This window comes from Niabella aquatica (assembly GCF_054779315.1).
This window is the reverse complement of the sequence record NZ_BAAGYM010000011.1, coordinates 115,344-230,686: the sequence shown is the minus strand read 5'-3', so window position 1 is coordinate 230,686 and position 115,343 is coordinate 115,344. Positions and strand designations below refer to the sequence as shown.

117 protein-coding genes and 1 tRNA gene (2 of these 118 cut by a window edge) are annotated in these 115,343 nt (G+C 39.4%); 76 read left to right on the top strand and 42 right to left on the bottom strand.

Going from position 1 to position 115,343, the window contains the following annotated elements; all coding sequences use genetic code 11:
- From ACYVBM_RS10520 to ACYVBM_RS10470, 11 genes are all read left to right on the top strand, one after another.
- Positions 1 to 381: the 3' portion of a site-specific integrase gene (locus tag ACYVBM_RS10520; protein WP_460685610.1), read on the top strand. It extends 873 nt beyond the left edge of the window; only the last 381 of its 1,254 coding nucleotides appear in the window; the start codon falls outside the window, past its left edge; the stop codon is at positions 379 to 381.
- Positions 382 to 1,030: 649 nt separating this feature from the next.
- Entirely contained in the window at positions 1,031 to 1,423 is a 393-nt protein-coding gene (locus ACYVBM_RS10515) for a single-stranded DNA-binding protein (protein WP_460685609.1), read from the top strand.
- Between the two features lie 42 nt (positions 1,424 to 1,465).
- On the top strand, positions 1,466 to 2,539 hold the full coding sequence (locus ACYVBM_RS10510; RefSeq protein ID WP_254306830.1) for a DUF932 domain-containing protein: 1,074 nt from the start codon (positions 1,466 to 1,468) through the stop codon (positions 2,537 to 2,539).
- A gap of 52 nt (positions 2,540 to 2,591) precedes the next feature.
- On the top strand, positions 2,592 to 2,783 hold the full coding sequence (locus ACYVBM_RS10505; RefSeq protein ID WP_460685608.1) for a hypothetical protein: 192 nt from the start codon (positions 2,592 to 2,594) through the stop codon (positions 2,781 to 2,783).
- A 226-nt stretch (positions 2,784 to 3,009) separates the two neighbouring features.
- Positions 3,010 to 3,627, top strand: coding sequence for a PRTRC system protein E (locus ACYVBM_RS10500; protein WP_460685607.1), 618 nt, complete (start codon positions 3,010 to 3,012; stop codon positions 3,625 to 3,627).
- Between the two features lie 18 nt (positions 3,628 to 3,645).
- Entirely contained in the window at positions 3,646 to 3,864 is a 219-nt protein-coding gene (locus tag ACYVBM_RS10495) for a PRTRC system protein C (protein ID WP_460685606.1), read from the top strand.
- Between the two features lie 17 nt (positions 3,865 to 3,881).
- The gene (locus ACYVBM_RS10490) at positions 3,882 to 5,048 is read left to right on the top strand and encodes a hypothetical protein (protein WP_460685605.1); all 1,167 of its coding nucleotides are present in this window, start codon (positions 3,882 to 3,884) and stop codon (positions 5,046 to 5,048) included.
- A complete protein-coding gene (locus ACYVBM_RS10485) occupies positions 5,048 to 5,770 on the top strand; it encodes a PRTRC system protein B (RefSeq protein ID WP_460685604.1) in 723 nt (240 codons plus the stop codon). The genes ACYVBM_RS10490 and ACYVBM_RS10485 overlap by 1 nt, the downstream gene beginning before the upstream one ends.
- Complete coding sequence (locus tag ACYVBM_RS10480; protein WP_460685603.1) at positions 5,770 to 6,576, top strand: PRTRC system ThiF family protein; 807 nt, start codon at positions 5,770 to 5,772, stop codon at positions 6,574 to 6,576. The genes ACYVBM_RS10485 and ACYVBM_RS10480 overlap by 1 nt, the downstream gene beginning before the upstream one ends.
- A 377-nt stretch (positions 6,577 to 6,953) precedes the next feature.
- Positions 6,954 to 7,376, top strand: a complete 423-nt coding sequence (locus tag ACYVBM_RS10475; RefSeq protein WP_460685602.1) for a DUF3788 family protein — start codon at positions 6,954 to 6,956, stop codon at positions 7,374 to 7,376.
- A 131-nt stretch (positions 7,377 to 7,507) separates the two neighbouring features.
- A complete protein-coding gene (locus ACYVBM_RS10470; RefSeq protein ID WP_460685601.1) occupies positions 7,508 to 7,912 on the top strand; it encodes a hypothetical protein in 405 nt (134 codons plus the stop codon).
- A gap of 604 nt (positions 7,913 to 8,516) precedes the next feature.
- On the opposite strand, the gene ACYVBM_RS10465 is transcribed toward ACYVBM_RS10470, so the two are convergent.
- From ACYVBM_RS10465 to ACYVBM_RS10450, 4 genes are all read right to left on the bottom strand, one after another.
- Positions 8,517 to 8,957: a response regulator gene (locus tag ACYVBM_RS10465; RefSeq protein ID WP_460685600.1), complete on the bottom strand. Its 441-nt coding sequence runs from the start codon at positions 8,955 to 8,957 to the stop codon at positions 8,517 to 8,519.
- Positions 8,958 to 8,968: 11 nt separating this feature from the next.
- The gene (locus ACYVBM_RS10460) at positions 8,969 to 9,184 is read right to left on the bottom strand and encodes a hypothetical protein (protein WP_460685599.1); all 216 of its coding nucleotides are present in this window, start codon (positions 9,182 to 9,184) and stop codon (positions 8,969 to 8,971) included.
- A 276-nt stretch (positions 9,185 to 9,460) separates the two neighbouring features.
- Complete coding sequence (locus ACYVBM_RS10455) at positions 9,461 to 9,754, bottom strand: helix-turn-helix domain-containing protein (protein WP_460685598.1); 294 nt, start codon at positions 9,752 to 9,754, stop codon at positions 9,461 to 9,463.
- Positions 9,735 to 10,046: a helix-turn-helix domain-containing protein gene (locus ACYVBM_RS10450; RefSeq protein WP_460685597.1), complete on the bottom strand. Its 312-nt coding sequence runs from the start codon at positions 10,044 to 10,046 to the stop codon at positions 9,735 to 9,737. The genes ACYVBM_RS10455 and ACYVBM_RS10450 overlap by 20 nt, the downstream gene beginning before the upstream one ends.
- A 206-nt stretch (positions 10,047 to 10,252) precedes the next feature.
- Between ACYVBM_RS10450 and ACYVBM_RS10445 the strand changes: the two genes are divergently transcribed.
- Both ACYVBM_RS10445 and ACYVBM_RS10440 read left to right on the top strand, forming a co-directional pair.
- A complete protein-coding gene (locus ACYVBM_RS10445) occupies positions 10,253 to 10,819 on the top strand; it encodes a Crp/Fnr family transcriptional regulator (protein WP_460685596.1) in 567 nt (188 codons plus the stop codon).
- Positions 10,820 to 10,897: 78 nt separating this feature from the next.
- A complete protein-coding gene (locus ACYVBM_RS10440; protein ID WP_460685595.1) occupies positions 10,898 to 11,638 on the top strand; it encodes an SDR family NAD(P)-dependent oxidoreductase in 741 nt (246 codons plus the stop codon).
- 470 nt (positions 11,639 to 12,108) lie between these two features.
- Here ACYVBM_RS10440 and ACYVBM_RS10435 read toward each other — a convergent pair whose 3' ends face one another.
- The 12 genes from ACYVBM_RS10435 to ACYVBM_RS10380 form a co-directional block, all read right to left on the bottom strand.
- Positions 12,109 to 12,558: a DUF3872 domain-containing protein gene (locus ACYVBM_RS10435; protein ID WP_460685594.1), complete on the bottom strand. Its 450-nt coding sequence runs from the start codon at positions 12,556 to 12,558 to the stop codon at positions 12,109 to 12,111.
- 11 nt (positions 12,559 to 12,569) lie between these two features.
- A complete protein-coding gene (locus tag ACYVBM_RS10430) occupies positions 12,570 to 13,130 on the bottom strand; it encodes a conjugal transfer protein TraO (RefSeq protein ID WP_460685593.1) in 561 nt (186 codons plus the stop codon).
- A gap of 18 nt (positions 13,131 to 13,148) precedes the next feature.
- The gene (traN, locus tag ACYVBM_RS10425) at positions 13,149 to 14,051 is read right to left on the bottom strand and encodes a conjugative transposon protein TraN (protein WP_460685592.1); all 903 of its coding nucleotides are present in this window, start codon (positions 14,049 to 14,051) and stop codon (positions 13,149 to 13,151) included.
- 86 nt (positions 14,052 to 14,137) lie between these two features.
- Positions 14,138 to 15,478 (bottom strand): conjugative transposon protein TraM, encoded by a 1,341-nt coding sequence (gene traM / locus ACYVBM_RS10420; RefSeq protein ID WP_460685591.1) that lies wholly within the window; start codon positions 15,476 to 15,478, stop codon positions 14,138 to 14,140.
- A complete protein-coding gene (locus ACYVBM_RS10415) occupies positions 15,465 to 15,749 on the bottom strand; it encodes a hypothetical protein (protein WP_460685590.1) in 285 nt (94 codons plus the stop codon). Before ACYVBM_RS10415 ends, traM begins: the two co-directional genes overlap by 14 nt.
- Before the next feature lie 20 nt (positions 15,750 to 15,769).
- A complete protein-coding gene (locus ACYVBM_RS10410) occupies positions 15,770 to 16,201 on the bottom strand; it encodes a hypothetical protein (RefSeq protein ID WP_460685589.1) in 432 nt (143 codons plus the stop codon).
- A 12-nt stretch (positions 16,202 to 16,213) separates the two neighbouring features.
- Entirely contained in the window at positions 16,214 to 16,837 is a 624-nt protein-coding gene (gene traK / locus ACYVBM_RS10405; protein ID WP_460685588.1) for a conjugative transposon protein TraK, read from the bottom strand.
- Positions 16,838 to 16,858: 21 nt separating this feature from the next.
- Positions 16,859 to 17,854: a conjugative transposon protein TraJ gene (gene traJ, locus ACYVBM_RS10400; protein WP_460685587.1), complete on the bottom strand. Its 996-nt coding sequence runs from the start codon at positions 17,852 to 17,854 to the stop codon at positions 16,859 to 16,861.
- Between the two features lie 2 nt (positions 17,855 to 17,856).
- A complete protein-coding gene (locus ACYVBM_RS10395) occupies positions 17,857 to 18,489 on the bottom strand; it encodes a DUF4141 domain-containing protein (protein ID WP_254306856.1) in 633 nt (210 codons plus the stop codon).
- A gap of 27 nt (positions 18,490 to 18,516) precedes the next feature.
- Entirely contained in the window at positions 18,517 to 21,021 is a 2,505-nt protein-coding gene (locus tag ACYVBM_RS10390) for a TraG family conjugative transposon ATPase (protein ID WP_460685586.1), read from the bottom strand.
- Positions 21,018 to 21,350, bottom strand: coding sequence for a DUF4133 domain-containing protein (locus ACYVBM_RS10385; RefSeq protein ID WP_460685585.1), 333 nt, complete (start codon positions 21,348 to 21,350; stop codon positions 21,018 to 21,020). The genes ACYVBM_RS10390 and ACYVBM_RS10385 overlap by 4 nt, the downstream gene beginning before the upstream one ends.
- 11 nt (positions 21,351 to 21,361) lie before the next feature.
- Positions 21,362 to 21,667, bottom strand: coding sequence for a DUF4134 domain-containing protein (locus ACYVBM_RS10380; RefSeq protein WP_002979435.1), 306 nt, complete (start codon positions 21,665 to 21,667; stop codon positions 21,362 to 21,364).
- A gap of 256 nt (positions 21,668 to 21,923) precedes the next feature.
- On the opposite strand from ACYVBM_RS10380, the gene ACYVBM_RS10375 reads away from it, so the two are divergent.
- Genes ACYVBM_RS10375 through ACYVBM_RS10345 form a run of 7 tightly spaced genes read left to right on the top strand, consistent with a single transcriptional unit; the run spans position 21,924 to position 29,889 of the window.
- A complete protein-coding gene (locus ACYVBM_RS10375) occupies positions 21,924 to 22,139 on the top strand; it encodes a helix-turn-helix domain-containing protein (protein WP_460685584.1) in 216 nt (71 codons plus the stop codon).
- A 1-nt stretch (position 22,140) separates the two neighbouring features.
- On the top strand, positions 22,141 to 23,043 hold the full coding sequence (locus tag ACYVBM_RS10370; RefSeq protein WP_460685583.1) for a hypothetical protein: 903 nt from the start codon (positions 22,141 to 22,143) through the stop codon (positions 23,041 to 23,043).
- On the top strand, positions 23,040 to 23,330 hold the full coding sequence (locus ACYVBM_RS10365) for a hypothetical protein (RefSeq protein WP_124986852.1): 291 nt from the start codon (positions 23,040 to 23,042) through the stop codon (positions 23,328 to 23,330). The genes ACYVBM_RS10370 and ACYVBM_RS10365 overlap by 4 nt, the downstream gene beginning before the upstream one ends.
- Positions 23,320 to 25,095, top strand: a complete 1,776-nt coding sequence (locus tag ACYVBM_RS10360; RefSeq protein ID WP_460685582.1) for a DUF2326 domain-containing protein — start codon at positions 23,320 to 23,322, stop codon at positions 25,093 to 25,095. Before ACYVBM_RS10365 ends, ACYVBM_RS10360 begins: the two co-directional genes overlap by 11 nt.
- Positions 25,096 to 25,908: a hypothetical protein gene (locus ACYVBM_RS10355; RefSeq protein WP_460685581.1), complete on the top strand. Its 813-nt coding sequence runs from the start codon at positions 25,096 to 25,098 to the stop codon at positions 25,906 to 25,908.
- A gap of 15 nt (positions 25,909 to 25,923) precedes the next feature.
- Positions 25,924 to 28,065: an AAA family ATPase gene (locus ACYVBM_RS10350; protein WP_460685580.1), complete on the top strand. Its 2,142-nt coding sequence runs from the start codon at positions 25,924 to 25,926 to the stop codon at positions 28,063 to 28,065.
- 3 nt (positions 28,066 to 28,068) lie between these two features.
- Positions 28,069 to 29,889 carry a UvrD-helicase domain-containing protein gene (locus tag ACYVBM_RS10345; RefSeq protein ID WP_460685579.1) on the top strand — a complete coding sequence of 607 codons (1,821 nt, stop codon included), beginning with the start codon at positions 28,069 to 28,071 and terminating at the stop codon, positions 29,887 to 29,889.
- A gap of 32 nt (positions 29,890 to 29,921) precedes the next feature.
- Here the strand turns inward: ACYVBM_RS10345 and ACYVBM_RS10340 are convergent, their stop codons facing one another.
- The 5 genes from ACYVBM_RS10340 to ACYVBM_RS10320 are packed head-to-tail and all read right to left on the bottom strand — an operon-like array spanning position 29,922 to position 32,374.
- A complete protein-coding gene (locus tag ACYVBM_RS10340; RefSeq protein WP_460685578.1) occupies positions 29,922 to 30,566 on the bottom strand; it encodes a hypothetical protein in 645 nt (214 codons plus the stop codon).
- Positions 30,567 to 30,568: 2 nt separating this feature from the next.
- A complete protein-coding gene (locus ACYVBM_RS10335) occupies positions 30,569 to 30,841 on the bottom strand; it encodes a DUF3408 domain-containing protein (protein ID WP_460685577.1) in 273 nt (90 codons plus the stop codon).
- Between the two features lie 11 nt (positions 30,842 to 30,852).
- Complete coding sequence (locus ACYVBM_RS10330; RefSeq protein WP_254306861.1) at positions 30,853 to 31,125, bottom strand: DUF3408 domain-containing protein; 273 nt, start codon at positions 31,123 to 31,125, stop codon at positions 30,853 to 30,855.
- Between the two features lie 11 nt (positions 31,126 to 31,136).
- Positions 31,137 to 31,601, bottom strand: coding sequence for a DUF3408 domain-containing protein (locus ACYVBM_RS10325; RefSeq protein WP_460685576.1), 465 nt, complete (start codon positions 31,599 to 31,601; stop codon positions 31,137 to 31,139).
- 5 nt (positions 31,602 to 31,606) lie between these two features.
- Positions 31,607 to 32,374, bottom strand: a complete 768-nt coding sequence (locus ACYVBM_RS10320) for a ParA family protein (protein WP_460685575.1) — start codon at positions 32,372 to 32,374, stop codon at positions 31,607 to 31,609.
- 767 nt (positions 32,375 to 33,141) lie between these two features.
- On the opposite strand from ACYVBM_RS10320, the gene mobA reads away from it, so the two are divergent.
- The 21 genes from mobA to ACYVBM_RS10215 all read left to right on the top strand — a co-directional run bounded on the left by mobA (position 33,142) and on the right by ACYVBM_RS10215 (position 57,842).
- Positions 33,142 to 33,579, top strand: a complete 438-nt coding sequence (gene mobA / locus ACYVBM_RS10315; protein WP_460685574.1) for a conjugal transfer protein MobA — start codon at positions 33,142 to 33,144, stop codon at positions 33,577 to 33,579.
- Between the two features lie 2 nt (positions 33,580 to 33,581).
- Positions 33,582 to 34,868, top strand: coding sequence for a conjugal transfer protein MobB (mobB, locus tag ACYVBM_RS10310; RefSeq protein ID WP_460685573.1), 1,287 nt, complete (start codon positions 33,582 to 33,584; stop codon positions 34,866 to 34,868).
- A 101-nt stretch (positions 34,869 to 34,969) separates the two neighbouring features.
- Entirely contained in the window at positions 34,970 to 36,970 is a 2,001-nt protein-coding gene (gene mobC, locus ACYVBM_RS10305) for a conjugal transfer protein MobC (protein WP_460685572.1), read from the top strand.
- Between the two features lie 78 nt (positions 36,971 to 37,048).
- Positions 37,049 to 37,375 (top strand): ArsR/SmtB family transcription factor, encoded by a 327-nt coding sequence (locus ACYVBM_RS10300; protein WP_460685571.1) that lies wholly within the window; start codon positions 37,049 to 37,051, stop codon positions 37,373 to 37,375.
- A gap of 18 nt (positions 37,376 to 37,393) precedes the next feature.
- On the top strand, positions 37,394 to 38,233 hold the full coding sequence (locus ACYVBM_RS10295) for an arsenite methyltransferase (protein ID WP_460685570.1): 840 nt from the start codon (positions 37,394 to 37,396) through the stop codon (positions 38,231 to 38,233).
- A 19-nt stretch (positions 38,234 to 38,252) separates the two neighbouring features.
- A complete protein-coding gene (locus ACYVBM_RS10290; protein WP_460685569.1) occupies positions 38,253 to 38,867 on the top strand; it encodes a hypothetical protein in 615 nt (204 codons plus the stop codon).
- Between the two features lie 82 nt (positions 38,868 to 38,949).
- A complete protein-coding gene (locus ACYVBM_RS10285) occupies positions 38,950 to 39,345 on the top strand; it encodes a hypothetical protein (protein WP_460685568.1) in 396 nt (131 codons plus the stop codon).
- Between the two features lie 188 nt (positions 39,346 to 39,533).
- Positions 39,534 to 43,856: a CusA/CzcA family heavy metal efflux RND transporter gene (locus ACYVBM_RS10280; protein ID WP_460685567.1), complete on the top strand. Its 4,323-nt coding sequence runs from the start codon at positions 39,534 to 39,536 to the stop codon at positions 43,854 to 43,856.
- Between the two features lie 8 nt (positions 43,857 to 43,864).
- Complete coding sequence (locus ACYVBM_RS10275) at positions 43,865 to 44,995, top strand: efflux RND transporter periplasmic adaptor subunit (protein WP_460685566.1); 1,131 nt, start codon at positions 43,865 to 43,867, stop codon at positions 44,993 to 44,995.
- Positions 44,992 to 45,741, top strand: a complete 750-nt coding sequence (locus ACYVBM_RS10270; RefSeq protein ID WP_460685565.1) for a phosphatase PAP2 family protein — start codon at positions 44,992 to 44,994, stop codon at positions 45,739 to 45,741. The genes ACYVBM_RS10275 and ACYVBM_RS10270 overlap by 4 nt, the downstream gene beginning before the upstream one ends.
- Before the next feature lie 44 nt (positions 45,742 to 45,785).
- Positions 45,786 to 46,247: a heme-binding domain-containing protein gene (locus tag ACYVBM_RS10265; protein WP_182043606.1), complete on the top strand. Its 462-nt coding sequence runs from the start codon at positions 45,786 to 45,788 to the stop codon at positions 46,245 to 46,247.
- A gap of 48 nt (positions 46,248 to 46,295) precedes the next feature.
- Complete coding sequence (locus ACYVBM_RS10260; RefSeq protein WP_460685564.1) at positions 46,296 to 48,800, top strand: cation-translocating P-type ATPase; 2,505 nt, start codon at positions 46,296 to 46,298, stop codon at positions 48,798 to 48,800.
- 110 nt (positions 48,801 to 48,910) lie between these two features.
- Positions 48,911 to 49,501, top strand: a complete 591-nt coding sequence (locus ACYVBM_RS10255) for a TetR/AcrR family transcriptional regulator (protein ID WP_460685563.1) — start codon at positions 48,911 to 48,913, stop codon at positions 49,499 to 49,501.
- Between the two features lie 12 nt (positions 49,502 to 49,513).
- Positions 49,514 to 49,969 (top strand): hypothetical protein, encoded by a 456-nt coding sequence (locus ACYVBM_RS10250; RefSeq protein WP_460685562.1) that lies wholly within the window; start codon positions 49,514 to 49,516, stop codon positions 49,967 to 49,969.
- 17 nt (positions 49,970 to 49,986) lie between these two features.
- Positions 49,987 to 50,547: a cytochrome b/b6 domain-containing protein gene (locus tag ACYVBM_RS10245; RefSeq protein ID WP_460685561.1), complete on the top strand. Its 561-nt coding sequence runs from the start codon at positions 49,987 to 49,989 to the stop codon at positions 50,545 to 50,547.
- Between the two features lie 26 nt (positions 50,548 to 50,573).
- Positions 50,574 to 50,900: a cupin domain-containing protein gene (locus ACYVBM_RS10240; RefSeq protein ID WP_460685560.1), complete on the top strand. Its 327-nt coding sequence runs from the start codon at positions 50,574 to 50,576 to the stop codon at positions 50,898 to 50,900.
- 42 nt (positions 50,901 to 50,942) lie between these two features.
- Complete coding sequence (locus ACYVBM_RS10235; RefSeq protein ID WP_460685559.1) at positions 50,943 to 52,271, top strand: TolC family protein; 1,329 nt, start codon at positions 50,943 to 50,945, stop codon at positions 52,269 to 52,271.
- Between the two features lies 1 nt (position 52,272).
- Positions 52,273 to 53,322, top strand: coding sequence for an efflux RND transporter periplasmic adaptor subunit (locus tag ACYVBM_RS10230; RefSeq protein ID WP_460685558.1), 1,050 nt, complete (start codon positions 52,273 to 52,275; stop codon positions 53,320 to 53,322).
- An 11-nt stretch (positions 53,323 to 53,333) separates the two neighbouring features.
- Positions 53,334 to 56,435: an efflux RND transporter permease subunit gene (locus ACYVBM_RS10225; RefSeq protein ID WP_460685557.1), complete on the top strand. Its 3,102-nt coding sequence runs from the start codon at positions 53,334 to 53,336 to the stop codon at positions 56,433 to 56,435.
- On the top strand, positions 56,436 to 56,885 hold the full coding sequence (locus ACYVBM_RS10220) for a DUF2141 domain-containing protein (protein WP_460685556.1): 450 nt from the start codon (positions 56,436 to 56,438) through the stop codon (positions 56,883 to 56,885).
- Between the two features lie 126 nt (positions 56,886 to 57,011).
- Complete coding sequence (locus ACYVBM_RS10215) at positions 57,012 to 57,842, top strand: RteC domain-containing protein (RefSeq protein WP_460685555.1); 831 nt, start codon at positions 57,012 to 57,014, stop codon at positions 57,840 to 57,842.
- Between the two features lie 4 nt (positions 57,843 to 57,846).
- Here the strand turns inward: ACYVBM_RS10215 and ACYVBM_RS10210 are convergent, their stop codons facing one another.
- From ACYVBM_RS10210 to ACYVBM_RS10175, 8 genes are all read right to left on the bottom strand, one after another.
- Entirely contained in the window at positions 57,847 to 62,988 is a 5,142-nt protein-coding gene (locus ACYVBM_RS10210) for an N-6 DNA methylase (RefSeq protein ID WP_460685657.1), read from the bottom strand.
- Between the two features lie 274 nt (positions 62,989 to 63,262).
- On the bottom strand, positions 63,263 to 63,700 hold the full coding sequence (locus tag ACYVBM_RS10205) for a DUF1896 domain-containing protein (RefSeq protein WP_460685554.1): 438 nt from the start codon (positions 63,698 to 63,700) through the stop codon (positions 63,263 to 63,265).
- Between the two features lie 140 nt (positions 63,701 to 63,840).
- Positions 63,841 to 64,719 (bottom strand): ORF6N domain-containing protein, encoded by an 879-nt coding sequence (locus tag ACYVBM_RS10200; RefSeq protein WP_460685553.1) that lies wholly within the window; start codon positions 64,717 to 64,719, stop codon positions 63,841 to 63,843.
- On the bottom strand, positions 64,709 to 66,802 hold the full coding sequence (locus ACYVBM_RS10195) for a type IA DNA topoisomerase (protein ID WP_460685552.1): 2,094 nt from the start codon (positions 66,800 to 66,802) through the stop codon (positions 64,709 to 64,711). Before ACYVBM_RS10195 ends, ACYVBM_RS10200 begins: the two co-directional genes overlap by 11 nt.
- A 6-nt stretch (positions 66,803 to 66,808) precedes the next feature.
- Complete coding sequence (locus ACYVBM_RS10190; RefSeq protein WP_460685551.1) at positions 66,809 to 68,266, bottom strand: DUF3945 domain-containing protein; 1,458 nt, start codon at positions 68,264 to 68,266, stop codon at positions 66,809 to 66,811.
- A gap of 96 nt (positions 68,267 to 68,362) precedes the next feature.
- Positions 68,363 to 68,659 (bottom strand): helix-turn-helix domain-containing protein, encoded by a 297-nt coding sequence (locus ACYVBM_RS10185; RefSeq protein WP_460685550.1) that lies wholly within the window; start codon positions 68,657 to 68,659, stop codon positions 68,363 to 68,365.
- A 26-nt stretch (positions 68,660 to 68,685) separates the two neighbouring features.
- Complete coding sequence (locus ACYVBM_RS10180) at positions 68,686 to 69,039, bottom strand: helix-turn-helix domain-containing protein (protein WP_460685549.1); 354 nt, start codon at positions 69,037 to 69,039, stop codon at positions 68,686 to 68,688.
- A gap of 260 nt (positions 69,040 to 69,299) precedes the next feature.
- A complete protein-coding gene (locus ACYVBM_RS10175) occupies positions 69,300 to 70,145 on the bottom strand; it encodes an RteC domain-containing protein (protein ID WP_460685548.1) in 846 nt (281 codons plus the stop codon).
- Between the two features lie 328 nt (positions 70,146 to 70,473).
- Between ACYVBM_RS10175 and ACYVBM_RS10170 the strand changes: the two genes are divergently transcribed.
- The 11 genes from ACYVBM_RS10170 (at position 70,474) to ACYVBM_RS10120 (ending at position 83,092) form a co-directional block, all read left to right on the top strand.
- The gene (locus ACYVBM_RS10170) at positions 70,474 to 71,349 is read left to right on the top strand and encodes a DUF5131 family protein (protein WP_460685547.1); all 876 of its coding nucleotides are present in this window, start codon (positions 70,474 to 70,476) and stop codon (positions 71,347 to 71,349) included.
- A gap of 44 nt (positions 71,350 to 71,393) precedes the next feature.
- Complete coding sequence (locus ACYVBM_RS10165) at positions 71,394 to 72,887, top strand: hypothetical protein (RefSeq protein WP_460685546.1); 1,494 nt, start codon at positions 71,394 to 71,396, stop codon at positions 72,885 to 72,887.
- Positions 72,877 to 73,482, top strand: a complete 606-nt coding sequence (locus ACYVBM_RS10160) for a ribonuclease H1 domain-containing protein (RefSeq protein WP_460685545.1) — start codon at positions 72,877 to 72,879, stop codon at positions 73,480 to 73,482. The genes ACYVBM_RS10165 and ACYVBM_RS10160 overlap by 11 nt, the downstream gene beginning before the upstream one ends.
- Before the next feature lie 182 nt (positions 73,483 to 73,664).
- Positions 73,665 to 74,003, top strand: a complete 339-nt coding sequence (locus ACYVBM_RS10155) for a hypothetical protein (RefSeq protein ID WP_460685544.1) — start codon at positions 73,665 to 73,667, stop codon at positions 74,001 to 74,003.
- 71 nt (positions 74,004 to 74,074) lie between these two features.
- Positions 74,075 to 74,926: an AAA family ATPase gene (locus ACYVBM_RS10150; RefSeq protein ID WP_460685543.1), complete on the top strand. Its 852-nt coding sequence runs from the start codon at positions 74,075 to 74,077 to the stop codon at positions 74,924 to 74,926.
- Position 74,927: 1 nt separating this feature from the next.
- Positions 74,928 to 75,947 (top strand): DUF3871 family protein, encoded by a 1,020-nt coding sequence (locus ACYVBM_RS10145; RefSeq protein ID WP_460685542.1) that lies wholly within the window; start codon positions 74,928 to 74,930, stop codon positions 75,945 to 75,947.
- Positions 75,948 to 75,952: 5 nt separating this feature from the next.
- Positions 75,953 to 76,201 (top strand): hypothetical protein, encoded by a 249-nt coding sequence (locus ACYVBM_RS10140; protein ID WP_460685541.1) that lies wholly within the window; start codon positions 75,953 to 75,955, stop codon positions 76,199 to 76,201.
- Positions 76,202 to 76,372: 171 nt separating this feature from the next.
- On the top strand, positions 76,373 to 80,635 hold the full coding sequence (locus ACYVBM_RS10135; RefSeq protein ID WP_460685540.1) for a DEAD/DEAH box helicase: 4,263 nt from the start codon (positions 76,373 to 76,375) through the stop codon (positions 80,633 to 80,635).
- Positions 80,628 to 81,227 carry a hypothetical protein gene (locus tag ACYVBM_RS10130; RefSeq protein ID WP_460685539.1) on the top strand — a complete coding sequence of 200 codons (600 nt, stop codon included), beginning with the start codon at positions 80,628 to 80,630 and terminating at the stop codon, positions 81,225 to 81,227. The genes ACYVBM_RS10135 and ACYVBM_RS10130 overlap by 8 nt, the downstream gene beginning before the upstream one ends.
- 59 nt (positions 81,228 to 81,286) lie before the next feature.
- A complete protein-coding gene (locus tag ACYVBM_RS10125; RefSeq protein WP_460685538.1) occupies positions 81,287 to 82,504 on the top strand; it encodes a hypothetical protein in 1,218 nt (405 codons plus the stop codon).
- Between the two features lie 189 nt (positions 82,505 to 82,693).
- Positions 82,694 to 83,092, top strand: a complete 399-nt coding sequence (locus ACYVBM_RS10120; protein WP_460685537.1) for a hypothetical protein — start codon at positions 82,694 to 82,696, stop codon at positions 83,090 to 83,092.
- A 10-nt stretch (positions 83,093 to 83,102) separates the two neighbouring features.
- Here ACYVBM_RS10120 and ACYVBM_RS10115 read toward each other — a convergent pair whose 3' ends face one another.
- Positions 83,103 to 83,372: a helix-turn-helix domain-containing protein gene (locus ACYVBM_RS10115; RefSeq protein ID WP_460685536.1), complete on the bottom strand. Its 270-nt coding sequence runs from the start codon at positions 83,370 to 83,372 to the stop codon at positions 83,103 to 83,105.
- 31 nt (positions 83,373 to 83,403) lie between these two features.
- Between ACYVBM_RS10115 and ACYVBM_RS10110 the strand changes: the two genes are divergently transcribed.
- The 7 genes from ACYVBM_RS10110 to ACYVBM_RS10080 all read left to right on the top strand — a co-directional run bounded on the left by ACYVBM_RS10110 (position 83,404) and on the right by ACYVBM_RS10080 (position 89,387).
- Positions 83,404 to 83,958, top strand: a complete 555-nt coding sequence (locus tag ACYVBM_RS10110; protein ID WP_460685535.1) for a hypothetical protein — start codon at positions 83,404 to 83,406, stop codon at positions 83,956 to 83,958.
- Positions 83,906 to 84,565, top strand: a complete 660-nt coding sequence (locus ACYVBM_RS10105) for a hypothetical protein (protein WP_460685534.1) — start codon at positions 83,906 to 83,908, stop codon at positions 84,563 to 84,565. The genes ACYVBM_RS10110 and ACYVBM_RS10105 overlap by 53 nt, the downstream gene beginning before the upstream one ends.
- A 13-nt stretch (positions 84,566 to 84,578) precedes the next feature.
- On the top strand, positions 84,579 to 84,767 hold the full coding sequence (locus ACYVBM_RS10100; protein WP_460685533.1) for a hypothetical protein: 189 nt from the start codon (positions 84,579 to 84,581) through the stop codon (positions 84,765 to 84,767).
- Positions 84,767 to 85,258 carry a DnaJ domain-containing protein gene (locus ACYVBM_RS10095; protein ID WP_460685532.1) on the top strand — a complete coding sequence of 164 codons (492 nt, stop codon included), beginning with the start codon at positions 84,767 to 84,769 and terminating at the stop codon, positions 85,256 to 85,258. The genes ACYVBM_RS10100 and ACYVBM_RS10095 overlap by 1 nt, the downstream gene beginning before the upstream one ends.
- A 53-nt stretch (positions 85,259 to 85,311) precedes the next feature.
- Positions 85,312 to 86,205: a hypothetical protein gene (locus ACYVBM_RS10090; protein ID WP_460685531.1), complete on the top strand. Its 894-nt coding sequence runs from the start codon at positions 85,312 to 85,314 to the stop codon at positions 86,203 to 86,205.
- A gap of 1,066 nt (positions 86,206 to 87,271) precedes the next feature.
- The gene (locus tag ACYVBM_RS10085) at positions 87,272 to 88,609 is read left to right on the top strand and encodes a tyrosine-type recombinase/integrase (RefSeq protein WP_460685530.1); all 1,338 of its coding nucleotides are present in this window, start codon (positions 87,272 to 87,274) and stop codon (positions 88,607 to 88,609) included.
- 1 nt (position 88,610) lies between these two features.
- Entirely contained in the window at positions 88,611 to 89,387 is a 777-nt protein-coding gene (locus ACYVBM_RS10080; RefSeq protein ID WP_460685529.1) for a hypothetical protein, read from the top strand.
- A gap of 93 nt (positions 89,388 to 89,480) precedes the next feature.
- Here the strand turns inward: ACYVBM_RS10080 and ACYVBM_RS10075 are convergent, their stop codons facing one another.
- Positions 89,481 to 90,281 carry a hypothetical protein gene (locus ACYVBM_RS10075; RefSeq protein ID WP_460685528.1) on the bottom strand — a complete coding sequence of 267 codons (801 nt, stop codon included), beginning with the start codon at positions 90,279 to 90,281 and terminating at the stop codon, positions 89,481 to 89,483.
- A 292-nt stretch (positions 90,282 to 90,573) separates the two neighbouring features.
- Here ACYVBM_RS10075 and ACYVBM_RS10070 point away from each other — a divergent pair, with 292 nt between their 5' ends.
- The 11 genes from ACYVBM_RS10070 to ACYVBM_RS10020 all read left to right on the top strand — a co-directional run bounded on the left by ACYVBM_RS10070 (position 90,574) and on the right by ACYVBM_RS10020 (position 98,715).
- Entirely contained in the window at positions 90,574 to 91,629 is a 1,056-nt protein-coding gene (locus ACYVBM_RS10070; protein ID WP_460685527.1) for a hypothetical protein, read from the top strand.
- Positions 91,630 to 91,785: 156 nt separating this feature from the next.
- Positions 91,786 to 93,027, top strand: a complete 1,242-nt coding sequence (locus ACYVBM_RS10065; protein ID WP_460685526.1) for an AAA family ATPase — start codon at positions 91,786 to 91,788, stop codon at positions 93,025 to 93,027.
- Entirely contained in the window at positions 93,024 to 93,668 is a 645-nt protein-coding gene (locus ACYVBM_RS10060) for an HNH endonuclease (protein WP_460685525.1), read from the top strand. Before ACYVBM_RS10065 ends, ACYVBM_RS10060 begins: the two co-directional genes overlap by 4 nt.
- Before the next feature lie 438 nt (positions 93,669 to 94,106).
- Positions 94,107 to 94,445 carry a helix-turn-helix domain-containing protein gene (locus ACYVBM_RS10055; protein WP_460685524.1) on the top strand — a complete coding sequence of 113 codons (339 nt, stop codon included), beginning with the start codon at positions 94,107 to 94,109 and terminating at the stop codon, positions 94,443 to 94,445.
- Between the two features lie 11 nt (positions 94,446 to 94,456).
- Complete coding sequence (locus ACYVBM_RS10050) at positions 94,457 to 95,590, top strand: AAA family ATPase (RefSeq protein ID WP_460685523.1); 1,134 nt, start codon at positions 94,457 to 94,459, stop codon at positions 95,588 to 95,590.
- 130 nt (positions 95,591 to 95,720) lie between these two features.
- Positions 95,721 to 96,662: a PriCT-2 domain-containing protein gene (locus ACYVBM_RS10045; protein WP_460685522.1), complete on the top strand. Its 942-nt coding sequence runs from the start codon at positions 95,721 to 95,723 to the stop codon at positions 96,660 to 96,662.
- A gap of 16 nt (positions 96,663 to 96,678) precedes the next feature.
- A complete protein-coding gene (locus ACYVBM_RS10040; protein WP_460685521.1) occupies positions 96,679 to 96,864 on the top strand; it encodes a hypothetical protein in 186 nt (61 codons plus the stop codon).
- A 4-nt stretch (positions 96,865 to 96,868) separates the two neighbouring features.
- The gene (locus tag ACYVBM_RS10035; protein WP_460685520.1) at positions 96,869 to 97,180 is read left to right on the top strand and encodes a hypothetical protein; all 312 of its coding nucleotides are present in this window, start codon (positions 96,869 to 96,871) and stop codon (positions 97,178 to 97,180) included.
- A gap of 98 nt (positions 97,181 to 97,278) precedes the next feature.
- Complete coding sequence (locus ACYVBM_RS10030) at positions 97,279 to 97,551, top strand: hypothetical protein (RefSeq protein WP_460685519.1); 273 nt, start codon at positions 97,279 to 97,281, stop codon at positions 97,549 to 97,551.
- Entirely contained in the window at positions 97,548 to 98,075 is a 528-nt protein-coding gene (locus tag ACYVBM_RS10025; protein WP_460685518.1) for a hypothetical protein, read from the top strand. The genes ACYVBM_RS10030 and ACYVBM_RS10025 overlap by 4 nt, the downstream gene beginning before the upstream one ends.
- A 4-nt stretch (positions 98,076 to 98,079) precedes the next feature.
- On the top strand, positions 98,080 to 98,715 hold the full coding sequence (locus ACYVBM_RS10020) for a hypothetical protein (RefSeq protein WP_460685517.1): 636 nt from the start codon (positions 98,080 to 98,082) through the stop codon (positions 98,713 to 98,715).
- A gap of 676 nt (positions 98,716 to 99,391) precedes the next feature.
- On the opposite strand, the gene ACYVBM_RS10015 is transcribed toward ACYVBM_RS10020, so the two are convergent.
- From ACYVBM_RS10015 to ACYVBM_RS09990, 6 genes are all read right to left on the bottom strand, one after another.
- Positions 99,392 to 99,465 (bottom strand) — tRNA-Arg (locus ACYVBM_RS10015).
- Between the two features lie 137 nt (positions 99,466 to 99,602).
- On the bottom strand, positions 99,603 to 100,406 hold the full coding sequence (gene pyrF, locus ACYVBM_RS10010; RefSeq protein ID WP_460685516.1) for an orotidine-5'-phosphate decarboxylase: 804 nt from the start codon (positions 100,404 to 100,406) through the stop codon (positions 99,603 to 99,605).
- Positions 100,407 to 100,644: 238 nt separating this feature from the next.
- Positions 100,645 to 102,084, bottom strand: a complete 1,440-nt coding sequence (locus ACYVBM_RS10005; protein ID WP_460685515.1) for an L-serine ammonia-lyase — start codon at positions 102,082 to 102,084, stop codon at positions 100,645 to 100,647.
- A gap of 194 nt (positions 102,085 to 102,278) precedes the next feature.
- A complete protein-coding gene (locus tag ACYVBM_RS10000; protein WP_460685514.1) occupies positions 102,279 to 104,000 on the bottom strand; it encodes an ABC transporter ATP-binding protein in 1,722 nt (573 codons plus the stop codon).
- Entirely contained in the window at positions 104,000 to 104,404 is a 405-nt protein-coding gene (locus ACYVBM_RS09995) for a hypothetical protein (RefSeq protein ID WP_460685513.1), read from the bottom strand. The genes ACYVBM_RS10000 and ACYVBM_RS09995 overlap by 1 nt, the downstream gene beginning before the upstream one ends.
- Positions 104,405 to 104,710: 306 nt before the next feature.
- Entirely contained in the window at positions 104,711 to 105,481 is a 771-nt protein-coding gene (locus ACYVBM_RS09990; protein ID WP_460685512.1) for an AMP nucleosidase, read from the bottom strand.
- Between the two features lie 32 nt (positions 105,482 to 105,513).
- Between ACYVBM_RS09990 and ACYVBM_RS09985 the strand changes: the two genes are divergently transcribed.
- A complete protein-coding gene (locus tag ACYVBM_RS09985; RefSeq protein WP_460685511.1) occupies positions 105,514 to 105,960 on the top strand; it encodes a type I restriction enzyme HsdR N-terminal domain-containing protein in 447 nt (148 codons plus the stop codon).
- On the opposite strand, the gene ACYVBM_RS09980 is transcribed toward ACYVBM_RS09985, so the two are convergent.
- Positions 105,931 to 106,824: a 3-hydroxyacyl-CoA dehydrogenase NAD-binding domain-containing protein gene (locus ACYVBM_RS09980; RefSeq protein WP_460685510.1), complete on the bottom strand. Its 894-nt coding sequence runs from the start codon at positions 106,822 to 106,824 to the stop codon at positions 105,931 to 105,933. The two genes, ACYVBM_RS09985 and ACYVBM_RS09980, sit on opposite strands and share 30 nt — an antisense overlap.
- Positions 106,825 to 106,930: 106 nt before the next feature.
- Between ACYVBM_RS09980 and ACYVBM_RS09975 the strand changes: the two genes are divergently transcribed.
- Both ACYVBM_RS09975 and ACYVBM_RS09970 read left to right on the top strand, forming a co-directional pair.
- Positions 106,931 to 107,386: a ribonuclease domain-containing protein gene (locus ACYVBM_RS09975; RefSeq protein ID WP_460685509.1), complete on the top strand. Its 456-nt coding sequence runs from the start codon at positions 106,931 to 106,933 to the stop codon at positions 107,384 to 107,386.
- Positions 107,383 to 107,658, top strand: a complete 276-nt coding sequence (locus tag ACYVBM_RS09970) for a barstar family protein (RefSeq protein ID WP_460685508.1) — start codon at positions 107,383 to 107,385, stop codon at positions 107,656 to 107,658. Before ACYVBM_RS09975 ends, ACYVBM_RS09970 begins: the two co-directional genes overlap by 4 nt.
- A 56-nt stretch (positions 107,659 to 107,714) precedes the next feature.
- Here ACYVBM_RS09970 and ACYVBM_RS09965 read toward each other — a convergent pair whose 3' ends face one another.
- From ACYVBM_RS09965 to ACYVBM_RS09955, 3 genes are all read right to left on the bottom strand, one after another.
- Entirely contained in the window at positions 107,715 to 108,182 is a 468-nt protein-coding gene (locus ACYVBM_RS09965) for a VOC family protein (RefSeq protein WP_460685507.1), read from the bottom strand.
- An 18-nt stretch (positions 108,183 to 108,200) separates the two neighbouring features.
- Positions 108,201 to 109,562: an efflux RND transporter periplasmic adaptor subunit gene (locus tag ACYVBM_RS09960; RefSeq protein ID WP_460685506.1), complete on the bottom strand. Its 1,362-nt coding sequence runs from the start codon at positions 109,560 to 109,562 to the stop codon at positions 108,201 to 108,203.
- A gap of 268 nt (positions 109,563 to 109,830) precedes the next feature.
- A complete protein-coding gene (locus ACYVBM_RS09955; RefSeq protein WP_460685505.1) occupies positions 109,831 to 111,258 on the bottom strand; it encodes a TolC family protein in 1,428 nt (475 codons plus the stop codon).
- Between the two features lie 421 nt (positions 111,259 to 111,679).
- On the opposite strand from ACYVBM_RS09955, the gene ACYVBM_RS09950 reads away from it, so the two are divergent.
- Positions 111,680 to 112,183, top strand: a complete 504-nt coding sequence (locus ACYVBM_RS09950) for a hypothetical protein (RefSeq protein ID WP_460685504.1) — start codon at positions 111,680 to 111,682, stop codon at positions 112,181 to 112,183.
- A gap of 1,186 nt (positions 112,184 to 113,369) precedes the next feature.
- Positions 113,370 to 113,768 (top strand): helix-turn-helix domain-containing protein, encoded by a 399-nt coding sequence (locus tag ACYVBM_RS09945; protein ID WP_460685503.1) that lies wholly within the window; start codon positions 113,370 to 113,372, stop codon positions 113,766 to 113,768.
- A 62-nt stretch (positions 113,769 to 113,830) separates the two neighbouring features.
- Here the strand turns inward: ACYVBM_RS09945 and ACYVBM_RS09940 are convergent, their stop codons facing one another.
- Entirely contained in the window at positions 113,831 to 114,529 is a 699-nt protein-coding gene (locus ACYVBM_RS09940; RefSeq protein ID WP_460685502.1) for a C40 family peptidase, read from the bottom strand.
- 462 nt (positions 114,530 to 114,991) lie between these two features.
- Between ACYVBM_RS09940 and dnaE the strand changes: the two genes are divergently transcribed.
- Positions 114,992 to 115,343, top strand: the start of a protein-coding gene (gene dnaE, locus ACYVBM_RS09935) for a DNA polymerase III subunit alpha (RefSeq protein WP_460685501.1). It continues 3,323 nt past the right edge of the window; 352 of the gene's 3,675 nt are visible here — the first part of the coding sequence; the start codon lies at positions 114,992 to 114,994; its stop codon lies beyond the right edge, outside the window.

Sequence of the window (115,343 nt, the reverse complement as noted above, 5' to 3'; positions counted from 1 at the left end):
TCAGATGTTGCTTCCAATGTTCGGTTAATGGAAATCCCGAAACGCATCATTGAAAAGTATCAGGGTGCAACCCGTAATGAATTTATCTTTCCGGTTCCGACCAATGCGACCTGCAATACTCACGTAGGTAAATTGATTGGAAAAGCAGAAATTATTACAGAACAAAAAGTAACCTTTCATACGGCAAGACATACTTTTGGAACAATGTTCTTGAACGAGGGTGTACCACTTGAAAGTTTAAGCAAAATGATGGGGCATAAAAACATTTCCACTACACAAATTTATGCAAAAATTACCAGCCAGAAAATCAGCAAGGATATGGATTTGGTAACACCGAAATTCAAGGCAATGGAAGAAGCATTTTTAACGGTAGCTATTTAATTAAATCCAACACAACTTAATAGAACAGAGCTTGACAGCTCTGTTTTTTTTGCCCAAACTTTTTGATAGCCAAAGCACATTTACCACTTTCCTATTCCCTCACTGTAAAAGAGCTTTTCGGCTACTTCTGAAACAGCCATTTGAAAAATTCCCTACCTACGCTACTACCATTTACATCATTTTTAAAATCCCTGGTAAGGTGGCTCTCAAAGCCACACGGTAAAAAAATATTTATCAATTCAGCTAATTGGAAGTGTTATTTCAAATCACTACGAACCGTTTTCCAATGCCATCTTCTTAGGCTTCCACAATAGTTTTTATCCAAAGTGCCGTATGCTTTTTTGTCCCATTTCAAGAGCAAAGGTATTTCCGTGTTCTTAACGCCGCCAAAAGGTCACGCAAGTTTGGAAAAAAATCTCCACCCCTTGGGTAGTATTTGTTTTCCAAAACCTTGTGTCGGCTAAACACGAACCTTTTATGCTCGTGAAACGAAACATAGCATACTCCGGCTCTTTAGACGAATAAAAAAAATGTCAGATACGAAGATTAAAAGCATTGAAAATGGTAATGAAACGAAACAGCACCTCCTCTCATTGCCGAATAAATCAAAAAAAATCAAATCGAAATCAATAACTAAAAATCAAAGAAGATGAACATCACAGGAAGACTGACAAGAAATGCGGAAGTACGCACATTGTCGAACGAAAAACAGGTAGTAAACTTTTCAGTAGCGGTAAACGACAGCTATCGGAACAAGCAGGGCGAACGAGTAGAGCAAACCACCTACTTCGATTGTGCCTATTGGATAAGTGCAAACGTGGCAAGGCTACTGACAAAAGGCACTTTGGTAGAACTCACAGGGCGTGTAAGTCCGAGAGCGTGGGTAAACAAGGACGGAGAAGCAAGGGCAGGTCTGAATTTCCATACTTCACAAATCAAACTGCACGGAGGTGGCAACAGAGCCGAAACCGTACAGGCTACTGCACAATCTGAAAGCAACGGATTTACAGCAGAGGGAACAGAGGACGACCTACCATTCTAAAACAACAATTCAATCAATTTTTAACATCAAAATTTTATCAAAATGGCACATAATATCAATTTTAACGAGAAAACAGGAAAGCACAGTTTCTTTTCAGTACAGCAAAAAGCGTGGCACGGTTTGGGGCAAATCGTAGAGCAATACCCGACAAGCGAGGAAGCAATCAAACACGCAGGGTTAGATTACGAGGTCGTGAAATCCCCACTGTTTACCAAAGGTTCGGGCATTATCGAAACAGCCAACGGTATAGAAATAGGCAGTAGTGAATTGGAAGTACCTAACTATTTCGCCAACATACGCACCGATAACAATACAGTATTGGGCGTGGTGGGTAAAGATTACCATATCGTACAAAATCGTGAAGCCTTTAATTTCTTTGATGCTATCGTAGGCGGTGGCGAGGGTATTCTATACGAAACCGCAGGGGCATTGGGCAACGGAGAACGCATTTTTATCACAGCAAAATTGCCCGACTATATCCGTGTAGGTAATGGAGATGATGTAACGGAAAAATACATTTTCCTTACCACTTCGCACGATGGTAGCGGAAGTATTACGGCAGCGTTTACGCCTATCCGTATCGTTTGCCAAAACACCTTAAACGCTTCATTGCGGAATATGACCAATGTAGTCCGTATCAAGCACACTTCGGGTGCAAAACAGCGTATTGAGAACGCCCACAAGATTATGGGGCTTGCCAACACTTTGAGCAACCAATTAGAGGGCATTTTCAACGAGTGGACGAAAGTCAAAGTAACAGACCGTGAGGTTAGAAAGTTAATCCAATTGGCACTTTGCCCGAACAAGGAAACGCTTGACCTTATCAAAAAAGGTGCGGAAGATGAAATTTCCACCGTATTTAAAAACGTGGTTGATAACGCTTTTACCTATGCGATGATAAGCGACACGCAGAAAATGGACACGACCAAAGGCACATTGTTCGGTGCTTACAATGCGGTTACAGGCTACTATCAGAATGTAAGGAACTACAAAGACGATGAAGCCAAGTTGCAGAGTATTGTATTGGGTGGAACTGCCCAACTCAAATCGCAAAAAGCATTTGAATTGTGTACCGCCTTTGCTTTGGACGGTGCGGAAATCCTAAACCTTAATTAAGTAACCACAGGCTACCGCCTTAATCGGTGGTAGCCTACTAAAAACAAAAATTATGAAAGCGACAACAATAGAGGAAGCAAAAAGTCTGGCGAGAGCCAAGAGCCTTGAAAAGAAGCACAAGGACGAGAGCATATTCATTATTTACTGCAATCGTACAGAGCATTTCTATATAGATACTGACGGCTTAATACGCCTTTGGGAAAAGTCATTCGGCTACTATGTAAATGGAGTTTACACGGCATAAAAATCAAAATCTTAACAGCAATGTATATAACAGACTTAAACGGTTGTGAAATTGAAATCACTGACCTTAAAGAGGCTATCAAAATAGCTAAGCGGAATACCGGATATAACCACGAGGACAAAAGTTTCTCCGAGTTCGACAAACGGCAAAAAGCCTATTGGACGGATATATCCGAGAAACTGACAGCAATCAAAAAACAAGTAACAACAATTAAAATTTTAGAACGATGAACACAAGTTTTTTCAATCAGATACAGCAGTTGGATTTTACAGGAGTATTGCAACTGAACATTTCTAAGGGAGCAGAGAATAACCTTATCGTATCGGTTATTCTCAACAATGAGCAATGCGGAGATAGTGCAAAAAATGGCATTCCCCCATTGACATTTAATGCCACGCCCCAAGAGTTTGACGAGGGATTTTTTGAGCAGATAAAAGCACCTATCAAAACCGTTTCGGGCGTAATGGTGGATATGGAAAAATTCCTAAAACAAATGGAAGAAGTCAAAAAGCAATCGGCAATGGAGAAAGAGAAAGCCGAGAAAGCCAAAAAGGAAAAAGAAGCCAAAGACAAGAAGTTTAAAGATGGTATGGCAAAAGTGGACGAACTCGAAAAAGAGGGTAAGTTCCGTGAAGCGTGGATTAAAGTTCCCGATATAACCGAGTTTCCCGAAAAAGCGGACGAGATACGCAAACGCAAAACATCATTGTCGGACAAGTTTGCGACACCGAGCCTTTTCGGTGCAATGGAAGAAGCGACACCCAAACCGCCACAGGTAGCGGAAGTTACTGCCGATTATCCCATTGATGAAACAGGCGAAGACGAGGAAGAAACAGAGTATTAACCATTAAAACGAAACATTATGTTATTAGCAACGCAATTACAACGAGTTTTTATACTCAAAGATAAAGGACAGGATATAAGACTGACCGACCCCGAACCACGTTGGAGCGTGGAAGCTGTAATGAATTTTTACGCCAATATGTACCCGATTTTGACAACTGCAAAGGTATCAGCACCGAAGATTAAGGACGATGCAGTCGAGTACAGATTTGAAAGCGTAATGGGAACAAAAGGATAATTTAAAACCGTAAAGCAATGAACTATGCAACGCAACAAAATATCGGGAACAATCAATATACCCGAACAGCAAAGGCAACAGAAGTTGCACCGACAGTTGGGCGAGTTCGCACAATGGATGCAAAGACCAAAAGACGCAGACCAAGTACAGAAAGACAAACGGAAATCCGTACCGATAGCAATGCTACCAATGGTTTTTTAAAATGTACGTTTCTGCCTAAACTGAAAACCGCAAAATCTGTACAGGCTTGTAAGAAATCGGAAAGGGATTTTTATCAATCCCTTTCCAAACTTGCCGAGCATTACAGCATTGAGCCAATACCAACCCGACAGGATTACGGCTATCCCTACAATATGGCATTGGCTATGTGGGATATGGATACCCAAATGAAACGAAGCCTTAGAAATTGGGACGGTTTTAAATTGATACAGGACAGTAAGAAAACCTTTTTAACGAGTGAGGAAAGATACGACACAGGTACAACGCTGTTTTACATTCCCATTGTTCCACTCTTTGAAATGTTGCACGACAAACAGCGGAAGCACACCGCACATTTACTGACTTCGGTTTGCAGTTATCTGTACCATATTGCCCAAATACCGTATTACAGACAGGAAGACAGCTATTTGTATTGGCTGTATGAAACGCACAAAGATTGGGTAGAATATGACGATGAAACAGAAGATACCGAAAGTTATAAAAGTGCATTGAGAAAAGCGGAAACCGTAGGCGACAGGATTGAGCAGAAGTTATACAACCGTATCAATCTAACGATATTTGAACAGCGTTTAAGCCGTTTTAAAAGCCGTGATACGTTCGACAAAGAATGTTGGAACGTGGCTTGTAATGCCTTTGCTCTTTACACGGAATACCCGACAGCAAGTATTTTCCGAAACGCACCAATGCCCGAACAAGACCCCTATAACGATGATTGCGAAAACGAAGTTATCGGAATGGAAAAGTATATTTCTTTTATCGCAGACACCAAAGGTTGGTTGTATGAAAGCGTTAAAGACAGTATCAACAACGAGTTTAACGAGTACGGAGTAATGGAAGAACCGACCATTAACAAAGTCTTTGACGGAAGTAAAATATCGGTTGGAAACCTTGATTTTGAGAACCGACTGTTTGAACTATTGGACGACCTTTCATACCTATTGAATAACTATAAAATCACAGAATAATGAACAATGCAACCGACATAACAGCAAATTTCGGAACGCTTTATTTTCCTAAATCAGCATTGGTTTTTTACGAAACCAACAGCACGGAGAAAGAAACCTATGTAGAGCATTTCGATATGGATAAGGACGGCAACCCTATCAATGCCCACCCATTGACCGTAAAAGAAGCAAATGTTTTGGCAAAGTGTTTACAGACCGATGAAGAAAAGAACACCGCCTTTTTAAAGTCAAAAGGAATTTTGCCTACCAATGTTCTGCATATCAATCCGAGCCTTGATAAAGGCACTGTGCTATGGTACACCAAAGCACAGCAAAGGCAACTGTATTTTGTGGACGGTTTGGACATTCCCAACGGAATAGCACAAGTACCTGCAATGCTTTGGTTAGCGAGTAAAAGCAGTCTGACTGTATTTGCTTTGGCAAACGACAGAAGACCCAGCGAGAAAACACCTTTGCATTACGCCCCATTTTTCAACATCTACGAAAAAGGTAACGTATGTATGGGAACGGTAAGCATTGACATTAAAAATTCGGCTTCGGTTGAAGAATTTATACAGGCTTGGGAGCATTATTTTTTCAATTCCTATTTCAGTCATTCATTGTGCAGTAATCTGACCAAAAAGAACATCGTAACCCTTTGGAAAGACCTTGTTAATACAAACAAACCCTTTCCGAAAGAAGCATTAAAAAAGAACAGTAAAACCCTTAAAAATCTATTGTGATGAATAACGAGAAAACAAAAATACATTTCACAGATAACTATCTGTTAAACCCAACCAACCCGATTACGGTAAACCTTATCGGTGCAGGTGGCACAGGCTCAAAAGTGCTGACCGCTTTGTTAGAAATAAACGAAAGTTTGACGGCTTTGGGACACGCAGGATTGTCCGTAAGGTTATGGGATGATGATATTATCACGACTGCCAATTTAGGCAGACAGCGTTTTTTTGAAAGCGAAACAGGATTGTACAAATCTGTTGCTTTAATCAACCGTGTAAACCGTTGTATCGGCACGAATTGGAAAGCCGAGAACCGAAAATTTGAAAAGGATAATTTCGGACAGATACCCGAAGAAGCACAGGCAACCATTACCATTACTTGCGTAGATAATGTACAGGCAAGGTTTGGTGTTGCTGAAATTCTGAATGTATTGGGCAACCGCAGAAATTGCCGAGATACCCCAAAATATTGGTTGGATTTTGGCAATAGCCAACACACAGGGCAAGTATTGCTATCTACCATCGGAGAGATAAAACAGCCTAATTCCGAAAAATATGAAACAGTGGCAAGCCTGCCATTTGTTACCGAAGAATTTGGCGACTTGCTGAAGCAGTCCGAAGAACAGGACGACACGCCAAGTTGCTCACTTGCCGAAGCATTGCAAAAACAGGATTTGTTTATCAATGGCTCATTGGCTCAAATGGGTTGTTCCATACTTTGGGACTTGTTTCGCTATGGAATGACGGAAAACAGAGGGTTTTTCCACAATCTGAAAGACTACCGAACGCAACCGATAAAGGTTGCGTAAAGCCCGAAAATCGGGCGGCGAAAAGACACTTCCTTCCGTTGGTCGGAACTGTCCTTTCGCATTTAAAACGGTGCAACCACTTTCCTAAAATGCACCCATTCACGCAATTCCTTTTCCTCTACATTTTACCAAACAGGTTGCGATAGTATTTGCGTGGGATATTCGTTATCCCATTTGTTGTTTTTGGAATTGACTTCTTTTCTTTTCACACAGCGACCAAAGAAAGAAGCAAAAGAACGTCGCTTAGTTAGCGTTAGCTTTTATCTTGATGATTGTTGAAGGCATTTTTTATTTCAGTAAATTTACAGATAACATTAGTCTGAATTTTACCATAGATAATTTTGGATATTATAACAAATAGTAGCAAGCAAACAGAAATGAGTGAAGCAATACAACTTCTTAAAGACCCGGAACAAAAACCTGATGAGGTTTTATTAAAGCGTATCCTTAATAAAGATATTTTTGAAATCATCCAAAATGTTGGCAAAACCTTTATCTTAATGGATATTGATTTTCAATGGAGATATTATAATGATGGGAAAGCTTGGTTAGGAAAAGCTATTTACAAAAGCAAAACTGTAGTCTGGATTTCTGTTTGGGATGATTTCATAAAAGCAAGCTTCTATTTCTCAGCAAAAACTCGTCAGGGTGTATTGTCTATGGATTTAAACGAAGAACTAAAAACTACATTTAGCAGTACTACACCCGTTGGGAAACTGATACCATTAATTTTGGATATAAAAGACGAAAAAGCATTACAGAACTTCATTCAAATTATTGGCTATAAGAAGTCCTTATAACTTCTTTTCTTTCCACATAAGCGACCAAAGAAGCAAAAGAACGCTGCTTGGTTGTCTTTGTTTTATACCTTGACAATCGTTTAAGGCAGTTTTAATTATGTAAATTTGTTGTTATACTCAGAAGCAAAATAATGAATACTAGAATCGAAATTAAAATAATACTTTCTTTATTAATTGCTGTAATGCTTTTTCATTTGAGTTTCATTCTAAAAATAATTCCGTACGAGGTCACTTGGGGAGGAAGGTTGAAAAATGATGCTGAAATGTATGTTTTCGAAATGATTTCTATGTTAATCAACCTCTTCCTATTTTTAGTTTTATTAATCAAGGGTGAGTATGTTAAAGAAGTCATACCATTGAAAATAGTCAACTTAATATTATGGTTTTTTGTGATACTTTTTGGCTTGAATACTATTGGGAATATTATAGCAGAAACAAATTTTGAGAAATTTTTTGCTCTATTAACTTTGACTTTTACAATATTGATTTGGAAGGTTTTAAGAAAAGATAAAAAGCCGACCCGCAATAATTTATAAGTGAAATTTAAAAAATAATTTATACTAACAGTAATTACCAACGTTAAACTACCAACAGCCTCCTAATACCAGGCAGCTGTCATAAAACTAAATTACATTCCAAAGTGATTAGAATAACATCGGATATTTCAAACCATTTAGCACGTAAACCTAAATTGCTTTTCATTATAGATAGTTTTGGAGCCCTGCTTACGGCGTTTCTATTGTTTGCAGTATTAAGAAACTTTAATGAATACTTTGGATTATCCAAAGAAATATTGACTTTGCTCTCGGCAATTGCTATATGCTTTTGTGTTTATTCAGCTGGATGTTTTCTTTTCTTAAAAGCACATTGGACTGCGTTCATAAGGGGTATTAGTATAGCCAATTTACTTTACTGCATTTTCACGATAGGAATTTTGATAATTTATTATCCACGACTTACTGTCATAGGAATAATATACTTTTTAGTGGAAATAGCAATTATTTGTGGACTTGTGTGTATTGAACTTAACACTGCAAAGGTCATAGAAAAAGAACATTGGTAGGATATTTGAAGATGTACAATGCTTTAAAAATGAGTTAGGTTATTAATCCGTATGAAACCAGATAAATTTTAGTCTCATTATTTATTGCTAAAATATCTTTGAGCAATATTTGCTACACCCACACTAAAATACCTTTTTCCATTGGAAACCGTTTCTATTGCTCTTTTAAAATCGTCCGCATCACTACCGATAAGCAGATAACTTTCAAAACCAACTCCCAAAAGAGTTTTTACCGTTTCATCTGTATCAATATCACTATGGGCAATCAGTTTGATATTTGAATATTTCGACTTTAATTCCCGAAGCTGTGCCAGCACATTCCTGTCGTAAAAATCAAGGTCAATAATACAAACATTGGGAAGTTCCTGCAATGCTGACAATTGCGATAATCCGTCCTCAATATTCTCTGAACGGAATAAAATATCAGTTCCCGAAGCAACAAGGTCGTTGCAGATTACATCTATAATCGGGCTTTTATCACTGATAAATGCTGTGGTTATTTTGTTGTCCTGTTTCATAATATATTTTGTTATTTATCCTTTTTACTTTCCATATAATTAGCTCCAATATTCCTTACACCGTGTGATATAAGCCAGTTGTAAAAAGACTGCATATCATCGGGTGCAGAATGGATGATGGTTCCGTTTTTCAGAGAAATAGAAAAAAAGTTGGAAATGAACCCAAAAGCCGACAATTCGGAAGCTGGAAATTCTAAGGCGGGGTAGGTGTTGTTTACAGTGTTCATAATATCCGTTTTATTAGCGGAGCCTACGAACAAAAAAAGAGGCGTAGGCAACCACACTTACCGATACTAAGGCACTGGTACGCCCAAACCCCGAATAAGCGAGCGCCCACGCCATAACGTGAGCGTTCTTACTTATTGTCTCGGGGTTACAAAAATTACCAGTTTTTAGTACCAAGACCTAAAGCAAAAACACTTTAAGTATTTTCTATATTTTCAAATACAAAGATACTAAACTCGTTCCTATGTGAAAGCATACAGGAGTAAAAAAGGTTACAGTCAGCCTGTTTTATTGGAAATGTAGTTCTGCTCCAGTATTTCGAGTAGATCCGTTTCCTTATAGATAATCTTGCCTCCTATCTGTATGTAAGGCAGAATATTATCGTCACGATATTGCTGTAAAGTCCGTTTGCTGATATGCAGCAATCCGCACACATCTTCGCCCGACAAGTAGATTTCTCCGTTCATTACAGGACGGTAGTTCTTCAGTATTTCTTCAATACGGTATCTTAACCGTGTTATCATTTCCTGATGGGCTATGATTTCTTCGGCTTCATTCGTCAATAAATCCATTGTCATTTGTATTGTACGGCTGTCCGGCATCGAGTAAAGCCTGTACATCCGAGAGTTTGTAATAATTTTTGCGGTTCAGTTTGGAGTAAGGCAGTAAGCCCTTGTCCTTGTAGGTTTGTAAAGTCCGTTTGGTAATTTTCATGATTAGGCACACTTCCTGGTTGTCGAGCCATTGCTCTTCTTTGAAAATCGAGGTATATTTTTGAGTAGCATTTTCGGTCAGCTCCAAAAGCCCCTTTATATCATTCTTCATTCCGTCTAATGCGGATTTTTGTACTGCAATAACTTCCATAGTTTGCATTATTTTTCTGTGAAAGTCGAATTTATAAAGGCTTTTTGCAGGGTTGCCAAAGGTTGCACCCGTTGGCTTTGAGAGGCAGTATTTGGCTGGACAAGAGCAGTTATTTGATGGTTTTAATAGATCAATAATTAGCTGTCACATTTCATTTTTTACCAAATGGTAAATATGCCAAAGGATATTATTTTTAACTTGCACCTATGGAAGAACTGATTGAATATATTCTGCAATTTGGAAATCTCAACCAGCAGCAAATTGACCTTGTAATAAGTAAGGGACAAATCCTGCAATTAAAAAAGGAGGATTATTTTTCTGAGGCAGGGAAAATTCCAAAGCAGGTTGGGTTTATAATAGAAGGAGTTATTCGTGGCTGTTATTACAATAATAAAGGCGAAGAAATTACCCGTTGCTTCATCAGCGAAAACAGCCTCGTATGTGATTATGTCAACTTCGAGGCGAATGTTTCATCTTCCGAGTACTTGCAAGCCGTTACTGATTGTAGCCTTATTGTATTTTCAAAAAAGAATTGGGAAGAACTATCCCATATTATCGTGGGTTGGGACAATATTAAAAATAAAATGGTGCAGCTGTGCATGTATCAAAAGTCAAGAAAAGGCCCCGTAATTTCGCAGGACGCTACCACAAGATATCTTGAATTTTTGGAAAATTATCCTTCATTGACCAACCGTGTTCCATTATCATACATCGCCTCCTATTTAGGGGTAACACAACAATCTCTTAGCAGAATACGGAAAAACATCCGCTGATGCACTTTTTACCATTTGGTAAATGATGCCACTGTCTAATACTTCAATTTTGTATTGAAAATTTTAAAATTACAAAATATGAAAACAGTATTAATTACAGGAGGAAACAAAGGCATCGGTTTTGAAACTGCCAGACAACTTTTGGAGAAGGGATTTTTCGTATTCATTGGAAGCCGTAATATCGAGAACGGGTTACAGGCAGTTCAGAAACTGAATGTAGAAGGATTTTCAAATGTAGAGGCCGTAGAACTGGATGTTGCTGACCTTGCATCGGTTCGAACCGCAAGGGAGCAGATAGGCAACTCGGTTTCCGCTTTGGACGTGCTCATCAATAATGCAGGCATCAACGGAGGAAGCGATCCTTACACCGTACTGGAAGCCACAAGTGACCAATACCTGAATGCATTTAAAACAAACTTGGTAGGTACAGCGAATGTTACACAAGCTTTTATAGATCTGCTCAAAAAATCCTCAGAGCCAAGAATAGTCAACTTGAGTACCAGCGTTGGCTCTCTTTCGTTACAAAGTAATCCGGAATGGCCTGCATATAGCTATGCTAAATATGGCGTTTACGCAATATCAAAAGCGGCTTTGAATATGTACACCATCCAATTAGCCTATGAGTTGCGTGATACAAATTTTAAGGTAAATGCCGTTTGTCCGGGACTTACAAAAACCGATTTTACATTCTTTAATGGTGGCGAAGTCAGTGTTGCTGCTAATAGAGTAATAAAATACGTCCTGATTGATAATGATGGCCCGACCGGTAAATTTTTTAGTGAAGAAACCAATCCGGCAACAGGAGAAATTCCTTGGTAATACAGTTTTCAATTAATTAAAGGGTTGGTGAAACATGAACCAACCCTTTTTGTTATAAAATTATAGCTTTAAGTAAACATTTACGTGTCAGTTTTTATCTTGGTAATTCAGTTTGTGCTCTTTGTACTTCATTATCTTTTTTTTCACGAGAATAAACCCATAACGACAATAACCCGAATATAATCAGTGCATAAGCAACCCATTTACCAATTTTCTCAACAAGTTTGATGAAAACTGAACTCTCATAAGATCAAAAGCCTTCTGCTCCCATAGGGCTGCGCCTATAAAACTTCCGCCGATTAATCCAATAGCGAAGTCCCAAGCCTGCAACCAAAAATATTATACCGATAACCAATGATGCAACCATAACAAATCACTTAAAATCCATCTTATAAATTTACAAAAATTCAGCTTCGATCACTCCAAAAAAGAAATCCTGCTTTGTGGCAGGACTTCTTTTTGCTACTATTCTAGTCGCTACTATTAAATTGAAAGCTCAACTGCTTTTCGTTTCCAAAACTGTCCGAAATCCAAACCTCAAAGGACTGTGATACGGTAGAAGCGGAAGTATAATACAACCTGAACTGCTCTGTGGGCAATTGGTAAAGGTTGTTGGGCAGGTACGGTGGTTCATCATAATACTGCAAAGTGCCTTGTCCGTCAAACTGGAAGTAACGGAGGAAATACTGCGTGTTGCTGTAATTTCCTGTTCGCTGTATGGTAATGCGTATCTCAACGGTCTGCCCATTAGCAACGTCTTTGGGAACAGGCATCACTTTTACCTCAAAGGGGAAATCGTTTTGTATTTCGAGTTCATCATCTTTGCTACAAGATACCAGCGAAACTGAAGCTGTGAGGATTGCCAAGAGTACATATACAGGCAGTAACACCATTCTGAATTTATTGAATATTGCTATCATTGTTTTAAATTTTAAAAATTAAACCTTATTCCCACGCCTGCGGACGGTCGGAACTGTCGCAAATCTGTACCCCATAACACTTTTGTACGCCCTTGCAGGACTAATACAAATCGGTCTGACAGATAGGTTTCAAAGGTCAGCCGACCACCAGCACCATAAACGAAATTGTTCTCGCTTACTATTTTCGCTCCGTCATACAACTTCGCTTCGCCACGGTTGATGCTTTCGTAGCCGACTACGCCTGTTATTCCTGCGTTGAGTGTAATGTTCTTACGGCTATCACCTAATAAGAAGAAACTGTAACCACCCTCTGCCGTAAATGTTTCCTGCGGTATGCGAACGTCTTTATAATCGTGGTATTGGTGCGTATATTCCAACGCCCAAAGTTGATAATTGCCGTTCTTACCGTTCACGGTCATTGCTACATTGATATAATAGTCATTGCCGATTTTGTCATCGGACAAAATACCTGCACTCACTTCTACGCCTTTCTGTTTGGGTAGCATTCTTTGTGCCTGTGTTACTGCGATGGCCATAAAGAGTAGCATCACGGTATAGATATACTTTTTCATATTATCTGCTTTAAAAGGTTATTGAAATTTCAGGTGCATATCGTTAATCAAACGGGCTTTGATTAAGTCGGAATTTTCTACCTGAAGCGTTTGATGTCTGCCGCCATTCTTCTCGAAAATCTCAATCAGCAGTACCTTGTCATCGGCAATGGTAAATTGGTCAAGCAGGAACACATTTTGTTCAGTTGTTTTTCCGCTAATGCCGTCCAGTGGTTTGTAAGTGCGTAGCGGTATCATTGGGCGTTCCTGTACTACGGTGCGTTTGGCTACTTTCTTATCTAACACCTTGAAATTCACAAAATCAATTTGGAAAGGCACATTGGTACGGTTTCTCAATTCCGTATGGAAATAGTATTTGCCGTTGTGGATGTAAATGCCTTTCAGAATGAACTGTATTCCGAAACTCTTAGCCCCGATATGCTTTACAATATGCTTGTCCTTTTTGTAAATGGTTTCCAAAAGCAAGCCTGCCAATGATGGCGAATTGTTGCCCAATTCTTCAAAAAGCACATCGTTTCCGTTGGCTTTATCCACTGCTTTTTGCATTGTCAGTAAATCATAACTTAATGCCTCCGGGTAAGAGCTATAATAGACATTGAAGCTGTAAAAACGTCCGTCATTGGTAATCACAGAAAAGTTCGTTTCCGGCTCAAAATCCCTTACGGTTGCCTTTACACGCAATACGTTTTCCGCATCTTCCGCCTTTCCTGCAATCAGGTATTCACTTCCCAAATCCACGTACCGAATAGCGGTCGGGAATATCAAATGCGAAGTTTTATCGTAGGTAACTTCCATACGGTACGGTTCTATCTTGCCCAATGCAAGCGGTGTTTTTGCATTTGCAATATCCTGTGCAAAAGAGGTTACGGCAAAGCCGATAGTAAGGGCAAATGCCCAAAAGGTTTTAAAAAGATTTTTCATTGTTTTTAATATTTATTTTTAATGGTAATGAAGCTTGTTCCGTTGCACGGAACAGGTTTCATTATTTTATTTATTTGAGTTCAACATTATTTTTTGGAAACGAGGAAGACCTGATGACCTGCCTTTAGGGTAACTTTTGGCGTTCGTACTTTCTTGGCGAAATAGCCCGAAATACCCTGTACCACGCCACGGCTTAAATCGGCAGCTACCTGTTGTCCGGCATTCTGGGTGAGCATTACACTTGTTCCACCTGTCTGGCTCATATTGCCTGCCATTTCGGTAAGAGCATTCATTTCGGGCGAATACGGAACGTACAAGCCTTGCTGTCCGTCCAAGTCGTAAATCGTAATATCAACCGGGATGATGTTGCCCTCTAATTCGATAGAGGTAATCTTTAGCTGTAATCGCCCGCCTTGAAACTTGGCATTAGCCGTTACAATCGTTCCTTGCGGAATGGTGCGGATTGGCGTTTTGGCAGGTTCCAATAATCGTAATCTTACGTCCGTTTCGCCGACAACCGTTTGTGCATCGTGTACACAGGCTTTGATACTGTTTTTCGGTAGTACCACTTGCTCGGTAGCACCAGCGGTATAAAAACCTCTGTTTCGGGTTTCACTCCAATTAGCCAAAAAATCACTGTCTGTCGGTTCACGATATAAGGCGGATACGGTGTTTTTTCTTGCCGAAGTGAACGCCACAAAATGTTCTTTTTGATTAGCACCCGAAGCTCCTGAAGCTGTACCACTATTGGTAGGAGTGGCTTCTGCGGTGTTCGTAGTGCCTTGTGGAAGATACTTTGCTGCCATCTGATAGGATTTTTCCATTAGGGCAAGCTGGTCATCAACGGTTGTAGGCTTAGGTATATCCCGTTCAGCCAATTGTTCTTTGAGTTCGTCCAACTGTCTGCGGAGTTCCATTGTTTCCGAATTGTCGTCCTGATAGAAATTACCCAATGTGCTTTGCATATTGCGGTAACTGCTCAATGCAGGATTACCGCTTCTTGCCGAATTTCTGCCACCACCATAGCCGTAGTTTTCCTCTTCTTCGGGAAGCTCATCTATGGGTTCATCTTTGTCTTCGGTATTCCAATAGTCCGAAAGTGTTGCAAGTGCATTGCGTTTTTCCTGCTCTTTGCGTTCGAGCATTTCCAGCTCGTAAGCCTTGCCTTTGTCGGCAGGCATTCCTGCTCCGGTAGCTTGTGGTACTGCATCGTTCAATCCGATGTTCTCGATTTCCTTTTTGTCTGCGGACGGTTTAAATATGAGGTACATACAACCAACGAAGACAATTCCCATCAAGCCAAATATGAGCGGCTTTTTGAGTTTTTCGGCTTTGTTCTGTGTGCCGTCTTGCAGCACATCGGTGGTTTCGTTCGGGCTACCTTCCGTTACCCGAACAACCGACTTTTTGTTCTCATTTTCTTTCATAAATCTGATTTTTTAAAATTGTTGATACTGTGTCCCGCAAGGCTGCCGGACTTTCACGTTTTTTGAGGACAGGGTTTTCGATATGCTCAATGACTATATCATCGGATTTTCCGGCATCATACCATACTTTGAGAACAACCCCTGCGGTAAGCAGCAGGTAGCCCACAAAAAAGTACAGCGTGTATTGGTGCTGTTTCCTTACGGGCAATGCCCGCCAACGGTCATCCAGCTTGTCAAAATACCTGTCCATATTTTTCCTTAATTTTTTCATACTATTACTGTTTGAGGTTATTACATTCTGAACCCTCTTTTGCGGGGAGCAAGCTGTTCTTTAAGCTTTTCGCTTACCTGGGCAATGGCTTCTTTCCTTGTCGGAAGCGAACTTGTTGAGAGGTCTGTCAATTTCGATTGCTTCAGTAATTGCCCGTACCGGTCTGTTCTTTCAATATTCATTTTCTGTACATCAAAAAGACCGTCTTCATACTTTACCCACATATTGCATTCAACCTTTGGCTTATCGTCACCATTCCATTGCAGGTAAGTTTTCAGCATCAGGATGTTGGGCAGCATCGGTTTATCCATTCCGCTTTTACAAGCCTCCAAAAACCTGCTGATGCTGTCTTTGATTTTGTCGGCATAGGCTGCCTCCGTTTGGAAATAACCATCGTACCCTTTATCGGTCAGGGTTTTTGCGAATGTGTCTAAATCAAGTGATTGTTTCATATCCCTTATTTTTTAGCGTTCGATGACTTCTATATCCCGGTTTTCTACCACCGAAAACTTTTCGATGTTAAAGCCCTGGGGATTGTTGTCGGAGCGAACGGAGTTTACGAGATAGCAGGAAGTAATCAGGTTGCGTCTGGTTACGTTGCTCGACCGGATAATGAACTGTTTGGCATAGGTTCGCACGGCATACGGATAGGTATCGAAGTTGCAGACAACACTATCTACTTCTATGCGTTGCTGTACGTTTCCCGAAATAATCCTGCTGTAATAGCCCTTTTCCGATAAGTCTTTGTAATAATCAAAAGCCGATTTATCGGCAAGGTTGAATGCCCTGCTCATATTGCTTTCGATAGCGTTCTTGTCGGGAGCAAGCGTAAAAAAGAGTTCGTGAAAACGTCTGACGTGTTCCCTTGCTTCCACAGGTCGGTTGATACTTGCATCCTGCGATAAGGCAAGCATCAGTGATTTGCCATTATCCAGTACATAGATTTTCTGGCGTTGCTCGTCTGCAAAGCGGTAGGACTGCCATACGGCATATCCTACCACGCCAATGCAGAGAATGGCAAACACAATGGCATACAAACGTATCTGCCTAAAGCTGTTTTCTATATTTCTTAGCGTTTTAAATTCCATTTTTAAATGATTTGATTGTTTTTATTTTCCCATTAATTTCCCACCGATATTACCTGCCGCCGAGCCTGCACCAGCTCCGGCAATGTTTCCGGTTTTCATTGCAGCCTGGTTTACGTTGCGGGTAAAGTTTCCTGCACCTCCGGCTTGGATTACCCATCCTGTTACGGTCGGTATCGTGAAGTATCCGATGATGCCGATAATCATAAAGATGATATACACCGTATTACTCGTATCAGGTATATAGGTCGGGTCTGCCAGCATTGCTATATCCCTTTCCAATATGAGGGATTGTATTCTTGCCAGCATAGAACTGAACAAATCCGAAACGGGAAGCCACAGGTAAACGCTGACGTACCTTGTGAGCCATTGCGTGAGCGTGGACTGAAAGCCGTCCCACACGGAAATAGCAAAAGCTATTGGTCCGAGGATGGAGAGGACTATCAGGAAAAATGTTCGTATGGTATCAATGACCAAAGCCGCCGCCTGAAAAAGTATCTCCAGCAGATTGCGGAACCAATCCTTTATGGCTTTTTCTATCTTGTAGGCTTGCCTGTCCATATACATTCCCGCCATCGTGCCAATGTCGGAGGGCGACCAGCCCAATTCGTCCAGCTTTTTATCAAACTCTTCGTCCGATACCATATAAGCTGTTTCCGGATTTCTGACCATTGCCTCGTATTCCAATTGGTCTTTCTGTTGCTGCAACTGGTTCATGTCGAGCACCTGGTCTTCGAGTATCTGATGGGTTCCTGTAACCACCGGGCTTAGTACCGCATTGATGGTTCCCAATACGATAGTGGGAAAAAACATAATGCAAAGCCCCAAAGCGAACGGACGCAACAATGGGAACATATCAATAGGTTCGGCACGGCTTAACGCCTGCCAAACCTTTAATGCCACATAGAACAAAGCCCCTAATCCCGCCAAACCTTTAGCCACTGCTGCCATATCGCCTGCAAGCGGCATCATATCGTCGTAAAGCGAACGCAGGAGTTCGTGAAGATTATCCCATTCCATTTTTACCAGTATTTTTGGTTAGCAGTTCCATAGAGTTCAAGCACTCTTTGGGCATCGTTTTTCTTTTTCGCTCTCAGGTAGCTTACAGAAATATTCTTATTGGTGTAGTAGCGAACAAGGCTGTGGTAGTCCTTAACTTCTTTATACACACGGTCAATAATATCCATACGCTCTTTGTCGTTCAGTGAAAGGCTTGATGCTGTTATAATCTGTTTGAGTTCTTTCAGCAGTTCGGTACTTTCATTCAGCAATGCCGAATATCCGTTACCAATGGCTACCAATTCCTGCGGCGAAAAATTGGGGTCATTCATCATCTTGCCGAAATTCTGCACATACATTTCGGACACATCGCCTACCAGCAAAACAGTTTGCTGCACCTTACGGGCATCTTTCACAAGGTTGTTGATTGCTTTGAGCTTGTCGTAATATTCTTTGCCCTGTTCGTACACTTTCTTCACTTCGTTGAAGTTCTTGACTACATTACTCACGGTGGAAGAAGTCTGTACGATTTCATTCGCAGAGTTGAGAATACCTGAAGCCAGATTTGCAGGGTCGGTTACTACAAATTGAGCTTTCGCACTTGGGGCAACGGCAAGCATTAGTGCCGTAAACGCCATTAAAAACATTTTTTTCATTGTCTTGAAATTTTTGATTGTTAATAATTATTGATTTACTTGTTCACGCCGTTGCATAGCGATATGCTTGATGGCGAGTTCGACGTTACCGTCGAGTTCCGATGCGAGCTGCATCACTTCCATTTTTTCGGTTTCTTCGGTTGTGTATGCGAGATATTCCTCCAAACTAACTTCGGTGGCATATACTGCCGAGTGTGTACCACCTAAGCCAATCCAAACCTCTTTGTACAGTCGGCTTGCATCGTTGTTCATATTGATGGAAAGCACCTGACCTTTCTCTTTATCTGTAAGCCCCAACATCGCCTGTATATCATCAAATTTGTTCATATACTTTCGTTGGTCTAAAAGGATTTTACAGTCGGAATTATTGATGATACTTTCTTTGACGATGGGCGACTGGATAATGTCGTCCACTTCCTGCGTGACCACAATGGCTTCTCCGAAAAATTTCCTCACGGTTTTGAACAAATACTTGATGTATTCCGCCATTCCCTCCTTTGCGATTGCCTTCCACGCTTCTTCAATCAAAATGAGTTTGCGAATACCTTTCAGCCTCCGCATCTTGTTGATGAAGACTTCCATAATGATGATGGTGACTATGGGAAAGAGGATTTTGTGGTCTTTAATCGCATCTATCTCAAACACGATAAAGCGTTTGGACAACAGGTCTAATTGCTTATCCGAGTTCAGCAAATAGTCATACTCGCCACCTTTGTAATAGGGTTCGAGTACGTTCAGGAAATTAGCAATATCAAAGTCTTTTTCCCTGACCTGTTTTTCTTCGAGTACCTTACGGTAATCGCCTTTTACATACTCATAGAAGCCATTGAATGACGGATAAACATCGTCCTGTTTGATACGTTCGATATAACCGCTTACAGCATTGGATAATGCCACTTCTTCCGAACGGGTTGGCGGTTCATCATCACGTTTCCAAAGCGTAAGTATCAAAGTCTTGATACTTTCACGCTTTTCGATGTCGAAAACGCCATCATCCGTATAGAAAGGGTTAAAGGCAATGGGATTGTCCTCTGTGTATGTAAAATATACACCGTCTTCGCCTTTGGTTTTCCCTTTAATCAGCTCGCATAGGCCCTGATAGGAATTACCCGTATCTACCAGCAGAACGTGAGCACCCTGTTCAAAATATTGGCGAACCATATGATTGGTAAAAAAAGATTTACCCGAACCTGACGGACCAAGTATGAACTTGTTCCGGTTCGTGATAATGCCACGCTTCATAGGCAAATCGGAAATATCCAAATGGATAGGTTTTCCCGTAAGCCTGTCCGCCATTTTGATACCGAACGGCGAGGGTGAATTGTTGTAGTTTGTTTCTTCTGTAAAGAAGCATAGAGCTGGCTCAATAAAAGTGTAAAAACTTTCCTCTGCCGGAAAGTCGCCTGCATTGCCGGGCATACCTGCCCAATACAATGTGGCTACGTCCGTTGTATTATGGCGTGGCTTACATTCCATCAGTGCCAATGCACTACCGCAATCGTTTTTCAACTGTTTGAGTTCTGACGGGTCATCAGACCACGCCATTATGTTGAAGTGTGCCCTGATAGAAGATAGCCCGAAGGAATGTGCTTCGTTCAGGTATTTTTCTATCCACTCTTTGTTGATTTGGTTGGCACGGCTGTACCGAGCCAGTGAGTGCATATTCCTTGCGGACTTCTCAAACTTTTGCAGGTTGTCTTCACTGTTATCCAGGAACAAATACTGATTGTAAATATGGTTACAGCTTAACAACAGCCCCACAGGTGCGGCAAACGACAGACGGCAATCGCTACGGTCGGTGGACAATTTTTCAAAACGGGTATCAGCCGATACAGTTCCGGGCAGGTCGTCCGTATCGGACAAGGTATGCAGGCTCAATCTTTTGTTCCCGATACGGACTTCTTCAGCCCCCAATGCGATGTCCTGCATCGGGGTTCCGGCTTCTCTTGACAGCGTAAGGTATTGCTCTAACAATCCCTGATTTTCATCAGTGCCGATAATGTCATCTTCGGTCAATCGTCTAAGCGTTACAAAACCACTATCGTTTACGATACGCTCAAATTGAGCAACCGCCTCCATAAAGCGGTGTATCGTTTCCTTATTCCTGATTTCCTTTGGTATCAGCGTACCTTTGCAAAGCGAACTAAAGTTGCTTTGCATACGCATTCTTTCCTTAGTGGTCTTGGTCAGGAATAGGTAACAATAATGGTTCAGGAATGGTCGCTCGTTGAAATGCCTTTGATAACTTTTAGACAGGAAACTTTGGTCTTCCTGTGCTAAATCTGGAGCATAGTTTTCTTTGATGTACCAATCCTGCTTATGGATGACCGTAAAATCAGGCAGGGTTTTGATAGCCTTATGCCAGGCGGAGTGTATGGCTTCATATTCCGCAGAAGCCACCGTAAACAGTTCGGGTAAACGCACCTCAAAGCAGGCGGTAATGTCTGCATCTTTGGAAAGAATACAGTTGTTCTCTACTGCCAGCAAAGGAAATTTACTTTCCAATGTTGTTGTTTTAGATACGTTTCTCATAGGGTTTTCGATTTAGGAGTGAATTTTAAATACCTGTGTACAGGCTTGCGGCAGATGATGTAGCGAGGATGCCTTTTGTTCGCACCAATTTTCATTAGTCCGTGTTCGCCATATTTTTTGTTCAGTGAAAAGGTTTGCCACACAATGAGCGAAGCACCGCCTGCTCCGAGGAACAAGCAGATGTAAGAGTTTACGCCAGCCATATACAGTATCATCACGAGGATGAGCGTGCCGAGTAGCCCACCTGCAAAGATGTAGAGGTACTGTGCTTTCAGTCCTTTAAACTCCACCGTTCTTCCAATGCCTTTATTGATATTGTAGTTACTCATAAGGCAAAGGATTAAAGGAAGAATGAACGCAGGATGGTAGCTGCTACGATTAAGAAGATACACGCACCAAACCACGAAGCTGCCGTTTTGCTCGTATCAGGGTCGCCCGAACTGAACTTGTTATACACCTTAACGCCTCCTATGAGCCCAACCACCGCACCGATGGCGTAGATTAATTGGGTTGCGGGGTCGAAATAACTTGTTACCATTTGGGTAGCCTCGTTGATACCTGCCGAACCATTTCCCTGTGCGAACGCACCAATTCCTGACAGCATTGCCACGGCTGCCAGCAAAACTTTTTTTCTCTGTTTTTCCATAATTGAAACACATTAATTTGTTACTGTTTATCCCGCACCTTGCGGGCTTTCGGGACAAAGATGTTTCGGAAATCAAGGCGTTGCTGTAAAGTGGCAGTCAGAGGAAGTATTTGGCAGTGAGTGGCTTTATTGGTGGAAATTTTCAAAAGGAAATACAAATGACGAGATGCTTTTTATGCAATTCACAGTTGGTTCAATGCAACTTTTAAATTACATTTGTACATTCATAATAAAGTCAATTTTAATCATTTTTGAGATGAAAATATCAGGCAGACATATTGGAGAAATGCTGAAGGAAGCCAGAGAACAAAGGCAATTAACTCAAGAACAATTAGCCCAAAAAGTTGGTAAGAAAAGGAGTTATATTTCAAAGGTCGAAACTGATTATGGCAATAATATCAAACTTCAAACCCTTAAAGAGATAGTAGAAAAGGGATTTGAGGGTACGGTTAAAATTAATTTGGAACTCTGATTTGTATATGGATAAATTACTAAAGAATGCTTTTAAAATGCAAATTCAATCCAAAGAAGGATTTGAGTTCGAGGAATTTATTGATGAATTGTTTCTTTTGAAATATGGTGTCGATAACTATACGCCCATCAGAAGGAATAAGGATAAAGGTAATGACGGTACTATTCTACCTGAACAGAAGATATTGGCTTGTTATGCACCAAGAAAATATAGCAAAACTGACTTTGAAACGAAAGTTTTAGGAGCAACAAACAAAGAAGGAGATTTTGAAAAATATCAGAAAAACTGGAAAGATAAATTTCCAAATTGGGAAATGTATGTAAACCACGAGGTATCGCCGGAGCAGTTTACGCTAATTCAGGCTTTGGATGGTAACACTTCGATTAAAGGTATAGACCAAATTCTTTCCATTATTGACGAACTTGTATCAAGTAAAAAACGAAAACTTGCTGCCTGCTTGGGGATTGAAAACTTTTTTATACAGGACTATATTCAGGACATCATTAACGATTTACTGAACGCTTCCAGTGAAGAAGATAAGGCTTTGCATTTTGACAAAAGGAAATTAGTTCCCCCTCAACAGAAAATAGAACTCAATTTTGCACAGGAAGATTGGGATGGGATGAACTCAGAAATGGTATTGGTAATGGAGGAATTTAATACAATTACTAATATACTTTCGGGATATAACGATGATGAAATCAATACGCTGAAAAGAAGGATTATAAATGATTACAATAAACTTTCAGGCAGCTTTAAGGAAAGGTTATATAATCTGACAGACCAATACACAACAGCATACGGAAATATTAACGATGACGAATATGTGAAGTGTGTAAAATCTATATTGCTGTATATGTTTGAACAGTGTTTAATAGGCAAAAAAACAGAAAATGAACTATGATACTACCGCAGCCAGAAAGTAATCTTAAAACCAATCTTATGGTATTGGGAGCAGATATTATTAGTATTATGGGCAATTCTCCGTTTAAAAACAAATATGCCATCGTAGATGATATAATGAATAAGTTTTTAAACAGGGATAAAGATAGAACGCCCGACCTTTTTCTATATGCTTTGACATTTTTGCATACGATTGGTAGTATTGAGAAAAAAGGGTATAAAATCAAATTAGTGAAGAAGGAAATCCAAGAGGAAAATCAAACAAGTTTATTCGACAATGTTAATTAAAATATATTCAGAAACCAACCTTATAGATGCTGTTCCATTTCACAATGGGATAAACATCATATTAGGTAAATACTCTGGGGATAAAGAAGCAAGAGGTATTAATGGTATCGGCAAGTCCACGTTAGTCAGACTTATTGATTTTACTTTGTTAAGCGGTAAAGCTGAAAAAAGATTTAATCAAAAAAAGTATGATTTTTTACGGGATGACGAACACACTATTACTTTAGAATTTGACATACAAGGACAAAAATATTTTATTAAGAGAGGTTTTGCCGATACCAAAAAAATCTTTTTTGGAAAACGACCAGATGCTCTTGATGAATATGAAAAATCCGAGATGCCCAAAGTTTTGGAAGGAATATTTTTTCCGACAGAGAACAACGAAGTGTTCTTTGAAGGAAAAAGGTATGGAACGTTAATGGAATTTTTTGTTAAAGATGATTTGCAAAGCCAGCAAAGGGTTGACCCTTTAAATTTTGTTTCCTACAATGCCAATGCAAGAGAAAAGGCATTATATAATTTTTATTTGCTTAATCTTCCGACTAAAACACTTTTAAAGTATAACGAAGTTTCTTCTGAATACGAAAGGTATAATAATACCGTAAAATCCCTTTCAGAAAAGGTCAAAGCAGATACAGGTAAAGATATTCAGGAGTTTAGAACCGAGCGGCTAAAAATAGAAAAAGATATTACAGCACTTGAAAGCAGCTTGAAGGAGTATAATTTTCTTGCCAATCATAAAGAGATAGAGCAAAAATTAAATCAGGTTATTTCTGAAATTAATGAGCAATCTATCATTTATCACAATACAAACCGGAAATTAGATAAACTAAAATCCTCTTATAATGAGGTTTCATCTATTGACCTGGACAAAATTCGTAAGCTCTACAATGAAACGGTAGAAACGTTTGGCAACTTTGTAAAAAGAAGTTTGGACGAAGTCATAGACTTTAAAAAGCAACTTTTGGCGAACAGGAATAAATATCTGTTGGAGGAAGAAAAGAAATTACAATCATCAATAGACCAAAGTTTAATACAACTTGAAAAATTAGAAAAGAACAGGAGCCAATTATTTTCATTGCTAAAAGAGAGAGGTGCATTGGACAGAATTGAGAGTACCTACGAAAGATTAGTGAATGAAAAAACGCTTTTAGAACGAAACACCTCTATTGTAAGAGAAATTGACGAAATCGAAGAAATATTAGGGAACTCAAATATTGTAATAGCTGAATTAAAGAGGGATATTGTTAGTGAGCTAAACAAGCAACAAACCTATCTTGATGAGTTGAGATTATTATTTCAACAAATTCTTGAAAATGCTATCTATTTGGATGAAGAATTTGATAATTCTTATTTTAATATCACATTGAACTCTACTTCTCCGAGAAATCAGTTGCCTTTTAAAATAAGTCTGGAAATTCCCAAAGCGGATGCTTTAGGACAAGAACGTCTAAAAATTGTAGCATACGATTTGATGGTATTCTTAAAAAGCAGAATAGATAAACGGAATATCCCGGATTTTCTCGTACACGATGGTGTATTTCACGCCATATCATACAGAACAATATCCAATGTCCTAAACTATATGTACCACAAGTCAAACGAGCTGCATAACTTTCAATATATCCTTACATTCAATGAAGATGAAATTGATTTGAGCGGGGACGAAAGTAAGTTTGGAAAGTTTGATTTTGATTGGTCTAAACAGGTAGTTGCTCAATATTCAGATACGGAGCAGGAAACAATTTTTAAACGATTTTTTTAAATGGCGAAATATCAACTACCCCCTTTAAAAGATGAAAGGTTATTCGAGGAACTCACTTGTGATTTATTCAATTTTGTAGAGAATACTTCGTCATATGAAAATATAGACTTTCAGACATTTGGCGTGAAAGGACAAAATCAGAAAGGTATTGATGTCTTTTCTACTAAAACCAAAACGGTAATACAATGCAAATTGAAAAGTATTGGAAGAAAAGACGAAACTATCAGGAAAAATCTAATTCAGGATATAAATGCAGACTTAGAAAAAGCAAGGGATTTAGCGATTGATTTTGACAAATTTGTTTTCGCTTCTACATTTCGTGACGATGCTCAAATACAGGAATACCTAAATCAAATTAAAAGAGAACAGGAGCTACCATTTCATTTGTATTATTGGGGATGGGATACCATAACAAAACATATCGAACAATCAGAGACTTTATTACACAAGTATTTTCCAAAGTTTGTAAAAAAATCCAAACCTGTAAAACCAAAAATTGAATTACCGAACGGGGCATTGGGAAAAGAGCTTTCCAAGAAGAACTATATTGATTATCTAAAAAAACGATATGGCGATTGGAAGCAGATTGAATTAAACAAAAAAGGAGAAAAATTCAATTGGGCTGCTTTCACCATTTCATTGTCCAAAAGATATAAAGCGTCAGGGATTAATTATATTGATGTTCGACACTTTGATGATTTGGCATCGTATCTAAAAAGCCGAATTGATGGGACAATAATGGGAAAAGTAAACAAGTCTAAAGGAATAAAAAACTATTCTGTGTTTGAAGAGTTCTCGGAAACTGAAATCTAAAAACCTTATCTTCTAATGTATATCTCTAAAGTCAGCTTGGTCAATTATAGAAATTTTGCAAATGCAAATTTTCAATTCAATAAAGGAATAAATACCATAATCGGAGAAAACGGTTCTGGAAAGACCAATGTTTTTAGGGCAATAAGGTTGTTATTAGAAGATGCCTCCCTGCAATATGCTTATAAATTGACGGAAGGAGATTTTAACAGGTCTTTGGATAAGGGAAAGTGGAAAGGTCATTGGATTATTATCAGTATCGAATTTGATGAACTCAATAATGAGGAAGCAATTCAATCCTTGTTCATTCACGGAGTTGGAGTTACCGAAGAAGATTATGTGAAGAAAGCTACCTACAATCTTTTTTTTCGCCCTAAAGCAGACATCAGACAAAAACTTTCTGAATTGGCTGAAGGAGATATTGTTGGTTTGCAAGCTATACTTGATGGTATCACCATCCAAGATAATTACGAAACTTTCTTTACTGGTAAAAGTACTTCAGATTTTAATGACCCTAATGTATATAAAGAGCTTGTTGGCGATTTTGAGAATGTTATTTTTCCATCTACAATAGACACTTCCAAATTTGGCTCAAAAATTCCTCATCAGCTATCTGTTTCCAAAGAAATTTCTTTCACATTCATACAGGCATTAAGAGATGTGGTAAGCGATTTTCATAACAATAGAACTAATCCCTTACTAACTCTTTTGAAAAACAAAAGTGGAGAAATTAAAGAGGAGGATTATCAGCCTATCAGCGATTTGGTTGAACAATTAAATGAAAGTATTGAGGATTTGCCCGATGTACAAAATATAAGGTCAGATATAAAATCAACCATTCAGGATGCCGTTGGTCTTACTTATTCTCCATCTTCCTTATCCATTAAATCAAGTGTTCCCAATGAAGCAGAAAAACTGTTACAATCATTGAAACTTTTTATCGGCGAGCCCGGAGAGGATTATGAAGGAGGTATTCACGAATTAAGTTTAGGTGGTGCTAATCTTATATTTTTAACGCTGAAATTACTTGAGTTTAAGTATAGAAAATCAAAAGATACATTTGCCAATTTTTTGGTTATTGAGGAGCCGGAAGCCCATATACATAATCATATTCAGAAGACCTTATTTGACAAATTGGATTATGGAGATACTCAAATTATCTATTCTACTCATTCCACACAAATTTCCGAAGTAAGTAACGTTGAGAACATAAACATACTTGCGAAGAAATTAAATTGTGCGGAAGTATATCAACCATCAACTGGTTTAATACCTGAAAGCATCAATCAAATACAACGTTATTTGGATGCTGTAAGAACCAATCTATTATTTGCCAAAGGCGTGATATTGGTTGAGGGAGATGCAGAGGAGATTTTAATACCCATAATGGTCAAAAAAGTATTTGGAGTAAGTCTTGACGAACTTGGGATTAGCCTCATCAATATACGAAGTACAGGGTTTGAGAATGTAGCCCAGCTCTTCCACGACAGCCGGATAAAAAGAAAATGTGCAATTCTAACAGATTTAGATGATGCGATTTGTGATACAACAATTAATGAGGATGATACCGACCGATTAAAAAAATATAAGAGGAAAGTTGAAGCCTCTAAACAAAAGGGATTAGAGCGTAAAGCTAAATTAGATACTTTTGAAGCGGGGAATGATTGGATAAAAGTATTTTATGCCAAACATACATTTGAAGTTGATTTTGTTACGGCGGGGAATGAATGGGAAGTAAAAAAAATTATCAAACAAGTTTATACTGACCAGGACACGATTGACCAGTCTAAAACCGATATTGAAGATGATGATGTCGCCGTTTATGGAAAGCGGGTGCTTACAATGGCTAAGCAAGAAGGAAAGGGCTGGTTTGCTATAATGTTAGGCAAACATATTTCTTTTAAGACAGAAATTCCAAACTACATAGTTGATGCCATTCTTTTTGCCAAAGAAACGTACTCCAGCAATATTATTGCCGATATTATTGAATACAGGATAAACAAACATTTTGATGAGGATAATGCTTTGGACTTTTCATCTTGCAGGGAGAGCCTAACGAAGTATAGAAAAGAAGAAGCAACTTTGAATGACCTTTCTTTTGATTTAGACTTGGTAATATCAGACGACCAATTATTAACATTCATAGATAAATTAAAGTAGGCTATGTTTGTTTGGGAGAAAGGTAGTTTAAATGAAGAGCAAGAAACTGCAATTTTGGAAAATGACAGCGTACTCTTGATTGCCTGTCCCGGTAGTGGGAAAACAAGAACGCTTACATACAAAATCGCTTATGAATTAAGCCGGTTAAAATCTAAGAAAGAGTTCGTCATTGCCATCACATATACGAATAATGCTGCTGATGAAATTAAAGAGCGGGTTGAATTATTAGGAGTTGATACCACGCAATTGTGGATTGGTACTATTCACTCATTTTGTATGGAATGGGTATTGAAGCCTTACCACCTGTATTCTGAAAGATTGAAAAACGGATTTAAAGTTTGTAATTCCTTTGATACCGAAAAGCTCCTAACCGAAATATGCAAAAAATACAGTAATCCAAAAGTCACTTTTTATGATTTTCAATATTATGCTACCATTAATGGGAATTATAGATTTACATCGAAAAACAACAACCAAAATGTACACATAAAAGCTATTCTTCAGGAGTATTTCGGAATATTAAAAGATAATAATCAACTGGATTTTGAACAGATACTTTTTTATGCCTATGAATTATTAAAATCAAAACCAATTATTAGCACTATCCTGTGCAGATTGTTCCCATTTATTTTGATTGATGAGTATCAAGATACAAAAGAGATACAATACCACATTATCGCAAAAATACTAAGTGCAAATAAGGGGTGCTCAAAGACATTAATTGTAGGCGACCCGAACCAGTCTATTTACCATTCTTTAGGGGGATACCCTATGCCAAAGGAAGAGCTGGAGAAACTTTTAGGGTTTAATTTGACACAATTAAGTTTAGATAAAAATTATAGGTCATCAGAAGCAATCATAAATTACTTTGATTATTACAAAACGTTTGCTACACCCATTGTTGCTTTTGGGAACGAAAAAGGTTATAATAGTTTAATTACATATAACTTGTCGGTTTCTTTAGATAATTTGATAGAAGAAATTGCGAAACTGATTTTGTTTAATGTACGAGAGGTTGGAATAGTCCCTAACGAAATCTGTATCGCAGCACCTCAATGGTTGCAGATTGCAAGTATTACAAGAAAATTGATGATTAGGCTTCCGGATTTTAGTTTTGATGGACCAGGAATGGCTCCGTTTTCTCGGGACATTGAGAATTTTTGGTTTAAAGTTTCGAGAATAGTTTTAACAGAACCGTCGCCTTATATGTACGTTCGCCGTTTACGTTGGAGTAAAGAAGTTTTGAATGAACTTGATGCAGCTGGAGTAGATGTATCAAAATTATCAAATAAGGAGTTTTTGAAAATCTGTAATTCTATTGAAGTGAATGAAAATGATGGCTTAACTTACTTGCGTTCTTTCTTTGAACGAATTTGTGAAAGCCTAAAAATACAAATTCAGAATTTCCCGTTACTTGAAGAACATCACACATCATTTTTTGCGAGTTCTGAAAGTAGAATACAAAGGCTTATTGACGAGGGAAATCCTTTTATTGGGGAAATTGAAAATTTTAGAAAAGTTTTCAAACAAAGGGATGGAATTACAGTTTCAACTATTCACGGCGTAAAGGGAGAAGAATATGATACAGTAATAGGTTTTGCTCTTCTCGATGATTATGTACCACATTTCAATGACACAAATGGCTATGAAAATTCAAAAAAGTTACTTTACGTTTTAGCATCCAGAGCCAGAAAAAATTTGCATTTGATTTCAGAAACATCAAGAGGTATAAATTACTATAACCCAAATGGTAAAAGCCCAACTCCTCATTTGCTCGAATATAATTATGGATATTCTACTATTGAATTTAATGATTTAGATTGATATATTATTTAAGTTGATAAACAAAGGGAAGCCTATATAAACTCCCCGATGTCAAAATCCTCAAAACCATTTTTCCGCAAATTGGAAGAACCGGCTTCGGTATCAGATGATGAAAGTGTGCTGTCCAATAGCTCGGCAATCTTTTTGGAAGCATCTTGCATTGAACTTTCGAGTAGAGCAAATAATTCGGTTCCCTGTAATCTTTGAACTATATCAATCGCTGTTTCCTTTTGGGCTGGTTCCAATGTTTCTTTTTGGAGCAACACCCCCACGCTGTTTAGTTCTTCAAAGGTAACCCCCTGGGCAAAACCGTCATCGCTACTGGAAGTTCTGTACCTGTTCAAATCTTCTTCTTCCTCTGCTAAATCGGGTACATTATTACTAAACACCTCGTCCAGTTCTTCCTGCGGAATTTGTTGAATACCTACGTTTTCATTTTTGTCGTATTCAATGTCTAAATTATCGGGATTTATCTCCTGTTCCTCTATTTGGCTTTCATTGGCCGTGTTTGGCAGGGATTGGCTTCTTACAGGCTTGGGCTGACCCATAATATCGGGCAAATTTGGGTTGACTTTCTGCTCTGTCGGCTTTTTTTCCGACTTTCTTTTAATAACAATCTTGTCCTGTAAAAGCAGGACAATAACTATCAGCAGGCATATTACAATTACTATTTCCATCGCTAAAAAATTGGTTTGTTCTGTTTGTTGTAATAATCAATAATGTCTTCGCCAAATTCCTTGAAGTGATGTTCAAGAATGTTGTCTATTAAAGAGTAAAGCGTGGCTTTGTCCGCTCTTGATACCTGTACAATGCGAAGCAACCGTTCGTGATATTCGGGACGTATATACACAACTTTTCCGTGTCGTCCTGACGGAAAGTGGTTGATGAGGAATTGAGAGGGATAAAGGTTTTTCCGCTCTTTATTTTTCTGATTTTTTCTATTGCTGTTCATTGCTATAATTTTTAAAAGGTTGGCTTGTTTGCTTTGTCGTAAAGCTCTTTCATTTCCGTTCCGAAATCATCAAAATGATGCTGAAGCAAATTCTGTAAATAATCGGCAAGGGTCAGCTTGCCACCACCGAGCATAAATACAAGCAGGTTCAATTTCTGATGAAACTCTTTGCTGATATATACCGTTTTCCCTTTCCTTGCCATAAATTCCGTAGGTGTAAGGAATGTGGATTTGTATTGAGCCGTGCGTAAGGCTTTGTCTGTTTTTTTGTTTGTATTTTTCATAATCAAATGCTTTAAAAAATGGGTTTAAACTTCTCGTTAAAATCATCGGTAATTGCTTTCTCAAACAGTTCAAAATGATGTTCGAGAATATTGTCGAGGTAAGCATACAGCGGTATCTTATCTTTCCCGATAACCTGTACGATACGGGACAGGCGTTCGTGGTATTCCTGCCGGATATAGATGCTCTTGTCGCCCCGTTTTTCCATTGAGTGCGTATTGAGAAAACGTTCACCGTAGGTACTGTCCGAATTTTTCCTGGCTCTTGTCCGCTCTCTTTGTACAGGCTTCTCCTGTGCAGGCTCCTTAACTTCTTCTTTGATAATTTCTTCTCCTATGGTTTCCGCTTTGGGAGGCTCTTCAGGCGTTTCGACAGGAGGCTGTTTCATTCCTTCTTTGCGTACACCGCCAGCCATTAATGACATTACATATTCCTCGTCAATTTCAGGGCTGTTTCTTTTTTTATTTCCTTTTTCCATAATCGTTACAGTTCAATGGTTCTTAAAAATTCCTGGATAAATAAATCCAACTGACAAGCAGTCATCAGCCTTTGGTCGGGCGGTAGCAAAGAAGAACGGAAAGGCGTTTTTTCCATTGCTTCACTCTCTTTTCTGAAACGCTTGCTGTCCGTTACATAAATTTTCATCAGGGAGAAACCTAAATCCGCTATGAATTTGCCGTACAAATCATAGAGTTCCGACTTTTCACGTCTGTCCACCTGGTTCCAAAACAGGTGGATGCCTTTAATGGTGCTTCCCCCGTTTTTCATTATAATATCAGTAAGAGCCTGTGTAAAGCTCAGTGTACTTTCCACGACAACCCTGTCAGCCGTGATAGGCGAAAAAATGTAATCCATTCCCATAAGGGTATGGAGTATTCCGGCAGAGTTGACCGTTCCGGGCAAGTCGAAGAAAACTACATCAAACGGAATAGTTGAGGAACGGAGTAAATTATCGGCTTCACTCAAAGCGGTTTCCGCTTTGCATTGCTCTATCGTGTAGGCTTTCTTATTAATGGTCATAAACTGCCTGTGGGCAATCCGCTTAAAGTGTTCGTTTTCCCTTACGGCTTTCAAATCCCTTTCACGCATTTTCACTAAACTGTACTGCGGATAATCGCAATCCAACACGGCTACATTGTAGCCCATCCGGTAATGGAGCAGGCTGGCTACAAGTGCCGTAAATGTGCTTTTGCCAACGCCGCCTTTTTGAGAGGAAAAGGCAATGAACAGCGGTTTCTTTTTTGTTTCCATATCTTAAAAATTTAAAGTTTCTACTTTCTTGCAGGCATTCCATCCTGCGGACTGTCTGTCTGTCATTCCTGATTTCATTCAGGCTTCCTTGCAGGATAGCCAGCTATCTTGCTTGACTGAACTTGTGACTGTCTGCCTCTCTGCAATACGGCGGGACAGCACCCATTCCTGTTTGCTATCAGTCAGGATAGCCGTCATTCCTGTACTCCTGCAAACCTGCATTCGTTCAGGAAGTCTGTCTTGCGTGATTGCCTGCCGTCAGTCTATCACGTTTGCTTTCTTACAATCCTGCAATCTTGCAGTCTTGCAATCCGGCTTGCAGGATTGTCTGCATTTCTGAACGCTGTCTATCCGCTCTGAATGATGGTCTGATAGCGTTCCTGCCTGAAATCTGATACAAAGAACCAATGTTATTTTCCTTGTTGTACACAGGAGGCAGTGTTTGGCGTTCAAAGGCAGTGTTTGGCACTCTGTTACACTGCAATGCTTTCATAAAGAGGGCTTTACTTTGTAAAATGAATTTTATTAACGGATTTATGCAAAATCGAAATGACAAAACGGAATTTAACAACAACGGCATCGAGCCGTTTTTCCCTGTTAAAATCAATCCGTCCCGAAGGGCGGATTTTTGTGTTCACCGGAACACGGCAAGTTGTGTTTTGAGCATCTCGGAATGATTTCCGATGCTCAAAACAACTTGCCCTTTGCAGGGGGCGGAAAACACCTTCCGAAGTCAGGGTTTTGTATGGATTTAAAATGGATTAGTGATGAACGATAACAACAGTAAGCAACAGAAAAAGACCGGACGCCGCCCGAAAAAAGACCCGGCGAACATCCGATACACCATTTCCTTTAACGAGCAGGAACACGCTCGTTTTCTTGCCCTTTTTGACAAATCAGGTATGCAGGTAAAGGCGCATTTTATTACGTCCTGCATCTTTGACAAGACCATAAAGACCATTCAGATTGACAAAGGAACGGTTGATTTTTATATGCGGCTGACCTCTTTTCACAGCCAGTTCCGTTCCATAGGCGTGAACTATAACCAGATTGTAAAGCTATTGTACAAGAATTTTTCGGAGAAAAAAGCCGCAGCGTTCCTGTATAAACTGGAAAAACAAACGGCTGAAATGGCGATGCTTTGTCAAAAAATTATTCAGATAAGCGAGGAATTTGAAGCCAAACACCTGAATAAACTGCCGTAGAAATGATAGCGAAAATTGGCAGAAGCGGAAATTTATACGGGGCGTTGGCATATAATCAGCTTAAAGTGGAGAATGAGAACGGGCAAATTTTGTTCGCCAATAAGATGATTGAAACCGCAAGCGGTCATTATTCCGTTGCACAATTAGCCCAGTCTTTCGCTCCTTATCTTATTGCTAACCGCAATACCGAGAAACATACCTTACATATTTCGCTCAATCCCGACCCGAAAGACAAAGTAAGCGATGATAAATTTCGGGAAATGGCAGAGGAATATATGCGGGAAATGGGTTACAGCGAACAGCCCTTTGTAGTATTCAAACACACCGATATTGACCGCAGCCACATTCATATTGTATCGGTTTGTGTTGATGAACAGGGCAAAAAGATTTCGGACAAGTTCGAGAAAATGCGGTCTATGAACCTGTGCCGGGAGTTGGAAAGAAAACACGGGTTGATACCCGCAACAGACAAAGAGCGCAATCAGAATGAGAAGGTTTTCCGTCCGGTAGATTATCGGGCGGGCGATGTAAAAAGCCAAATTGCTTCGGTAGTCCGACACCTGCCGAATTATTACCAGTACCAAAGTTTGGGCGAATACAATGCTTTGCTATCTCTTTTCAATATTACCGCCGAGAAAATAGAGGGAGAATTACAGGGAAAGATGCAGCAGGGTTTATTGTACATTCCCTTAAATGAAAAAGGCGAAAGAGCCGGGCATCCGTTCAAGGCTTCCCTGTTCGGCAAGGGCGCAGGGCTACCTGCTTTGGAATTGCATTTTGCGAAATGCAAAACAGCTTTAAAAGACCACCCAAGCAAGCAAACCCTAAAAGCTGCCGCTACCATTGCCCTGAAAACAACGAGCGACGAGCATTCTTTTAAAAAACAATTGGCTGAACAGGGCATTAACGTAGTGGTGCGCCGGAACGATACAGGTCGTATTTATGGAATGACTTTCATAGACCATAATTCTAAAACGGTTTGGAACGGTTCACGCTTAGAAAAGGACATTTCTGCCAATGCCTTTAATGATTATTGGAACAATAACATCAAACCGGAGATAAAAGAACCTGCTTTACAGTCACCCAAAATATCCACATCAAATGATGCGGATCTTCCTGCGGAAGAACCACACCATTTGTTCGACTTCTTAACTACGGAAAAACACGAAGACGGCTTTATTGAAGCATTAGGCGGTTTGCTACCCGAAGCCCAGGGCGAAGATTACGAGGAACAGGACTTTGCAAACAAGATGAAGAAGAAACGCAAACGCCAAAGAGGTCAGAAATAGTAATTAGCCAAATACTGCCACGCAACGCCACTGGCTGCCACATTCTTATAGCCACTCCGCATAGCCTTTAAATTCACGCCCGAACATTAAAACTTATAATAATGCAGGGAGAAGACGATTTACGAGGGCTTGCCAAGATAATGGCTTTTATGCGGGCAGTAAGTATTCTTTTGGTGCTGATGCACCTTTATTGGTTCTGCTACGGTTTCTTTTTAGAACGTGGTTGGACGTTGGAACTCATCAACAAAATCTTAGGAAATTTCGACAGGACGGCGGGTTTGTTTTCACATACTTTATATACCAAAGCATTCGCTTTGGTTTTATTGGCTTTGAGTTGCTTAGGGACGAAAGGGGTAAAGAATGAGAAGATAACCTGGTCTAAAATTTACGTGGCTTTGGGTGTTGGCGTTGTGTTGTTCTTTCTGAACACACCATTGTTAAAGCTATCTCCGGCAACAGGTACTTTCCTGTATATCCTGACTATCTCGTTAGGTTATATTGCCTTGCTGATGGCGGGCGTATGGATGAGCCGATTACTTCGTACCAACCTGATGGACGATGTTTTCAATAACGAGAACGAGAGTTTCCAGCAGGAAACCAAGTTGATGGAAAATGAATACTCCGTAAACCTGCCTACCAAATTTTATTACAAAGGCAAATGGAACAACGGTTGGATTAATATTGTCAATCCGTTTAGAGCATCAATCGTGTTGGGAACGCCCGGTTCGGGAAAATCGTATGCCATTGTAAACAATTACATCAAGCAACAGATTGAGAAAGGTTTCTCCATGTACATCTACGATTTCAAGTTCGACGACCTTTCTACCATTGCATACAATCATTTGCTGAAACACCGGGACAAGTACAAAGTACAACCCAAATTTTACGTGATAAATTTCGACGACCCACGCAAGAGCCACCGTTGCAATCCACTCAACCCCGACTTTATGACGGACATTTCTGATGCTTACGAAGCGGCTTATACCATCATGCTAAACCTTAACAAAAGCTGGATTTTGAAACAAGGGGATTTCTTTGTGGATAGCCCAATTATCTTATTAGCTGCTATCATTTGGTATTTGAGAATTTACGAAAATGGCAAGTATTGCACATTCCCTCATGCGATTGAATTGCTGAACAAAAAATACGCAGATGTATTCACCATATTGACCTCATACCCGGAGCTGGAAAATTATTTGTCGCCGTTTATGGATGCTTGGCAAGGCGGTGCACAAGACCAGTTGCAGGGGCAAATTGCATCGGCAAAAATTCCCTTATCAAGAATGATTAGCCCGCAACTATACTGGGTAATGACTGGCAACGACTTCACGCTCGACATCAACAACCCGAACGAGCCTAAGATTTTATGTGTAGGTAACAATCCCGACCGCCAAAACATTTATTCGGCAGCTTTGGGGCTTTACAATTCAAGGATTGTCAAACTCATTAATAAGAAAGGACAATTAAAAAGTTCAGTTATCATAGATGAGTTGCCGACGATATATTTCCGTGGATTGGATAACCTTATCGCAACAGCGAGAAGTAATAAGGTAGCTGTGTGCCTGGGTTTTCAGGATTTTAGTCAATTAACCCGTGATTACGGCGACAAAGAGAGTAAGGTAATTCAAAATACGGTAGGTAATATATTCAGTGGTCAGGTGGTTGGCGAAACGGCAAAGAGCCTTTCGGAACGTTTCGGTAAGGTATTGCAGAAACGCCAAAGTATGACCATCAACCGCAATGATAAATCAACTTCAATTTCTACCCAATTAGACAGCTTAATTCCGGCTTCCAAAATATCTACGCTCACACAGGGGATGTTTGTCGGTTCTGTTTCCGATAATTTTGACGAACGCATTGAGCAAAAGATATTTCACGCTGAAATCGTGGTAGATAGTGAAAAGGTCGCTGCCGAAACAAAAACCTATCAGAAGATACCGCAAATCTTATCCTTTGTTGATGAGAACGGAACAGACAATATGAAACAAGAAATAGAAGCTAATTACAGGAAGATAAAATCAGACATTCGGCATATTGTGGGACGTGAAATGGAAAGGATTAAAAACGACCCGAATTTGCAGCACTTGACACAACAAGGATGATTTTTATAAAATATTTTGACAACTATTTTTTCAGCTCAAATAATAATCGTAATATTGCGATATTGAAATATAGTTACAATGGGTGCTACAAAAACAGACCATTTTACAGAACAGCAAAACCAGATTGCAACCATCGCAAAAGCGTTGGGACATCCGGCAAGAATAGCCATTATTGAATACTTACTAAAAGTTGATGCCTGTATATGCAGTGATATTGTGGATGAATTGCCATTGGCACAGCCTACCGTTTCACAGCATTTAAAGGAATTGAAAAACGCAGGGTTGATAAAAGGAAACATTGAAGGTAACTCAATTTGCTATTGCATTGATGAAAAAACATTCAACATACTGAAAGAATATTTTGGAAAAATCATTCTTACCGTAACCAATCAAAAATGTTGTTAACTCGATAAATAAAATACAATGAACAATAACGAAGAAATCAAAGAAATGGTAAGGCAGAAATACAGCGAAATAGCCTTACAGGACAAAGACACTAACGCTTCATCCTGTTGCGGTGCAGGCGGTTGCAGTACAGAAGTCTATAACATTATGAGTGATGATTACAGCACATTGGACGGTTACAATCCCGATGCCGATTTAGGTTTAGGATGCGGATTGCCTACACAGTTTGCAAAAATCAAAAAAGGCGATACCGTTATTGACTTAGGCAGCGGAGCCGGTAACGACTGCTTTATAGCCAGGGCCGAAACAGGCGAAACCGGCAGGGTAATTGGCATTGACTTTACCGAAGCAATGATTGACAAAGCCCGCACCAATGCAGAAAAATTAGGGTTTAACAATGTGGAATTCAGGCAGGGAGATATTGAGAAAATGCCCGTTACCGCTAATGTGGCAGATGTAGTGGTAAGTAATTGCGTATTAAATCTTGTACCGGATAAGCAAGCGGTTTTTGCAGAAATATTCAGAGTATTAAAACCCGGCGGACATTTCAGCATTTCAGATATTGTCGTTACCGGAACATTGCCCGAACAAATAAAATCAGCAGCAGAAATGTATGCAGGATGCGTAGCAGGAGCAATAGATAAAGACGAATATATAAACCACATTACACAGGCAGGATTTAACAACGTAACCATCCAGAAAGACAAACCCATTATTGTACCCGATGATATTTTAAAAAACTATCTGAACGATGAAGAAACAGCACTATACAAAGCCAATGCTACTATCATTCGCAGTATAACAGTGTATGCCGAAAAACCGGAAAAATGCTGCCCGCCAAATTCGGGATGTTGCTAAACACTAAAACACAATTACAATGTATAAGCATTTAGTGGAAACAATAAACAAGGTTGTCAACTTCCAGAATATCAGTGAAAAACGTAAAACCATATTACAACCGCTGATAGATTTTGTACAGCAAAAAACAGACAATAAGCTGGAAATAAATATCAATTTCATTTGTACCCACAATTCGCGTAGAAGCCATTTATCGCAGGTTTGGGCACAGGTAGCAGCAGCATATTATAGGATACCGGATGTACATTGTTATTCGGGCGGTACAGAAGAAACGGCATTGTTCCCAAAAGTGGCAGAAACATTGACTAATCAGGGTTTTAGCATCTTCAAAATTGCAGAAACTGGCAATCCTGTATACGCCATAAAGTACAGCAATAATGCTTTGCCTGTAATTGGTTTTTCAAAAAAATACGATAGTCCTTTTAACCCGGTATCAGCATTTGCAGCTATTATGACCTGTTCGCAGGCAGACGGCGGATGCCCTTTTATTGCAGGAGCAGAAAAACGAATACCTGTCACATTTGAAGACCCTAAAATATCAGACAACACACCGGAACAATCAAAGATATATTCCGAAAGAAGTTTGCAGATAGCAACTGAAATGTTTTATGTCTTTTCAAAAGTCAGTCAATAGAGCTCCAATTAATTTTATTTTGAACAATTTCAAATAACACACTTATACCAAACACGTTACAACTTTAATTAACTTTGCCTCAGTGAAAAAAGCACTCGCCATATTGTTTTTGGTTACTTATATGTTTTCAACAACTGAATTGTACCAGTTGCTGAAATTGCCCGTATTGGTAGAGCACTTTTTTGAGCATAAAGCCAAAAAACCCGAAATGTCGTTTTGGGATTTTATGGTGCTTCATTACGACGGCAACCACCTGGAAAACCATCCGCACGATGACGATTATGAGCAAGACCAGAAGCTGCCTTTTATGGCACACACCAATGTGCCGGGCTACTGTTTTGTACATACACCGCCTTTCCGGTTCGAAATAAAAAATAAACTTTACCAATGTCCGAAGCAGAAAATGCCGGCATTTGACGAAAATTATACAGCTAACGACTTCCTTTCTTCTATCTGGCAGCCTCCCAAATCCTGTTAATTTTTTTGGATTGATTGAATTGAATTTGCTTTTGCACGGACAGCAGCTATTTCCACTATAGGAAACAGAGATGTTTTGCAGAGAGATACGTTCTGTTCAAACCGCTATGCTTTTCAGGCGGCACGGTAAAACCGTGTTGTACCTGTAATTTATTTACTCCAATTGAATATTAACAGAATACAATAATTATGTTACATAAAATCATTGAGTTTTCCATACGGAATAAACTTATTATCGGGCTGTTTACCTTAGCCCTGGCCGGCTTTGGAATTTACGAAGCCGCCAAACTTCCCATTGATGCCCAACCCGATATCACCAACAACCAGGTGCAGGTTATTACGATAGCCCCTTCGCTGGGAGCGACTGACATTGAACGCTTGGTTACTTTTCCCATTGAGCAGGCAAACAGTAATATCAACGGCATTACCGAAATCAGGAGTTTTTCCCGTTTTGGTTTGTCATTAGTTACCATTGTTTTTGATGACAATACCGATGTCTATTGGGCAAGGCAGCAGGTAGCAGAACGTCTGCAAAACGTTCGGAGCGAAATTCCCGAAGGCGTGGGAACACCCGAGCTGGGACCTATCTCTACTGGACTGGGCGAAATTTACCAATACGTGGTACGTCCCGAAAAAGGCTACGAAAATAAATACGATGCCACCGAATTACGAACCATACAGGACTGGATTGTCCGGCGGCAGTTGCTGGGCGTAAAAGGCGTGGCAGAAGTCAGCAGTTTTGGAGGAAAGCTGAAACAGTATGAGATAGCCGTCAACTCCAACAAGCTGCAATCGCTCAACCTCACGATTAACGATGTGTTTACCGCATTGGAGAACAACAACCAGAATACCGGTGGTGCGTATATCGAAAAAGGGCCAACGGTACTGTATATCCGAAGTGAGGGATTAATAGGCAATAAGGAAGATATCGAAAACATTTCGGTTACTTCTACTTCAGACGGTATCCCAGTATTGCTGAAAGACGTTGCCGAAGTAAAAACCGGACACGCTACCCGCTACGGAGCAATGACCTACAATGATGAGGGCGAAGTATCGGGAGCTGTGGTAATGATGCTGAAAGGAGCCAACAGCAATGAGGTTATCAAAAACGTGAAAGAGCGGATTAAAATCATACAGAAGACCTTACCCGAAGGCGTAGTCTTAGAGCCGTTTTTAGACCGTGCCAAAATGGTCAATAACGCCATCGGCACCATTGAAAAAAACCTTGCCGAAGGTGCTTTGATTGTGGTATTCGTGCTGGTGTTGTTTCTCGGAAATTTCAGGGCAGGTTTGCTGGTGGCTTCCGTTATTCCGCTGTCCATGCTTTTCGCTATCATTATGATGAATTTATTTGGCGTAAGCGGCAACCTGATGAGCCTCGGAGCATTGGATTTCGGGCTGATTGTGGACGGAGCCGTCATCATCGTTGAAGCAGTGCTGCACAGGCTGCATCACGGCAAAAAGTTCGGAGCTGTCAGCAGTGTTTCACAAAAAGAAATGGATAGCGAAGTAGGTTCGTCCGCTTCCAAAATGGTCAGCAGTGCCGTATTCGGGCAAATCATCATTCTCATTGTTTACCTGCCCATTTTCACACTGGAAGGCATTGAGGGAAAAATGTTCCGGCCAATGGCACAAACCGTTGCTTTCGCACTGATTGGGGCATTCATCCTCTCCCTCACCTATATACCGATGATGAGCTCGCTGGTTTTGAGCAAGAAAACAAAGCATAAGCCCAATTTTTCCGATAAGATGATGCGGCGGTTGGAAAAGCTGCACCATTTTACACTCCAAAGCGTATTGCAATTCCCCAAAATGGTGATTGCTGTCGTGGTTGCTTTATTTATGATTGCCGTATTTATTCTTTCGCGATTGGGCGGCGAATTTATTCCCGCATTGGAGGAAGGCGATTTTGCGGTAGACACAAGGGTTTTAACAGGAAGCAACCTGCAAACCACCATTGATTATACTCAAAAAGCTGCCCATATCCTGAAATCGCAATACCCCGAAGTAGAAAAAGTAGTAACCAAAATCGGCAGCGGTGAAGTGCCCACCGACCCGATGCCGATGGAAGCCAGCGATATGATGGTGATACTGAAAGATAAAAAGGAATGGACATCCGCCAAAACCTTTAATGAGCTTGCCGAAAAAATGGGTAAATCCTTAGAAGCCGTTCCGGGCATTAGTACAGGCTTTCAGTTTCCCGTACAAATGCGTTTCAACGAGCTGATGACCGGAGCCAGACAGGATGTGGTCTGCAAAATTTTCGGAGAAGATTTGGACAGCCTGTCTGATTACGCCGGCCGTTTTGGCGACATCATCAAAACGGTAAAAGGAGCACAGGATGTATATATCGAACCCATTACCGGAATGCCGCAGGTTATTATAAAGTACAACCGGGCAGGTATTGCACAATACCATCTGAATATTGCTGCAATCAACAAAGCGGTAAACACGGCATTTGCAGGGCAAAGCACCGGAAAAGTATATGAAGGCGAAAAACGGTTTGATTTGGTGGTTCGTTTAGATGAAAATCAACGGGAAAGTCTGGAAGATATTCGCAACCTGCTCATTCCCCTCGCCAACGGCAACCAGATACCCTTATACCAGTTAGCCGATGTTTCGATACAAAACGGTCCGGCACAAATCCAGCGGGAAGATGCCAAAAGAAGAATAGTGGTTGGTTTTAACGTTCGTGACCGGGATGTGCAAAGTATAGTGAACGAATTGCAGGGCAAAGCCGAAAAGCAACTGAAATTTTCTCCCGGATATTATGTTACTTACGGAGGAGCGTTTGAAAACCTCAACAAAGCGAAAGACCGCCTGATGATAGCCGTACCCGTATCGCTGGTGCTGATTTTTTTATTGCTGTATTTCGCCTTTCACTCCGTAAAGCAAAGCCTGCTGATATACAGTGCCATTCCGCTTTCTGCAATCGGCGGCATATTTTTTCTGGCATTAAGAGGAATGCCGTTCAGCATCAGTGCCGGAGTAGGTTTTATTGCTCTGTTCGGAGTGGCGGTATTGAACGGAATTGTGCTCATTGCCGAATACAACCGTTTACGGCAGTCGGGCGAAAACAGCCTTACCCATATTGTGCTTAAAGGAACCCGTACAAGGCTTCGTCCGGTGCTGATGACGGCTTTTGTAGCTTCGCTGGGCTTTTTGCCAATGGCGGTCAGCAACGGAGCCGGAGCAGAAGTGCAAAGACCTTTGGCAACCGTAGTGATTGGCGGGCTGATGATAGCCACATTCCTGACGCTTTTCGTATTGCCTGTGCTGTACATTCTTTTTGATAAAATGGACTTTTCAAAGTTGAAACCGGGTAAAAAAAGTGCAGCCGTTATGGTCTTCCTTTTGATGAATGTTTCGGCATTTGCCCAAAACATTACGTTAAATGATGCCGTGGAAATGGCGGTTAAAAACAACCTGTCTGCAAAGAGCAAAACCCTGTTGGCAGAATACTATGAAAAACGTATGGCAACGGGAGCCAATATACCGCAAATGGCGGTTACCTCTGAATTTGGACAAATAAACAGTGCTACAACGGACAACCGGTTCGGCATATCGCAATCCATTAATTTCCCTACGGTGTACAGCAACCAGAAAAAGCTCCTGAAAGAAGAATGGAACGCTGCTGTTATTGTTGTTAATCTCAATAAGATTGAAATCCGGAAAACTGTTACCGGGCTGTTTTACCATATTCTGGTATTGCGGGAAAAGGAAAAAGTCCTGAACCGGTCGGACGGAATGTATGCGGGGTTCCTCGAAAAGGCAAATCTTCGTTTTGAAAAAGGAGCCAGCAACCTGCTCGAAAAAACAGCAGCTGAACTGCAACGGGAAAATATAGCCATTCAGCTAAAATCGTTGGCAAACGAAATAGAGCTGGCTAAAATACAAATGCAGTTATTGCTCAATACCGCAATACGGTATGAGCCTGTTTCCGATAACATTGTTATGGAAGCGGATTTGCACGATATAACAATGGATTTGAACAGCCATCCGGCAATACAATTATCGGCTCAGGAAATTGAAAAAGCCAAAGCCGGTGTGAAGCTCGAAAAATCGAAGCTGCTGCCCAACCTGTCCGTTGGTTATTTCAACCAGAGTTTCAAAGACCTGAACAATAACCGTTTCAGCTCGGTAGAAGTCGGCGTGGGTATCCCTGTTTTTCACAAAGCACAAAAGGCACAAATCAAAGCCGAAGAACAAAAAATACGGTTTACGGAAAATGAGCTGGCATACCAGAAAGCACAGTGGCAGAACGGTTATGAGGCAGCAGCACAGCAGCTGCAGGCACAGCAGGAGATGGTGGCAACTTACCGGCAAAAGCAATTGCCACGGGCAGAGCAGGTGTTTAAAACCGCTCAGGAACAGTTTGCTGCCGGCGAAATCAATTACCTCGACTGGGTAATGCTGAACAATCAGGCCATTCAAATCCAGAGCGATTATTACAATGCCGTTATGCAGCTTAACCAGAGCATTATCAATATTCAATACTTCATTTCAAAATAGAAAAAACGATGAAATATATAACAATCATTTTTGTTTTTATTATCCTTTCCGGATGCGGAAACAAAGAACAAGCAACCACCGCAGCAGCATCGGCAGATGCGGAAAACGTCCTTCAGCTTTCGGATGAGCAGCTGAAATCATTTGTCCTTTCATCCGTAAGCATACAGGAAAAGAACATTACGCAAACCCTCAAACTCAACGGTAAAGTTGATGTGCCGCCACAAAATCTGGTGTCGGTAAGCAGTGCATTGGGCGGTTATGTAAAATCAACAAAATTATTGCCCGGAATGCACTTTAAAAAAGGGGAAGTTATTGCCGTAATGGAAGACAACCAGTTTATCCAGCTGCAGCAGGATTACCTTACGGCAAAAGCACAACTGCAAAATGCGGAAGCGGAATATCTTCGGCAGAAAGAGCTGAACCAAAGCAAAGCCAGCAGCGACAAAGTGTATCAGCAAGCCAAAGCCGATTACCAGACTTTGCAAATCAGCGGGAAAGCATTGGCGGAAAAACTGCGTTTAATCCACATCAATCCCGAGCAGGTTTCAGTGAGCAATATTCGCCAGACGGCCAATATTTATGCCCCTTTTAACGGATTTGTAGCACAGGTTTTTGTCAATGTGGGCAAATACGTTTCGCCATCCGATGTGCTGTTTGAGCTGGTAAACCCCAACGATTTACATCTCAACCTGAAAGTATTTGAAAAGGACTGGGATAAAATTAAAGCCGGTCAGCCACTGCTGGCTTATACAAATACCAATACCGGAAAAAAGTATCGTGGCGAAATTATCCTGATTGGTAAAAATATCAGCAACGACAGAGCTGTTGAAATTCACGCCCATTTTAAAGAAGACGATGGAAAGCTGATACCCGGAATGTATATGAACGCCGAAATAGAAATTCCCGAAAGCAGGGCTTGGGTACTTCCCGAAGAAAGCGTGGTATCGTTTGAAGGCAAACAATATGTGTTTGAAATACTGGATAAAAACCGGTTTAAAATGATAGCCATACAAACAGGCAATACCGGCAACGGCTGGGTAGCCATTATAAATGGTGATGAGCTGAAAAGTAAAAGTATTGCCCAAAAAGGAGCCTATACCTTGCTGATGGCATTAAAAAACAAAGCGGAGGAAGAATGAAACCTTTAATTATTTTTTTAATCTCACTCTATGCCATAGGTCTTAGAGCCCAATCCCAAGATACATTGAATGTTAGGGTGAATGATAAAGCATATAAGTTTAAGCCTGAAAAACTTATTGTTCCGGCGATATTTGTTTCGTATGGCGTTCTTAGTCTTACCGTTGATGGCTTGAAAGAATTAAATACGTCAACAAAATACGAAAGCAGCGAACACATTATGCCCGGAGCCAAAATTGACAATTATATGCAGTATGCACCAGCCGTAGCGGTCTATGGCCTTAACCTTGCCGGTGTAAAAGGAAAGCACAATTTTAAGGACAGGACCATTATCTATGCCACATCTCAACTGGTTTCCGCAGCTCTTGTACTGCCAACCAAGCATTTGGTTAAAGAAGAACGTCCCGATGGTTCCAATAGGTTCTCTTTTCCTTCAGGTCATACGGCAACGGCTTTTTCTTCTGCCCATTTTATGTTCAGAGAATATAAAGATACAAATCTATGGCTAAGTCTTTCTGGGTATCCTGTTGCAGCAGCTACTGGGATATATCGGATTTTTAACGATAAACATTGGGTGGGCGATGTGGTTGCAGGAGCAGGCATTGGTATCTTATCCACTGAAATGGCTTATTGGTTATTTCCCATGACTTCTAAATGGCTTTCACCTAAGAACGAAAAACAATCATTTGTCATTCTGCCAACTTATCAATCAAAGCAAATCGGTTTAAATCTTATAAAGACATTTTAATTAAGAATATAAGGAGGCAAATAAAAAATTAAATCATATTAAAAATGAAAAAATCAAACATTAAAAAAATAGCCGTAGCAGTTGTATTGCTGCTCATCATCATCCAGTTTTTCGGAACGAAAAAAAACAGTACTGCGATAGCATCTAAAGATGCGATTGAAAAACACTACACGGTATCTCCTAAGATACAGGGATTATTAAAAACGAGCTGCTACGACTGTCATTCCAACAACACCGAATATCCCTGGTATAACAATGTACAGCCTGTAAAATGGTGGTTAGCCAATCATATCAACGATGGAAAAAGGCATTTGAACTTTGATGAGTTCAATAACTATACGGCAGAAAAAAAGCGGCACAAGCTGGATGAAGTGGTAGAAACTATCAATAAAGATGAAATGCCATTAAGTTCTTATACGCTTATTCACAGTAATGCAAAGCTATCAGATGCGGATAAGAAAGAAATAGAAATGTGGGTAACTGAAGTAAAAAGAGAAATTCAGTAAGCCGTCAAATAAATATGATTATTTTTAAATATTTATATCCAATTACTTATGTCCTATAATATTCCCGACCATCTGAAAGGTCTTAATGATAGCGAGGTAACCGCTTCACGAAAGCAATACGGCTATAACCAAATAGATGCGGTGCACAAAAGTTCCGCATTGGAACTGCTCCTGAACATACTGAAAGAGCCGATGCTGATATTGCTTTTCGCTATTTCGGTTATTTACCTTATCATAGGCGATTATGGCGAAGCCTTGTTTATGTTTCTTGCCATTGTGGCGGTTTCCGCTATTTCATTTTATCAGGACAACCGCAGCAAAAAGGCATTGGAGGCGTTGGAAAAGCTGAATGAACCGTTGAGCAAGGTTATCCGAAATGCACAGGTAGTTGAAATTCCGACCAATGAAATTGTTGTTGGCGACCTCTGCATTACCGAAGAAGGAAAAATGATTAATGCTGACGGCAGAATTATACACAGCAACGATTTTTCTGTTAATGAAGCTTCCTTAACCGGCGAAAGCTTATCTGTATTCAAAAGCAGCGAAAGCGAAGACCGGAATATTTATAGCGGAACCTTAACCGTATCGGGATTAGCCGTTTTTGAAGTAGAGAAAATCGGAAAAGCAACCCGCCTTGGTAAAATCGGTATTTCTATTTCGGAAATAAAAGAAGAAGCCTCGCCTTTGCAGCTTCAAATCCGCAGGTTTGTAAAAGCAATGGCTATTATAGGTATCGTTATTTTCGGAATGGTATGTGTTTTTAGTTATTATCACACAGGAAACTTAACGGACAGCCTGCTCAACGGGCTTACGCTGGCAATGTCTGTTCTGCCGGAAGAAATTCCGGTGGCATTTACCACTTTTATGGCATTGGGTGCGTGGAAGCTGATGCGTGACGGCATCATCGTCAAACGAAGCAGCATTGTGGAAACCCTGGGCAGCACAACAGTTATCTGCACCGATAAAACCGGAACCATTACCGAAAATACGATGCAGCTGAAGCATCTTTACGATTACCGTTCGGATAAGGTTTTTGATGAGAATGATTTTGGCGATGCCGCACTGTCCACACTGATTGATTATGCGATGTGGAGCAGCGAGCCGGTGCCTTTTGACCCAATGGAAAAAACCCTGCACAAAGTATATGAGCAAACACAATCCGGTGACGAGCGGAAACGGTTTCAAATGATACACGAGTATCCGCTGGACGGCAAACCGCCAATGATGACGCACCTTTTTGAAAATGCCGAAAACCAGCGGATTATTGCGGCAAAAGGTGCACCGGAAGCTATTCTGAATGTTTCTGTGCTTTCGGAGAACGAAAAAACCAAAATACGGAATATCATTAAAGCATTAGGACAACAGGGTTTCAGGATTTTGGGCGTAGCCCAGTCGCATTTTGAAGGTGATAATTTCCCCGCAAAACAGCAGGATTTCAGGTTTGATTTTCTGGGTTTGACAGTATTCTACGACCCTCCCAAAAAAGGTATTCAGGAAGTTTTCCGTCATATCTACGATGCCGGAATAAAGGTAAAAGTGATTACCGGCGATAATACCGATACTACCAAAAGCATTGCTGCACAGGCAGGCATTACCCATACAGCCGAAGCAGTAGAGGGCAAAGACATTATGGCGTATTCGGAAGAGGAGCTTTTGCAGGCCGCCGAAGAAAAAGTATTGTTCACGCGGATGTTCCCCGATGCCAAGCTGGCCGTAGTGAACGCTTTAAAAAAGAAAGGCGAAGTGGTGGCGATGCTGGGTGACGGCGTGAATGACGGTCCGGCACTGAAAGCCGCCCATATCGGCGTGGCAATGGGCAACAAGGGAACAGAGATAGCCAAAGCAGCGGCGGCTTTAGTGATTACCAATGATGATTTAGGCAAGCTGATTATCGGCATTGCATCCGGCAGAAGGATTTATGCCAACATCAAAAAAGCCGTTCAATACATCATTTCCATTCATATCCCGATTATCCTCACTGTTTCCCTGCCGTTATTTCTGGGTTGGGTGTTCCCGCAGATATTTACACCGGTGCACGTTATCTTTTTAGAGCTGGTAATGGGGCCTACCTGCTCCATAGTGTATGAAAACGAACCGATGGAAAAGAATACGATGCTGCAAAAGCCAAGAAAAATGACAGATACTTTCCTGAACTGGAAAGAGCTTGGTATAAGTATTGTTCAGGGACTGGCAATAACCGCAGGCGTATTATCCGCATACCAATATACGGTGCAAAACGGAGGAAATGAAGAACAGACAAGGGCAATGGTTTTTACTACGTTGATTTTCGCCAATATTTTATTGAGCCTCGTAAACCGTTCCTTCTATTACAGTATGCTGGAAAGTTTTAAGAACAGGAACAGCCTGTTTGCCGCCGTTATCGGCATTACCCTTATCCTTCTTTTTGCCATATTATATATTGAACCTTTAGCCGGTTTTTTCCGCTTAACCGGACTGAATGGGGCGGAATTAGGCACGGCTCTGAGTATTGCTTCCCTGTCGGTATTGTGGTTTGAGGTATATAAATGGGTGAAACGGATGAAAAAAGTATAATACGACAAGTAAAATACTAATATATAAGGTAAAAAGTTTGGTGGGATAGAAAACATCCGTATCTTTGTTAGCGAATACTAACTAACTTTTTTTAGAGGCAAAAGATTAATATGGAAAAGTTTACCGACAGACAGATAGAAATAATGGAAGCCGCAACCGCCCGAATTGATAAATACGGTATTCAAAACCTGACTATCAAAACTTTGGCTTCGGATATTGGCTTATCCGAACCGGCATTATACCGGCATTTTAAAAGCAAAAATGATATTTTGCTTGGCTTGCTCAATTATTTCATCACAGGAATGAAAAACCGCATCAGCAACATTCCTGTAAAATCGGATGCAACGGCAGGAGATGAATTGAAAGCTATTTTCCATTCGCAACTCCAAACGTTTACCGATAAACCTGCAATTGTAAGCGTCATTTTTGCCGAAAGTATTTTTCATTATGATGAGGGATTGACCAAAAAGGTTTCAGAAATAATGGACTTAATGCACCGATATGTCAAAGCAAACATTGAAAAGGGACAAAAAGCAGGACAATACAGTAAACTGATAAATGTCTCCACGCTGACCACTATCATACTTGGCGGTATGCGGTTTACGGTTTTGAAATGGAAGCTTTCGGGACATAAATCCAATCTCGTAAAAGACGGGAAAGCCGTATTGGAAGCAATTTTAAAAATGATTGAAAACAAATAAATAATTCAGAATATGAAAAAGACAATTTTATTGGGGTTGAGCGTATTTCTTTTTTGGAGCTGCAATAACAGTTCCGAAAAGTCAGCTACGCACCAGCAGGAAGAAACCCACGCAACACATCATCACGAAGAAAGTTCAGAAGCTATCGAGCTGAACAATGGTGAAAAGTGGGTAGTGAACAACGAAATGAAGCCTTTTGTATCGAAGGGTGCTGAATTAGTGAATGTGTATGTTCAGGAAAACAAAACAGATTTTAAGGAATTAGCAACACAACTGAAAGAACAAAATAATCAACTTATAAAAAGCTGCACAATGAACGGCAAGAGCCACGATGAGCTGCACAAATGGCTGCATCCGCATCTGGAATTAGTGAAAGAATTAGAGAATGAAAGCAATGCAGCAAAGACAAGTGAAATAATAGCTCAACTTCAATATTCTTATCTACAATATCATAAGTATTTTAATTAATCAAAAAAAATTCAAAAATGAACCCTTTACGAAAATTTACAATTTTTCACAGATTATTACATTGGATAATGGCAATAGCGATGCCCGTTTTATTCATTACGGGATTTTTAAGAATGTACTGGATGAATAAAAACAATATTGTGGCAATAATACAAAGTAAAACATCTGCTGTTTCTAAGGAACAAATGACGGAAATTGCCAAAAGCATTCGTGAGCCAATGTGGCAATGGCACGAAGTATTTGCCCACGTTATGATATTCGCTTTTTTAGCAAGAATAATTTATATGGTAATAAAAGGTATTCGCTTTCCCAATCCTTTTAAAAGTAACCAACTGTTAAAAGAACGCTTACAAGGATTTACATACATCTATTTCTATGCTTTTGTATTTATTTCTGCGGTTACGGGTGTTTTCATTGAGAAAGAACTTTTTACAGAATGGAAAGAAGGAATTGAAACGGTTCATAAATGGGGTATTTATTGGTTCCCGATATTTATCATTTTGCATATTATGGGAATTGCAATCGCAGAATTTTCAACTAAAAAAGGAATTACTTCCAGGATGATAGGAGGAGATTAATTCGTAATCATCAAAAAATAAGAGATATGGCAACATTTGAAAAAGAAACCGTCTTCTCACTTGAAGAAGCAATTGAATATACGCAGGGAGGCGTAATCAGTAAGCAGGTAACCAAAAGCAAGGCAGGAAATATCACGCTTTTTTCGTTTGATAAGGAGCAGGGACTTTCTGAACATACGGCTGCCTACGATGCCGTTGTTCAAATTCTTGACGGCGAAGCTGAAATAACCATCAACGGAAAGCTCTATCAGTTAAGGAAAGGCAATTCCATCATTATGCCTGCCAACATTCCCCATTCGCTGAAAGCAACTGAACGTTTTAAAATGTTACTGACAATGATACGGCAGGAGTAGTTTTCGTTATTTATAAAAGAGAAACAAAAAATTTACCTTATTATGTTAGTGAATACTCACAAACCTATCTTCATTCTGCTGATATTTATCGGGTGGAATACCGTTCAGGCACAGGAAGTATGGACACTGAAGCAATGTATTGATACAGCACAGGTATATAACAAAACCCTGCAAATCAACAGAAACCATATCAGCATCGGTGAACAAAGGGAAAAAGAAGCGAAAGCCAATCTCATTCCGAAAGTTACTGCCAATGCAGATTACAAATATTTTATAGAGTTGCCCACGCAATTAATGCCGATGAATGCACTCAATCCGCAAGCATCGGAGGGACAGTTCAGGGATTTGCAATTCGGTGTTCCGCACAACATCAATGCAAATGTGCAGTTAGCAATGCCTTTGTATAATCCGCAAATTTACGGAGCGATTGAGAACACAAAAATTGCCAATGAACTCACACAGCTTCAATTTCAAAAATCGGAAGAACAGGTTTTGTTTGATATAACAACACTGTATTACAATGCTCAAATTCTGAAACATCAGCTTGATTTTTTAGAAAGTAATCTGATAAATACCCAAAAGCTGTTAAAGAATATGGAACTGTTGAAAGAACAGCTATTGGCAAAAGGGACGGATGTAAGCAAAGTAAAATTACAAGCCGAGCAATTGGGTACACAAAGAGAAAATGTTTACAGCAAATATTTACAGGTTTTAAATGCACTGAAACTGAATATCGGTATTCCATTGGAGCGAAATATCACAGTTGTTTCGGAAATCGAACAGCAAGCCTTGACGGAAACTAATGTTGAAAATATATTGGATTTGAAAATTATCCAGACACAAAACAAGTTATTGAATACCGAACTAAATACACTGAACAAATCAAGGTTTCTACCCTCGCTAAATTTAATTGCTTCCTACGGTACAACAGGTTTTGGCTACGATAAAACGCCCAATGACTTTCTGAAATTCTATCCCATAGGCTTTGCAGGATTGCAACTGACATACCCACTTTTCAACGGTACAGTTACAAAACGAAAAATCAATCAGAAAAAATTGGAAATCAACAATAATGAACTTCAAGCCCAACTAATTTCTGATAAAACCGAAATGGAAATTGAAAATGCCATCCGTCAGAGAACAATCGCCCAAAACACCATTGCCAATACGGAAAATCAAATTGATTTAGCCAAAACGATTTACGAACAAACCATTCTGCAACAAAAACAAGGAACGGCAAACCTCACGGATATTCTATTAGCTGACAATGCTTTGCGTGAAGCACAACAAAATTATCTGAACGCAGTCATTGATTATCTGAACGCAGATTTAGAACTCAAAAAAATAACGGGAACAATTAAAAACAAGTAAGATGAAGAGAATAATCTGGATAATAGTAGGAATTGCAATCGTTGGTTTGGTAATATTCAAATTGGCAAACAACAAAAAAACAATGGAAAGTAAAGTATATCAGTTTGATAAAGAAAAACCAATTTCGGTAGAAGTGGATACCATTCGTTTAAAGTATTTAGACGATGAAAACACATACACAGGAACATTTGAGCCGAACAGGGAAACAAAAATCAGTGCGGAAACACAAGGTAAAATCAATTCCGTTTTGGTGGATGTGGGAAGTAATGTAAGCAAAGGACAAATACTCATTCAGTTGGATAATTCTTTGCTGAAATTGCAATTACAATCGGTTGAAGTACAAATTGAAGGCTTGCAAGACGATGTAAATCGCTACACCATTTTAACAGAAGCCGATGCAGTGCAAGGCGTTCAATTGGAAAAGGCAAAATTGGGGTTGAAATCTGCCAAAGTTCAAAAAGCCACTTTAAAGGAACAAATCAATAAAACAACCATCAAAGCCCCTTTTAATGGCGTGGTAACAGCAAAATTGAGCGAGGTTGGAGCCTTTGCAGCACCAGGAGTTCCACTCTTGCAAATCACAGATATAACTACTTTAAGATTTACGGTCAATGTTCCTGAAAATGATTTGGTGCAATTCCAAAACAATCAAACTTACGAAATCAGTGCTGATGTTTATCCCAACATTTCCCTTTCGGGTAAAGTAACAATGACAGGAAGCAAAGCCAATATGGGCAATAGTTTTCCTGTACAGTTTCAGATTGCCAATACCAATCAGTCAGATATTAAATCGGGAATGTTTGGGAAAGTAAGATTGTCCGCAAGCAAAACGGGACAGGGTATTGTCATTCCATCTTCTGCCATTATAAACAATGAAAATCAGGCACAGGTTTATGTTGTGAAAAACGGAAAAGCTGTTTTGCAAGCAGTCACAACTTCAAAAAACATCGGCAATAAAACGGTTGTTTCAGACGGCTTAAATCAGGGCGACATCGTGATAACAAGCGGTTTTATCAATCTGTTTGACGGAGCGAATATTACGACTAAATAAAATTAGCGAAAATGAATATTACAGAAATATCAATCAAACGTCCCTCGCTGATTATTGTACTTTTCAGCGTGTTTGCCTTGTTGGGAATTATCGGTTATAAAAATTTGAGCTACGAATTAATGCCCGATTTTAATCAGCCTGTTGTCGTAATCCGAACCGTTTACCCCGGAGCAGAACCTAACGAGGTAGAAACTTCCGTTTCCCGAAAAATTGAAGATGCACTTTCCAATTTAGAAGGCGTGGATTATTTACTTACAAAATCATTGCCCAATGCTTCTATCATCATTGCCAATCTGAAATACGGAACAGATTTGGACAAAACAATGCAGGACGCTCAACGCTATATTGACAATATCCGAAAAGATTTACCTGCCGATATTCAAAATCCCGTAATGAGCAAAGTATCGCCAAATGACTTACCAATAATGTCGGTCAGTGCCACGAGTAATTTACAGCCTACGGAGTTTTATCAAAGAATGAAAGACGATTATCTCCCGCAAATCCAACAACTAAAAGGAGTTGCAGAAATAACCATTTTAGGTGGGGAAGAACGGGAAATTCAAATCAAAGTAGATAAAGAAAAGCTGAAGCTCTACAAAATTTCTTTGGTTCAGGTAGTCGAAGCCGTTAATCGTTCGGGCATTGATTTACCTGCCGGAAAATTACAGACCGATACAGAAAATAATTCGGTGCGGTTGGTGGGGAAATTCAATACGCTTAATGATATTCGGAATGTACAAATAGCAATGCCTTTTCCGGGAAGCCCTGTTTATGTGAAGGATATTGCGGAAGTAACAGACGGTATTAAAGAAGCCACTTCATACAGCCGTTTTAATGGAAAAACAGGCATTGGTGTACTCATAAAAAAACAAGGCGATGCCAATGCCGTTGATGTGTCAAAGCTGATTAGGGAAAAGTTCCAATCCATTGAAAAACAAAATACCAATGCAGAAATAAAATTTGTAGTTACGGACGACAGCACCGATAACACCATTGCAGCCGTTAATTCGGTGGTGTTTGATTTGATTTTAGCCGTAATTTTAGTGTCATTGGTAATGTTGCTGTTCCTGAGAAGTTTCAGAAACTCGCTGATTGTTTTAGTTGCTATTCCAACTTCATTAATTACAGCCTTTGCCGTAATGTGGCTTTTGGGTTATACGCTCAACCTGATGACTTTGCTTGCAATGTCTTTAATCATAGGTATTTTGGTGGACGATGCTACCGTAGTTTTAGAAAATATTCAACGCCATTTGGATATGGGCAAAGAAAAAAGAGCGGCAGCAATGGACGGACGAATGGAAATCGGTTTTTCGGCATTATCCATTACATTGGTTGATGTGGTAGTATTTTTACCGATTTTATTCTTACAGGTTTTTGTTGCCGATATGCTCAAACAGTTTTCGGTAGTGGTTATCACTTCTACGCTTACAAGTTTATTGGTGGGCTTTACTTTAACGCCTTGGCTCGCTTCACGCATCGGGAAAAAAGAAGATTTGCAACCGACTAATTTCTTCAATCGTTTTTTGCTTTGGTTTGAACATCAGTTAGACAAATTCATTGCCTGGTATGGCAAAACGTTGAATTGGGTTTTACATCACAAGCTCATTTTTACAGGATTTGTTTTGGTGCTTTTTGTTGGAACCGCAGCAATGATGCAACAGGGAATTATCGGAAAAGAACTCATTTCAACAGGCGACCAGGGGAAATTTAGGTTCGCTTTGGAATTTGATAAAAGCACTTCCATTCAGCAAAACAACTTGGTTTCCGAAAAAATTGAAAATTATATTTTGCAGCAACCCGAAGTTGCAACGGTTTTCAGCAATGTAGGCGGACCAAGCACAGGTGTTGGGAGTTTGGGTGTGGGTTCTGCCAATAAAACGGAATTTACCATTCAGTTAAAATCTAAAAAAGAAATTAAAAATCTTTCCACAGAAACATTTATGCGAAAGTTGCGGGAAGAGCTACAGGAAGATTATTCGGGCATCAATTTTTCGATGACTGCATTGGGGTTAATTCCACGTTCAGCACCGATAGAAATTACATTAAGCGGAAGCAACTTAAATCAGGTAATGCAAACAGGCAATGATTTGAAAGCAGTAATTGAAAAAATTCCCGGTGCAGATAATGTCCGTTTGTCGGTAGAGGCAGGAAGCCCTGAATTAAAAATTATCCCCGACAAAGACAAAATGCAACGCTTAGGTTTAAATACCGCTTATGTGGGAATGAACTTACGAACGGCGTTCACAGGAAATGACGATGCTACGCTGACTGAAAACGGAACAGAATATCCCGTTAGGGTTTGGTTGGATAAATTCAGCCGTAAAGACTATGACGATGTAAAACAACTCAACATTATCAATCCAATGGGGATTCCGATTGAGGTTTCACAATTTGCAAACATTGAACAGGATAATTCGCCTTCATTGTTAGAGCGAAAAGATCGGCAACCTGCCGTAACCCTTACAGCCGATGCACTCGGAAGACCTTCGGGAACAGTGGCAGATGATGTGGTGGCTTATGTGAATGAAAACCCATTGCCCAACGGCATACAAATGACTTGGGGCAGCGACATCAAACGGCAAAATGACAGTTTCGGAGCCTTGGGTTCAGTATTGCTGATTTCATTCTTGTTGATTTACCTCATTATGGTTGCCTTATACGACAGTTACATTTATCCATTTGTAGCGTTGTTCGCCATACCTGTTGCAGCTATCGGAGCATTTTTAGCATTGAATTTATCGTTGAGCAATTTGAGTTTATTCGCTTTGCTTGGATTGATAATGCTAATGGGGTTGGTAACAAAAAACTCTATTTTAATTGTGGACTTTACCAACCAACTGAAATCCGAGGGAAAACATTACAAAGAGGCACTTATTACCGCAGGAAAAGAACGTATGCGACCAATTTTGATGACCACCTTATCAATGGCAATTGGAATGTTGCCCATCGCATTAGCAAGCGGAACAGCAGCCGAATGGAAAAATGGTTTGGCTTGGGTAATTATTGGCGGCTTACTTTCTTCATTGGCATTGACGGTTTATTTAGTGCCGATGGTGTATTACGGAGTAGATAGAATGAAAGAAAAGTTTGGTTCAAACAAAAAACAGCAATAAATGAAAGCATCAATCTTAATTTTACTTACAGTTGGGTTAAGTTTTTTCCTCTGTTCATTTTCAGAAAGTCACTTAGAAACATATTCATTGACTGTCAAAGTAGAAAAACTACAAAACTCAAAAGGCGTTGTACAATTCGCCCTTTACAACAAAGACGGTTCAATTCCTGACGAAGATTACAAGAATTATTATCGATTAGAAAAAGCAAAAATTGTAAATGCCAAATCCGAGATTACTTTTAAAAACCTGCCCAAAGGAATATACGCCGTAAACATTCTACACGATGAAAACAATAACGGTAAGGTTGATAAAGGTTTGCTTTTACCCAAAGAGGGAATTGGATTTTCCAATTATCAAACAATAGGTTTAAGAAACAGACCCGGTTTTTCCAAAGCAAGTTTTGAATTAAATGCAGACAAAACGATTGACGTAACGGTAATTTATATGTAAACCAATAGATTATGACGGATTACCTTATTCCTCCATAAATTTTAAACTTTTCAAAAGGAATATTGTAAAAAAGCAAAATTTTAAAAGAAAGCCCAAATTATACTATATAACAGATTGGTTTACTATATGGAAAAATTTTATAACAAAACATTGAGCAAATTAGAAACAGTAATCAAAGAATTAGAGATTGATGCTAATAACCCTTTACAGCGGATTGAAACCATAATATCTAAGATTGTTAACTGCCTGTCTGAAGTAAAAAAATACGTGCTGAAAGAGGGGTTTAAAGATTTGGAAGAAGAAGTTTATTTTTTTAAGTATCAGAAGCCTGTTATCGTTGCCAAACTCATTTATTACAATACTATTTATAAGATAGAAGCCAAAAAACCTTTCGGCGGAAAGCAGGTTATGGAAGCTTGTTTGAATGAAAAATTGGTAAAGCTGAAAAGGTTCAGTGACGGCAACATTGAATTTCTTAAATATTACTGGACAAACAGCACCTATCTTGACCACAAATATTTTGTACGTGGACAGCACGACATCAAATTAAGTTTAGATACTATTTTTTTTGAAACAGACCATAGATTTTCTACCTCTCACGATTATAAGGTAGCAAAAATAATCGCAAATGACAGACTACAAATTTACCTTGAAGAACAGCTAAATAGTAATACTAAAATAGAAGAGGGTTCTGAAAGCTCCCCTCTGAATTGGACAGGGAGCAAAACTGCATTAACCGAATTGATTTACGCTTTGTGTGCACAAGGGGTTCTCAACAATGGTAATGTAGATGTGAAAATTATTGCCAAAACCTTTGAACAGACCTTTAATATTGATTTAGGAGATTTCTATCATACATTTCTGGAATTGAAAGCCCGCAAGATAAATCAGACGAAATTCCTTGACAGTTTACGAGAAGCCCTTGTCAGGAAAATGGACGAACAGCACGAGAGGTAATATGTTATAATACCCCTCGTGGTAAATGAATACCTTTCGTCCTTACAATGCTCTCTGAAACCTTTGGAGCTTCTTGCTTCTGCTCGACTTGCTCCGCAGGTTCTTCTTCTTTCTTCTCCGGTGCAAGGGATAGCTGTATCTTTCGGTCAATACCCGCTAATTCGGTTTTCAGTTCGCTCAGTTGCTTTTCTTTAGCCCACGTACCATTGACCACTTCTTGAAGTATCGGTATATCTTTTTGGAACTCTGACATATTCTCCTGTTCCTTTTTGATATAGGTTGGCAGTTTTTCCAGTGCCCTCAAAAAGTTCAATGAAGCGGTTTCGGGGTCTTTTGCCATTACACCGTTATTGAACGTGTATTTGATATTTCCCTCGCCTTGCACCATAAAGCGGTTTACACGAATATCCACGCCCTCTTTTTCTGATACTTCCGTTTTTACCAAGAGTTGAAAGCCGTACAAACTTCCGATTTCTTCATATTGACCTCCCGTACGGGCTTTGTCCGCAAGCTGGTTGAGTTTTTCGCCAATCTGTTTTACGTTTACGTTTGGTGGCAAGCCGTCCAACTGAACAGCATTGATAACCGTGCCGTCCTTCCGTTTTTGTATGCGCTGCTGTAAATTTCCCCAATCAAGGCTCATACGGTCAAAGCGGGATTGCGTTTTGTTAAGTTCTTCTTTGTAATCTTCCAATTTGTATCTGGCACTCGATTTAGAACGATTGAACGCCTGTTTTTCGCTTTCCAGCCCTGCAATCTGTTTTTCTATTTTCGCTTTATCCAGCAGGTCGGTATTGCCCGACAAAATAGCCACATACTCCGAAAAATTCATTCCCGATTTTTCGTCCATACTGCCCTCATCTATCGTTCGTTTACCGAGATTATTGGATTTTAACTGGTCTATGAAAAGTTGTTTGTTGAACAATAGGTTAAACTTATAACTGTCCAATGATTTCTCAACGGCATAGATAATCACATCTACTTTATTATCGGCAAAGAATTTGGCAATTTCGTTGCCTTTTCGGATTGCCCGACCATCACGCTGGGCAAGGTCGCTTGGTCGCCACGGTGTATCTAAATGATGAATGGCAACGGCTCTTTTCTGTGCATTGACACCCGTTCCGAGCATACTCGTTGAGCCAAACAGCACACGGATTTTGCCCTCGTTCATTCCTTTGATAAGTTCCTTACGTTGATTGTCCGTTTTGGCTTCTTGTATAAAACGTACTTCGTGTGCAGGGATGCCGTGGTCTTCCACGAGCTTGCGTTTGATTTCGGAGTACACATTCCATTCGTTCGGTTTATAAGTTCCCAAATCTGAGAACACGAATTGTGCTCCTTTTTGTGCATTGAATTTGTGGTAATACTTCGCAATATTATTGGCACAATGCGAAGCCTTATTGTCGGGATGGTCTTCGTAAGCTCCGCTTACCATTCGCATATCCAGCGACATTTTACGTGCGTAATCCGTAGCAATAAGCATTTTTGCTTTTTCTTCTGATGGCGATAACGGCGGTCTTCCGAGCAGGATTGCATTTCCTGTTTTGGCAAAATCCATCAGCTTTTGGATAAAAACAGCTTGGTCAGGAGTTGGCGGTATGTTATACAGCATTTCGTTTTTTGCTGGTCGGTCAATACCTATATCTTTTGCCGTTCGGTAGTCCGTGATTTCGGAGTAGAACTGTGCAAGCTCCGGCACTTTGATAAAATAACGGAAACGTTCTTTTGCTACGATATTGTTAGCCACCGAAAATTCATAATCGGTTGTTTTTCGGGCATAGATTGCCGCCCACGCATCAAAACAGTTGATACCCTGTTTCTCTAATGCTCGTGGTCGGAGGTATTTGAACAATAAATACAATTCAGTAAGCGAATTGCTGATAGTTGTACCCGAAAGAAAAGTCGCACCCATATCCGCATCAATTCGTTCTTGTATTGTACGTATAGCGAATAGAAGGTTCATTGCCTTTTGGCTACCGTCCACGTTACCCAATCCAGCAACACGGCTATGACGGGTATTAAACATCAAGTTTTTAAATTGATGACTTTCGTCCACAAACAAATGGTCAATACCCATCATTTTAAAATCCACCACATCATCTTTACGATTTTCAATATCGTGTTTCAAAGTTTTTAATTTTACTTCGAGGTTTTCTTTCCGTTTGATGGCTCCGGCAAGCATTCCCCTTGTTACCTCATTGCCCTGTGCCTGCATCGCATCGAGGTTTCGTTCCACGCTGTCCAGTTCTATTTCGAGGATTTCTTTCTGGATTTCGGGCGATTGCGGTATCATACCGAACTGGTCGTGTGTCAATATCACGCAGTCCCAATCATTGTTTTTAATATCACCGAAAATCCGCAATCGTTTTTGTGGCGTAAAATCTTCTTTGCCCGGAAACAGAATTTTAGCGTGTGGATAAGCAGTGCGGTAGGCTTCGGCAATTTCGTGAACGTTGCTCTTCAGCCCTATAATCATCGGTTTGTGGACTAAGCCCAAACGTTTCATTTCCTGTGCAGCCGTACACATAACCAATGTTTTCCCTGCACCTACTTCGTGGTCGCATATAGCACCGTTGTTCAGTTTTATCATCCAAACGGTGTCCTTTTGGCTGGAATACAAGTCTTCAATGCCCAATGCCTTTTGGTCTAATCCCGGAAAGTCTTGATGTGAGCCGTCATAAGTCGGGCGGACGAAGCAGTTAAAGGTATCGTTGTATTGGTCGGTAAGCCTGTTTTTAAACTCATTGTTTTGGGCATGAAGCCAGTCGGTAAAGGCGGTACGGATTTCGTCAATTTTTGTGTTTGCCATTTGTATGGCTTCCATATCACGCACCTTTACTTCCTTATCATCAACCGTTATTTTCTTGGTTATATCGGGTACGGTATTTACGAGTGCGTGTTTAAGCAGGGCAATTCCGTCAAACGTCCGGCTCTGCGCCTTGACCGCATATTTATCCCATATATGAACATTCTTTTGTTTGCAGGAAACAGAAAAGTCGTCCGAGCTTTCGGAGTAGTGAATGTTCACGTCTGTATCGAACAGGTGCGAAGCAAACCTGCCATAAATACCAGTCGGTATCCAGCGTTCACCGAGATTGAAGTCTAACTCTTCAAATTCAATCCGTCTTGGTCGGGCCTCCTCTAAAACAGTAAGGCTCTGTTTGGCTTCTGCATCATCGGGATTGCTTTCAAGCCAGTTGCTTACTTCTTGTGCTTTCTCAACGACATTACCTGCAATCCAACGTTCGCCGATTTCGTATTCCTTATGTAAAGGATTGTAGAAAATACGCCCGTGCAGGGCTTCTTTCAGCGCATCGGCAGACATACTGCTGATTTCGGACATATAGTCCAAATCCACGCTTCCGTATTTGTTCAGCGAAGCCGCTAACGCTTCTTCGGGACTATCTGTTGCTATGGTTAGCGTAGAGAAACTTACGGGACGGCTGAAAATATCCGCTTTGTGTACCACACCGCCAACCATACGCTCCAGGTATGGTATTTCCTTTCCGGCACTGTCTGTTTTTATCAGCTTGATGTTATCGGCATTGTTAAGGTTTCCGTATCTTTTTACAAAGGCATCGTATAAGCGGTTAAGGTGCTCTCTTTCTGTTTTGTGTTCGGTTTGTAGTTCAGCTTCTTTGCTGTAAAGCTCGTGGTAAACATCACGAACAGCAATGTACGCTTCGGCTCTTGCTTTTTGTAAAGGCGGTAATTGCAAAGGGTGGAACATTGCCATGCCACCTTTTATATCTATATCTTGTAGATGACCCACCCAGTTTTTATCTGCTACAAGACAATCGTTTCGGTGGAACGATTGTAATTCCTGACCGTATAATGCAGGTTCAGGGATAATATTGATAATTGCAGGATTTTCAACTTGGGCAATACCGTCTATTTGCCAAAACAAATCACCGATTACTTCCTGCTTAACGCCATTGACTTGTGGCGGTTTATTGACCGTGCCGTTTGAAACAGGAGGAGTGTAAGGCTGCTGCATTATTCCACTGAACAAATCATTTTGGCGGCTTATTGGTGCTTTTCTTCTTTTGGAAGTTTGTACTTTGTTTTGTACAGCCCGCTTTGGCGGAGCAAGAACAGCTACGGGTTCATCTGTGTTATCAAACAGGTCGAAAATGCTCAACTGCTTTAATTCCTGTGGGCTTTCCTGTACGCTGATTGGTTGCGTAAAACGTGGTTGTTCGGGCTGCCTGATTTCACGCTCAATAACCGGAGGTATAGGTGTTGGCTGTATTGGAATTTGTACGATAGGCTCATCGTTCCGTTCGCCTTTGTACAAAGACAAATTCAGATGCTTCCCAAAATCATCGGAAAGCATTTGTTTAAGGTCTTTTGCAATGCCCTCAACCCCGTCTTTGTGTGTGTAAATTATAGCAGATTTTCCGTAGGGGTCTGTATCTAATTTTCGGTCAGTGTGAACAGCCCGAGTAGGTTTTTCCAATAACACATTAACAGATACATTATCAGAATTGATATAGCTTTCACAAAAACGGTTTTCCCTCCAAGAAAGCTCTTGCTTTGTACTGTCTTTTTGCAGAATAATTAAATCGCTTCCTACTTCCGTTCCAGCATAGTCAGTAAACAGATTATTGGGCAAACGGATAGCTGATACCAAATTGTTGTTTTCCATTAACGCCCTGCGAATAGGCTCATTCTTTGGGGTGTTTAATATTCCCTGCGAGGTAATAAATGCTTGTAAACCGCCCTCACGAAGCATATCATTAGCTTTCAAAAAGAAGTAATTATGAATGCTTCGGGCAGCCTGTACTTTTGCCGTGTCCTTGCTTCGGGAGTAGGAAAGGTCAAAAATGGCAGTATCGCCAAAAGGGATATTACTGGCTATTACATCATAAGTACCTTGTTCTTTTTCGGGTATGTCCTCAAAGCTGCCTATGCGGATATTGCTTTCGGGATATAGTCGTTTTAAAATCTTGCCTGTGAGCAAATCCTTTTCATAGGCGGTAACAGTTGCTTTTTGATTTTCTGAAAAAGATTGTATGAACGAGCCGATACCTGCGGAGGGTTCGAGGAATTTCTGAATGTTCAGACCACTTTCACGCAAGGTTTCGGAAATGGCATCTATAACCTGCGGCGGTGTATAAAAAGCCGTCAGTACGGAGCTTTTCATACTGTCCACATACCTGCGGTACTGTTTATCGTCTTCGGAATTTTCTTTGAGTAGTCGGTGGAGTTCCTGCGTTATAGGAAAAAGGTCGTGTTCTGTTTTCCGCCAATGGTTGATGTCTATTTCATTCTCAATGGGGTTTAGCACGAATTTAAGACCGCCAAATCCGCTGTATTGCATCATTAGCAGTCTTTCGCCTACGGTGGCTTGGCGTTTCTCCTTTTCCAAAGTAAAAGCAATCCGTAAGGCATCAATATTCTGTTGGAGATGTTGCCTTTTACTGAAGCCCATTTTCCTCAATCCATATTGCGATAGTTCCGGTTACTTCGGTATAAAGAGCATCATACTCGTAGGTGTAAGCGAAATCATCGGTTAGTTCGTATCGGTAAAAAACAGACTCACAAACAGGAAACATTTTAAGGGCGAACAGGCGCAGTTCCTCGTCAGCCATTATGGTATCAAACTCATTGCATACCACTTGGAAAACCGTATCAAACTTGGAGAAGTGCAAACTCTCAAAAAGTATGTAGTTGGCTATTTCGTTACATCGCTCAATAGCATTTCCCGAACGGAAAGCACCCTCATAAGCATTGGTAGCCCACGAAGAACGCTGGTCTATAAATTTTTGGTCGTGAGCTTTTTCGGGAAAGCTACTGTTAAGGTGTTCTTGCAGTCGTAATCTGAAATACGACAAGTCTTTTTGCTGTGTACTCATAATAATTTTTGTTTAGAATTTTGCTTGAAGCCTAAAATTAGAGCAGGGAGTAAGAGCCTTTGAAGAAGTGGCAGGATTTGGCGTTGAAAGGCAGGATTTGTTGCAATAGGGCATAAAAAAGCCTCTGAATTTTCAGAGGCTTAGTTGTCGTTTAAGAGTTGGAGCATTCTGCCGACTTCTATATCCATTCGGGAAAAGGCGAACCACTTTTTACCCAAATCTTTAAGCGAAGCTCCGATATGGTACAGTTCCGTTTGGTCGATTATCAAAAATCGGTCGTGGGCATCGGGGAATAGCTCAATCTCAATGGTAGGATATTGGCTGTTGTACCGTTGCAAATCCAGCCGTAATTGATTGCTGATAGATTTGGTATATATGGTCGCAGTTACATTGGTACTGCGTTTGCCCAATAAAGTCAGCACCGTATCGTCCACATAATTATCAAGCAGGATAATAGAACTTTCTGCACTTCGGATAATATCTGATACAAAGGCGTAGGCATCAAAAACCTGCCCGTTATAGAAAATACCTTTTTCGCTTTGGAGCTTGTCGCTTTCCAAAGCCTTAAAGATTTCCTCAATCTTTTGGTCGGTTTCTAATTGCCTTATTTCGATTTTATCCAGCCTATGAAACAGAGAGGCGTTACTGATTAACATTCTCCGCATTTCAACAAATGCGTCCATTATCTCTATACTAACCCTAACAGCGACATCTGAACGGAGTACAGCAGATAACATCGCTATTCCTTGTTCAGTAAAAACGTAGGGCAGGTAACGTCTTCCGCCTCGCCCTACGTTTGAGGTTCCAATTTGGAACCTCAAAAAATCGCTTTCCTCATCGGTCAGTTGAAAGCAGAATTTATCGGGAAATCTGTCTAAATTCCGTTTTACAGCTTTGTTCAATATTTTGGTTTCTACCTGATATAATGTAGCAAGGTCGCTATCCAGCATTATCTGTTTATCTCTTATCGTATAAATCAGATTGCTGACTTCTTTAGGTATCGTTAGTTTATTTTCCATTGCGTTTATTGCTTTTCTTTTTCTCAAACTCAAAGGAGCTTTCGGCATTTTCTTTCAGAATGATATAAGCATCGAATTTCTTTCCGGCTTTGCTCGTCATTCCTTTAATCAGAGGGGTTTTGCCATTATTGACAAGGCTTGTTACATCGGCTATGCTGATATGCACTCCGCATACATTACGGAACTGTACCCAATTACAATGTTCGTCAGGGCATTTTACAATCTTGTCACGGATAATCAATTGCTGACTTTTGCATTTCGGGCAGGTCAGTTTAGGCAGGTTCTCATTGGCAATAGAAGTTTGTAGCAATTCGTCTGTTATAGACTTTGCGTAGGTTTCCATTTCCCTTAGAAATACCCTTGCATCAACTTCGTTGTTTTCGATTTTCTGCAAAGCCAACTCCCATTCGGCGGTCATAGCCACGTCCGCAATTTTTCGGTCTTTGACTAATCCATATACCTGCAATCCTTTCTCCGTAGGGATTAAGGCTTTCTTTTCCCGTTGGATATAATTACGGGTAAACAGGGTTTCAATGATGGCAGCTCTTGTGGCTGGCGTACCGATACCGATATTTTGCAGGGCTTTCCGTTCGTCCTCATTTTCGATTTCCTTGCCTGCTGTTTCCATTGCCGACAAAAGTCCTGCTTCTGTAAATAGTACAGGCGGTTTTGTTTTCTTTTCCAATACGGAGGCTCCTTTTATTTTGAGTTCATCGCCTTTTTTTAGTTCGGGCAAATCCTGTACGGGTTCGGTATCATCATCGGAGAAGCAGCCTTTAACGGAACGCCAGCCCGCTTCCATAACCTTACAGCCTTTTGCCGTAAAATCATAGTGTAAAACCTGTAACCCCACATCGGTAATTTCTTTGATGCAGGCTTGCGAAATAGCTTCGAGCAATCGAAAGGCAATCATATCATACACGGCATTTTCCTTTGCAGTCAATGCAGACGGTATTTTGTCTGTAATCAATAAACCGTGGTGGTCGGTAACACGCAAATCATTTACAATACGCTTGTTGAAACGTCCCCATTTTACTTTAGAAACGGCTTGCTTGCAGGTTTCCCTGTCCTGCAAGGCTCTTACGAGGGTAGGGATTTCCGCCCACATATCTTCCGGTATGTATTTGCTTCCGGTGCGTGGATAAGTGATAAATTTCTTTTCGTACAGGCTTTGGACAATATTGAGGGTTTCTTCAGCAGAAAGGTTGAGCCGTTTGTTGGCTTCTTTCTGCAATCCTGTAAGGTCAAACAATAAAGGCGGTTGTTCTGTAACGCTTTTGGTTTCTACCGATGTAACCGTTGCCGTTCCGCTTCGCTGAATAGATTTCAGCGTATCATCGGCAAGTTTTTGGTCGTCCCATTTGGTTTTTGAGATACTTTTAAAATCTATCAATTCTTTGTGGTGCAATAGCTGTATCTGCCAGTAGTTCCTGACCGTGAAATTTTTGTTTTCCAGGTAGCGTTTGCAAATCAAAGCGAGTGTAGGCGTTTGTACTCTGCCCAATGAGTAAACCCCATTACCTACGGCAATACTTAACGCTTGCGTGGCATTGATGCCAACGAGCCAATCGGCACGGCTTCTGCCTTGTGCAGCTTGGTACAATCCGTCAAAGTCTTTTCCGTCTTTGAGGTTATCAAAGCCTTGCTTGATTGCTTTTTCGGTTAATGAACTAATCCAAAGGCGTTCAAAAGGCTTGTTACATTTCAGGTACTTATAAATATACCGGAAGATGAGTTCGCCCTCACGTCCTGCATCGGTAGCCACGATAATGCTGTCGCTTTTATTGAACAGTTCTTTAATGACTTTTAATTGCTTCAATGCCCCTGTATCGGCTTGGTAGCTTTTGTCCTTTTTAACTTTCCGGACGGTTAGTATAAACGGGTTTGGCAGTATCGGCAATGACGATTTATCAAAGCCCGAAATACCGTAATCTTCGGGCATTCCCAATCCTATCAAATGACCGAATGCCCACGTAACAAAATAGCCGTTACCTGTCAGATAGCCGTCCTTTTTCTCGGACGCACCCAACAAGCCTGCTATTTCTCTTGCTACGCTTGGTTTTTCTGCAATTATTATTTTCATATCACGTTACACTTTTCTGCTTTTGGATTTTGCGGGAGCTTGTGGTTTCTCCTGTTTCTCCTGCTGTTGTTTGTTTTTCGGTGTTTGCTGCCCCGACTTCAAAGGCTCATTGATTTTTTTGGTCGCTTCGTTGGTTTTACCCTCCGAATTGACTGCAACCTGCGTTTTATTGGCTTCGGCAGGTTTTGCCTGTGCCTTAACCTGGCTTGGAAACTGAAAGTTTGTCTTTCCGGTTTCGGCATTGAAAGTGATATAACCCTGATACGGTTGTCCTTTCTTATCTCTCAACCCGTCGATGTAAACAGTTTGCCCGTTTTTAAAATCCTTGTATTGTTCATCCGTAAGTTCCTTTCCTCTGAAAGTTCTTGGAGCTTCCTGCAGTTGGCTTTGCTGATTAGTCTGCCCGTTGCTTTGAGTTTGCCTGTTGGTGTTGTTGCGGTCAAACAAAAACTCCACATAACGCTTGTCCGCATTAAATTGTATCGTTGCCGAGAACTCCGTTCCTTTTGTGGAAATCATACCGTCTAACTTTAAGGGCTTACCCTCCATTAAGGTTTGCTTTTGGGCATCGTCCAATTTCACGCCCTTAATTTCATCGGGAATTTTTATGAAATCCGTTCGCAGTGCAATTACATCGTTTGTCAGCCTGTCTATACTGATAATGGACGGCATCAATTCTCCTGTCTTGGTATTTTTCAAATCAACCACACGCCCCATATTGCCCGTTTCAAGCAGGTTTTTCTTGTCCTCATCCGTAAATTTGTGTCCAAAAAACTCAAAATGTAGATTAGGCTCTTTTTTGATGCCGTGTATTCCCACAACAATTTTTCCGTCTTCGGCTTGCTGTAATGACAGTCGGGCATCTGTGCGGAGAATAGTACCTCCAAGATTAACCCCTATCGGTACGAGTTCATTGGTTTTATAACCTTTCAATAAAGGTTCAAGCAGGTTTCTCTTTTCAAGGTATTCCTTGCTTAATCCGAGATTGGTCATTGTGTCCCAATCAATCTGCTCCGGTTTGTAGCGGTATTCGCTTACATCCGGCGTTGTCTGTGCTGTTTCCATATTTTTTTGATTTTCTTGTTTTTTATCCTGTTGAGGTTCCGTTTTTACCTCGTGTTCTTTCATCACTTTTTCGCCTTCGGGAGTTGGCTTATCTACCTGCTTTTGTATTTCCTGTGCTTTCTCAACGGCGATAGGTGCAGGCACTTTGAAAAATGAAAAATTGGTAGGGTTTTTCAGTTGACTGAAAAAATTGGAGAAGAAGTTGGAAAAGAAATCACCGCTTTTGTCCACACGCATAAACTGGTTTTGGTTTTTCTTCGTGGGTTCAACGGTTTCCATTTTCCCGTTTTTGTCAATGTTTTTTACCGCCTGGATTTTCATTTTTTCTTTATCCAGCACGAGCAGTACGTCCGATAGCTGTTCGGGCATTTCCTGCGTATTTGTTGTTTCTTCGCTCATAATCTGAAAAATTTAAAGTTCACCGCCGAAAGTAAATGAAGCGTTTACAGCATTGCCCGAAGTGGCACTCAAAGGCAGCCGTTGGCGTTCATTGGCTTATTGCTTGGTTGCGGGAGGGCTAAAGCTCTCTCTGATGAATTGATGCACATCGGACAATTTGTAGTACAATTTTCCGCTTATGGTATAATAGGGCAGTTTGCCAATAGAGCGATACCGTTGCAGGGAACGGTTGCTGATTTTCAGCATCTGAAGCAAGTCCTGATTATCCAGTAATTCTTCGCCATCTATGCTGTTACGTTTCTTTTGCAACTCGTCTATATTTCCGCCCAAAATATCAAGGCGACCCATCAGGCGTTCCATCCACGCCAAAAATTCCATTCTGTCAATATTCATAGAAATATACTTTTAAGGGTTCATACCTACTTTTTATCTGTTTTTAGCTTTCTGCCTTTTTCTAAATAGCTTTTGCCTTTTGTCATAAGCTCCTGTACAAATTCATCGCTGCTTTGTATGGCATTGGCGTTGAGCATGTCCTTGATAGCCCCAATGGTGTAGAAATACTGACCGTAGATTTTTGAATAAGCTATCTCACCTTTGGCACGCATACGCCACAGGGTTTTTTCGCTAATGTGCAGATATTGGCATACTTCGTGGTTGTTGAGCCACAGGTCGTCATAACTCTTATCCTCCTGTCTTTTCAGATATTCGGCTATGGCGTTTATACGGCTGTTAAGCTGTTGCCACGCATCTTCTTCAATGGTTATTATTTTCATTGCACAGCATTTAAAGTTTACTATGCAAAATTGTTAAAGGTGGCAGGGTTTGTCTGCCAATCCTTGCCAATTGATTTGGCGGTTTTTTCAAAATTTTTGCAATTAGAGAAAACCCTTGTTTTATAAGGGTTTCAAAGGATTTGGAATTGATTATGACATTATATTGGCACGATTTGCCAATTGGTATATATGGGCAAATGATGTAAACAAAAAAGCAGCACACGAAAATGTACTGCCTTTAAACAAAAGCCCTGTATTAATCAGAGGTCTTTATCCATATACTCTTCGAGGGATAATTTAAGCTGGTCTAAAAATGCAGTTCGGGAACCTGCTCTTGTTTTCATTCGGTGGAAAGAGTGATGAATATCGTTTAGGGGAGTTCGGAACAGCACTTGGAAAATCAAAGCCAGTTTGCGGATACCGATTTTCCCATAGGAAATTGAATTTGAAACATACAGCGCATATATCAGTTCGATAAGTGCATTTTGTGAGTTAGTCCAGGAAATATCTTTGTTGGTATCTCCATTTATCAGAACCATATCGGGATTTTCTTCGAGATTTATTTTGGCAAGCAGGTAGGTATAGAGTAACTCGTTGGCAACAATATAGGCTATCTTGTTATCATAGTAGGTTGAAAAATTAAGGTCAATTTCAAATACGCCGCTATTCAGCCCATCGTGGTAATTGATTTGCCCGAGCCTGAAATAACTATGGTCGCGGTCAGTCCTCCCGGCACGATAATAACGGTAAAAATCCGTATTGCATATACTTTCTTTATACTCTGATTTGAGCAATTTTAATTCGTTCTCGAAATAGCTATAATACATCTTGCCATTACTCACGGGACAAGTCGTTTCAATACGGAATACCTTATTGTAATAAATGAGCTTCCCTAAAACCTGCGGCTTGATATTCCTGAAAAAGTCTATTTCCTGCTGTTCATTTTTAAATCCGGCTTGTAACACTTCCGTTTTTATGGCGTACAGCATTTCTTTTAGGAATATCGTCATTTGATAAGCCTCTTTCGCCGTTTGCATCATTTGGGAAGAAAGTTTGTCTTCCTGATGTCGGATTTGCGATAATATTTTACTCAACACGATTTCCATAGCATATTCTTTTTAGAAGTTATCACCATTTGTTTCGGAGTAACCTTTTTGTTGATATGCCAAAATTTGAAAATAATCAGTAAACAATTTCCACAGTTGCACCCAAGTTGGGAAAGATTTTTTTCGGGTATCAACCGAAATACTGACGGGAAATGCAAATATGATACACAAAAAACAAGCGAAGTTATAGTGATAGCTTCGCCATAATTATTACATTTGCAGTATTGATTTACAAGGTAATCAGAAGAAAGGGAGTGCATTAAGCACCATTACTAATTCGTTACCGATTGAGTTTCCCACTCTTGTAAACTACTATTTATTAGCTACTTTGAGCTATTCTAATCTTTTTGGTCAAAAAAATATTAAAAAGAGCAGAACAACTAAAATACAATGGACGGACCACACCTGGAACATAGCCAGGGGATGCACTAAGGTCGATCAGGATTGTAAGCATTGCTATATGTATAGGATGGGCGAAGGCCTATTTAATTTTGATGTTAAAAATGTAACTAGAACAAAAGGGGCATTTTATAGCCCATTAAAAATAAAAGATCCGAGCAAAATATTTGCCTGCTCTCTAACTGATTTCTTTCATCCTGAAATTGATAGCTACAGGTTCGAGGCGTGGGATATAATCAGAAAATGTCCTCAACATACCTTTCAAATCCTTACTAAACGACCTGAAAGGGTCGTAGATCACCTGCCCGAAGACTGGGGAGATGGATGGCCGAATGTTTGGATCGGAACCAGCATAGGCAGCCAGGAGGCTGCTAATAAGCGCATACCGGAATTGATGAAAATCCCAACGAAGATCCGCTGCGTATCTATAGAGCCTCTTCATGCGCCAATTAGCTTCTACGATGATGCGCTGGAGCAATACTGCTGGGAACGGGAGCCAAATGGTAACAAAAAACTTGTAATAAATCTTGACTGGGCCATCATTGGTGGCGAATCTGGTAATGAAACAGGCAAATATCGGTATCGCCCTTGTGAAATCGAATGGATCGAACAACTGGTCAAAGAATGCAGGAAAGCCAATACTGCCATTTTTATAAAGCAACTGGGAACACATCTGGCCAAGAAAATGAAAATGAGCGAAAGGCATGGAGGCGATTTTGAAAACTTTCCGGAGCATTTGCAGATACGGGAATTTCCAAAACAAGGACAGGTACACGAGTTAATAATAAAAGATAATGCAGCATGATTTTAAAAATGGCCCCGTTAACACCGGGGCTTACTTTTCGTAATATGAAAATTCTATTACCAGAACATTTAACAATCGCAGATATACATGCAGACGGATACGATTCGATACAGAATTATGCTGAAAATAAAATGCTGCGGTTTATATCCCTATTTCAAGAACTATGCATGAGAGGGTATTATTTTTTGGGCAAGGATGAAGTTGAAATTTACTCTCCCATACTGCAACGCATAAGCAAGGATTATGTGGCATATGTGGCTTTATTGGAAGATGTCAAAGTCTTAAAAGTTAATCATTATTATATGCCCGAAATAGGATGCAAAAAATACTCATATGCACTGCTTTACGCCGAAAAGTATTTTTTACATAAGATAGAAAGAAAGAAGATAGGGAAATTTATATATGATATTAATTATAAAGGGAAGAAAGAGTTAAAGAATAATTTTGAAAATAGATTAAATGAACTTTTTTGCTTTTTAGATTTTGATGTTGACCGAGCATTAGCTTATTCTGACCAACTGAAAAAGAAAAGAATAGCTACTCCTGAAATAAACCCTACAGCTAAAGTCTGGCTGCAAACTTCAACAGGTAAATGGTATAAGGGTACAGAGCCCAGTCCTAAAGATGTTGAGGAACAGCATAAATATGAATTATGGCAAATTGACAAGTGGGAGGATCAGGTGTTTGATGGAAAAAGAGATATAACAGGTTATAGATTTCATTCCTTATTAACAAGGTTGCCCAAAGATTTTAAGCAGTTCGTTAGGTTTGGCGGGGCCAAGGAAAACCTATTTAGCCTGGATATTAAAAACAGTCAACCGTTTTTCAGCTTAATAGTAATGAACCCGACATTTTGGTATTGTCCCGACATGACGGAGGATTATAAAAAAGTGTACCGGCGATATTTTGGAGAGCTAGCAGACCATTCCCAAATCAACCTCCAAACAATCGGGATGGAAAATGCTTTTTCTGCCGCAAAATATACTTATATCATAAAATGCATCTCAAAATTAGGGGCAGATTATACCCTTTATAAAGAAAAAATATTATCAGGTAAGCTATATGAAGGTATGCAGGAACATTATCAACAAACGCTACAGGTTTCATTAAGAAGAGATGAGGTTAAAACCTCCCTTTTCACAACCATTTTTTCATCCAATAAGTTTATGGGCCAGAAAGATGCCAGACCGAAAAAGCTTTTCAGCCAAATATTTCCATCTGTATATAAAGTAATAGCGGCGATTAAAAAGGGGGAAAAGTATTTTCAGGAATCGAGCATAACAGATAAACCTTATAAATTATTTAGCATAATGCTACAAAGGATAGAAAGCCATGTCGTGCTGGATAATATTGTATCGAAGTTAATCAACAAATATCCCAATATGCCGGTTTATACGATCCATGATAGCATTTGCAGTACAGAACGGCACATGCCTTTAATTAAGCAAATTTTTGAAGAAACAATTTTTACAACAACCGGCCTAACGCCAAAGTTCAGCTTTGAGTGTTGGCAAAAAAATATAGAAAATGAAGAATAATTTTTACGTCGTATGGGTAGGCCGTGAGGCTGGTATATTTAACTCATGGGAAGAATGTCAAAAGCAAACTTTAGGCTACGAAGGAAGCAGATATAAAAAGTTTGACAGCGAGGAAAAAGCTAATAAAGCTTTTGCAGGTAAGTGGTACCAGTATTACCCAAATTCAAAAAAGATAATCAACCCTGTTGAAGAACAAACAGAACAAGCATTTGTGGCAGATAGCTTTGTAACTACGGCGATTGTTGATACTAAAACAAAAATGACAACTATTCGCGTAATTCATACAACTACAAAGACTGTAGTACTTGAAAAGCAAGTAAAATACGGCACTTTAAACAATGCCAAATATATTGCTATAGTTGAAGCTTTGAAATATTGTCAGTGCAATACATTAACAACGCCGATATATTGCGACAACGCCAATATAATTGACTGGATAATGAAGTACCGCGCACCAGAGATTAAAGCAACAGATAAAAACAAACAATTCTATACTCTTTATGCCAATGCCATGCATTGGGTGCAAGATAACGGCTACCCCAACCAACTCCTAAAATGGGATGTAAAATCATGGGGTATGAACCCGGCAGAATAGTTAAACCATAAAGTGAATGCCCGTGTAAAAGCGGGCATTTATGATTTTAATCACCCTCTTCCAAAGTACTCCCCCCACTTAACCCCGCTCAGCATCGGGCAGGGGCAGGACATCCCCCCTGCTTTATTATCAGGCCGCTTGAAAACAGGCGGCCATTTTTATTAACCAAAAAATTATAAACAATGGTAACAATCGTTGCAGCCCACCTCAGAGAAGGTGGCGAAGGAAATTTTATGTCGTTAGAACTACAGGGAGATGTTGAACTGGTCCAAAGCATGAACACGGGCCGTTTCTATGCTACTTCAAAAAAATGTTTTATCCCTTCCACATTTACAGAGCAGCAGGCCAAAGCACTCATCGGAAGACAATTGCCTGGCTCTATCATCAGGGTGGATGCTGATCCTTATGAATACACTGTCCCTGAAACCGGTGAAGTCATTGTGCTTTCACACACTTACACATACTTGCCTCCCCATTCGCAAAGCACCACTATTGCAGAAAAAGAGCCGGAGTTAACCTGATTTAACGCACCCACTTATTACACGCAGGTCAATAACAGGCCTGCGTTTTTTATTCATTTTAAATCTTAATCATGCACATTCAAAAAGCAGAACGAAAACAGGTAAAGCTGCGGCTTAACATTTCAAGCCCCAGCGGTTTTGGTAAAACGTATGGAGCCTTGCAAATTGCTTATGGTCTTACTTCCAGTTGGGAAACCATCTGCGTAATAGATACCGAAAACCGCAGCGCATCACTGTACAGCCATTTAGGCAATTTCAATACCATTCCTTTAAACCCACCATTTACTCCTGAACGCTACATACAAGCTATTAAAATTTGCGAAGATGCCGGAATGGAAGTTATAATTATAGATTCCGTTTCCCATGTATGGAATGGTGAAGGCGGTTTATTGGAGTATCAGGCGGCATTAGGAGGCAGGTATCAGGACTGGGCAAAGGCAACGCCATTATATCAAAAATGGTTAAACACGATCCTACAATCAAAATGCCACATCATTACCACTACCCGTAAAAAGCAAGCCTACAACCTTGTTACTGAAAATAACAAAACGAAGGTTGAAAAGGCGGGGCTTGATGATGAAATACGCAATGGTTACGATTATGAAATGACCCTTGCTTTAGAAATAATCAACGGCCAACATATAACCAAAGCATCTAAAGACAGGACACAACTATTCACAGGTAAGCCTGAATTTAAAATAACGGTTAATACCGGCGTTCAGATAAAAGACTGGTGTAACCGAGGGAAGACAGACGACCTGGCTGTTATGATAAATAGTTGCCAGACCGTAAAAGAACTGGTCAATTTATACAACGCACAACTTCCTCCAATGCAGGAGCAATACACACAGCAATTTAACAACAGGAAAAGAATGCTGCTTGCTGCATCCAACCATTTTTCATCATCCATAAAGCCATCATAAAATGGACCTTATAAAAGTGAATAATTATCCCGCCGTCATAGCGCCAATAGAGGCTGTAACGCAGGAAGTAAATACAACTGATGCCGTAAGTGATAGTATTTGTACAAATAATGTTTTTATTGAGGCCAATACCATTCCCTGCTCCTTTTCTGAAATGAAACAAAATCACATCATCCCCTCCTTTGCCAAAGACGGCGAGGCGCTGATCTCCCATACCGACTTTATAGAGGTAGTTATGGATAAAGCTGCGGAAGTTTTTTATGAGGAACAAATACTTGATCCGGTTATCCGACTAAGCCATGAGATACAAGGCCGGATACCATCTGCAAAAAACAAACCAACCAAAGAGCTATTACCCCACGAAAGAACGCTCTATTATGAACGGATGATGTTTGCAATAGAAGTATCTACTATCAGGGATAAGGTAGCTGGCAATGAGCTGTCTCTTACAATCGGCGGTGTTAAAAGTTATTCAGAGGACAACCTGTATAGCAGATCCGGAGCCGAGCAGCATTTTAAGCTGTTCATTGGCTTTCAGAATAAGGTATGCACCAATCTTTGTATCAGCACAGATGGTTTGTTGGGAAATATAGCTATTAAAAACCTCGATCAGCTTGGCATGTACGCAAAGCTATTATTTGAGCAGTTTAACTATGGACTGCTACTTACCAGCCTGCAAAGTATGGGCAGGCAGGAGCTGACGGAAAAACAATTTGCCACTTTAATAGGCAAATGCAGGATGTACCATCATTTGCCCAAAACCATACAGAACAAATTACCTGTAATGCAGTTCGGTGAAGTGCAAATAGGCAACGTGGTGGGCAATTATTATAGGAACAGGGATTTTGGTTGTAACGATATCGGCACTATTGACCTGTGGAGGTTATACAACCTGTTTACCGGCGCAAATAAATCATCGTATATAGATGCTTTTGCTTCCAAATCGGTTAATGCTTTTTCTTTTGTAGATGGGCTAAGAACAGCCATGCTGCAAAAAGAAAATCACTGGTTTTTAAATTGATGCAGATGAGCAAAGACCGACAAGGCAATATTCTTCGCTATTGCAGTAATAATTGTGTAATGGTCATTAACAGGCAAGGTAGCATAAGGGAGGTATTTACTCCTTTCCTCGTTACTGCGGTTAATAGCCTGCCGGGGCGTAAAAAAACCTACATCGTAGAAGAAGTGCTAAGCTCTCAAAGAGGCGAACTGGTTTATGTTATCAATGGCAACCGGTACCACTACGCACAGTTTTTAATCACCATCAATTTTTGAGAGAAGGTATGCTGTATTTTCCGGGGCGTGGCATTGGCTGCGCCTCCCTTTTTAGATGGCTCGCCCCGAAAGCCCCTAAAATTGGTGCTATGAGGTGTCAATAAAAAGCGCTTGGCAAATATGCCCATTTATTTCCTTTTTTTTATATTTATCAAATAATATTAGCTGAATATGAAACAGTTGCAGGCAGGATACATACTTGATTGCGTAAAGGAAACATTAGAAACAAAATACGCACCGACAGAAGTTCAAGGACTTTTGACGCAACTTTCCTATTTTGACATTGACGTAAACTCAACTGCTGAACTCAAAGACAATTCAAACTTTGAACAAATACTTTCAGTTGCTCACAACATCATTTCAAGAGGTTTGCCAACGAGACCAACACTTTGGTTGGAAAGCAAAATTTTGGATGTTTTGGGCTTAACTCAGCGAGATGAAAAAGAGTTCGAGGTTGGTAGCATTAAGCAAAAATTAATAGTTAAAGATTCATTTCCAGAAAAACTATTTAAAGCATTACACATTATTGACCCTGATTTGAAAGATAATAAAATTTCAAAGTATCAAATGCCCTCTTGGGAACAGTTGGGAAGTAAATATGAAGAAGAATTTCTCTATGAACAATTGCCTAAATATGCCTCGCCAATGTGGATACAGCTTTTTGAGCCACAAAGAGAATTGGAAAATGTTTTACGCTTTTCAACAACAATAGAAGATGAAGTAGATCAATATCTGAATGGACATACACAAATATTCAACCAACAGCAGTTAGACTTTACAGTAGAATTTCCTTATAAAATAAGTGAGAGAAGAGGGTTTGTAGTTGAAATTGATGGAAGCCAACATACAGATGACCGTCAACAAACTCATTTGGATTTGTTAAGAGATGAAGCAACAAAAAAAGCAAAATGGGGTAAAGCATTACGCATTAAAACAACTGAATGGGATACTATTTCAGAAAAAATAGAATGCATAAGACAATTCGAAGAATTAGGTTGCTTTAAAGTTTTTAAGCAAAATTTTGAAAATCCGCTTTATGACGAAAAAGAAGGATTGACTGCATTGGAGTTGTCTTTAATTCCTTTTGCAGTAGCACGAATTGAAAAGACACTTATCCATTTACTTTTTGAAGGCAAACTAAACATCAATGCGAATGAATGGAACATTGCCATAATTGAGCAAGACATTCCTTGCGGTAATTTAGCAATAGAAGATTTTGAGGAATTGATTAACTCACTTCTGAAATTAAAAGGCGATGCAGAAAAGCTGCCCAAAATCAATGTGTTTGTTGAAAGAAACGAAAGATTTGCTAACGCAAGTCTTCGTTCTACAACCAACATTGACAAAAACAAGAAATACGATTTACTGATTGATATTTCTATTCTTCAAAGAAACGGTTTAACTAAAATAAATGATAGTGTTAATGCCACGACAAAGGTTTTAATCCGTTCTGCACATTCGCCAAAAAAACACCGGAGTTTTAGAACTACAGATTTGATAAAATATAAACCTCTTGGACAAAAAAATACTCAAGAAAACAAATTCATTGAAGATGAAGAACAGGTTGAGGTATTAAAAAAGTTTGTACAAGATATATTCAGAAAAACAGGTTTCAGAGCAGGGCAAGTTGAAATCATTAACAGAGCCATTCAAGGGTTAAGCGTAATCGGCTTGTTGCCAACAGGTTCAGGTAAATCTTTGACTTATCAACTTACATCGTTGTTGCAACCGGGAATGACGATAATTATTGACCCGATTAAATCGTTAATGAGAGACCAATTTGAGGGGCTTTTAAAAAACGGAATTGACGGAGCGGTTTACATCAATTCTTCCTTAAATCAAAAGCAACGGAAAATTGCATTAGAGAAAATCAAAAAAGCACAAACCATTTTTGCCTTTGTTTCGCCTGAAAGATTGCAGGACAATACGTTCAGAAAAGAGCTTTTTGAAACAAGCAATTTGTATAATCATTATTTCAGTTATTGCGTGATTGATGAGGCTCATTGCGTTTCGGAATGGGGACACGATTTTAGAACATCTTATTTGCGTTTGGGGGTTAATCTTAGAAAGCATTGTTTGACAAAACAAAAACAATCTGCACCTTTCTTTGCCTTAACTGCTACGGCATCGTATGACGTTCTTTCTGACATTCAACGAGAACTTGGTATTCCCGAAGAAACAGCAATAGTAAGGCTTGAAAAATTAGACCGTCCAGAAATTCAATTTAAAATTATTGATATAACTGCCGACATCAAACCTGAAAACGGTTTAGGTTGGGGAAATAGACAAGCGTTGGGCGAGGCAAAACAATATCAGCTAATCCAACAGCTAAATAAGATACCCGAATATTACAAGGAATTTTCAGACACTGAAAAGATAATTGAAGATGCCAAAAAGCACTTCAACGAAACAGAAGGCAAGGAAAGAGACATTCGCTTACCCAACTTTAATCCTAAAACATTTTATGAACAACAAGAAAGGGAAAGCAATGCAGGTTTAGTTTTCTGCCCACATAGAAATTGGTATTTCGGTGTAATGGACAATGCAAGCAAATTGTCAAACCAATTTGAGAATATTAAAATCGGAACTTTTTTAGGAAGTGACGGAATAAAGGAACGAGATAATGAAAATGAAAAAAGCCAATCGGCTTTTGTAAATCACAATTTGGATTTGTTGGTAGCAACAAAAGCGTTTGGAATGGGAATAGACAAACCGAATATTCGCTATGTCGTGCATTTCAATTATCCGAGTTCCATTGAAAGCTACTATCAAGAAGCAGGTCGTGGCGGTCGTGATAGAAAATTGGCTTTAGGTTTGATTTTGTTCAACAAACAGGAAGTTACAACTTCTGAAAAAACAGAAGCCGTATCGGAAGACGGAGAAATAACAGAAGTAATTGAAGAAAGAACGGCTTCTATTGACAAAGACATTTTACAAAGTTTCCATAGAAACAACTTTAAAGGAATTGCGAAGGAAAAACGCCTGTTAGCTGAACTTCTAACCGAAATAAAGTTTCCTTCTCACAGAGTTACAAACTATATAGAAGAACTTGTTTTTGAAGAGTTTTCGGTTTCTGTCAGACTTAATGCCATAACAGGTAATACAGGCAGACAAGTTTTGTATATCAATCAAAATTTTGGAAGTATTTATTTAGACAGGGATAACCTGCCTTTCTATCCTGCACAAAATCCGCAACCAGAGGCAAGTAAAATCGCTAACTTTATTCAGAATATCATATTAACAGAAAAGCCAATCGGACTAACTGCATTTTCGTGGCTTACTCAATTCACAGAAGCCGCATCACAGCCTGGAATTGAAAAATTATTAGCAGACACAAATTCAAGAGATGATTTTCAAGTAATCATTCCTTTTACAAACAATGTAATTGAACGAATTGCAAAATATCTTATAGAGAATGGAATTGCGTTTACCGAAAGAATGGTAAAAGAAGCACAGAATTTTTGCAATGATAAAGCTGAATTTATTACCAACTTGGAAAAGCAATTTGAAAAGGCAAATGACAGACAAGCCATTTCAATACCCGAAAACCTAAAACCGACCACTGAGAATTTATTTACTCAAATCAGAAACGAAGAAGACACATATAAAGCCATATACAGACTTTCAATCATTGGAGTTGTGGACGATTATACGGTTGATTACAATTCCAAAACCATATCAGCACACATAACTAAAAAACCTAACGGATATTATACACAAAAGCTGAAAGAGTATTTGTTGCAATACAACAGCCCCGAAAAAACAGATGAAAAATTAGAACGACTGCCATCCTATAAAGGCAATACCGAAATTCAAAAATGTTTAGGATTTCTAATAAAGTTCGTTTACGAAGAAACGGCCATTCAAAGAAAGGCAGCAATAAACGCAATGGAACAAGCTTGCATTATTGGATTACAAGATGATGGAAGTAGAAAATTCAAGGAATATATTGATTTGTATATGAACTCTAAATATGCTCGTCAAGAGTGGTTGCCAAATGATACAGATAATGGTAGAAAGGCAAATTTTAATATTGTAGAAAGGTATATGGATTTAATGAGAACCGAAGCAGGGCAAATAAATAATTTTAAACATTTAAGAGGGGCAACGATAAGACTATTGGTAGAGCATAGTGATAATTTCTCATTCATCTTGCTGAAATCTTTTGCAGTTCTATTAATTGAAAAGGAAAACGAAGATTTTATACAAGAAGCACAAACAGACTTTGTAAATGGATTTCTGAAAGCACAAGAAACAACTAAAGAAGATATTTATTCAGTAAAACAAAAGGTTGATACATTTAAACAAAAAATAACCGGATTTGATTTGGAAGCGGTAGAAAAAATTGAAGAAGTTGAAAGTGCCTTGTATCTCAATTTACATTCTAATTGGCTGACAAACTTTAATAAAAAATTTGCAAGAAATTATGCTTGACCAACAGATTAACGAGCAATTAGGTTTGCTTCAAAATGAACTAACACGATTAAAAACAGTAACCGACTATATTGACGGTGCTAAAGAAAATTCAATCAGCATTATCGCTGAACTTGAAAAAGTTCAACAAAATTACTCGGTCTATACAGACAAAATTTTCAATCTCTACAAACAATATGTAGATGATTTAAAGAAAAACACCGAAATACAAATCACTGACGGAGTTTTAAAGTTTGAAACTACGGGCAACAAAATTGACACAACAAACAAGGAAAAACTTGTTGAAACAAAGCGCCTCTTAGAGCAGTACAAAAAGATTGTTGAAGCAACCGACAATTTAGTTAAGACATTGGAAACTGTTGATTTTCCAACAAGACTTTCAACTATTGACAAAAACATTCAGGCAGTTAATTCAGCATTGAATGAAGCTAAACAATCTATTGAAAACAAGCAAAGCGAAAACCAAAAAATTTTATTTCAAAGACTGGAACAACAAAATAAAGAAGTGAAATTTATTAAAGCCTTACTGATTGTCGTCTGCATTCTTATTGTAATCAGCGCAATCTCCACAATACTGATTAAATTTCATTAACTCAAAATAGCATTATTTTGAAAGACGTCTATAATTGTATAGTAATTTAAAACTTTAGAATGTGGCACAAATTTTTTAAGAAACAACAACAAAAGACCGACAATAGTAATTATGAATATAGAGAGCACCTGCTTTCTATAAGAGAAACGCGTTCAAGTTTCTACACTAATCGCCCAAAAGATGAAATTGATTGGTTTTACGTTGATGAAATTAGGAAGGATAACGTCAACAGCGGTCGACCTGCGAAAAAGTTAGGTAGCCATTGGCTGATGGAAAACGAGTTTTTTGAAGTGCATGAAAGAAATCTTATCTGCTTTTTTGACACAACAAACAATTTAGAGTATCGGAATTACATCCAAAACAATCATTCAGAAATTGCCGAAGCATTTGCTGCTAGACGCTGGAACTATGTAGAAAGATTATCTCAACAGTCCCCGGATATAAATGCTTTTAATCTGCACTACTATTTTCCCTTTCACGATTGGAATAATGTTAAGCTTCAAGATCAAACAAACCATACTGAAAGTGAATTTGCCGGAAACGAGATTCTGAGCTTTTACAATTATAAAGGACCGATCAAAACAGGCTTTATAGGAGTCTTAGGCAGGAAGTATTGTCTCATAAGTAAGAAAAAGAATGAGTCGATAGATGAATTTGTAAGCTCATTTTATTCTATAATTTCCAGATGGCACGCGTCAAAAATATGCTATGCTCAGGATCCTGATTTTTATGGTGATACCGAGCTTGATAATGAATCTGCGAACCATGTACGTAATATTAAAGTGGCGCTGAATGCATTAAAAGAAAACGGCCAGTTTTTCAGGATTGCCCCACTTGTATTAAAAATTGTTGAGGAGGCATCGAAAAAGGCCCCTAAAATCAGCCGTATGGTTATTGACAAAGATTTTAAAATCCTGCTACCCGATTACCAGAACCGGGAAATTAAGCTAAGCCATTTAACCAAAGCTATCTATTTCCTTATCCTGCGCCACCCAAAAGGGGTTTATACGGGGGATTGGGATCTTTATAAAAAAGAGTTGTTGGACATTTATAAAAGAATTTCCTACCGGCTGGATATGGATAAAATGGAAGAGAGTATAGAGGAACTTGGAAACTCTGATGAAAAAGCGCTACGGACACATATCAGCCGCATTAAAGCGTCCTTTAAAAAAGAATTTTCAGATTACTATGCCAGTAAATATTATATAACTGGGAAGGATATAATAAAATCTATAGATCTGGACAGAAGTCTGCTTACCTGGGAAACTGATTTATAAGGTTTGCAATATTGCAACACTTTCCATCCATTATTTTTTTGCTATTACTTTGCCTGTAATATAATTTCAATGCCAACTAATAATGCAGAAATTTTTTTATACGGGAAACCGTAAAAAAGAAAAGCCGGTAATATTATTTTTGGCAGGATAACGAAATTACAGATAACGTAACAGCTTAAAATTAACAATATGACAAAAAAAGTAATGTTGCTTTGTTTATTATTATCAATAATAACAGGCTTTAGTTATGGACAGGCGCGTAAAACTTCCTCTTACTCATCCGGTTACAGGAACAATTACAATTCGACATTAAATTATGGAAGTGGCTACTCTTCGAGCCAAAATTATAGCACACTCGGCCGTTCTACCAATGTAAATACCAACCGATCTGCTTATGGAAATAGCTACAGCTCATCCACCAATGTTTATACTAACGGAAATATAAGATCCAGTTCGTCCACTTCTTCTTATGGCAATGGTAATTACTCCACTTATAAAACGAATTATAATAGCAATGGCACCATTAAAAACACCACCCATAGCAACAGCTATGGAGGCATAAAAACAACAACTACTTATAAATGGTAACTAAATATTTCTATTGAGCGGACTCAAATAGTTCCTGCGGTGGAATCTGAAGGGTGTTAGATATTTTTATCAAATTAAGTAGCGAAGTATTGATAATTCCACGTTCAATCCGGCTTATTTGAGAAATTTCAACACCGATGGTAAAGGCCAGCCTTTCCTGGGTAAAACCTTTACTTAGGCGAACGCTTCTAAGCCTTTTGCCAAAATCAACCAGAATTTTCCGCTCCTCTTTATTCACAAAAATAAAAATCGGGAATAAGGCAAATAAACCTATAAGCATATTTGCCTATATTTGCTATTAAAAACTTCTTATGAGATTAGCTGCAACATTTCTTTACTTTATTGCACTTGTAGTTATTGGCTGCGTAAACAATCCTCAAGAATCAGATAATCAAGCAAACACAAGTCAAAATCCAGTTAGCAGTAATGAAAATTACAGCGATAATGAGTATTATACAGATGCTCTGCTCGATAGTTTGAGTAGGGATGTAGAGAAAACTGCAGATTCTGCTGCCCAAGCTATTAGTAAGGCTGCTGAGGAAATGAAATTAGGCATTCAATCAGATAATAAAGCTCTCCAATCATCTATAACAAATTCTACAAAATACATTTTTGTTGTTCTAGAGGTTTCCGAAGATAACGGTCTAGAAATTAAAAATTATTATGTAACAAGTGATATACTGGAAATGTCAGAATTTGAGCTTGATGAGAATAACAAATACAAACTTCTTGATGATTACGTAAAATCCTACAAAAGATCTCCAAGTGGTTCGGTATATAAAGGAAAAATCAAAAGCAGAAAAATATACAATTATGAAACTTATGAAAAAGCAAGCAAAGCAAGAGAGAAATTTATTATGGATTAAACATATTTCAAAACCATTAATACTTTTTTCTGTATGTCTTTTTTCTACAATTATCTGCATATCGCAATCTTCTGTGATAATTGAAGGAATGGGGCAAATTTATTGCCCGGCAAGTATGGAAATACAAGGTGGAGCGTATAAAAAGTACGCCGATAATGTAAAAGCCATAAATGGGGTTGCTGCCTCTAAAGTTGTTTTTCAACAAAAAGGACTTAACAATCTTAGTGAAGGCCTTGATACTTATGCAAGGGTTATGATTCGAACTTCTTACGGCGACTTTAATTCTATAACAACACCGGTAACCCTAAGAGATGTAAATGATGTAAATAATTTTTTTAAAAATCAGATAAAGGATGAAGCCTCTTCAATGAATGCTGTCATTATTACCTGGAACAAAGCACAGGCAACAACTATTAATGGCTACAAGGCCATTAAATTTGGCTATAAGAGAAAAGTAGGCACTAACCCGGCTGTTACTGTAGAAACCTACCTAATACAAAATACAAACAGAATGTATTCTATAACATTTGAAAACAGAGAAGATGGATATAAATGGAGTTCTGCTTTTCTCAAAATAAAGTCATCATTAAAAATATCTATAAACTAAAATTTTTAAAAAAATGAGAACAGGAGTAAAATTGATTTTAATAGTCATTGTATGGATTATCGGGGCAGTAGTTGGTGTTGGCTTAGGAGATGCTACGGGCACTAAACATGGCGGAGGTTTAGGAATAGCTGTTATGACAGGTGTTATAGCTGCAACTGCCGCCATATGGAAATGGAAACCAGATAACCAAAAGAAAGGATAATGTTTACCGATTATTATGCAGTTCTTGAAATTAAGTTTCCATCTAATCAGGAAGAAATAAAGAAAGCATTCAGAGTATTAGCAAAAAATTGGCATCCAGATATTAACGACAACCCTTTAGCACATGAACAAATGATACTTATTAATGAAGCTTATTTATTTCTTTCTGATATGCAAAGAAAAGAGCGTTATGACCAAACATACATTCTTTTCAAAAATGAATTCAATACTAAAAAGGAAGATAAAATTTACTCAGGAGCAAATGCAACAGCTGGTAGTTATACATACGACTACAACTTTTCCGATGAAGTATTAAAGGATTGGATACGGAAAGTGAAAAAGCAAGCTGTTGAATTAGTAAATGATACAGTTAGTATGTCTAAAGTTGCTATTAAAGAAGGCGGTATAAAAACGGGGCAGATGATTATGGGACAGATTTTGTTAGGAGTGCTAATTACCATTATCGTCAGTATTTCTAAAAGTTGTAACTGATACCATTTGTAAATGGTATGCCTAAATAAATAATTATCAAGAGCAAAGTTTAAATGAGAAATTACATTCTTACACTACTTACAGCAATAAATTTCATTACAGTTTATAGCCAAAACACAGAAGCCCTAAAAAACGAGGGTATAATCAAAATGTATAAAAGCGGCTTGTCAAAAGAAGTCATACTAAAAAAAATACAAACCGCGCCGGTAAAGAGCTTTGATTTAAACACGGATGCTCTTATTCAGCTTAAAAAGGAAAACATTCCGGATACTATCGTATTGCTAATGATGAATCAAGTATCGATAATTACTGAACCTGTACTTGAAAAGGAACCGATTAAACAAAATAAGCCGAACACGGCGCTGGATATTGACCAGGATGCACCGAGGGATATATCTCAACTTAGTGCAGAAGGTGTTTACTATAAAAACCCGGAGACTGGAGTTTTTGATTTATTGCCATTAAAAAATATTATGCCTTTTGACATTGTATGGGGAAGAACTTCTTCCAAAGCAAAACTTATCGGAAAAAAGGCTTCTTTTACTATTAACGATAAACGCCCCTCATTTTATATAAAAATTAAGCGGGGGGATGCCCCTTCAACGATGTCGCTGCAGCCATCGAACTTAGTCTTATACAAAGGAGAAAGTACTTCAAAGGGTAGAATAGTAACGTTTGGAACCAAAGTATCAGCTTTGAGAAAGCCCGAGGTGGAGCAAATAAGCAATTCGGTATATAAAATAACTTTCGTTAACGAAATTGGATTAGGAACCTTTTTAATCGCTCCTCAAGAAACATTACAGTTTAACTGTTATGAGTTTAACATTGAGCAAAAAGCAAAAAGGTCTTCCCAAAAAGAGGTTGAGTTTTCTACTGATAGAGAAAAGGCAGATAATAATAAGACCCATACCCCATCCAGCCCATTCCTTTTTAAAAAGAAAAAGTAAAGAACTTTGTTTCGTCCTTTATGGATAAAGAACTAAAATACATTTTAAATTCGCTGATAACAAGCTGCATAAATTTAGCCCCATCAGCATTTTTACCTGCATTAAAGTCACAGAAAGTAGGAACAGATCTTCTCAACAAAAGCGTATTCTACTCCTACTTTAAAGAAAAGATAGCAGACACACGGAACTGTTCAATTGGTATACTTACATGTAAAATCAAGAAATTTCCTGTAAAGGATAAGAGAGGCTATGAACTGATATATTATGTTAAGAAAAAAAAGGGTGGCTTATGTCCTAAGTACAGGTATAGTGAAAATGTTGTTAACCTCAATTTTCGCTGGAGCCTGGATTTCTATGATCAGGTTCATAAATACCCACGGTTGGTTATCCCTTTTAGATTTACAGAAGGTAAGGTTATACTCAATATCAGTCCGTTTTAAGATATTCCCCAATATTTGATTGATGTTGACGAAATTTCAATGTGAATTTTGTACAGGAGAAGCCTGTGGAAATTGGATTTATAAAGATAACTGCCAGGATTTCAGGCATCTTGTTCGTATTAAACAGTATTTTAACACCTATTACTGGTGTAAGTGTAATGAGCTATAATATGATTCTTCCATTGAGTAAAAAACTGGCTGAATTTAAAAAAAGAGAATGAATCGTTAATATAGACAATAGTAAAATTGCAGTATCTTCATTCTTGCTATTGGATATATTTATTGGCAGTGAAAGAGAATAATCAAATGTTGTCCCTATGTTTACCCCAAATAAAAAAGCCTCATACAATTAACTGATAATTAATCATATAAGACTTCTGTTTGTGACCCGGATTGGATTCGAACCAATGACCTACTGCTTAGAAGGCACATTTTAATAGTAATTATCAGCATATAAAACATGCGAAAATTTATACGAAAATCCATAATAATCAATATATAAGGCTATTTTACCGTATAATTTTTTTACTTTTGCTATTTAGTTAATTATTCAATTTGTTTGTCAGTTGTTTGCAAAATGTTTGTCACTAAATACCTGACATGTCGAATTATCTTAAAATATCTTTATGGCAAGGGCAAAAATCTATCTTAACACAAGATTTAAATCATCTGATGGCGGTTACTATGTTAAACTTAGGATAACAGCTAATCGAGTATCCAGGTACTACCCCACAGATCATAGAAAATATGCGGAAGATGGGAAAATAGCCGAAGATCTGAAACTTGATCGCACATTTACGGAAAAGGAATTTAACCGTATCTACAATGGAGTAGAAATTGTAAAAAAGAAAGTGGGTGATGAAAGATTGCCCGTTGCTAAGCCCATTAAACGTACTAATACAGAAGAACTTTACCGCATGGCTTTCCGTTCGTTTGAAAGTAAGGCCGAGGATTGCATCAAGCGTATGAAAGTTTTTACATTTGAAGGGTTTGAAAGGCTTTTTCTTGTCAACAGAGAAGCTAATAATAGTTTAACCAGCATTTATAATGAAAAAATAAAACATCTGAAATCGAATGAACAATTCGGTACTGCAGAAACATACCAAAATGCAATTAACTCTATCAATGAGTTTAAATTAAACTTAAAGCTGGCCGATATTACACCTGAACTTTTAAACGCTTATGAAAAAGGGATGCTCAAATCAGATAAAAGCAGAACTACCATCTCCATGTATACGCGCACTTTGCGAACTATCTTCAATGAAGCAATTGAAGACGGATTGATAACCCAAGATCATTACCCATTCAGAGTACGTCGCTCACAAAAAAAGAAATACGCTCCGCCTTCGGCAAAGAACATAAAAAAGGCGCTAACGTTTGAGCAAATTACGAAACTTTATTTTTATACAAGTCCGCTCGCGGCAGTACAAAAAGCCGTGGATTTCTGGAAGCTTAGCTATCTCTGTAATGGCATGAACTTTAGTGACCTGCTATCTTTGAGATGGAAAAATATAGAAGGTGATTATATTGTGTTTACTCGTAAAAAAACCGAAGAAACTAAAGAAAAAAGCGAAACGATTACGGTTCACATAAAAGACGATGCGCGGGAGATCATTAGGAAGTATAGCCATCCAAGTATAAATACTGAAAATTACATATTCCCTATTCTCAATAATAAGATGGATTCGCAAACTGCTCACAAAACCGCTAAGAATTTTATTTGTTATACGAATAAAAAACTAAAGCAAGTGGCTAAAGACTTGAAACTACCGCACTTTTCAACCTATTCAGCAAGGCATAGTTTTGCAACAACCTTAAAAAAGAATAATGCAAGTATAGAATTGATACGGGAGGCTTTGGGTCATTCCAGCGCGACAACAACTAAAAATTATCTTGACTCTTTCGATAAAGAGACGATCAAAGATGCAACTGATGTATTAATTCCTAAAAACAAAACTGCATAGTATGAATGATAATATTGAAACAGATTCTAATAAAACCATTTTAAAAGAGTTTAAAGAAGAAGTGTTGGAAGAATACCAAAGAGTAGCAGGAACGGATTCGACTATAGATTGTGATTCGCCAGATTTTGAAATTCTGTTAGAAATCGACAAACTATTTATGAATTTCTGCCAGGTAAGCTTATACGAAAAACCTTTACCTATAACTGAATTTGCAAAGGATGAAGGAGATTTAATACTTAGCGAAATTGGAAAGCTTGAGAATATCGTATTAGCTTCTGCTATTGTCGAAACAATTAAAAATTATAACACAAGCGTTCCTATTGCAATAGCAGAATGGGCCCAAAATATTAAATTTGATCCAGCGATAAAAGATAGGTTTAAAGCAGCAAAACAATCTTTAAACAGCTACTTGAAAAATCATTATAAAGATGAAAACCAAAATGACAAGTGGGAGGACTACATTAACCCTGACGTATTGGGCTCATATATTGAATTAGAAGAACAATTACTTGGGAAAAGAAAAACAGCTATTAGGATTGCTGCGTTTGTGGACTGGTTATGGCAGAACAAGAAAAGTATTTTTACAAACAAAATTGTACAGACAAGAGGGAAAAAGCCAAACAAAGATTTAGCCATTTTTGCTGACCGGAGATTCCATAAAAATATAGGCAATCAATTACTGAAAGGCAAAGAAGATGGGCCAAATGGTCGCGCCGAGATTAAAAAATCGATGGATCAAGCGTATCGGAATTTTATAATTTCATCGAAATCTGTATAATAAATAAATATGTAATCGCTTTAAAACAACCCTTTTCGCAGGTTTGTATTTTCCTACAGAGTAGCTGAAACGCTTAGGAAACCAAATGATTTTTTACTTAGGAGCTATAATATCTCTCAACTCACTTTCGCGAATTTTTCCATTTTTAGTATACTTTTCAAGTAATGATTCAACTATAATATAATCCGCTTCTGGTGCATTTGGAGACACAGTTACAACTATATTGTCAATAGCGTCATTGGAAAGAGGTAAGTCAAAGTGAGAAAAAGCATTGGAATGATTATCATAAATGGCAATTTGTTGCATTTGTTTACTTCTATCACCATTACAAAGGTGTAAAGGTATTAAAGGCATAATCATCAAATAGAATCGATGTTCATTTTGAAATTGCCATCTTGTATGCTTATGCGCTGCTATTTCTCTAAAGTTTTTGATCTCATACCCCCGATCTGAATGTGAAAACAAATTTCCGCGAAGGGCTTTTGGGTTTTCGGAGTAATTTACTTTGACATAAAAATCGCTTTCTTGCGCAAATGGATTTGTAATTATAAAATCATCAGTTCGTATTTGGTCTAAGGGAAGTGGCCTGTATCCATCTTGGCCGTAATACCACCCCCCATTATCAGCATAAGGTATAAAATGCTTTTGAAACATATCCTTTGCAAGTGAAATTCTAACCCCTGTAAACTTTGCATATAGACTCCACATTTCTATGCTCTCTTCTTTGTTTTCGACCCAGCAGCTAACGTAGAATGTTTTTGCGATTGGCGGTGGAATACCCTCATTTTCTACTTTGTCATCTAAACAATCAAGTCGCGTAAATCTTATCTTTCTTGATTTCAAAATGTGCGCTAAACTATGGATTGATGTGTATTGATGAATTGGATGTTCCATATTTTCAGTTTTAGAAGGGAAGATAAGAACAAGAAGATAAATTGGGAAATAATAGAATGTCAGTAAGTATATCCTCTTTTATGCTATTTTTGAGGCGAAAAATATTGGCGTTAGCTATTGAAGTAAGAAAAACTGGTAATCTTTCAACATTCTCAAAGCAAAAACGCTCACGCTACGGCGTGGGCTTTGCTGTGGAATGTTGGGTATACCAGTACCTTCTTACTCACATGCTTAAAGTCCCACGCTTTTTTATTTTTAATGATTACTTGGGGCGGTAGTATTAATTATAAGTATGAAAAAAATTATTGTTCCACTACTTCTGCTGCTATCTCATCCAAAAATTTATTGCAAAACAAACATCAAAAAATTCCAAAACGTTATTAATGAAACATTTTCATTAAGGTATTTTATTCGGCTAACTAATTGCTTTTGGATAGGAATTATTTTATTAACAAATGCTTGTAGTAAGGCGAAAACTGACGAACCTTCGATTCCTCATGCTATTATTTCGGAACAAGAAGGAATAGCAAAAGAATACGGAATAAAAACTGATGAAATAGCAAACTTAACCTTGGGGGGCTTTTCTGACGATACAACGAAAATTCTATTTTATGGTAGTAAAGAAGGAAAGCTTTGGATTAACATTGGCGATAAAAAAATAAAAAAATCAATCTTAAATTGGGTGGATTCCAAATTACTTGACACATTACTAATTGAAAACCTCGGTTACGGCGAGGTACGGAAAACAGTACTCAACAAAACATTGATTTACCCGGTTTATAATAGCGGAAACATTTCATTTACCTTGATACGGGCTAATGAGAATAGTATAGGAATAAAGCAAAATCGTTACTTTTTTAAAAATAGTACATATTTGAAGAAAATTGAAGCCGATTACAAGAATGTAAGAGACGGATTTCACCCTATCATTTGGTTCAATGGAAGCGTATTATATAATGATGGGTATTCCGTAAACATAAATGATGTGAACTATAATAAAAATCAATATACAATTTATGACATTGATGGAAATCCGATAGCCAAGTTATATGAAAATGGTCGTAGCCGTTTTAAGGGAGATAATTTCTATCTTGTAGATTATGACCAAGCCATATATTTAGATGACCCATATTTCATTAAGTGGGACTATAAGGTAGAAAAGGAACTTTGGAGAACAGAGAAGGCAATTGCAGGGCAAATATCAACCAACCTTCGCATTGATAGTAAGAAAATATCCAGAAATGGAGAAATCTTAACTGTAAATTGTAATTACACTTCGTACGGTGGCGAGAAAGGGACTTTTAGTTATACCGTAAATATAACATCTGGACAAGTGACTAAAATATAGCGAATGTAGAAATTTGGTTTTACAATAGTGCAGCTGACGAAGTTAGATTCAACTTCGATAATTCTATGTAATTTTAACGCAAAACGGTTGCGCGGAGTCGTTGGTTAAGTTTAGGGGCACTGATAGCTTTGATATGACGGCTTATAACTATACAAAATGTTTAAATCAATCAAAATAAATACTTGGCGACAGTTTGAGAAAGTTGATATTGAATTTCATCCAAGATTAACAATTTTAACTGGGGCAAATGGTGCAGGCAAAACTACTATACTCAATCTTTTAAATCACCACTATGGTTGGCCAACTGAATTGGTTGGAACCCCCAAGAAGGATAAAAAAACTGGGGGCTTAAAATTTATATCTGATTTTTGGAAATTTCTATTTGAAAGCGAAAAGGAAAATGAGCAGCAGCAACATGAGATTGGACAAATTATCTACGATGATGGAACTATATGCTCAATGCAAGTCCCGATTATTGTCGGTTCAACATACAATGTAAATTTACAAGGGCAAAAATTTATTAAAGGCATTCACATTCCCTCTAATCGCCCAATATACAAATACCAAGCAGTTCAAAACATATCAACTCAGGTTGTATCAAAACAAAGTGCTTTTAATAAATATAAGAATTCAAGTGTTCAACGCTATCAAGGTAATAGAACCGACCACACAGAAAATTACTACATCAAGGAAACATTAATCTCTTTAGCGACCTTTGGTTACGGAAATCAGGTTGTAACAAAGAATGAAGAGGCAATAAAGCTATTTGAAGGATTTGAAAATATTTTGAGAACCGTTTTGCCACCAAAACTTGGATTTCAGAAATTTGCAATTAGAATCCCTGAAGTTATTTTAGAAACATCTTCTGGTGAATTTGCACTTGATGCAGTTTCGGGTGGTGTAGCCTCAATCATTGATTTAGCGTGGCAGATTTACATGTTTGACGAAAGTGAGGCTGCATTTGCTATTACGTTTGATGAACCTGAAAATCATCTCCATCCTGAAATGCAAAAAACATTACTACCTAATTTCTTAACAGCTTTTCCTAATACTCAATTTATAATTGCATCCCATAATCCTTTTATTATAAGTTCTGTTCCAGACTCAAATGTGTATGTTCTGAATTACAACAAGGATAATCGTGTCCAATCTTTACTTTTAGAGAACATTGAGAAATCAGGAAGTGCTAACGATATTCTTCGAGAGGTTTTAGGGATAGAAACGACAATGCCAAATTGGGTTGATGATAAAATCGAAACGATCATTTCAAAATACTCGGAAACAGGAATTACACCTGAAAACCTAACAGCTTTCAAATCGGAATTAAAAACAGTTGGATTGGAAAAATATGTATCTACATCAGTAGCAAACCTTTTAGAACAAAGCAAAAAGAAATGATAAAACTGACCAAGAGACCCAAGCCACAAGTTTTAATTAATAATGGTTTGCAGTGGACGACTGACTTAATGCAACATGTTTTTGCTGGTACAAGTGCGCCTGATCATGTAAAGGGTAGATACAGACATCACGATGTTAAGCAAGCTGTGATGCTTGAAACAAACGAAAAGTGTGCCTACTGTGAAAGTTATGTAACACATCAATACCCTGGCGATATAGAACATATAATACCCAAAGCAGTTTATCCAAGACTAACATTCGCATGGGATAATCTTTCATTTGTTTGCTATTGGTGCAACAATTATAAAAGTGATACAGTTGATAAAACTTGCAAGCTCCTAAATCCTTACAAAGATGAAATTGACGATCATTTACGGGCTTTTGGACCCATTGTTTTACATATAAACAACAGTAGACGTGGTGAATTGACACACCGCGAAATAAGACTAAATAGAAAGGAACTAATAGAAAGGAGAACTGATGCAATTAAAGAACTTCAAAATTTAATTGATAAGTATGAAAATGAACCGGCTGGCGCATTGAAAGATATTCTGCGACAAGAAGTAATTGAATGTGCAGACATAGACAAAGAATTTTCATTTTATCTAAAACAGTTTCTCATTGACAAAGGAATATTATAAAGAAATTTCACTTACATCATGAAAATTAAAGCTGCCGTTAACAAGGTATCCTATGAAAGGCGGTCTCAATGGCAATCATCATCTTAATACTACTATTTCATTGTTGCTGTTTTACATTTGTGAAAATGACAATCAAATAATAAAGCCTCTTCGACTTCTAAAAGCTCAAATGATAGATTTCTACTTCACTCTACTACAAACGCTGAAGTAAGAGAACAATCCTAAACAACACTTTTTAATAAGGTACATAAAAATGTTACTGTACCGTACTGTACCTTTTTCTTCAATCATTTTAAATAATTGATTATCATAAACTTATACAAAACCACCTGACTGTACCCATCGAAAAAGCACTATAATTTACTTAGTTTTTATTTCATCTTCGAACAGCGAATCGCAAATGGCACTATTGCCAATTACGTATTTAAAATTTCGAAAATGGATCATATAATCTTAACTCAACTTTCTCGTCCGGAGCTTGGCAGCTTAATTCGGGAAGCACTCGAAACCTACTTTTCTGATACAAAGAAAAAAGATGAACCTCCTTCGTCATCTCCTCAGTGGTTTAACCTTCCACAGCTCTGTGAATATCTTCCTGACAGGCCGACTAAACAAACTATTTATAATAAGGTCAGCAAAAATGAAATTCCTTATTATAAGGATTCGAAAAAACTACGTTTTCTAAAATCAGAAATTGATGCTTGGCTTCTGAATGGTAAACAATACACCCAAACTGAAGTAGACAATCACATTGATAAATTAATTGCTTCTAAATAAAATCCCGCACAATGAGTACTAAGCAAAGTGCGGGAAAAGATTTAACTGAAGGTCTACCGCAAATATACAAGAATGGTAATAAAAGAAGTGCACCCGTAACTGATACTAAAAAATTTACAGGTGAAAGTGAATTAGACGAAAAAAAGTTAGAAGAATTTGAGGATTGGCGAGTGACGACAGAAAAGGTTTATCCTAACAATGAACCCGTCATGACTTGGGAAGGTGCGGGAATTGGTGCGGCAGGCAACATCACAGGTATTAGCGCACAATCAAAAGCCGGTAAAACAAGTTTTATTAATTCCTTGATTGCTGGCGCAATAAGTCGTACCGGAATAGTTGAAATGTTAGGAAAGATCAAGGTTGCGCCAAATCCATTAGGAAAAGGAGTTCCATACTTCGACACAGAACAAACAGAATCTGACCAACAGAATAATATTAGAACTGCACAAAAGCGAGCCGGTTTAGTAAGTACTCCAGACTATTTACATGCGTACAATGTAAGGAAGTTAACGATTGAAAATTATCAACCCATCACTGATGCAATCTGCGAAGCTGTAAACCAAAGGTTCAATGGCATACATAGTATTTTCATTGATGGCGGCGCAGATTATATCACATCGGTTAATGATGAGGAACAGGCCTATAGAATAGTTGAATATTTTACCCAACTGGCTATAAAATATCATTGTCCTGTTATAGTCGTAGTACACCAAAATCCTGGCTCTGATAAAGAACGCGGGCATTTCGGCAGTCAATTACAACGTAAATGTTATGGGCTGATTAGTATTGAGAAGAAAGACGAAATCAGTGTTGCAAAGCCAAAGATTATGCGCAAAGCGAGCGTTGGAGATTTACAGCCTATTTATTTCAAATATGATAAAGAAAAAGGCTACCATATTGAAGTAAATGCGCCAATAACAGTGTCGACATCACAAAAAAAATTATTGGAGATTGAGGGCATTGTGCGTGCAGCCTTAACAGGCCAGGAACCATTGGGCCATAATGACACTATAGATAAAATTATGGCAGTAGGCGGCATGAGCGACCGAACTGCAAAAAATTATCTTAAAACAGGTGTTTTAAATAACTGGGTTGAGCATGGTTCTGACGGCAAATATCGTGTTGGGGTAGGCAGGGGTAATTAAGGGTAATTCTACCCCGGGGTAAGGTAGGGTAGCTGCTGCTATATATAAGCAGCTACCCTTCCCCACCTTCCTTTTTCGCAAAATCGGAAAACTACCCTCCATTATTTTTAAATGTTAAAAAAATTAGCAAATGTCTTGGTTAAATAATATTGTATCATGTTATGAGAATACAAGCGACGTTATTGGACGACCTATTATGTATCGTGATATACTGTTTAATATTCATCCTACACATGCTAATGCTATAATATCGCTACGTAATACAAGCCCGTTTGATGCAAATTACAATTCACTAAAAAAACAGATAAAAAACAGCCTTCCACTCTTTACACCAAGTGGATGGCTTCTGTCTCGTGCAAAGAATCGGGTTCGACTAATTGCACACACCGGTATGGTGCAAATAGACTTCGATTGGCCAACGTGCGAAGAATATTATATAGATGATTTAATGCAAGAGGTATTTAAGCACCCTTTTGTAGGACTGGCCTGCCGTTCTGTTTCGGGTAGAGGATTCTATTTGCTAATTGCAATAGCAGAACCCAGTAAGCAAAGGCAATATGTAGAACATCTGTTCAACGTATTCGCCGACTATGGTTTGAGAGCTGATACATCTAAAGGCGCCAACGTTCATGACCTTAGATATGTCAGCCATGATCGAGCCATGTTAATAAGGGAAAATCCTGAACCTCTTTTTGTAAAGCAGTTTTATAAACCAAAGGCAATCCAACAACACAATGACAGAGAGACTACTGAAAAGGATATTGCGAGAATGTATGAATACTTAGCATTGATCGAATCGCTACAATTGAATTTCTGCCCTGATTATGAAAGTTGGTACAAAATCGGATTTGCATTTGCTAACTCCCTGGGAGAAAATGGCAGAGAGCCTTTTCACATCTGTTCAAAATTTTATCCTTCCTATGATCCAACAGAAACGGATAAAAAATACAACGACTTTTTGCAAAACGGGAATAAACAAATATCACTTGGCACATTCTTTCATCGTTGCAAAATGCTAAATCTCGACTCGCGAATTGCTTTCAAATCATTAGACAATCCACTATTTACTTAAACATAAAACCTGAAGAATGGAAAAGAATTTCAAAAAAATAGAAGTAGTCCTCTCATTGGCAAACAATGAGACGTTAGCCTACCATTGTAAACCTGACAACCTTGATAGGTTGCCAGCCCTGTTAGATGCCCTGAAAATTATTATAGCGAATGATACCACAGGCCAAGTAAAAAACAAAGAATTTAATAACACAAAAAAATAATAACATGAAATCAACTCTTACGTTAGGCGATCTTTCCCAACTTATAGATAAAGAGCTTCGCTGTATTGCTGAAAATAAATTAAAACAGCAAATAGATATAACAATCAAATCTGGTGATACACTTCTTGAATATGAGAACATTTCTATTGCGGAATTACCAGCAAAGCTTGAAACATTAAAAAAGCAGTTCGAGGACGAACTCATTCTTTGGAAAGGTGTGCAAACACATGCCTGGGAAAATGAGGTATTACAAAACCGGGCTAATCTAATAAAACAAAAATCAAATGATTATTACAATAATGATCCAGGCGAATGATGTCGGAGCAACAATAATAGAGGTCAACTACCCTGATCCTGTCAAAGCGCTTAATCAAGCAATTTTTGAACTTAAAAAAGTAGATAAAAATAGAAAATATGAAACGAATAAAAACAGGAGGCCGCAAAGCCGGCGTACCAAATAGATCAACAACGGAATTGAAAAATTTAGTCCATTCCTTTTTGCAAGCAAATATAAAGGACCTGCAAGCACAGTATGACGAATTGAAACCAGCCGACAAGTTGGACTTCTTTCAAAAGCTGTTACGATTTGCACTGCCTACCCAAAGCCAGGCCAAAATAGATTTGGACAAACTGAGCAATGAAGACCTGGACTTAGTAATTGACCGGTTAAAAAATAAGGAGCTATGACACGAGAACAAAAAATAATGTACATTAAAATGTTAACATCTGGTCAGATTCCCGATAATTCTGAAATACCATTAGGTAATTGGATTTATGACGAATCTAAAGGCTATGTAGTAATGATAACGAAGCATAGTATTACCAGGATATGGAAACAATTCATCAATATTAGCACTGGAGAGACGCAACCAGTATCTGAACTCTTAGGTTTTCCTAAAGCTAAATGGGATATAAGCGAGTATGACTTATTAAGTTCTGAACAATTAAAAAAGTCCAAGTCTACTCAATCAAGCCTAACAAGAGCTGATTCATTTAACGCTGTTACTGTCACGGAAATGCCATCTATGCTTGAAATAATGGAGTGGTCAATTCGGTATTCGAAGCCGCAGCAGGAAACAGGGGCATTAATATTGGACGATGAGGAGTTTTCAACGCGCCTTGCCACTATAAGCAAGTGCATTTCAAATCAGGATTTACCACCTTTTGAGATTAAACCTATTTCACAATATTTTTTACAATATAAAAATTAGTAAGATGATAAACAAACAAGTTGATTTTAATGAGTATGGTTATAATTTATCTCTGACACACTTAAGAAATAAAGTGCTGCCAGCAGTTAACAATGTTATAACTGAATACAACCGCTTAGCTGTATTACCAAAGTTCACACCCGAAGTATGGAAAGAGTTAGTTACTACGAACGGCGAATCAGTCATAAATGATTATATATCCATTGCTAAAAAAGATGCTGCTAAATTTGCGCTCCCATCTTTAAAAGACCTTGCATTCAAAGAAGCAGAAGCAGCACTACAGAAGTTCAGAAAAGCTTGGACTATACTAAATGAAAAATTGAACGATAGCAGACTTCTTGATACAACCTTTTATACACTTGATTATGTTATTATCAATGGTAAGGGCGAACCCGATATTAATGAAGCTATATTAAAAGAGCTGTTCACTTTACGAATAGAAAATGAAACACAGGAAAAAATATACACGACCGGTAAAAAAATAGAAGCTGCCTTTGAAGAATTATGGCAGATATACAAAAGTGCCGGAATTGAATGCAATAATTTAGAGTGGGTTGACGATACCAAAGCCGCGTGTGTTTTTGGGATAGATCAAGATGGTAAAGTATACTTCAATACCTGGGCATTGAATTTAGTTTAGGAAGTAATTGTTTCGAATATTAAAGCCGCTTTTAAACGAAGCGGCTTTTGCCATAATAGAGCTAAGACAAGATAACTCGTATAGTATCTGAGTAACAGCCGTCAGGCCCCTCCTGTTCAATAGATATATTAAGATTCTCATTTTTAACCCGCTTGATAAGGTTCATTGTATATTCGTTACCTTCCTGGCTTGCTATTGTTAGGAACATTTGTTGTTTTTCCCTTGGAAAATGTTTTATTAAATCGGATAAAGTATCGTTGCCTATAGGAGCAATATTAGGTTATTAAATGATTTGTAAGATTTTCGTCTGAATACCCTCAAAATTCTCAGATTCGTAATGCAAAGCGACGACATAAACGGCACTCTGTATAAAGAACTGTTCTACGAAGCGTTTCGGGTCAATTTAAGACGATTTCTACTGCCGATAGCGCCTACCTAAGGCATAAGCATAAAAACTCGATTACGGAGCCGAAAACAGGTTTAAAACGAGCTTTTATGCTCGACCTTGCCGAATTCGTTCGTCTGAAAGCTCCGTCAGTAGCGGTTTTCAGGAGTTGAAGCTGTATTTTTAGTCTCTGGGATAAAAGTATAGCTTTTGACGCCTTTGTTTGCTAATTGTTTGTAAATCGTAAAATAATGAAAGACTCACAACTTTGTAAGTCTTTCATTATCAATGTGACCCGGATTGGATTCGAACCAATGACCTACTGCTTAGAAGGCAGTTGCTCTATCCAGCTGAGCTACCGGGCCAATTGTATGTTATTGGCACCGAACCAATGACCTACTGCTTTGAACGGAGTTGCGCTATCCTCCCTATAGTTATCGGGATAGCTACCAGCCCCTCCCGGAAAATTCCGAGGCGCAAATATAGATAATTTTCCCCGAAGCTATTTTAAATATCCCGCCATTTCTTTCTGGTAAGCCAGGGCTCTGTTACGCGCTGTAGCTGCAAAATCTTCTCCGTCCGATGCAAAAATAATATCTCTGCTTACATTTACCAGCAGGCCACAATCGGCATTCATTGCTTTTTCAGATATATCTTTAAGGCTGCCACCCTGTGCCCCCACTCCCGGTACCAGTAAAAAATGCCCGGGTATTATTTTGCGTATAGCTGTAAAAGCCGCTGATTGGGTGGCGCCTACCACAAACATGATGTTCTCCTCCGTTCCCCATTGCGAAACAGTATGCAGTACCTTTTCATACAATAAGCCTCCGCCGCAAGGCTGTAATTCAAAATCCGAAGCCCCTTTATTAGAGGTCAAACCCAATACAATAGCCCATTTTCCTTCGTACTTTAAAAAGGGCTGAACACTATCGCTGCCCATATAAGGCGCTACAGTAACCGAATCGAAAGGCAAAACCTCAAAAAAAGCCCGCGCATATTGATCAGAAGTATTGCCGATGTCCCCCCGCTTGGCATCCGCTATTTTGAAATGGTCACTGCCAATATATTCCACCGTTTGCTGCAGGGCCTCCCAACCGGCTATGCCCTGGGCTTCGTAAAAAGCAGTATTCATTTTATAAGAAACACACAGATCCCGGGTAGCATCAATAATCGCTTTATTAAACTCGAAAACTCCGCTACGTTTGCTTTTTAAATGGCCGGGGATTTTTGCAATATCAGTATCCAGCCCTACACAGAGATAGGATTTTTTAGATCGGATGTGTTGTATTAATTCAGAACGGTTCATTTTGTATTATTGTGAATGGTTTATAGTTACTAGTTGATGGTTAAATAATTGCCGGATCCCGGGATCACAGCTAAAGCCGAAAGCTAAAAGCCAAGGGCTTATACGTTTCATTTATGTTCAATAGTTCTCTGTTAATTGTCATTTATTAATGGTTTATGGGTTTGCACCGTCTATTGTCTAATCACTAAAATCTTACAGCTCATGTCTGCCAACAGTCAACGCTCATCTGTTCACTTACTCAACATTCGGGCAGGCTTAAAGGCACATGTACCGCCAGCCCGCCATCTGCAGTTTCCTTGTACTTAAAGTTCATATCCTGCGCGGTGTCCCACATAGTTTTAATTACATTATCCAGCGATACACGTGCAAAATCGGGCGTACTTTGCAAAGCCAGCTGGCTCGCGGTTATCGCTTTTATGGCACCCATCGTATTGCGCTCAATACAGGGCACCTGCACCAGCCCGCCGATTGGATCGCAGGTCATACCCAGGTGATGCTCCATCGCTATTTCCGCAGCCATCAGCGCCTGCTTCTGTGTACCGCCCATCGCTTCCGTCAGTGCAGCGGCAGCCATGGATGAAGAAACACCGATCTCCGCCTGGCAGCCGCCCATAGCAGCAGAAATGGTAGCTTCTTTTTTAAAGATGCTGCCAATCTCAGAAGCGGTCATTAAGAATCTTACGATCTTATCTTCTCTGTTTTCCGCATTATCCTCATTACAAAAAATACTGTAATAATGAAGCACAGCCGGTATTACACCAGCCGAGCCATTGGTAGGCGCCGTTACCACTCTTCCGAAAGCGGCATTTTCCTCGTTCACTGCCAGGGCAAAGCAGCTTACCCAGTCCAGTGTATATGTAAAGCTGGCGCCGCCCTCCCTGATGGTGGCCCACCATTCTTCATTATTATGATAGGAAGCATTGCGGATCAGCTTTTTATTAAGCGCTGCGGCCCGCCTCCTTACTTCCAATCCCCCCGGCAAAATACCGGGTGTATGGCAGCCCCGGAATACGCAATCTTTCATCACCTGCCATATTTTTAACATTCCTTCCCTTATCTGTGCCTCGCTGCGCCAGGCCTGCTCATTCTCGTATACTATTTCGTTAATAGAAAGTCCAGTTTTAATACACCATTTCAGCAGGTCTGCCGCATCATTAATAGGAAAAGGCAGGTTAACGCACTGCCCTGTCCCTGCCCCTTCGCCTTCTTTTTTTACAAATCCGCCGCCTACAGAGTAATACGTTTCGGAAATGGCCTCACCGTTATCCATCATGGCTAAAAAAGTAAGCCCATTGGAATGATACGGCAACGTTTCGGTGTATAGAAATTCTATATCGGCGGCGGGATCAAAATCAATAACCCATGTTCCGTCCAGGAATATCTTTTTTTCTTTTGCGATGGTGTGAACAGACGGGGTGATCTGCGCTACATCAAAAGTTACGGGGTCATACCCACATAAGCCCATTTGCACTGCAATATCGGTACCATGCCCTGCGCCTGTTTTAGCTAATGACCCGTATAATAGTACTTTTATGGCAGTTACCGTATTTAATACACCCTTGCTTTTCAGCTCATTTATAAACCGCTCTGCTGCACGCCACGGGCCCAGGGTATGAGAGCTGGATGGCCCTACCCCAATTTTCAACATATCAAATACCGAAATGGGCTCGTATAGCATGGCATTATTTTACATAGCAAAAATAAGCGAATCACTGTCAGCTTTATAAACGCATGGCCTCTCCCTTAACATTTCAATTCATTTTGCTTCAATGAAAATAGTACCTGTTGGGAAAACACGTTCTTCATTTGTTTTAAGGATTCGTTCTGTATGGGTGTTTTACCGGTAAAATGCGATGAGATCGGCTGCATTATTTATACCGGTATTGCCTCGATTAGCCGTTTGGTATAGTCGCTTTTAGGATTTTCATAAATAGCATCAGCCGCACCCATTTCTTCGATCTTTCCTTTGTTCATTACAATAATGCGGTCGCTGAAATAACGTACCACGCTTAAATCGTGACTGATAAATACAATGGTGAATCCGAATTCCTTTTTAAGGTCGTTCAATAAATTCAATACCTGTGCCTGTACGCTTACATCCAGGGCCGACACCGATTCATCGCATATAATAAAAGAGGGCTGCAGCGCCAGCGCGCGGGCAATTACGATACGCTGCCTTTGTCCCCCGCTGAACTCGTGTGGGTACCGGTTATAATGATCGGGCTGCAAACCTACTTTCTTTAACAGGTCTATAACCCTTTGTTTTCTTGCAGCTGCGGATTTGATCATACCGTGCACCACCAGGGGCTCTTCAATGGCTGCCCCGATTTTTTTTCGGGGGTTGAGGGAGGAATAAGGGTCCTGGAAAACAATCTGCAGGTGACGCCTCAGTTCCCGTAACCGCGCGCCACTGAAGGTGTTGAGCGGACTTTCGCCGTAAAAAATAGTCCCTTTTGTTATTGGTATCAGTTGTAACAGGCTTCTGCCCAACGTGGTTTTACCGCAACCGCTTTCACCTACTATACCCAGTGTTTCATTTTCATATACTTCAAAACTTACATGATCCACTGCTTTGGTATAGTGCAGCGGCTTACCCAGCCAGTTTTTTTTGCCAGGGAAATGAACAGAAAGGTTCTGAACCCGGATCAACGGTTTATGATGAACATCGCATGGGGCAACGGCAGGCCCGTTGGATTCGTACACCTCCCGAACCGTGGAATTGTTTTGGGAAACAGTGTTACCGGGATTTAAAAAATCACTCACCACCGGCAACCGTTCACCTCTTTTATGATTTGCCGGCCTGCAGGCCAGCAATGCCCTGGTATAAGGTTGTTTGGGATGGGCAAATAAGTTGGCCACTGTTTCTTCTTCAATAATCTCGCCTTTGTACATTACAATGGCCCGGTGAGCAATTTGTGCTACTACACCCAGGTCGTGTGTAATAAAAATAACGCCCATGCCGGTTTCCTGCTGTAGCTCTTTAATTAGTTTCAGTACATTTTTCTGTACGGTTACATCTAATGCAGTTGTGGGTTCGTCGCAAATAAGAAGCAACGGCTTACAGCACATAGCCATGGCGATCATGACTCTTTGCTTTTGTCCGCCACTTAGCTGGTGTGGATAGCGCTTATAAATACCTTCAGGATCGGGTAGTTTTACTTTCTCAAACCAGGAAACCGCCTGCGCTCTGGCCTCTTGTTTGGATATTTTATTGTGCACCTGTATAGCCTCGGTCACCTGCTGTCCACAGGTGAATACCGGGTTAAGCGAAGTCATTGGCTCCTGGAAGATCATGGAAATTTTATTGCCACGGATTTGCTGTAAGCTGCTTTTTGAAAGAGGTAGCAGATCTGTAATGGTATTCCCGTCTGCGCTGAACAAAATTTTTCCTTTTACAATAACAGCAGGCGGGGTGGGCAACAGTTGTAAAACGGACAGTGATGTAACAGATTTGCCTGAACCGCTTTCGCCTACCAGGGCAACTATCTCGCCTTGGTTAACTGTAACTGAAATATTTTTCAGGGCATTATTGATATGACCTTCGGTTACAAAGTTAATAGACAGGTTCTGTATGGAGAGTAAGGGTGCCTGCATTATTGCTTCAATACTTCCAGTATTTTAATATGTAATTTTTTTGTGGGAGCCGGATAGTATGCCATGCAAACAGCGCATTGTTCAGGTTCGTTTTTATCAATTTCAAAATAAAAGGTATCACCCTCTTTCAAATGAGCAGGAAGACCACAGGCTGTTACCAGGCCGAACGCGTTTTTATAGGTTTTGCCGGTTTGCGGGTTGGTCCAGGCCGCCTCAATCAATGAGGTATCCAGGCTGCCTTCAACCAGGCTGAATGTATAGTTAGCGCATAAACCAGCAACTTCAAAACGGGCTTTGAGCTGAGGAGCGGTACCTGAGGGGATGCGTGTTTTATTATTACAGGAAGTAATAAAAAATAGAAATGGGGCAGCAAAAAAAGGGATCAGTTTATATAACTGTATCATAGTTTATTTATTTAGGTCTGTTACCATTACTTTAAGGTTTTTGAAATAGGCACTGTCCGCCTTTGAGTGCTTTAGAGCTAACTCTTTTCATTCATTAAACTTTTGTTTGTTTTTTAGTTTATAATTTTCGAAGATGATGTTGTTTTACCCTTGTGAGGGTATAGGCTATCTTTCGATACAGGAAATACAACCTAATGCTTCTCGCTTTCTCCCAATCTTTTATCAAATTTTAGGGAAGACTGGGCAAGACATGTGTTTATGCCGGGTAAGAAAATCAAAGTAATAAAAAAATATTTCATAAATTTTTTAAAACCTAAGATGCCGGATCGTTTGCCCGTTCTCTATTAACTGCCGTAAAGATTTGATCCCTATTTTTAAATGATTTTCCACGTAATTGGCGGTAACTTTCTTGTCGCTTTCTTCAGTTTTTACGCCTTCGGGGATCATAGGGGAGTCGCTTACCAGGAGTAAAGCCCCTGTGGGTATATGGTTGTAAAAGCCTACGGTAAATATGGTAGCTGTTTCCATATCAATAGCGTATGCCCTTATCTTTTTCAGGTAATCCTTAAAAGGTTCGTCGTGTTCCCAAACGCGGCGGTTGGTCGTATACACGGTACCCGTCCAGTAGTCTGTTTTAGCTTCGCGGATAGTGGTGCTTACTGCTTTTTGCAAAGCAAATGCCGGTAAGGCCGGTACTTCGGGCGGAAAATAGTCGTTGGAGGTGCCCTCTCCCCTTATTGCAGCAATAGGCAGGATAAGGTCGCCTACTTTATTGCGCTTTTTCAAGCCGCCACATTTACCCAAAAATAAAACGGCTTCAGGTTTAATGGCCGTCAGTAAATCCATTACCGTGGCAGCCGTAGGACTGCCCATTCCAAAATTGATGATGGTAATATTATCAGCAGTAGCGCACTGCATGGGCTTGCCCAGGCCTATGATCTCCACTTCATTCCATTCAGCGAACATAGTTACATAGTTGCTGAAGTTGGTTAATAGGATGTATTTACCAAAGTTCTTCAGATGCTCTCCTGTATAACGGGGCAGCCAGTTTTCTACTATATCCTGTTTTGTTTTCATTTATGCTAAATTAAACTTTTATTTTTGGACTGATGATTTTGATCGAATATCCAAAACCTGACTTCAGGATTGAGCACAGAAATAACCAGCTGTATATTTTCGATAACATTCGCCGTAAATGGTTATTGTTGCAGGATGAAGAATGGGTACGCCAGAACTTTGTTCAATATTTGCTGGAAGTGATGCGCTATCCCCGATCGCTGATTGCCCTGGAAAAAGAAATTTACCTGGGCGAATTAAAAAAGCGCTTTGATATTTTGGTGTATGATGCCGGCCACAAACCCTGGATGCTGGTAGAGTGTAAGAGTGATAAAGTGCCTGTTACGGAAAAGGTGTTACGTCAGGTGCTGCGTTATAATATCTCCATGCCTGCTGAATATTTAATTCTTACCAATGGTAGCCTTAATTACGGCTGGCAGAAAAAAGAGGGACAGCTGATCGAAATCAATTCACTTCCTGAATTTGTCGCTCACCATTAATTCCTTGCTGCCTGGTGTGTAAGTATAAAAGCCTTCACCGCTTTTTATACCCAGCCTGCCCGATGTTACCATATTCACCAGCAAAGGACAGGGTGCGTATTTGGATTGTCCAAAGCCGTTAAACAGCACCTGCAGGATCGATAAACAAACATCAAGCCCGATAAAATCCGCCAGCTGTAGCGGACCCATCCGATGCGCCATGCCCAGCTTCATAATAGTATCTATAGCTTCCACACCGGCTACACCTTCATATAAAGTATAAATAGCTTCGTTGATCATGGGCATTAAGATGCGGTTGGCTGCAAAACCGGGATAGTCGTTCGCCAGGGCGGGCGTTTTTCCTAATTGTTTACTAAGCGCTATGATCATTTGGGTTACGTAATGGCTGGTCGCGTACCCGTTAATTATTTCCACCAGTGGCATCACAGGAACAGGGTTCATAAAATGCATACCTATTACCTGCCCGGCACGTTTGGTGGCGGCGGCAATGCGGCTAATGGATATAGATGATGTATTGCTTGCCAGTATACAATCCTGCGGGGCTGCTTCATCTGCCTGTTTAAATATGCGGAGTTTAAGCGCCTCGTTTTCTGTGGCGGCTTCTACTACCAGGTGCGCTGCAGATACACCCTTTGAAATATCTGTTCCTGTGGTGATGTTTTGGAGGGTAGCTTGTTTTTGCTCTTCCGTGATCTGCTCTTTGGCTATCTGCCGGTCGAGATTTTTTGAAATGGTGGCAAGGGCTTTATCAAGCTGTTGCTGCGATACGTCAATAAGCGTAACATAAAAGCCATACCAGGCAAAAACATGGGCAATGCCATTTCCCATAGTACCGGCGCCTATAACAGAAACATTCTTTATCATAAAAGCAATTTAATGAATTAAAAGATAGACAAAAAGCCGGAGGCTCGGAAACCGGGCGTGTATAAAAGTTTTATGACCGGCTGCATTATTTAATTAAGTTTGTAATATGGGAAACAGTAAAAGCCGGGTATATATTATTTTACTACTACTGATTGCGCTGGGCTTTGTTTTTTTTTCGGATAAAAAGAACGCCTTTCCTGGTAGCGTACATACAGATACGACCACTGTTAGTATAGATAAACTTACCAGCGAAGTGGTAGTAGTGCCTTATGTAAAAAAATATCAAAAGCTGCCAGACTATTATATCACTAAAAACGAAGCCAGGAGGCAGGGATGGATCGCATCTGAAGGGAATCTTTGTGAGGTATTGCCGGGCAAAGCCATTGGCGGTGATGTATTTACCAATCGAGAGCGCAGCCTGCCTTCTTCAGGAAATAGAAAATGGTATGAAGCGGATCTGAACTATCAATGTGGCAGGAGAAATGCCGACAGGCTGTTATATTCTAACGACGGGCTCCTGTATATAACACACGACCATTATAAAACTTTTGAAAAGCAATGAAACAGGTGATATTTGATTTTGAAAGGATAGGGTCTATTAATGATTTCTACGCTATTGCAAAGCGTGAGCTGCAACTGCCCGAACATTTTGGCAACAATCTCGATGCCCTGTGGGATTGTATTACAGGAGATATTACGCTTCCTGTATCAGTACGGTTCCTTAATATGTCGATGACACAGCTGGAAACGTTCGACAAGCTGATACAGCTGTTTGAAGACGCGGCAGATGAAATAGGGGAAGATCTTTCTTTTGAATATTACCTGAGAAAGTAGGATTTAATAGCATGCGGCTATACATGCCATGATAAAAACGGACCAGGGAAATTTTCTCACTGAAACCCTTGCTGGTCATTATTGATCTCCAGCCAGTAACCGTCAGGATCCTGTATCCACAATTGTTGTATGCCATCCGGCCTTGTGGTGAACGCACCCTTTTTGCCGCCCGCATCTTCCCAAACGATGTTGTTCTTTTTTATGATTTCAATAAACGTTTTAAGAGAGGGGACACTAAAGCAAATATGATGATTTTTAAAATATTCTTTTTTATTTTCTGCCCCCAGTATTAAATGCAAAGAGGTGTGCGGCCCTGTTTTAAGCCACACATGCTTACCTAATTTGAAAGGCTCGTCTATCTGTTCCAGGCCAATGATATTTTTATAAAAATCAGCCGACTTTTTAAGGTCGGTAACATATAAGGCCTGATGATTTAATATAGCCTTGGGCTTAGAATCGCTTTGTGCCTTTATATTAACGGCATTATACATCAGGAAGGCAAAACAAAAGAGATATTTTAACATAAGAATAATTTGCAGCGGCTACTTTTTATTGAAAAGCGCTTCTTTAGGTACTACTTTTACTTTATCCCCGTCTTTGAGCGTTTGGCTGATCACGCTGTACGGCCCGGTAACAACCAGGTCGCCCGATTGTATGCCTTTGGTAACTTCGATATAATTAATATCCTGTATGCCTGTTTTTACCACCCTTTTTTTCACTACGCCATCTTTCATAACTATAAATACCACTTCTTCCATATCATTATTCCCGCTTTCATTGCCGGCAGCGTCACCGGCGTTGGCGTCCGAATTTTCTTTTTTAGCATCAGCAATGCTTTTATCGCTATCTTTTATACGTGCATTTACCGAAGCAACAGGCACAGAAACCACATTGTCTTTTTGCCTGGTTTTAATGTCGGCCCTTGCATTCATGCCCGGCCTGAAGGGAAACCTGTTTTTACCACTTGCTCTGAGTAAATCCTGGTAAGATGATTTGTCGAGGCGTATCCTTACCTCATAATTGGTTACTTCCGTGCTGGTGGTTACTGCGCCAGCCGATTTTACGCTGCTTGCGATCTTGGTAACGATTCCCTTAAATTTCCTGTCGTTATAAGCGTCTACCTCCACATCAGCCATATCGCCGATGTTCACTTTCACAATGTCGTTCTCGCCTACATCTACCCTTACTTCCATACTGTTCATATCAGCAACTGTCATCATTTCTGTTCCGGCCATTTGTGCGGTACCCACCACGCGCTCGCCCTTCTCAATTTTTAAGGAAGATACAATACCGCTTATAGGAGCAACAATAGTAGCCCGGCTTAAAGTTTTATTAGCCGAATTAAGGCCTGTTTGCGAAGATTGCACCCCTGCCTGCAGGCTGCGGATATTTTCTAAAGATGCATTATAGTTGGCTTTTGCAGAAGCCAGCGAAGCGTCAAACTGCTCAAACTCGGCTTTTGATATCACCTTTTCATTAAACAGCTTTTTGTTCCTGTCGTATTGCTGCTGTGCCTGGTCCAGGTTAGCTTTTAATGCTCCCAGGGCAGCTTTACTATTGGCTACAGTTGCCTGAGACTGGCTTACCCGTGCGGCGGCTTCATCCCGCTGTAAAGCATACACATCGGCATACACCCGCGCCAGCACCTGTCCTTTGGTAACGCTGTCGCCCTCCGCAACAGTAAGCTCGGTTACTTCACCGCTAATATCCGGGCTGATCTTAACTTCATACTCAGGATATACCTGCCCGCTTGCCGTTACGGTTTCTGTAATAGACCGGGAGGCGGCTTTCTCTGCCGTTACCTGAATGGTATGCTTCCCTTTATTAAGATTCACCAAAACAATGAAAGCAGCACCTATAACAGCCGCTCCAATGATCAGTATTTTTTGCCAACGTTTGCTCACTTTTTGTATAATTTATAGTTCATAGTTGATATGTCCGAAATACCTGTGTATGCCTAAAATAGGGTGACATTTTTTTACAATATTCAATATGCAATAATCCCCGCCTGACCAATCATTCGGACAGGAATGCTCAATCTGTCTCCGAAATCAATGCCCAATGAATATTGAACATTGAGTATTGATTGTTGATTATTACTTTGTTCAAGGTTCAACCTTCTACATTTTTCATTTCGTACATCCTTGCTACGTTCCGCATACTACTCATCACTCATAACTTCAACCCCAGTCCCTTATAAAATTCCAGCAATTTCATCTTAAATACATAATCGTACTGCGCTGAGACCATATTTATTTTAGCCCTGAATAAATTATTCTGGTTCAGTATAAGGTCAATGGGCTGCAGCAAGCCTACATCAAATCTTTTCCTGGCAAAATCGTAAGCCTTTTGTGCCGACTCCACTGCTATACGGGTGGCATTGTATTTTTCTATAGCGGCCACCGCATTGGTATGCGCCTGGTAAATATCCTGTTTAAGGGTCTTGGTATCCTGTTCCTTCAGCAATTGCTGGTTTTCCACATCCAGTTTTGCCTTTTGCCAGTTGGTACGGGCCATTCCACCGTTAAAGATAGGAATGCTTAATCCAATTCCTGCATTCTGGCTGAAGTTGTTACTCATCTGCCTGAAATAAGTATTCCTGTCGTATCCAACAGGCTGGCTAACCGATGAGGTAACAGGGTAGGTGATGCCATTTATATTGATGCTGCCCACAGGCACATCCACCGTTTGAAAGCCACTGGCAATTTTTTTCTGAGCATTGGAATAGCGGGAGTTAAGGCCGCCGAAAAATGACAGCGAGGGATATAAGCCTGCTTTGGCTACAGCTACATTTTTTTCGCTGGCTTTAAGGTTCAGATTGTTTATTTTCTGCTGCGGCAGGTTTTCCAGCGCCGATTGATACACAATGGCAGGGTCTAACGCCGATAAAGGCTCAACAGGAATAGAGGCTACCGGGGGCACTTCTATATCGAAAGGGGCATCTGCCTCAAGGTTGAGCAACGCTTTTAATTGAAGCAGGGACAGGATATAATTGGTTTGCGCCGTTATAAGATTGGAGCTGTCAGTAGCATACTGTGTTTGCGTTTCTGCAAGATTCAGTTCGGGGAGGGCGCCGGCATCTACCTGTTTGCTGATCAAATGTACCTGTTCCCGGCTCTGTTCTACCTGTACTTTGCTGATATTGATCTGTTCTTTATTTAGCAGCGCTGCCAGGTAGGCATTAGCTACATTGAGCGCCACGTCATTTTTAGCTTTTTCAAGCCTGGCAACGCTTGCCTGGGCCAGGTATTCATTAGCTTTTATCGTATTTTTTTTACTGAACCAGTTAAACAGGTCCAGGCCCAGGTCCAATCCATGGTTGGCAAATAATATCTGGTTGGTGGTAAACTGGTTGGAGGTAGGATCTATAGAGCGCCCGAACTGGAACCCCGTACTGTGCTGGCTGCTGATCCTCGGGTAAAGGGCCAGGATGCTTTGATGATGGGTAAGCTTGTCAAAACGCGCCTGCACATCCGCCTGTTTTACCGATATATTGTTGGAAATTGCATAATCCACACACTGTTTAAGGTTCCATTTTTCCTGGGCCGGGGCAGCCAGGTAGGAGATGCCTGCTATCAATACAACCAAAACCCTTTTCATAAAGTACTAAATAGTGAATGGTAAAAATACAATAGAATCAATAATTTGTACATTTTTCTGATACACTATCACAAAAATTAAATATTCCCGGTGTGATATTGCCACCTTTTACGGGATCCCGTAACCACTACTGCCTGTCACACCTTATTTAGCACCGGGAAAAATACCCTCTTTTTAAATGCTATTTATATTTTACCTTTAACCCACACCAAAACCACTAAAACGATTGTACAAGCAAAATGTAAGAGCTAAATATTTTAAGTCCTAACTAATACATAATCCATCTGCTTTTAAACGTTTATAAACGACAATAAATGTTTAAAAAACGGATAAATTGCGCTAATCGGCGCGTATTACCTACAATACATACTGCAACACTTTGAAATTGAAATCGAAATTTAAAAATTTTACAAAAATCTATATGAAGAATAATTTGGTAATTGGGTTACTTGGACACAGAAATTCAGGAAAATCAAAAACTTGGAATAAGTTGTTTGAGGAAAGAGTAAGAACAGGTGTAAACGTTCGCAGACTTTATCTTACTGACACAGAATATATTGAAGTATTTTTAGTAAGTGGAAGCCCTGAAGAAAGAGAAACCTATGTTGGAAATATAATTGGCGAACAAAGACCTAGAATTATACTTTGTTCTATGCAGTATATTTCAAACGTAACGACTACAATCGATTTTTTTATTGATAATAATTATTTTCCATATATCCAGTGGTTGAATCCAGGATATCAAGACCAAAATGATATTGCACATTCAGACTACTTAGGACTTGCAAATAGAATACTTTCACTTGATGGAACTTTGAGTATCAGAAATGGAAAAGAAAATCCAAGAGACAGAATTCAGGAAATAAGAGACTACTTATATGGTTGGGCGGCTTCACGAAATCTTTTATTGACAGACGCTCCGTGATAAAAGCCGCAGATAACATTGGTTTTTGCAATAGTGCGGCTTGAACCCATAGGCTCAACTTCAGTAATTCTATTTAACTTTGGTACAAAACTCAACTGACGGAATGCTATTGCCGCACCATCGCAAAGCCGCTTTCGTTGCTCCGGAAGGGTAAACAATGAAAGCTATATTGCTCATAAGCAGCGAAAGATCTCCTTTGGGGAATTTCCTTAAGTAACCAGTTCTCCAGTTTGTGTTTTAATCCCATTTTTTCAAGACCGGATGGAGCGTGCGTAAGCAAACATTTATTGTTATTGTTTGTAATGCCTGTTAAGGAACGTGTGCCGTCCACCTTGCCAGCGAACGGTAAAATGAAGCGGAATGGCGTTCCGCCCAAAAGGCGGAAAAGAGCCTGTAGCGCACCTTTTACCGCAAGGGCATTGCTGCATTGCTCGCATCAAGGCGGACTAGACCTTTTGGTTTTTTTGTGGCAATAACAAAAGAACGGGAAGCAAAAGCATGAAAAAGAAAAGGTGTAAAAGAAAAAGTTTACGAAACCCACGCTTGATGGTTCGTCATTTTAAAGAACCTACCCTACCGCAGGCAGGCTTGATTTTCCTTATTATTGCGCCCCATCATGACAACACAAAACAAAGCTATGTCAGGCTGAGCTTGACGAAGCCCCCAACTTAATTAATCCCTATGGGAAATGGCAAATCCATTTCTTCATTTTAATGCTTATAAATGAAGAAAAAAACAACGCTGTTAAGCGTAATGGCTTTGTTATGCCTATTTGTAGGCGCGCAGCAACCGGCTATAAAACCGCTAAGGGTAGGGGATACATGATCGATACTCCTCCATTTGTTGTTTGCAAATCATGCTGTGAAATAGCTTTAACCCCGTTTTGTTTAAATCCATTGTTTGTTTCATAAGTTTAATTTTTTAAAGTGTTTTTCAAAATCTCGTCTTGTGTGCTTTGTGGCACTGGGCATACAGCGTTTTGTTCCCTCATGGCGCGTCTGCCAATCCTTTGGTGTTAATCATTCAATATAGGTAAACTTCAGGTTATCAACGGCCTCCCGGTTAATTAGCATTACCAGGTCCTGCATAGTAAAATTATAAAGCCGTAAATAATAAAACAACCCAAAATTCATATAATTATATCAATTATTTATATAATTTTGTTTATATACGTAATGCTTAACTTATGGGAATTAATCAAACACTAAAACAATTACGGAAGTCCAGGGGTATACCCCAATCTCAGATGGCTACACTGCTGAATAAAAGCCAGAATGCTTACAGTATGATGGAATCGGGGCGTTCAAAAATTGATGCAGCTTTAATTCCGGATATTTGCAACGCTTTTAGTATCTCACCCAATGAGCTTTTTGAGTATAATGAAGCTTCCTTCCGGCAGGAAAAAAATACAGTATATACAGAGATCATTAAACTGTTAAAAAAAGAGCTGGATAAGAAGCATGAACTATTGAGGTTATCACTTCAGGCTATTACCGAATTTGAAAGGCTGGCAGAAAAAAATGGCAACCTGGTGAGCTTTTTAAATATTGTAAAAAAAAATCTGCTCAATAAAGCTACGACTTGATGTGACCAACAAAAAAAGTTCCGGTAACCGGAACTTTTTTTGTTAGTATCTGAAATATTTTTTTAATTAACAGCGTAAGTTACAGGCTCGCTTATGCGGCGGGCACCCAAATAGCGTATAGCATAATAGTTTTCATCCAGGTCGCTTACAATAACACCTCTGCTGGTAGAAGCATGCACAAATTTATTATTACCCAAATACATCCCCACATGAGAAATGCCTCCGCTGGTATTAAAGAAAAGCAGATCGCCAATTTGTAAGTTAGAAACGGCCATTGCTGCTGCCCGGAACTGCTCACGGGCCGTTCTTGGCAAATCTATACCGAATGCTACTTTATAAACTGCCCTCACAAAAGCCGAACAATCAATCCCACTTTTGGTGGTGCCGCCATACCTGTAGCGTGTGCCATACCACTCGTCAATAGTCTCTAACAATTTTATATTGGTCAACATGCCGGGCAGCATATTGAGAAGAGAAGCGTATTTAATCTGTATGCTTGTGGGTGCTGCAAATGCGTGAACCGGGATTCCGGTATCCGGCGCATCAATTTTGGTTATTTTGCTTTCTTTGATAACATTTTCTACCCGTTCTTCGCGCGTAGAGGATTTTAGGCTGAAGGAAGATATGCCCACTTGCTGCGTTTGATACGCTTCTTCAGCCGGCACGGTATTTGTTTTATAAGAATTGTTCAGTTTGAGAGGAGTAGAGCAGCTCGTCATTAAAAGAGAAATGATCAACCCCGAAAAAAACACACGTAACATAAATATCAGGTCCTTTTAATTATTATTCTGTCTTGAATGGAATAAATATCAATTTTCGAATATTATAAAACGTCAGTTTGACTATAATATTGTGCTAACTATTTTATTTTTTTTTAAATAATCAATTTTAATTGATTATCAATTGTTTGTGATTTTGTTGCTATGATTTGCACAGTGCTTTCTGGTGTTTGGAGCGCATATTTATACCCCTGTTTATTAGTTTTTGCCTTTATCGCAGTACACCTTATCGCTTATTATCAAATGATTTTTGAGGGTCGCCGCAGCAACTTTTACGCCATCCATTCACTCAACATTTTGCAATAGAAAGTTGTTTGTTTTCAGACTGTGGATAAATTTTCAAAGTCTGTATCCCAAAGCGTTTGTGCAGATTTATTCATTAATGTGCATAAACAGATTGGTTTAAAAATGATTTTTATTGCAGATTGCAGCAAATAATTACGGATGAAGTTTTCACATTTACACGTTCATACCCAGTACTCGCTTTTAGATGGTGCAGCTCCCATCAGCAGCCTTTATAAAAAGGCGATCAAAGACGGCATGCCTGCGCTGGCGATCAGTGATCATGGAAATATGTTTGGTGTGTTCCAGTTTGTGGCTGAAGCCTATAAAAACCTGGATGAAAATGGCAAACCTAAGGTAAAGCCGGTGGTGGGGTGTGAGTTTTACGTGGTAGAGAACCGCCATGAAAAAACATTTACCAAAGATAAAAAAGATAAGCGCTATCACCAGATCCTGCTGGCTAAAAATGAAACCGGCTACAGGAACCTTACCAAGCTTACTTCCCTGGGTTTTA

Bases quoted from the DNA above. Each gene is read 5' to 3' on its own strand.
- ACYVBM_RS10515 (WP_460685609.1), top strand. From the start codon at position 1,031: ATGAACATCACAGGAAGACTGACAAGAAATGCGGAAGTACGCACATTG.
- ACYVBM_RS10510 (WP_254306830.1), top strand. From the start codon at position 1,466: ATGGCACATAATATCAATTTTAACGAGAAAACAGGAAAGCACAGTTTC.
- ACYVBM_RS10505 (WP_460685608.1), top strand. From the start codon at position 2,592: ATGAAAGCGACAACAATAGAGGAAGCAAAAAGTCTGGCGAGAGCCAAG.
- ACYVBM_RS10500 (WP_460685607.1), top strand. From the start codon at position 3,010: ATGAACACAAGTTTTTTCAATCAGATACAGCAGTTGGATTTTACAGGA.
- ACYVBM_RS10495 (WP_460685606.1), top strand. From the start codon at position 3,646: ATGTTATTAGCAACGCAATTACAACGAGTTTTTATACTCAAAGATAAA.
- ACYVBM_RS10490 (WP_460685605.1), top strand. From the start codon at position 3,882: ATGAACTATGCAACGCAACAAAATATCGGGAACAATCAATATACCCGA.
- ACYVBM_RS10485 (WP_460685604.1), top strand. From the start codon at position 5,048: ATGAACAATGCAACCGACATAACAGCAAATTTCGGAACGCTTTATTTT.
- ACYVBM_RS10480 (WP_460685603.1), top strand. From the start codon at position 5,770: ATGAATAACGAGAAAACAAAAATACATTTCACAGATAACTATCTGTTA.
- ACYVBM_RS10475 (WP_460685602.1), top strand. From the start codon at position 6,954: ATGAGTGAAGCAATACAACTTCTTAAAGACCCGGAACAAAAACCTGAT.
- ACYVBM_RS10470 (WP_460685601.1), top strand. From the start codon at position 7,508: ATGAATACTAGAATCGAAATTAAAATAATACTTTCTTTATTAATTGCT.
- ACYVBM_RS10465 (WP_460685600.1), bottom strand. From the start codon at position 8,957: ATGAAACAGGACAACAAAATAACCACAGCATTTATCAGTGATAAAAGC.
- ACYVBM_RS10460 (WP_460685599.1), bottom strand. From the start codon at position 9,184: ATGAACACTGTAAACAACACCTACCCCGCCTTAGAATTTCCAGCTTCC.
- ACYVBM_RS10455 (WP_460685598.1), bottom strand. From the start codon at position 9,754: ATGGATTTATTGACGAATGAAGCCGAAGAAATCATAGCCCATCAGGAA.
- ACYVBM_RS10450 (WP_460685597.1), bottom strand. From the start codon at position 10,046: ATGGAAGTTATTGCAGTACAAAAATCCGCATTAGACGGAATGAAGAAT.
- ACYVBM_RS10445 (WP_460685596.1), top strand. From the start codon at position 10,253: ATGGAAGAACTGATTGAATATATTCTGCAATTTGGAAATCTCAACCAG.
- ACYVBM_RS10440 (WP_460685595.1), top strand. From the start codon at position 10,898: ATGAAAACAGTATTAATTACAGGAGGAAACAAAGGCATCGGTTTTGAA.
- ACYVBM_RS10435 (WP_460685594.1), bottom strand. From the start codon at position 12,558: ATGATAGCAATATTCAATAAATTCAGAATGGTGTTACTGCCTGTATAT.
- ACYVBM_RS10430 (WP_460685593.1), bottom strand. From the start codon at position 13,130: ATGAAAAAGTATATCTATACCGTGATGCTACTCTTTATGGCCATCGCA.
- traN (WP_460685592.1), bottom strand. From the start codon at position 14,051: ATGAAAAATCTTTTTAAAACCTTTTGGGCATTTGCCCTTACTATCGGC.
- traM (WP_460685591.1), bottom strand. From the start codon at position 15,478: ATGAAAGAAAATGAGAACAAAAAGTCGGTTGTTCGGGTAACGGAAGGT.
- ACYVBM_RS10415 (WP_460685590.1), bottom strand. From the start codon at position 15,749: ATGAAAAAATTAAGGAAAAATATGGACAGGTATTTTGACAAGCTGGAT.
- ACYVBM_RS10410 (WP_460685589.1), bottom strand. From the start codon at position 16,201: ATGAAACAATCACTTGATTTAGACACATTCGCAAAAACCCTGACCGAT.
- traK (WP_460685588.1), bottom strand. From the start codon at position 16,837: ATGGAATTTAAAACGCTAAGAAATATAGAAAACAGCTTTAGGCAGATA.
- traJ (WP_460685587.1), bottom strand. From the start codon at position 17,854: ATGGAATGGGATAATCTTCACGAACTCCTGCGTTCGCTTTACGACGAT.
- ACYVBM_RS10395 (WP_254306856.1), bottom strand. From the start codon at position 18,489: ATGAAAAAAATGTTTTTAATGGCGTTTACGGCACTAATGCTTGCCGTT.
- ACYVBM_RS10390 (WP_460685586.1), bottom strand. From the start codon at position 21,021: ATGAGAAACGTATCTAAAACAACAACATTGGAAAGTAAATTTCCTTTG.
- ACYVBM_RS10385 (WP_460685585.1), bottom strand. From the start codon at position 21,350: ATGAGTAACTACAATATCAATAAAGGCATTGGAAGAACGGTGGAGTTT.
- ACYVBM_RS10380 (WP_002979435.1), bottom strand. From the start codon at position 21,667: ATGGAAAAACAGAGAAAAAAAGTTTTGCTGGCAGCCGTGGCAATGCTG.
- ACYVBM_RS10375 (WP_460685584.1), top strand. From the start codon at position 21,924: ATGAAAATATCAGGCAGACATATTGGAGAAATGCTGAAGGAAGCCAGA.
- ACYVBM_RS10365 (WP_124986852.1), top strand. From the start codon at position 23,040: ATGATACTACCGCAGCCAGAAAGTAATCTTAAAACCAATCTTATGGTA.
- ACYVBM_RS10360 (WP_460685582.1), top strand. From the start codon at position 23,320: ATGTTAATTAAAATATATTCAGAAACCAACCTTATAGATGCTGTTCCA.
- ACYVBM_RS10355 (WP_460685581.1), top strand. From the start codon at position 25,096: ATGGCGAAATATCAACTACCCCCTTTAAAAGATGAAAGGTTATTCGAG.
- ACYVBM_RS10350 (WP_460685580.1), top strand. From the start codon at position 25,924: ATGTATATCTCTAAAGTCAGCTTGGTCAATTATAGAAATTTTGCAAAT.
- ACYVBM_RS10345 (WP_460685579.1), top strand. From the start codon at position 28,069: ATGTTTGTTTGGGAGAAAGGTAGTTTAAATGAAGAGCAAGAAACTGCA.
- ACYVBM_RS10340 (WP_460685578.1), bottom strand. From the start codon at position 30,566: ATGGAAATAGTAATTGTAATATGCCTGCTGATAGTTATTGTCCTGCTT.
- ACYVBM_RS10335 (WP_460685577.1), bottom strand. From the start codon at position 30,841: ATGAACAGCAATAGAAAAAATCAGAAAAATAAAGAGCGGAAAAACCTT.
- ACYVBM_RS10330 (WP_254306861.1), bottom strand. From the start codon at position 31,125: ATGAAAAATACAAACAAAAAAACAGACAAAGCCTTACGCACGGCTCAA.
- ACYVBM_RS10325 (WP_460685576.1), bottom strand. From the start codon at position 31,601: ATGGAAAAAGGAAATAAAAAAAGAAACAGCCCTGAAATTGACGAGGAA.
- ACYVBM_RS10320 (WP_460685575.1), bottom strand. From the start codon at position 32,374: ATGGAAACAAAAAAGAAACCGCTGTTCATTGCCTTTTCCTCTCAAAAA.
- mobA (WP_460685574.1), top strand. From the start codon at position 33,142: ATGAACGATAACAACAGTAAGCAACAGAAAAAGACCGGACGCCGCCCG.
- mobB (WP_460685573.1), top strand. From the start codon at position 33,582: ATGATAGCGAAAATTGGCAGAAGCGGAAATTTATACGGGGCGTTGGCA.
- mobC (WP_460685572.1), top strand. From the start codon at position 34,970: ATGCAGGGAGAAGACGATTTACGAGGGCTTGCCAAGATAATGGCTTTT.
- ACYVBM_RS10300 (WP_460685571.1), top strand. From the start codon at position 37,049: ATGGGTGCTACAAAAACAGACCATTTTACAGAACAGCAAAACCAGATT.
- ACYVBM_RS10295 (WP_460685570.1), top strand. From the start codon at position 37,394: ATGAACAATAACGAAGAAATCAAAGAAATGGTAAGGCAGAAATACAGC.
- ACYVBM_RS10290 (WP_460685569.1), top strand. From the start codon at position 38,253: ATGTATAAGCATTTAGTGGAAACAATAAACAAGGTTGTCAACTTCCAG.
- ACYVBM_RS10280 (WP_460685567.1), top strand. From the start codon at position 39,534: ATGTTACATAAAATCATTGAGTTTTCCATACGGAATAAACTTATTATC.
- ACYVBM_RS10275 (WP_460685566.1), top strand. From the start codon at position 43,865: ATGAAATATATAACAATCATTTTTGTTTTTATTATCCTTTCCGGATGC.
- ACYVBM_RS10270 (WP_460685565.1), top strand. From the start codon at position 44,992: ATGAAACCTTTAATTATTTTTTTAATCTCACTCTATGCCATAGGTCTT.
- ACYVBM_RS10265 (WP_182043606.1), top strand. From the start codon at position 45,786: ATGAAAAAATCAAACATTAAAAAAATAGCCGTAGCAGTTGTATTGCTG.
- ACYVBM_RS10260 (WP_460685564.1), top strand. From the start codon at position 46,296: ATGTCCTATAATATTCCCGACCATCTGAAAGGTCTTAATGATAGCGAG.
- ACYVBM_RS10255 (WP_460685563.1), top strand. From the start codon at position 48,911: ATGGAAAAGTTTACCGACAGACAGATAGAAATAATGGAAGCCGCAACC.
- ACYVBM_RS10250 (WP_460685562.1), top strand. From the start codon at position 49,514: ATGAAAAAGACAATTTTATTGGGGTTGAGCGTATTTCTTTTTTGGAGC.
- ACYVBM_RS10245 (WP_460685561.1), top strand. From the start codon at position 49,987: ATGAACCCTTTACGAAAATTTACAATTTTTCACAGATTATTACATTGG.
- ACYVBM_RS10240 (WP_460685560.1), top strand. From the start codon at position 50,574: ATGGCAACATTTGAAAAAGAAACCGTCTTCTCACTTGAAGAAGCAATT.
- ACYVBM_RS10235 (WP_460685559.1), top strand. From the start codon at position 50,943: ATGTTAGTGAATACTCACAAACCTATCTTCATTCTGCTGATATTTATC.
- ACYVBM_RS10230 (WP_460685558.1), top strand. From the start codon at position 52,273: ATGAAGAGAATAATCTGGATAATAGTAGGAATTGCAATCGTTGGTTTG.
- ACYVBM_RS10225 (WP_460685557.1), top strand. From the start codon at position 53,334: ATGAATATTACAGAAATATCAATCAAACGTCCCTCGCTGATTATTGTA.
- ACYVBM_RS10220 (WP_460685556.1), top strand. From the start codon at position 56,436: ATGAAAGCATCAATCTTAATTTTACTTACAGTTGGGTTAAGTTTTTTC.
- ACYVBM_RS10215 (WP_460685555.1), top strand. From the start codon at position 57,012: ATGGAAAAATTTTATAACAAAACATTGAGCAAATTAGAAACAGTAATC.
- ACYVBM_RS10210 (WP_460685657.1), bottom strand. From the start codon at position 62,988: ATGAAAAGCTCCGTACTGACGGCTTTTTATACACCGCCGCAGGTTATA.
- ACYVBM_RS10205 (WP_460685554.1), bottom strand. From the start codon at position 63,700: ATGAGTACACAGCAAAAAGACTTGTCGTATTTCAGATTACGACTGCAA.
- ACYVBM_RS10200 (WP_460685553.1), bottom strand. From the start codon at position 64,719: ATGGAAAATAAACTAACGATACCTAAAGAAGTCAGCAATCTGATTTAT.
- ACYVBM_RS10195 (WP_460685552.1), bottom strand. From the start codon at position 66,802: ATGAAAATAATAATTGCAGAAAAACCAAGCGTAGCAAGAGAAATAGCA.
- ACYVBM_RS10190 (WP_460685551.1), bottom strand. From the start codon at position 68,266: ATGAGCGAAGAAACAACAAATACGCAGGAAATGCCCGAACAGCTATCG.
- ACYVBM_RS10185 (WP_460685550.1), bottom strand. From the start codon at position 68,659: ATGAATATTGACAGAATGGAATTTTTGGCGTGGATGGAACGCCTGATG.
- ACYVBM_RS10180 (WP_460685549.1), bottom strand. From the start codon at position 69,039: ATGAAAATAATAACCATTGAAGAAGATGCGTGGCAACAGCTTAACAGC.
- ACYVBM_RS10175 (WP_460685548.1), bottom strand. From the start codon at position 70,145: ATGGAAATCGTGTTGAGTAAAATATTATCGCAAATCCGACATCAGGAA.
- ACYVBM_RS10165 (WP_460685546.1), top strand. From the start codon at position 71,394: ATGAAAATTCTATTACCAGAACATTTAACAATCGCAGATATACATGCA.
- ACYVBM_RS10160 (WP_460685545.1), top strand. From the start codon at position 72,877: ATGAAGAATAATTTTTACGTCGTATGGGTAGGCCGTGAGGCTGGTATA.
- ACYVBM_RS10155 (WP_460685544.1), top strand. From the start codon at position 73,665: ATGGTAACAATCGTTGCAGCCCACCTCAGAGAAGGTGGCGAAGGAAAT.
- ACYVBM_RS10150 (WP_460685543.1), top strand. From the start codon at position 74,075: ATGCACATTCAAAAAGCAGAACGAAAACAGGTAAAGCTGCGGCTTAAC.
- ACYVBM_RS10145 (WP_460685542.1), top strand. From the start codon at position 74,928: ATGGACCTTATAAAAGTGAATAATTATCCCGCCGTCATAGCGCCAATA.
- ACYVBM_RS10140 (WP_460685541.1), top strand. From the start codon at position 75,953: ATGAGCAAAGACCGACAAGGCAATATTCTTCGCTATTGCAGTAATAAT.
- ACYVBM_RS10135 (WP_460685540.1), top strand. From the start codon at position 76,373: ATGAAACAGTTGCAGGCAGGATACATACTTGATTGCGTAAAGGAAACA.
- ACYVBM_RS10130 (WP_460685539.1), top strand. From the start codon at position 80,628: ATGCTTGACCAACAGATTAACGAGCAATTAGGTTTGCTTCAAAATGAA.
- ACYVBM_RS10125 (WP_460685538.1), top strand. From the start codon at position 81,287: ATGTGGCACAAATTTTTTAAGAAACAACAACAAAAGACCGACAATAGT.
- ACYVBM_RS10120 (WP_460685537.1), top strand. From the start codon at position 82,694: ATGACAAAAAAAGTAATGTTGCTTTGTTTATTATTATCAATAATAACA.
- ACYVBM_RS10115 (WP_460685536.1), bottom strand. From the start codon at position 83,372: ATGCTTATAGGTTTATTTGCCTTATTCCCGATTTTTATTTTTGTGAAT.
- ACYVBM_RS10110 (WP_460685535.1), top strand. From the start codon at position 83,404: ATGAGATTAGCTGCAACATTTCTTTACTTTATTGCACTTGTAGTTATT.
- ACYVBM_RS10105 (WP_460685534.1), top strand. From the start codon at position 83,906: ATGAAACTTATGAAAAAGCAAGCAAAGCAAGAGAGAAATTTATTATGG.
- ACYVBM_RS10100 (WP_460685533.1), top strand. From the start codon at position 84,579: ATGAGAACAGGAGTAAAATTGATTTTAATAGTCATTGTATGGATTATC.
- ACYVBM_RS10095 (WP_460685532.1), top strand. From the start codon at position 84,767: ATGTTTACCGATTATTATGCAGTTCTTGAAATTAAGTTTCCATCTAAT.
- ACYVBM_RS10090 (WP_460685531.1), top strand. From the start codon at position 85,312: ATGAGAAATTACATTCTTACACTACTTACAGCAATAAATTTCATTACA.
- ACYVBM_RS10085 (WP_460685530.1), top strand. From the start codon at position 87,272: ATGGCAAGGGCAAAAATCTATCTTAACACAAGATTTAAATCATCTGAT.
- ACYVBM_RS10080 (WP_460685529.1), top strand. From the start codon at position 88,611: ATGAATGATAATATTGAAACAGATTCTAATAAAACCATTTTAAAAGAG.
- ACYVBM_RS10075 (WP_460685528.1), bottom strand. From the start codon at position 90,281: ATGGAACATCCAATTCATCAATACACATCAATCCATAGTTTAGCGCAC.
- ACYVBM_RS10070 (WP_460685527.1), top strand. From the start codon at position 90,574: ATGAAAAAAATTATTGTTCCACTACTTCTGCTGCTATCTCATCCAAAA.
- ACYVBM_RS10065 (WP_460685526.1), top strand. From the start codon at position 91,786: ATGTTTAAATCAATCAAAATAAATACTTGGCGACAGTTTGAGAAAGTT.
- ACYVBM_RS10060 (WP_460685525.1), top strand. From the start codon at position 93,024: ATGATAAAACTGACCAAGAGACCCAAGCCACAAGTTTTAATTAATAAT.
- ACYVBM_RS10055 (WP_460685524.1), top strand. From the start codon at position 94,107: ATGGATCATATAATCTTAACTCAACTTTCTCGTCCGGAGCTTGGCAGC.
- ACYVBM_RS10050 (WP_460685523.1), top strand. From the start codon at position 94,457: ATGAGTACTAAGCAAAGTGCGGGAAAAGATTTAACTGAAGGTCTACCG.
- ACYVBM_RS10045 (WP_460685522.1), top strand. From the start codon at position 95,721: ATGTCTTGGTTAAATAATATTGTATCATGTTATGAGAATACAAGCGAC.
- ACYVBM_RS10040 (WP_460685521.1), top strand. From the start codon at position 96,679: ATGGAAAAGAATTTCAAAAAAATAGAAGTAGTCCTCTCATTGGCAAAC.
- ACYVBM_RS10035 (WP_460685520.1), top strand. From the start codon at position 96,869: ATGAAATCAACTCTTACGTTAGGCGATCTTTCCCAACTTATAGATAAA.
- ACYVBM_RS10030 (WP_460685519.1), top strand. From the start codon at position 97,279: ATGAAACGAATAAAAACAGGAGGCCGCAAAGCCGGCGTACCAAATAGA.
- ACYVBM_RS10025 (WP_460685518.1), top strand. From the start codon at position 97,548: ATGACACGAGAACAAAAAATAATGTACATTAAAATGTTAACATCTGGT.
- ACYVBM_RS10020 (WP_460685517.1), top strand. From the start codon at position 98,080: ATGATAAACAAACAAGTTGATTTTAATGAGTATGGTTATAATTTATCT.
- pyrF (WP_460685516.1), bottom strand. From the start codon at position 100,406: ATGAACCGTTCTGAATTAATACAACACATCCGATCTAAAAAATCCTAT.
- ACYVBM_RS10005 (WP_460685515.1), bottom strand. From the start codon at position 102,084: ATGCTATACGAGCCCATTTCGGTATTTGATATGTTGAAAATTGGGGTA.
- ACYVBM_RS10000 (WP_460685514.1), bottom strand. From the start codon at position 104,000: ATGCAGGCACCCTTACTCTCCATACAGAACCTGTCTATTAACTTTGTA.
- ACYVBM_RS09995 (WP_460685513.1), bottom strand. From the start codon at position 104,404: ATGATACAGTTATATAAACTGATCCCTTTTTTTGCTGCCCCATTTCTA.
- ACYVBM_RS09990 (WP_460685512.1), bottom strand. From the start codon at position 105,481: ATGAAAACAAAACAGGATATAGTAGAAAACTGGCTGCCCCGTTATACA.
- ACYVBM_RS09985 (WP_460685511.1), top strand. From the start codon at position 105,514: ATGATTTTGATCGAATATCCAAAACCTGACTTCAGGATTGAGCACAGA.
- ACYVBM_RS09980 (WP_460685510.1), bottom strand. From the start codon at position 106,824: ATGATAAAGAATGTTTCTGTTATAGGCGCCGGTACTATGGGAAATGGC.
- ACYVBM_RS09975 (WP_460685509.1), top strand. From the start codon at position 106,931: ATGGGAAACAGTAAAAGCCGGGTATATATTATTTTACTACTACTGATT.
- ACYVBM_RS09970 (WP_460685508.1), top strand. From the start codon at position 107,383: ATGAAACAGGTGATATTTGATTTTGAAAGGATAGGGTCTATTAATGAT.
- ACYVBM_RS09965 (WP_460685507.1), bottom strand. From the start codon at position 108,182: ATGTTAAAATATCTCTTTTGTTTTGCCTTCCTGATGTATAATGCCGTT.
- ACYVBM_RS09955 (WP_460685505.1), bottom strand. From the start codon at position 111,258: ATGAAAAGGGTTTTGGTTGTATTGATAGCAGGCATCTCCTACCTGGCT.
- ACYVBM_RS09950 (WP_460685504.1), top strand. From the start codon at position 111,680: ATGAAGAATAATTTGGTAATTGGGTTACTTGGACACAGAAATTCAGGA.
- ACYVBM_RS09945 (WP_460685503.1), top strand. From the start codon at position 113,370: ATGGGAATTAATCAAACACTAAAACAATTACGGAAGTCCAGGGGTATA.
- ACYVBM_RS09940 (WP_460685502.1), bottom strand. From the start codon at position 114,529: ATGTTACGTGTGTTTTTTTCGGGGTTGATCATTTCTCTTTTAATGACG.